This window comes from Halomonas sp. IOP_6 (genome assembly GCF_021151565.1).
Lineage (GTDB): Bacteria > Pseudomonadota > Gammaproteobacteria > Pseudomonadales > Halomonadaceae > Vreelandella > Vreelandella alkaliphila.
On the sequence record NZ_JAIRBO010000006.1, the window covers coordinates 115344 to 227263 of the forward strand.

A 111920-nucleotide genomic window follows, 5' to 3' on the forward strand; every position below is an offset into this window, starting at 1 on the left:
ATCAAGGGGGCTCTTGCGAGCCCCCTTTTCTGCGCACCAATAGCAAATGTTTGACATGGGCTTTTGGCGTGCCTATAATGCGCATCCTTTGAATGCGTGGGTAGACGGCTCGCGCCGTCGACATCCATTGGAGTTTAGGGCAAATGCAGAACCAAAAGATTCGCATTCGGTTGAAAGCGTTCGACCATCGCCTGATTGATCAGTCCACAGCGGAAATCGTTGAAACCGCTAAGCGTACTGGTGCTCAGGTTCGTGGTCCGATCCCGCTGCCGACCAACCGCGAGCGTTACACCATTCTGATTTCACCGCACGTCAACAAAGATGCGCGTGACCAGTATGAGATTCGTACGCACAAGCGTGTGCTCGATATTGTTGAGCCAACCGAGAAAACTGTTGATGCGCTGATGAAGCTCGATCTCGCCGCTGGCGTAGACGTGCAAATCAAGCTCGACTAATTACACTAGACACTTGCGGCCCAGCGCTCATTAATTTTTAGAATGAGCAGCAGCCGCCGCGCCGTGAGGCGCCACACAATGTGCTAGTGGAATGCTCTGGAAAGGGCAGCCATAGCGGGTGATAGCCCCGTACACTATAGGAGACTGAGTATGACTATCGGTTTAGTCGGTAAAAAGGCCGGGATGACCCGTGTCTTTACCGAAGATGGCGCTTCCGTGCCCGTGACCGTTATTGAAGTTGATCCTAACCGTGTAACGCGCGTTAAGACTCTTGAGTCTGACGGTTACGCAGCGGTTCAGGTCACCACAGGTTCTCGTAAAGCCAAGCACCTCACCAAGGCGCAAGCTGGTCAGTTTGCCAAGGCGGGTGTTGAGGCTGGTCGTTCACTGATGGAATTCCGTCTTGCAGAAGGCGAAGAATCTCCGGAAGTGGGTGGCGAACTCACCGTATCCCTCTTCGAAGCTGGTCAAATGATTGATGTGACCGGCACCTCTAAGGGTAAAGGCTTCCAGGGTGCTGTTAAGCGCTGGAATTTCCGTACCCAAGACAACACGCATGGTAACTCCCTGTCGCACCGCGCGCCGGGTTCTATCGGCATGTGTCAGACTCCGGGTCGCGTATTTAAAGGCAAGAAAATGGCCGGTCAAATGGGTAATGCCCGTTGCACCGTGCAGAGCCTTGAGATCGTCCGTGTCGACGCCGAGCGTAACCTGCTGCTGATCAAAGGTGCTGTTCCGGGCGCGACCGGTAGCGATGTTATCGTTCGCAGCGCCGTGAAAGCTCGCTGAAGGGGATAATTACCAATGAATCTGAATCTTGCTGCAGGCACGGGTACCGTTGAAGTAGCCGACGCCACTTTTGGCAAAGAATTCAACGAAGCGCTGGTTCACCAGGTGGTAACCGCCTATTTGGCTGGTGGCCGTCAAGGTACCCGCGCTCAAAAGAACCGTTCCGACGTACGTGGTGGTGGTAAGAAGCCGTGGCGTCAGAAGGGTACCGGTCGTGCACGTGCCGGTACTATTCGCTCTCCGCTATGGCGCAGCGGCGGTGTGACTTTCGCGGCGCGTCCTCAGGACCATAGCCAGAAAGTAAACCGCAAAATGTACCGTGCGGCGATGCGTTCCATCCTGTCTGAGCTAGTACGTCAAGAGCGTCTTGTCGCTGTTGAAGAGTTCAGCGTTGAAGCGCCGAAGACCAAGCAGGTAGCTGCCAAGCTGAAAGAGCTCAACCTTGAGAAAGTGTTGATCGTCACCGAAGAAATTGACGAGAAGCTCTATCTGGCCGCACGCAACCTTCCCCACGTTGACGTGGTGGATGTCGCTGCAGCTGATCCGGTGAGCCTAGTAGCCTTTGATAAGGTTCTGGTCACCGTCTCCGCCCTGCGTAAATTCGAGGAGAAGCTGGCATGAACCAGGAGCGCGTATTTAAGGTTCTGCTTGGACCGCACGTGACCGAAAAGGCCGCGATGGCAGCCGAGCGCAACCAGTACGTTTTCAAGGTGGCATCTGATGCTACCAAACCCGAGATCAAGAAAGCCGTTGAAGCACTATTCGGCAAGAAGGTCGGCAGCGTTCAAGTATTGAACGTGAAGGGGAAAACTAAGCGTACTGCTCACGGCGTTGGCCTGCGTAAGGGTTACCGCAAAGCGTATGTGACCCTGGCTGCGGGTGAAACGCTCGAAGACTTCTCTGGCGCCGAATAAGGGCAGGAGTACGGATAATGGCAATCGTCAAGACCAAACCCACATCCGCCGGTCGTCGCCACGTCGTTAAGATCGTTGGTGAGGAACTGTACAAAGGCCGTGCTTATGCACCGCTTTTGGAGAAACAGTCCAAGTCCGGTGGCCGTAACAACTACGGTCGCATCACCACCCGCCACGTGGGCGGTGGTCACCGTCAACACTACCGGTTGATCGACTTCAAACGCACCAAAGATGGCATTCCAGCCACCGTTGAGCGTCTTGAGCACGATCCGAACCGTAGTGCGCATATTGCACTACTGAAATATGCAGATGGTGAGCGTCGTTACATCATTGCACCGAAAGGTGTCAGCGCGGGTGACGTGCTGGAATCTGGTGTAAACGCGCCCATCAAAAAAGGCAATGCTTTGCCGCTGCGCAATATTCCGCTTGGTTCTACCGTTCACGGTATCGAACTGAAGCCGGGTAAAGGCGCGCAGATTGCTCGCAGTGCCGGTACTAGCGCTCAGCTGGTTGCTCGTGAAGGTAACTACGCCACCTTACGTCTTCGCTCTGGCGAAATGCGCAAAGTGTTGGCTGAGTGCCGCGCAACTCTGGGCGAAGTGAGCAACTCCGAGCACAGCCTGCGTCAACTTGGCAAGGCCGGTGCGAAGCGCTGGAGAGGCGTGCGTCCGACTGTTCGCGGTGTCGCGATGAACCCGGTGGATCACCCGCACGGTGGTGGTGAAGGCCGCACCAGTGGTGGTCGTCACCCGGTATCCCCATGGGGTGTGCCGACTAAGGGTCACAAGACGCGTAAGAACAAGCGCACCGACAAGCTGATTATCCGTCGTCGTAACAAGACGCGTTAATCGAAATTGCCAAGAACTTAAGAGGTAACGGCTGTGCCACGTTCACTAAAGAAAGGTCCCTTCATTGACCTTCATCTTTTGAAGAAGGTAGAGGCTGCAGTGGAGAAGAACGATCGCAAACCAATCAAGACTTGGTCGCGTCGTTCGATGATCCTGCCCAACATGGTAGGTCTGACTATTGCGGTCCATAACGGACGCCAGCATGTCCCGGTGCACGTCTCCGAGGAAATGGTGGGTCATAAACTTGGCGAATTCGCTGCTACTCGCACATATCGCGGGCATGCTGCGGACAAGAAAGCCAAACGGTAAGCCAGAGAGGATTAAGAGATGGAAGTCACAGCTAAGCTGAGTGGCGCTGCTTTATCCGCACAGAAGGCCCGTTTGGTGGCTGACCAGGTGCGCGGTAAACCGGTCGCCGAAGCTATTGACCTGCTGACCTTCTCACCGAAGAAGGCTGCCAAACTGGTCAAGAAAGTGCTTCAGTCCGCCATCGCGAATGCGGAAGAAAATAACGGCATGGACATCGACGAGCTGCGTGTCTCGACCATCTGTGTCGATGAGGGCGTGACGCTCAAGCGTATCAAGCCGCGCGCCAAAGGCCGTGCGGATCGTATCTTGAAGCGCACCTGCCACATCACCGTCAAGGTAGCCGAGAAGTAGGAGTCGACCAGATGGGTCAGAAAGTCAATCCAACAGGCATTCGACTGGGCATCGTCAAAGACCATGCTTCTGTCTGGTATGCCGAGCGCGGCGCTTATGCCGATAAGCTCAATAACGATCTCGAAGTGCGCAGCTTCCTGGATCAGCGTTTAAAGAACGCTTCCGTAAGCCGCATTCACATCGAGCGTCCGGCTAACAATGCCCGCATCACCATTCACACTGCCCGTCCGGGTATCGTGATTGGCAAAAAAGGTGAAGATGTCGACCGTTTGCGTCGCGATCTAACCGAGATGATGGGTGTTCCGGTTCATGTGAACATTGAAGAAGTTCGCAAGCCGGAGCTGGATGCCAAGCTAGTCGCTGCTAACGTAGCGGGTCAGCTTGAGCGTCGCGTAATGTTCCGTCGTGCTATGAAGCGCGCGGTACAGAACGCAATGCGTCTTGGCGCTGGCGGCATTAAGATTCAGCTGTCAGGTCGTCTGGGTGGTGCCGAAATCGCACGTACCGAATGGTACCGCGAAGGTCGCGTTCCGTTGCACACGTTGCGTGCGGATATCGACTACGCCACTTACGAAGCTCACACCACCTACGGCGTCATCGGCGTCAAAGTGTGGATCTTCAAGGGTGAAATCCTCGGTGGTATTGAGGAAGTACGTGCCAAGGCTAAGCAACAGCAGCCTGCCGGCAACGCGCCCAAGAAGAAAGGTTCCAGGTAAGGGGAGAGCGAGTCGATGTTACAGCCCAAGCGTATGAAATTCCGTAAGATGATGAAAGGCCGCAACCGTGGCCTGGCGCATCGCGGAAGCAAAATCAGCTTCGGGGAGTACGGTCTCAAAGCAACGGGTCGTGGCCGCATCACTGCGCGCCAGATCGAAGCAGGCCGTCGTGCGATCACACGTCACGTTAAACGTGGCGGTAAAATTTGGATCCGCGTCTTCCCTGATAAGCCGATCTCTAAGAAGCCGCTCGAAGTTCGTATGGGTAAAGGTAAAGGTTCCGTTGAGTACTGGGTAGCCCAGATCCAACCGGGTCGGGTCCTGTACGAAATTGAAGGTGTATCCGAAGAGCTGGCCCGTGAAGCATTTGAATTGGCCGCACAGAAGATGCCCTTGTCCACCACCTTTGCTAAACGGACGGTGATGTGATGAAAGCCCAGGAAATTCGTGAAAAGTCCGTAGGAGAGCTGCAAGAGCAACTCCTCGAGCTACTCCGCGAGCAGTTTAACCTGCGCATGCAGAAGGCCACTGGCCAACTGAGCCAGACTCATCTGCTCAAGCAGGTCCGCCGGGATATCGCCCGTGTGAAGACTATGCTCAACGAGAAGGCAGGTGAATAAGATGGCCGAAGAGAAAAAAACACGTACGCTCACCGGCAAGGTGGTGAGCGATAAGATGGATAAATCCATCGTCGTTATGATCGAGCGTCGTGAGCGTCACCCGATCTACGGAAAATACGTCAAGCGCTCCACCAAGCTGCACGCCCATGATGAGGCGAACCAGGCTAAGGCAGGCGATACGGTTTCCATTCAGGAGTGCCGTCCGCTTTCCAAGAAGAAAGCTTGGACGCTGGTCGAGGTGGTTGAGCAGGCTAAGGGTTAATACCTAAAGTCTGCCGATCAGTGCAGTCAGATTAGGTTTGGAGAAAACCGATGATTCAGACTCAGACAATGCTGGATGTCGCCGACAACAGCGGAGCGCGCCGGGTGCAATGCATCAAGGTGTTAGGCGGTTCACACCGTCGCTACGCTCGCGTTGGTGACGTCATTAAGGTAACGGTGAAGGAAGCGATTCCGCGCGGTAAGGTCAAAAAAGGCCAAGTGCTGAAAGCGGTAGTCGTTCGCACCCGTAGTGGCGTCCGTCGTAGTGACGGTTCGCTGATCCGTTTCGATGGAAATGCGGCGGTTTTGTTGAATAATACCAACGAACAGCCGATCGGCACGCGTATCTTCGGGCCGGTAACTCGTGAACTTCGTAATGAGAAGTTCATGAAGATCATTTCCCTAGCGCCTGAAGTGCTGTAAGGAGCGAGGCGGATATGCAAAAGATCAAACGTGACGATGAAGTCATCGTCATCGCCGGGAAGGATAAAGGCAAACGTGGCACTGTTAAGCGGGTACTAGAAAACCGCTTTGTGGTGTCCGGTGTGAATATGATTAAACGTCACACCAAGCCTAATCCCATGGCGGGAAATCAGGGCGGTATCGTCGAGCGTGAGGCTCCGATTCACGCGTCCAACGTAGCCATCTTCAATTCGGAGACCGGTAAGGCGGATCGCGTCGGCTTCCAAGTTAAGGAAGACGGTACCAAGGTACGTATCTACAAGTCGACGCAGACGCAGATCGACGCCTAACGCGAGTCGGGTAGCAAAATGGCGAACTTGAAAGAACGTTATCAAAACGAGGTCGTGGCTCAGCTCAAAGAGCAGTTCAGCTACGCCAACGTAATGCAGGTACCCCGGATCACGAAAGTGACTCTGAACATGGGTATCGGCGAAGCGGTCAGCGATAAAAAGTTGATCGACAATGCCATCGGCGACCTGGAGAAACTCTCCGGTCAAAAACCGTTGGTGACCAAGGCACGCAAGTCCATCGCGGGCTTCAAGGTGCGCGAAGGTTGGCCGATCGGTGTCAAAGTAACACTACGCTCAGCGCGTATGTGGGACTTCCTGGACCGTCTGGTGAACATTGCGATTCCCCGCGTGCGTGACTTCCGTGGTCTCAATCCGAAGTCTTTTGACGGTCGCGGCAATTACTCAATGGGTGTGCGTGAGCAGATCATCTTCCCGGAGATCGAGTATGATAAGATCGATCGCATCCGGGGGCTGGACGTCACTATCACTACTACCGCCAACACCGACGAGGAAGGTCGTGCGCTATTAGCGGCACTGAACTTCCCGTTTAAGAAATAAGGGTTGGATCATGGCTAAGAAAAGTATGATAGAGCGCGAGCTCAAGCGTACTCAGCTAGTCGAGAAGTATGCGGCTAAGCGCGCAGAGCTCAAGAAAATCATCTCGGACGTGAACGCTTCTGAAGAAGAACGTTTCGAGGCGACGCTGAAGCTGCAGCAACTGCCGCGCGACTCAAGCCCGGTGCGTCAGCGTAACCGCTGCCGCGTGACTGGCCGTCCGCACGGTTTTTACAACAAGTTCGGCCTTGGCCGTAACAAGCTGCGTGAAGCCGCCATGCGTGGCGACGTCCCTGGCCTGAAAAAGTCCAGCTGGTAACGTCACGTCGAATCATCAGGAGCGCACATTAAATGAGCATGCAAGACACTCTAGCGGATATGTTTACCCGTATCCGCAATGCGCAGATGGCCACCAAGGAGACGGCTACCATGCCGTCCTCCAAGCTGAAAGTGGAAGTGGCCCGCGTGTTAAAGGAAGAAGGCTACATTACCGACTTTACGGTGGCTGAAGGCGTTAAACCCGAGCTGACCGTTACTCTCAAGTATTTTGAGGGTAAGCCGGTTATTGAGCACATTCAACGGGTTTCCAAGCCGTCTCTGCGCCAGTACAAGGGCAAAGACAACCTGCCTAAGGTCGCCGATGGTCTGGGTATCGCGATTGTCACCACCTCTAATGGTGTCATGACCGATCGTGCCGCGCGCCAAGCAGGCGTCGGTGGCGAAGTCATCTGCACCGTATTCTAGGAGGCTGGAATGTCCCGCATAGCGAAATATCCGGTTAAAGTGCCTGCTGGTGTCGAGATTAAAATCGACGCTGGCCAGCTGACCGCCAAAGGCGGCCAGGGCACGCTATCTATGCCCATTCACCAGGACGTGGTGATTGGTCAAGAAGATGGCCAGCTGACCTTCGCCCCGAGTGAGTCTGCCAAGAGCTGGGCAATGGCCGGTACTACCCGCGCCTTGGTTCAGAACCTGGTAACGGGCGTATCCGAGGGTTTCACAAAAACTCTCGAAATTGTAGGCGTCGGTTATCGTGCCCAAGCTAAGGGCCAGACGCTCAATCTTTCACTGGGCTTCTCGCACCCGGTCGACTATGAACTGCCTAAGGGTGTCTCAGCGGAAACGCCGAAGAACACCGTGATCGTGCTGAAAAGCGCGGACAAGCAGATGCTCGGCCAGTGCGCCGCGGAAATCCGCGCCTTCCGTCCCCCTGAGCCGTATAAAGGCAAGGGTGTTCGGTACGCCGACGAGCAGGTGCGTCGCAAAGAAGCCAAGAAGAAGTAAGGCAGGGTTATGAACGCGAAGAAAGAATCTCGTCTCCGTCGTGCCCGCCGCGCTCGCGCAAAGATCCGCGAGCTGGGCGTGTATCGCCTGTGCGTCAACCGTACCCCGCGTCACATCTATGCGCAGATTATCTCGCCGGATGGTGGCAAAGTGCTAGCCAGTGCTTCTACGCTGGACAAAGCACTGCGCGAGGGTGCGACTGGCAACGCAGAAGCCGCCTCTAAGGTTGGCGCTCTGATTGCTGAACGCGCTAAAGAAGCAGGCATCACCCAGGTGGCCTTCGATCGTGCTGGCTTTAAGTATCACGGTCGCGTTAAGGCTCTGGCCGACGCCGCACGTGAAGGCGGCCTGGAATTCTAAAGGGTTTTACGATGGCGAAGAACGAACAGCAAAGCGGTGATCTGCAAGAGAAGTTAGTGCAGGTCAACCGCGTCGCCAAGGTGGTCAAAGGTGGTCGTATTTTCGGCTTCACCGCGCTGACCGTCGTTGGTGATGGTAAAGGTCGTGTCGGTTTTGGTCGTGGCAAGGCGCGTGAAGTGCCTGTTGCGATCCAGAAAGCGATGGATCAAGCTCGTCGCAACATGGTCAAGGTTAACCTTGCAGGCCATACGCTTCAGTACCCGATAAAAGCCCGTCACGGTGCTTCTAAGGTGTACATGCAGCCGGCTTCTGAAGGTACCGGTATCATCGCTGGCGGCGCCATGCGCTCTGTACTAGAGCTCGCTGGTGTCCATGATGTACTGGCCAAGTGCTACGGTTCCACCAACCCGGTTAACGTGGTGCGAGCGACTGTTAAAGGTCTCTCCTCCATGCAAGCACCGGAAGACATTGCCGCTAAGCGCGGTCTGTCTGTCGAAGCGATCACGGGGTAAGGCACCATGGCAGCAACGATCAAGGTTACCCAGATCCGCAGCACCATCGGCGTTTTGCCCAAGCACAAGGCTACTATGAAGGGCCTGGGTCTGCGTCGCATCGGTCATACGGTTGAGCTGGAAGACACCCCTGCCGTACGCGGCATGATCCACAAGGTTAACTACCTTGTGCGCGTTGAGGGAGAGTAATCCATGAAACTCAATACCCTGAGCCCGGCACCGGGCTCCAAACACGCTGAAAAGCGCGTTGGTCGTGGTATCGGCTCCGGTCTTGGTAAGACCGGTGGCCGTGGCCACAAAGGTCAGAAATCTCGCAGTGGCGGCAGCGTCAAGCCTGGTTTCGAAGGCGGTCAGATGCCATTGCAGCGTCGTTTGCCGAAGTTCGGCTTTACGTCTGCTAAGTCATTGGTATCTGAAGAAGTACGTCTGGCTGAACTTGCTAAGGTTGCCGGTGACGAAGTCACTATGGAAACTCTGAAGCAAGCCAACGTGCTAAAGGATGCGACGCTTCATGCGAAGATCATCCTTTCTGGCGAACTGAAAAAGGCGGTTACCGTTCGTGGTATCAAGGTCACCAAAGGTGCCCGTGAAGCGATCGAAGCCGCCGGCGGCAAGGTAGAGGACTAAATGGCCAAGTCAGGAAATATGCCGGCGATGGGCAGCGGTCTGAGTGAACTGTGGGCGCGTTTGCGCTTCGTGCTCCTCGCCATCGTGGTGTACCGTATTGGTGCCCACATTCCCGTTCCCGGTATCAATCCTGACCAGCTTGCTGCCTTGTTTAGGGAGCAACAGGGCACCATTCTAGGCATGTTTAACATGTTCTCGGGTGGCGCCCTGGAGCGCATGAGCGTCCTCGCCCTGGGCATAATGCCCTACATTTCGGCGTCGATTATCATGCAGCTCATGACTGCGGTCTCCCCTCATCTTGAACAGCTCAAGAAAGAGGGTGAGGCTGGCCGCCGCAAGATTAGCCAGTACACGCGCTACGGCACGGTGATACTGGCTTTCGTCCAGGCTACCGGTATGTCCGTCGGTCTGGCTAGCCAAGGCATCGCATACAGCGCTGACTTCAGCTTCTTTTTCACCGCCGTGATTACATTTGTATCAGGCGCGGTGTTTATGATGTGGCTAGGTGAGCAGATCACCGAGAAGGGCATCGGCAACGGTATTTCGCTGTTGATCTTCGCGGGGATCGTCGCTGGGCTGCCCAGTGCCGTTGGGCAAGCGTTCGAGCTTGCTCGTAATGAAGGTGCCTGGAATGTTCTTCCGCTGTTAGCGCTGTCAGTGCTAGGTATTGCTACCGTTGCGTTTGTGGTGTTCATTGAGCGCGGTCAACGCCGCTTGAAAGTGAACTACCCCAGGCGCCAGGTCGGCAATAAGATGTATGCAGGCCAAAGCAGCTACCTGCCTTTGAAAGTGAATATGGCTGGTGTTATTCCAGCAATCTTCGCTTCCAGTATTTTACTCTTCCCGGCCTCTATTGGTCAGTGGGTGGGTGCTGGCGAAGGAATGGAGTGGTTACAGCGTGCATCACAAGCGTTAGGCCCCGGCCAACCGCTTTACATCTTGCTTTTCGCGGCGGCAGTGGTATTCTTCTGCTTCTTTTACACAGCGCTGGTCTTCAACCCCAAGGATGTGGCTGACAATCTTAAAAAGTCAGGCGCCTTCCTGCCGGGCATTCGCCCCGGCGAGCAGACCGCTCGCTATATCGATAAAGTAATGACTCGTCTTACTTTGTTCGGTGCCTTGTATATCACTGCGGTTTCCTTGATGCCCCAGTTCTTGATCGTTGCGTGGAACGTGCCGTTTTTCTTCGGCGGAACTTCGCTTCTGATCGTGGTTGTGGTCATCATGGACTTCATGGCCCAGGTGCAGTCGCATCTCATGTCGCATCAATATGACTCGGTGATGAAGAAGTCCAACCTGAAAGGCTACGGTAGCGGCGGCATTATGCGCTGAGGCGCGCCGTTGCGATTTGGAGAGAACGATGAAAGTTCGAGCTTCCGTAAAGAAGATGTGCCGTAATTGTAAGATCATTCGACGCAATGGCGCTGTCCGCGTCATTTGTATCGAACCGCGGCACAAACAGCGCCAGGGTTAATACCTGGGTTGTTTTTAAGCGGGTGCCGGCATACCCCTTGCCATAAGGCTTATAAAGGGGTATGCTGTTGCGCCTTTTGTAGATGAACAAACGAGCAAGCCGCTCAAATTTCGGAGTAAGCTGATGGCCCGTATTGCAGGCGTCAATATCCCGGACAACAAGCATGCGGCGATCTCGCTGACCTATATCTTCGGGATTGGCCGTACCCGCGCTCAGCACGTTTGTGCTGCTGCCGGTATCGCGCCTACTACCAAGATCCAGGATCTATCTAGCGATGAGCTGGATACCCTGCGTTCTGAAGTTGGTAAGTACACCGTAGAAGGCGACCTTCGTCGTGATGTTACGCTTAACATTAAGCGTCTCATGGACTTAGGCTGCTACCGTGGTCTGCGTCATCGTCGTAGTCTTCCGCTGCGTGGTCAGCGGACTAAGACTAACGCGCGTACCCGTAAGGGCCCGCGTAAGCCGATCCGCAAATAACACGCAGGCTCTTTAATAGAGAGCTGACGTTAAGACAGGAATAGACATCAACATGGCTAACCCGCGTAGTAACCGTAAAAAGGTTAAAAAGCAGGTAGTGGACGCCGTAGCGCATATCCACGCCTCTTTTAACAACACGATCGTGACGATCACAGACCGCCAGGGCAACGCTCTTTCTTGGGCGACAGCCGGTGGTTCGGGTTTTCGTGGTTCTCGCAAGAGCACCCCGTTCGCTGCTCAAGTGGCAAGTGAGCGTGCAGCAACTGCTGCAGCCGAGTATGGTGTGAAAAACGTAGACGTGCTGGTCAAGGGCCCCGGTCCAGGCCGTGAATCCGCCGTGCGCGCTCTCAATGCCGCCGGCTTCCGCGTGCAAAGCATCACTGACGCGACGCCCATTCCTCATAATGGCTGCCGTCCGCCTAAGAAACGCCGCGTTTAAGGAGACAGATTCATGGCTCGTTATATTGGACCGAAGTGCAAACTGTCTCGTCGTGAAGGCACCGACCTCTTTTTAAAGAGCGGTGTTACTCCCTTCGAGAAAAAGTGTAAATCCGAGCAGATCCCGGGTGTACACGGCCAGCGTCGTCAGCGTCTTTCCGACTACGGCTTGCAGCTTCGTGAGAAGCAGAAAGTACGCCGTATGTATGGCGTACTCGAAAAGCAGTTCCGCAACTACTACAAAGAAGCCGCTCGCCTGAAAGGTGCGACTGGTGAAGTATTGTTGCAGTTGCTTGAATCCCGACTGGATAACGTCGTCTACCGCATGGGCTTTGGCTCGACTCGCTCTGAAGCGCGTCAGCTGGTCAGCCACAAGGCGATTTCCGTGAACGGCCGCACCGTTAACGTTGCTTCCTACCAAGTGAAGCCCGGTGACGTTGTTTCTGTTCGCGAAAAGGCGAAGAACCAAGCACGTATTCAACACTCGTTGACCATTGCGGCCAACCGTGGCGATATCGCTTGGATCGAAATCGACGCCAAGAAGATGGAAGGCACTTTCAAGGCTCTGCCTGAACGCGGTGACCTGACTGCCGACATCAACGAAAACCTGATCGTCGAGCTGTACTCCAAGTAAGCAGTTTGATTTACATTTCTGCTTCTTGAGACCTGGGCGGGGTAGCAAAGCTAACCGCCCAGATGCTCTTGAGTAGTGTGCTCTAGAGTACTCAGTATCCGTTTGGCAGCCTGAAAGGTGTTCATATGCAGCGTTCAGTGACAGAGTTTCTTCGTCCTCGTGACATCAAGGTCGAAGAAATCAGCGCACATCATGCCAAAATCGTTCTCGAACCGTTCGAGCGCGGCTTTGGTCACACCCTGGGGAATGCACTTCGTCGCATTCTGCTTTCGTCCATGCCCGGCGCTGCCGTGGTAGAGGCTGAAATTGCCGGTGTAGAGCACGAATACAGTGCGCTCGAAGGGGTGCAGGAAGATGTCATCGAAATCCTCCTGAACTTGAAAGATGTTGCGATCAAGATGCACAGCCGCGATGAGGCGGTGCTCTCGCTGAACAAGCAGGGCCCAGCTGTCGTCACCGCTGGCGACATTGCGCTTGATCATAGCGTCGAAATCGTCAACCCGGATCACGTCATTGCTCATGTCAATGAAGGTGCCGAGCTGAAAATTCAGCTTAAGGTAGCGCTGGGTCGTGGTTACGAACCGGCTGACGCTCGTGGCTCTGATGAAGAGACACGTGCAATTGGCCGCCTGCAGCTGGATGCCACCTTCAGCCCTGTTCGCCGTGTTTCCTATTCGGTTGAAGCCGCTCGTGTTGAGCAGCGCACCGACCTCGATAAGCTAATTATCGATCTGGAAACCGACGGTACACTGGATCCGGAAGAGGCTATCCGTCGCAGTGCGACCATTCTGCAAGAGCAGCTGGCCGCCTTCGTCGACCTGGAAGCTGATAAAGAGCAGGAAGTCGAAGAGGAAGAGGATCTTGTTGATCCTATCCTATTGCGCCCCGTAGACGATCTTGAGTTGACAGTTCGCAGCGCTAACTGCCTAAAAGCCGAGAATATTTACTACATTGGTGATCTTATCCAGCGCACTGAAGTTGAGCTGCTGAAGACACCGAATCTTGGTAAAAAGTCTTTGAATGAAATCAAAGATGTATTGGCAGCGCGCGGCTTGTCCCTCGGCATGCGGTTGGAAAATTGGCCACCCGCTAGCCTGAAGGACGACAAGGCCTCCGCGTGAGTGTCGACTCGAGTCCCAGTTTGGTAAGGAATTACAACCATGCGTCATCGTAAGAGTGGTCGTCATCTGAATCGTACCAGCTCGCATCGTCAGGCCATGTTCAAGAACATGTCTGTCTCGCTGGTCGAACATGAAGTCATCAAGACAACCCTGCCTAAGGCCAAGGAATTGCGTCGCGTTATCGAGCCGCTAATTACCCTAGCCAAGCAGGATAGCGTTGCAAACCGCCGTTTGGCATTTGCCCGCACGCGCTCCAAAGAAGCCGTCGGCAAACTGTTCAACGAGCTAGGTCCGCGTTATGCCGAGCGTCCGGGTGGTTACATCCGCATCCTCAAGTGCGGTTACCGCACAGGCGACAACGCGCCCATGGCGTTCGTTGAGCTGGTTGACCGTCCGGTTGTTGAAGAAGCAGCTGCAGAAGAGTAAGTCTCTGCGTTGTTGCTCAACAAAATGAAAGCCGACCCCTTAGGGTCGGTTTTTTTTTGGTCTATTCATTTCATTGCGTTTTCAACTTTTATACTGCTTTCTTAATTCACTTGAAGAGTTACCGTGCTAGTCTTAGATTTCTTAGTGTGGCAAGTAGATTAATGGTTGGTAGTGTGACATCACAGCAAAACAAGAAAGGGGCATGTATGGCAACAAGGGGAATATGCGCAACGATCGTCGTGCGTTGGTGGCTTCCGCTGTCGTTAATGGTATTGCTGCTAAGCACGATATCGAGTGCTCATGCAAATCCGCGTTATGCTGGGATTGTTGTGGATTTGGAAAACGGAGAGGTGCTGTACGCCGAGAATGCCGATGAGCGTCGCTACCCCGCATCGTTAACCAAAATGATGACGCTTTATCTTACATTTGAAGCATTGGAGAGTGGCCAGCTCAGTCTTAATCAGCCGCTTCCTGTGTCTGCTCAAGCTGCCGCCATGCCTGCTGTAAAACTGTGGCTTTCTGCAGGTAGTACCATTCCTGTTGATTCTGCTATTCGTGCGTTGGCAGTGCGCTCTGCTAATGATGTTGCCGTCGTGGTGGCTGAAGCATTAGGTGGTAGCGAGCAGCGTTTCGCTCAGCTGATGACCGCAAAAGCGCGCGAGCTAGGCATGAATGCCACCACGTTCCGTAATGCCTCGGGTCTACCTGATGATCAGCAGGTCACCACGGCACGGGATATGGTGACACTCTCTGTGCGCGTGATGCAGGACTTCCCACAGTACTACCACTACTTTGGGCTCCAGGAGTTCACCTATCGTGGTACCCGGCACACCAGCCATAACCGCTTAGTGAAAAACTACCCCGGTGCAGATGGCCTTAAAACCGGCTTCATTCGTGCATCTGGTTTCAATGTAGCGACAACGGCCGTCCACGGGGATCGCCGTATGGTGGGCGTTGTTATGGGTGGCTTTAGTGGGTCATCTCGTGATTCTCACATGGCCAACTTGTTAGACCGTAGCTTTGCTCGTGCAGCGCTGCGTGACCAGCAAACGTGGCTGGCCAATACCACTTTTTCTAGAGAGTTTATGGCTTTCTCTGGCTCTAACGCGCCTAGCCAACGCCCCATGTCGACACCGCCAGCCTCTAATCGCCCTGTCATGGCCAGTAATGTAACGATTTCGAATAATACAGCGGCTTCGAATAATTTGGCAGCGACAACCCTTTCTCCTTCACCAGCGTCTGCACCGGCTGTTGAAATTGAAGATCGTCTCGCGCGCTCAATGGAGGCACCGACAGAAGTTCCTGTCACCCGTAGACCAGACCCGGTGAACGCTTTTATTGAACGTGAGCGCGAATTGGCAGCTACGCCTCAACGGTCTGTTACTGCTGGTGATTGGGGTATCCAGGTAGGTGCTTTTAGCCAGGCAGCGCGAGCAGAGCAGTTGGCACGTCAGGCAGCGCAGCGCCTGCCTCATGAAGTGGGGGGGCGGGTTGCTATCGATACTTTAGCTGGTCAAACGCCGGTATTCCGCGCCAGGGTTGTCGCCTTGGACGAAGCACGCGCCAGACGCGCTTGTAGAACGCTCCAGGCGCAGGGGATGGAGTGCATGGTGGTCAACGCAAGTTTGTAAAGCCACGTTAGATCCGCAGCCCCGTCAGTGACACATTGGCGGGGTTTTTTATTAGTTGTTAATCCCGGCTGATAAAGTGTCCAAAGGGCAAAAGGAGAGCGTCGTGACAACGTCGTTAAAAGGTATCCTGTGCATGTGCTTAGGAGTTCTGTTCTTAGCGCTCGGTGATGCGGTATCGAAGTGGCTAGGCGAGGTCCATTCGCCGCTACAGGTTATTTTCTTTCGTACGCTCGTGTCATTACCGCTCATTGCCCTGTTGGCGCATTTTGCAGGCGGATTGCGCAAGTTGCATACCAAGCGCCCCCGTGTACACCTTCTCAGAGGATTGATTTATACCGCCACGATGGTGTGTTTTGTCTGGGGGCTAACCCTGCTGCCACTCGCAGAGGCCACGGCAATCGCTTTTGTGGCGCCCTTGTTTGTAACGCTGCTTTCAGTGCCGTTGCTTGGCGAGCGAATCGATCCACCCGTATTAATAGCGTCGTTAGTTGGCTTTGCTGGCGTGCTGATTGTGGTTCGCCCCGGCGGTGATGCGTTCCAGCTTGGCACGCTAACCCTCTTGGGAGCGGCTTTCTTTTATGCACTGATGATGATTACTGCGCGGCGCTACGGTGCTAGGGAGCACCTGTGGGCAATGGTGTTCTACATGACGTTAGTGCCCTTTATCGTCACTGCTCTGAGTTTGCCCTGGGTTTGGCAAACCCCAGAGCCCTGGCACTGGCTTGGCTTTTTGGTCTCGGGTGTTTTGGGTATTGGCGCGACCGCGTTTATTACCCTGGCATTCCGCTTTGCCCCTGCCGCGATTGCTGCTCCATTTGATTACACCGCAATGCTGTGGGCGGTGCTGCTTGGCTGGTGGTTCTGGGGAGAGCTGCCAGATCTGTGGGTATGGGTGGGCAGTGTGCTGATTATGGGCAGCGGATTAGCAATTGCTTGCCATGACCGCCGTACGACGCTGAAACCCCGCCCAACGGCGTAAAACGCGGCTGTTATTCATCGTCATATGTGTCAAAAGAGGCTTGTGGTCGTTACTTTTTGATCTGGGTCAGCAAAGTAGATAGCTGAGCAAGACAGGCTGTTTGAGCTGGTTATAATCCGGCACTTTCATCACTGCGCACGCGCGCCATCGTCCTGATAACGGTGACTGTCTATGCAAGCTCCCGAATTACTCTCGCCTGCCGGTACCTTTAAAAATATGCGTTACGCGTTTGCTTATGGGGCAGATGCCGTTTATGCAGGTCAGCCGCGCTACTCTCTCCGGGTGCGTAACAACGATTTTAAAATCGATAATTTGCATCGTGGTATTGAGTACGCACATGCGCGAGGTAAGAAATTCTATGTTGCTTCCAACATTGCTCCGCACAACAGCAAGCTGACAACGTACCTACGGGATATGGAGCCTGTCATTGAGGCCGGACCCGATGCGTTGATCATGTCAGACCCGGGCCTGATTATGATGGTTCGCGATCGTTGGCCAGATCAAGAGATCCATCTGTCGGTGCAGTCCAATGTCGTCAATTGGGCCGCCGCTCAATTCTGGCAGCGCCAAGGTATTCGCCGCATTATTTTGTCGCGGGAACTATCCCTTGAAGAGATTGGCGAAATACGCGCAGAGTGCCCAGGTTTAGAGATCGAAACATTCGTTCATGGTGCGCTATGTATTGCCTACTCAGGACGCTGTCTGCTGTCTGGCTATTTTAATCACCGCGACCCCAACCAAGGCACCTGCACGAATGCCTGTCGTTGGAAATATAACACCATAGCAGCCACTCAAGATGATACGGGTGACCTGTTGCCAGCTCAGCACGTCGCTGAAACGGCGGTGGCCGACCAGGACGAGCTCTCAGCGCTGATCGAGGATGTCACTCGCCCTGGCAAGCTGATGCCTGTGTATGAAGATGAGCATGGCACCTACATTATGAATTCCAAGGATTTGCGTGCAGTACAGCACGTGGCGCGACTGACAGAAATGGGAGTAGCATCGCTTAAGATCGAAGGGCGGACAAAGTCTCATTACTACGTCGCACGGACCGCACAGGTTTACCGCCGCGCCATCGATGACGCCGTTGCTGGCCGCCCCTTTAATATGGGATTAATGGATGAGCTGGAGAACTTAGCGAACAGAGGGTATACCGAAGGCTTCTATCGTCGCCATGTTCACGATGAATTTCAAAGTTATCAGCAGGGTAGCTCCATCGGTGTGCACCAACAGTTTGTCGGTGAAGTGCTGGGCTACGATCCTGTTCGTGGCTGGTTAGACATCGAGGTCAAAAACCGCTTTGAAGTGAGGGATAGCATGGAGCTCATGTTGCCAAGTGGCAATCACCGCTTCGTGCTTGAACACATGGAGAACGTTCGCGGCGAAGCCCAGCGCGCTGCACCTGGCTCAGGGCACCGAGTTCGCCTCCCCGTGCCAGGTGTTAGCATTAGCCCGGAACAGAGTGAATTTGCGCTTTTAATGCGCGATCTGGGGTCGCCCAGAAAAAACCAATCCGTATCATTAGGTACTGCTATTAGCTAAACGCGTAGACATCCATCGCCAGTACGCCATGTTCCACGCTGTGGTGTAACTGAGTTCCATCTCCGCCTGCCCCCATGGCCACCAGTAAGGGCTGGAAGTGTTCTGGGGTCGGGTGGTTTTCCAGCGCTTTTGGAGCACGCTCCCAGTGAAGTAATGCCTGGCGATCATTGTCTTCAATATGTTCGCTAACCCACTGGGCAAACTCATCTACCCAGGCGGGGGTGGGGCTCCCTTGGGGCAGGGTTTCATATAAGTTATGGGTCAGGCTGCCCGAGCCAATAATCAGAACCCCTTCTTTTCGCAAGGCTGATAGGCGCTCGCCGAGCGTGACTAGCGCGTCATTTTCCCAGCGCACAGGTAGCGACAGGGAAACGACCGGTACATTGGCCTCTGGAAACATCAGCGAGAGTGGTACCCAGGCGCCGTGATCAAGGCCGCGCTCTACGCGTTCGGCGCCCAATAGCACTGCAATTTGTTCAGCCAATTCAGGGTTGCCAGGGGCCGGATACTGGCACTCGAAAAGAGCTTGTGGAAACCCGCCAAAATCATGAATCGTCTCTGGTTGTGCGCTAGTACTGACCTTGAGCGTAAGACTCTCCCAGTGGGCTGATACGACGACCACCGCACGAGGGGAGAGGCGCTTCCCCAGTTCGCGTAGGAAAGCGTGGGCCGGCGTTTTATTCAGCGCCAGCATGGGGGAGCCATGAGAAATAAACAGGCTGGGTAGCATCTTAGTACCTCCGTTAGCCTATAGCGGGCCAATGATGCCCGCACAAGCCGAAGCCAATGCGGGCAGAGCGGTTAAGCGAATTTGCGGCTGACAACAGCGCTACCGCCACCTAGGCCTGCCTGTACCACCAGAGCAATCGTCCAGAAAATAGGGAATTCCCAGCCACCACCCGGGTTTGAGAACAGCCAGCCATTACCCAGGTGTACCGAGGCTGCACCTAGCAGCACGGGGACTAGAGCAAGGCTTACCCAACGAGTATAGATGCCCAGTAAAAGTGCTAGGCCACCACCTACTTCGGCAGCAATGGTTAAGTAAGCAAGAACACCCGGTAAGCCCAGGGATTCAAAATAGCTGACAGTGCCTGGCAGGGTGAAGACAAACACCTTAAGCAAGCCGTGAGCTAAGGCCATTACGCCTAAACTGATACGTAGCAAGGCGGTGGCATGGAGGGTGAGTGGTGAAGTATTAGTAGTGGTCATAGCCGTCTCTCTTAGTCGCGAGCATCACGTTGGATGCGATAGTGCCACTTTACAGATGAAAGCCACTGAGATAATCCACTGTTAATGCACTTCACTGTTGCGATAAAGGCGACAATCCGAGCTCAATTTCCCATACTGGTGGGTCACCCCACGCCGCCGCCAATAACTCAATAAAGCGCTCTACTTTGGCAGGTAAATAGCGTCGGGCTGGGTAAAGCGCATGGATGTCTAGCAAAGCCGGCGGTAAGTCCTGCAGAATCGGCACTAGGCGTCCGTTTGCAATGCTATCAGTCACTAAAAAGCTGGGCTGTTGCGCTATCCCTAAGCCTGCTTCAGCTGCATGCGTCAGCATATCGCCATTATTACTCTCTAGGGGACCAGAAATACTAAGTAGTTGATGACCAATCCGCCAATCGCCACTGTTTTGGCCGCTTCGGTAGCGAAGGCAGCGGTGAGATGCCAAGTCTTCACTATTCAGCGGCGTGCCATACTGGGCGAGGTAATCAGGTGATGCGCAAAACAGCATCCGGCACTGGGTGAGCCGTCGCGCCACTAAGCTAGAGTCGGGCAGGTTGCCAATACGAATGGCGACATCGTAGCCCTCTTCCAGCAAATCAACGCGGCGGTCGTTGAGATCCAAACGCACCTCAAGCCCAGGGTGCGTTTGCATAAACTGTGCAACCAGCGGTGAAAGATAGCGTGTGCCGAAGCTCATCGGGCCATTGATGCGCAACTGCCCGCTCACCGTACTGGTGCCACTGCCGATTTCTGCCGCTGCCTCGTCCAAAGCGATCAGAATGCTTTGCGCACGAACGAGATAGCGTTCTCCCGCTTCAGTGAGGTGCAGCCGCCGGGTGGTGCGCTGAATAAGCCGAGCGCCCAATGCCTCTTCAAGCGCCATCACTTGGCGAGATACCCGCGTGCGAGAAAGGTCTAGCGCCTCGGCCGCGCGGGTATAGCTACCCAGCTCAGCGACCTTTACAAACGCCGCGATATGGTCGAGCTGGGTCATTGCGCGTGGAATGCCTGTGCAGCCAGGCGGGGGTCTGGCTGACCACAAATAGCAGAAATAACCGCAACACCGTTTGCCCCAGCGGCTTTCACTTGAGCCATGTGTTCAGCTTTTAGTCCGCCAATCGCGACACTGGGAAGTTGGCAGGCATTGGCAAGCTGTGCCAGCCCATCAAAGCCAATTGGTTGGGCGTGGTCTTGTTTACTGTCCGTCGCAAACACGGGCCCTAAACCGACGTAATTGAGCAATTCGACAGGTGCCTCCTGAAGTTGGGCTAGGGTGTTAATCGAAAGCCCGATAATGGCGTGTTGGCCAAGAGTGGCTCGCGCTGCTTGAACAGCTGTGTCGCTTTGCCCGACATGTAAGCCATCCGCTTGGCTGGCGAACGCCACGTTCAGGCGATCATTAATGATCAGTGGAACGCCGCTACCTGCTAACATCGCTTTGAGACGTTTGGCCTGGGCGATCATATGCTCGTCACTAGCGTGTTTATCGCGTAGTTGCACCATGGTAATGCCGCCCTGCACAGCAGCTTCAACGGTTTTTTCCAGACCCATGCCAGCGCACAGACCAGCATCGGTGACTAAATAGAGTGAAAGATCAAACGGCATGCACCGCCTCCCATTGAGCAAGAGTCGAAAGGTCGTCAGGGGATAATTGATACAGCGCGTCCAATAGCGCCACCTGGAAACTGCCAGGGCCTTGAGCCTGCTCGCCTGCACGGCTTCCAGCGATGCTGAAACACGCCAAGGCGGCCAAGCTAGCCTCCAGCGGCTGCGCGCGGTTTGCGGCCACAAAGCTTGCCACCAGCGCACTCAATCCGCAGCCTAAGGTAGTCACTTTGGGCATCAGCGCGTGTCCTCCACTAAGGCGATAATGGACAGTGCCATCGGTAATGAAATCGGTCTCGCCAGTGACCGCCACTACGCAGCGATGTTGCTGGGCTAGCGCAATGGCAGCGGTGGTAGCTTCCTGAGTGCTAGTCGTCGCATCGACCCCACGCCCCTGGCTGGCTAATCCATTAAGTGCTTGAATTTCTGAGGCGTTGCCACGAATAACGCTAGGTTGGTAAGCCAGTAATGTCTCACAAAGGCGCTGGCGAAATGTGGTGGCGCCAACAGCCACAGGGTCAAGCACCCACGGAATATCGTTTTCATGAGCAGTGCGCGCGGCAATTACCATGGCGTCAGCCCAGGGAGAGGAAAGGGTGCCAATATTGATGGATAGCGCGCCAGAAATAGCCGTGAACTCAGCCACCTCTTCTTGAGCATGCAGCATGGCAGGGGAAGCACCTGTCGCCAATAGCAAATTAGCGGTGCTGTTCATCGCCACGTAGTTTGTAATGCAATGTACCAGCGGTGTGGTAGTGCGCAGATCGCTGAGATAATCGCCGAGTGGGCGTGAAGGCATAATATCCTCCCGGCTGGGAGGTGATGCAGCTGCATCACGACTCCCTACGCCGGTGTTATCCGGTTCAGGTTCAAAGGGTGCTTCTCAGCCCGTGAAGCATGGGCGCCCCTGTCGTGATGGTACTATCCTTGGCTTAGATCAATCTGTAAAGCCTGGGAAACGCTATGAGCAAATATCAACGAAACGAGATGCGTGTTCCGTAGGTGAGCATCTCATCAGGCGTTATCGCCTTACCCTCAACACCAATCATTTCATCGCCACACTGGTCGGCAAACGTAAGCACGCCATGAGTGAGGCCCAGCTGTCCAAGGGTGTCGCGAATCTCACCGGTGCCCAAAAACGTGCTGACATGCCCCTCAGCATTGGTTAAATCAGAAACACCGTTCGCGTGATGGAAGCGAACCTTATAGATACCATCCATTGATTCAACTTCCACAATCGGTGAAAAGCCATTGTGTATGGCATGGGCTAACTGCTTTAACGTTATGTGGTCACCGAGGGTCATATCAATCGCGGTCATGGAAAACTCCTGTGGGCGCCTCAAAGGTGGGGCATCGCTCATGTTGCGGGAACTGCTTTTTGTAAAGTTTATGAATAATAAGTGTAGGGGTTTTGTTTAGTATTGCCAGTGCGCTTAATGTGACGCTGCGTTAGTGAATCCTACATGCTTGTAAGGGCTGGTATTATGGCTCTAAAGCCCTCATGGTAAGCGGTAAGTGAGGCTCAATGGATTCAATGATCAGCATTAGCGACAGGAGAGCAAAATGAGTTTTCAAGGTGAACAACATTCCGGAGTCGCGCCCGTAGCGCCGCAAACCCAAGGGTTTCGCTTAAATCACACCATGCTGCGGGTGAAGGATCCCGAACGCGCGCTAGCGTTCTACTCTAAGGTTTTTGGAATGCAGGTGCTACGCCGACTGGATTTCGAAGAGATGCAGTTTTCGCTCTATTTCCTAGCCAATCTCGAAAGCAGCGATAACGTGCCAGAAGATACTCAAGCACGCACTGCCTGGACCTTCAGTCAGAAAGGCTTGCTGGAGTTGACGCATAACTGGGGCACAGAAGATCAGCAGGATTTTGCCTATCATGACGGTAACGCTGAGCCTCAAGGGTTTGGTCATATCTGCTTTAGTGTGCCTGACTTAGAAGCTGCTCAAGCATGGTTTGATGAGCATGAGGTGACGTTCATCAAGCGCGCGGACCAGGGCAAGATGAAAGACGTTATCTTTGTCAAAGATGCAGATGGCTACTGGATCGAAGTGATTCAGGCAGACCGTATGGCGGCCATGGGCGACTAATATGGCCCACTTGCTGTTTCGGCTAAGCCATGTGACCGATGAAGAGGCGTTGGAAGTACGCCAGTTGCTAGATGAGCAGGGCTTTGATGTCTATGAAACCCAGGCGGGCTTTTTTCGCCTGGGTGTCGATGCAATTTGGCTGCGTAACACTGCTCAGCGCGAGGCCGCTGAAGCGGCATTGGCGGCGTATCAGGAAAAGCGTCAAGCTAAAGCACGGCGAGAGCACGAAGAAGCGGTTGCCAGTGGCAATGCACCAACATTATGGCGGCGCTTCCTCGCCCACCCCGTGCAAGTCGTACTGGTAATCGTTGCCGTGGTGCTGATCGCCCTATTAACGCTGCTGCCGTTTATTGGCTTGGTAGGCTAGATTTGTAAACAGTTTTGTAGATTAGCTGGGTAGCTTAACAGTGGCTAAGTGCCCGCGTTTTAGATAAAGCTGCACGCCTTCATTACCCGCGCGTAACTGAGGTGCCGCACCTACTGGGTAGCGGCACCAGCTGCCGTTAGCATATTCCTGCTCATCACTGAGCAGAGAGCCTTCCAGCACAAACAGCTCTAAACCACCGGCAAGCGGTGGATAAGACACTAGTGTATCGGCTTCCCAGCGCTCTAGGCTGACCCGCTCTGGGCCATACTGTTTTGAACTATAGGTGTGCAGCATTTTGTAAGTAATACCTGGCCGTCGGTCTGGCTGCCAGGGCAGCCTATGGGCAGGCACGGCCAGTTGCAGAATATCGTTTTCATCAAACTGGTGTAGCTTCACCAGAATAAGTGCGCCCTCTTCGCCTATTTGCGGGGTATGACCAGTGCCAATCGGGTTGCGTAAGTAGCTGCCTGCCGGGTAACGGCCATGCTCATCGGCAAAGACACCTTTTAGCACTAAAATTTCTTCACCACCACCATGAGTATGGCGGTTGAACTGGCTGTTGGGCGCGTAGCGTACCAAGCTAGTGGCTCTGGCGACTTCGTCGCCAATGCGGTCTAGCATCATGCGCTCTACGCCCGCGCTGGGGGAGTCCACCCAATGGTACTGATCCGGCGTGACACTGGCAAAGTGGCTAAAATCGGCGTTCAGGCGCATGGTGTTGGCTCTTTGCAGGGGGGAATTTACAGAGATGAAAATTTACAGCAGTAGTGCAAGTCTCCCCATCCCTGGGACAAAATGCAACGCAAAAAAATACCGCCCTGCGGCGGTATTCAATAGTTAACTTTTTCGCTTAATGATCATGACCATGATGGTCGTGTTCATGAGCATGATCGTCATGACCCGGCTGAGCCAATGCTGAGTGCAGCACGTTCGCGTTATGACGCATCATGCCTAAGTAAGTGTTGGCTTCACCCTCACTCGCCAGCGCATCGGCATACAGTGTGCCAGCAATCGGCAGGCCAGTTTCTTCGGCAAGCTGGTTAATGATTGCTTGGTTGGTCATGTTCTCGTGGAACAGCGCCTGCACGTTTTCCTGTTCGATGACATCCACCAACGCGGCCATGCTGGCGCCGCTGGGGTCAGCCTCGGTAGAAAGGCCGACAGGGGAAAGAAAGTTCACCCCATAAGCGTTTGAGAAATAGCCAAACGAATCATGGCCGGTAATCACGCTGGCAGAAGCGGGAATATCGCTCAGCAAATCACGAATTTCATGATCAGCCTCGTCTATTGTCGCTAAATAGCGCTCAGCATTCGCTTGATAACTTTCAGCATTAGCACTGTCTGCTTCGATTAAGCCATCGCGAATATTGGTAACGTAGACCTTTGCCTGCTGTAGATCCTGCCATGCGTGAGGGTCGTCATCACCATGGTCATGTTCACTGTGATCGTGCTCGTCGTGCCCGTGGCCATGATCGTCGTGGCCATGGTCGTCGTGTCCATGATCGTCATGGCCGTGTTCTTCATGATCGTGTTTGGCAAAGGCGCGGGGTTGAATGCCGTTGGTTGCGGTGACCAGGGCACCCGTATAGTCGCTAGACTCAATCAAACGCTCCATCCAGCCCTCAAACAGCAGTCCGTTAAAGACCACCACATCTGCGCTGGCCAGCGCGCGGGCGTCGCCTGGGCTTGGCGAATAAACATGCGCATCGCCGTCAGGGCCGACAAGCGACGTTACGTCAACGTGCTCGCCGCCCACGTTTTCGACCATATCAGCCAAGATAGAGAAGCTGGTAACTACCTGAACACGGTCGTTAGCCATTGCTGCAGGCAATGCCAGCATGGCCGAAACACCCACCCACCAGCGCGATGAAGAGAAAAGCGACATATAACGCTCCTTCAAAAATAACAAAGAGTTATGACGACTGTTCAAGCGCCAGCGGCGTTGTCTTACGCCGCAGCTTAGCGGCTAAGCTGTGATAGCGGCCGAACAGTGCCGACAGTAGATAACCCACCCCAGCCAGCAGAATAATGCTCGGCCCTGACGGGGTATCAAGATGAAACGAAATCAATAGCCCGCCGGTACTGGCGATCATGGCCAATACCACGGCAATACCTATCAAGCCTTCCAGCCGCTTGCTCCAAAACCGCGCCGCAGTGGCAGGCAGCATCATTAAACCCACCGCCATTAACGTGCCCAAGGTTTGGAAACCCGCGGTTAAATTAAGCACCAATAGCCCTAAAAAAACGCTATGTACCCAACTGCTACGGCGGCTTTGCCCGCGTAAAAACAGCGGGTCTAAACACTCCACGACCAACGCGCGGAAAATGATCGCCAAAATAATCACAATCAGTGTGCTGATAGAGGCAATGAGCAGTAGCGCTGTGGAGTTAATCGCCAAAATTGAGCCGAACAGCACATGGGTTAAATCCACGCTGCTGCCACCCATAGAAATGAGTAATACTCCGGCTGCCAGCGAGATAATAAAAAAACTCGCCATAGCCGCATCTTCCCGCTGGCCGCCCATTTTCGACACTGCACCGGCAAGTAACGCCACCATCACGCCGAACAGAACGCCCCCGGCGCTCATTACCGGCAGAGAGAACCCTGCGAGTAAAAAGCCCAGCGCCACCCCAGGCAAAATAGCGTGCGCCATCGCATCGCCAATCAGGCTCATGCCCCGTAGCACCAAAAACACGCCCAGCGGCGGGGCAGCCAGCGAAAGTGCCAAGCCACCCACGACCGCACGTCGCATAAAGCCATAATCAAAAGGTGCAACAAACCATGCATCAAGCAGTGCCAGCATGACGACCTCCCAAAGCAAACGGCACTACCTTGGCCGATGCATGTTGGTGGCTAAGCGCACTAGGCGCGACCCAGCGACCATGGCCACCACTTAGCATCAAAACTTCATCGGCTAGGCGGCTCAGATGATCCATGTCGTGCAGCACAATAATGATGGTCACGCCTTCATCAGCCATTTGGCGCAAAATACGAATCAAGATATCCACCGTATCGCTATCTACGTTGGCAAACGGCTCATCCAGTAACAAAAGCTCCGCTTCCTGCATCAACGTACGGCCAATCAGCGCCCGCTGGCGCTGGCCACCGGAAAGCTCACCCAAAGGGCGGTGGGCCAAATGAGAAATGCCTAAGCGCGCCATGATGTCGCGACCCTTGCGATAATGCGCCGCACAGTAGCCTTTCAGCGCCCCATGGCTTGGCCAACTGCCGGTCATCACCAACTCTTCCACGCTCATCGGAAAGGTAAGGTCCAGAGCCAGTTGCTGCGGTAACCATGCGCGGCGTGCTTTATCAACGGTGCAAATCACTTTGCCGCTAATAGGCCGCAGTTCACCCATAATCGCCTGGATCAACGTGCTTTTGCCCGCCCCGTTGGCGCCGATAAGCGCCGTAATAGCACCAGGTTTTATGTCACCATCGACATGCTCAAGCACCGTGCGCCCGCCTTGGGCAAGGTGCAAATCATGCAGTTGCAGGCGTGAAAGTGAACGTTCACTCATAGCGGCCACCCACTTGCCCACAAAACTAAACCCCATAAACCCAGCAGCGGCAGTGCCACTAGACCCAACCGCTTCGCGGCAGATAATGACATCAGCGAAAAATGACAAGGACCTTCCTTGTTATGGCGATGCATATGCTCACTCATTGAGTGTCCTCGCTAACCAATAAATAAGTTATAACATAACAATTGGTAAAACCAAAAAAGAGCCCGATATTTTACGCGCTCCTGGTGTGCTGACAATCCTGTTGCACTGACAATGTTTTTAACATGACCATGGTGTGCGGCGATTACTACGCGGCTAATAGCGCCAAGCAGCGCCAATTTGCTGGGGTGAGACAAGCAGTGCGTATTCACCGTTCAACGTGACAGGCCCAACTGAGAGGCGAGCAGGTTGAAAACGGTTAATTGCGCTAGAAGCCTGGTTGGGCTGCGTCCAAATTTGTAGCTCACTTACCAACATGCCGGTGGCAAAGTTCACGGCACCATCCCGTTCACGACCATCGGCGGCAATCACGGCCCCAGCCAGGCTATTGACCACCAGTGAACTAATGCGTGCATCAAACCCACGGCGCTCACGCTCCGCCTGAGCAAGCTCTAAGCCGAGTGCCTGTACGCCGCTTAACTCACCACGTGCCTTCAAGCGCTCGTACTCAACCAGTGCCGCCTGATGCGGCTGCCGATCGATCAACATGCCCCCGAGAGCCAGCGCCGACTTCACCACCCCCACCCGCGCATCAAAACGATCATCGCGGCTACTAGCCTCGCTTGACTGGTAAGCATTCAGCGCAAAACTCGCCGCATAAATGCCCGTCCAGCCTGCCTCCCACCACGCTGCGTGGTTCGCCCCACGCTCAAACACCTCATCGTAAGCCGACCAGTCAGCAGACGTTTGGGCCTGGGTTTGCGTAGACAGCGTGAGCAGCACCAGCGCGGAAGCCGCCAACACACGAAACATCGGCATAGCGAATCACCCAAATAATAAAAAGTAACGCGAAGCGTAGCACGTTGAACCAAAGGCGCTAGCGTGGAATCGGTGTGGGCTAAGTATGACTAAGGTCAATAGCGAGGTTGGGTAAAGAATGGTTAGATGGAGTTCTTTTTCAATTAGACGGCCAAGTACACGTTAAACGTCTTCAGCATTTACCTGGAAACCGAATTAGAGTTATATCTGACAATACGCTGTATCCCAGCTACGAAATAGATAACTTCCAAATTTGCGCTCGTTTTTTAGGGCGTTGGGCATTTGGGAGGATGTAGCAAACCAACTAAAAAGGCAGGGAACATGGAGATAGCACAAAAAATCGCAACACTGGCTAGCCGTGCCAGAGAGCAGCTTGACCACATCGTCAACGAAGAAGCGACGAAAAATGCGATGGTCATGCCATTTATACAAAGCTTAGGATATGACGTTTTCAATCCAACCGAGGTACTGCCTGAATTTACGGCTGACGTTGGCTTGAAGAAAGGCGAGAAGGTCGACTACGCCATCAAAAATGATGGTGTGCTTTCAATCCTCATCGAATGTAAGCCCCGTACGACAGATCTTGCAGATGCACAATTCAGCCAGCTCTACCGCTATTTCAATTGCACGGAAGCAAAGTTTGCGATTTTAACCAATGGCATTGAGTACCGCTTTTACTCAGATCTTGATGACACAAACAAGCTAGATAACAGACCATTTTTTACCTTTCGTCTGACTGACTATAACGAAAGGGATATTGAAGAACTGAAGAAATTTGCTAAGCCTGTTTTTAACGTCGACACCATTCTTAGTACTGCAAATCGGCTGAAATACACCAATCTCGCGATGGCATCATTCAGCAAAATGCTTAAAGAACCGCCCCGCGAATTCATCAAATTCATCGCTCAAGATTTCTTTGATGGACGGATGACTCAGCAAGTTCTTGATGAATTCACACCGATCATCCGCGACGCAATGGCTCAACACATCAAAGAGCAGGTTTCTCTAAGGCTCAAACAGGCATTAGCTACGACAAGTGGCGATGAGTCAGGTGCTGTTAACTTACAGTCCATTCAGGTGGACTCCGAAGAACCTTCTCAAAATACAGATGATGAGATAGTCACGACTCAGGAGGAGATCGATGGTTACAACATGGTTCGGGCTATCGTTGCCAGCGAAGTAGCTCCTGAAAGGGTTTTCATGCGAGATGCAAAGTCGTATTGCGCCGTGCTGCTTGATGACAACAATCGTAAGCCAATCTGTCGCCTTCACTTCAATTCCAAAAGCTTAAAAAGAATTGAAATTCGTCAAGATAATGAATCAGTTAAGCACGATCTAAATGCACTGACTGATATCTTCAATCACAGAGACGCTCTGATAGCCGTTGTAAAAGGCTACGAATGATCCCTAAAGCCGGTCTTGTGCCGGCTTGTTTTCGCCCGGCAAGGTAAATAAAGCTTACAAATTGGTTCATAAGGTAAGCATATTTACCTTGTGTTTTGCGACGTCTGCAAATGTCAGCTGTAACCACCACAGCTTGGAGTCAACAAATGCAAGCCAATGCCCAACCATGCCGGGTGTACATGCATCCGACCGTTGGAAACAGCCACATCACCATCGCGGCCATGCACGCCACCACAGTCCGCATCGCCCCCGCTTGAGTGGTACAAATTCCGCACTACCTATCTGCTCACCGCCATAAATGTACACCTGCCGGGTCGCTTTCGCGGGTGCGCTAACGCTTACGCCGCGCTACTCGAAATGTGCATTACCTTCATTAATTAGTAAGTTGGATGTTGCCGTCCAGGTAATTCAGCGTTCAACCGTTGTGAATACTCTCTTAGTTTCGGCGCCATCAGCACGATGGTGCTTGAATTGTTAAATATGGTGAGGAAGAGAATGTTCCAAAATAAAACTGCTTTAAGATAATGATTGCTGTGTGTTTCGGTAACTGCCATCTAGAGGATATTACGTCGTGGAAAACTTTCTTGAGCAATTTGGGGCTTATGTTCCTTTGATCATCAATGCCGTGAAAGCATTGTTGGTGTTGATTGTGGGCTGGGTTGTCGCAGGGGTAGTCAGCAGCTTAGTGCGTAAGCGGGTGAATGCGATACCGCGTATAGACCCAACTCTGGGCAACTTCCTTGCAGCCTTGGTGAAGTGGGTCATTCTACTGGTTGTATTGATTACGGTACTCGGTCTGTTTGGTATTCAGGCTACCTCTCTGGTTGCTGTATTGGGGGCTGCCACGCTGGCTATTGGCCTGGCGTTACAGGGCACGCTCAGTGATTTAGCGGCGGGGTTTATGCTGATTATGTTTCGTCCTTACAAGCTGGGTCAGTTTGTGGATATTGGGGGCACATCCGGTACGGTTAAGGATCTCAATCTGTTCGTGACCGAGTTAGTGACGCCTGACAACGTGCAAATTATTGTGCCTAATGGACAGGCTTGGGGGGCTATTATCACTAATTTCTCTCATCACTCGACACGCCGTGTTGATCTTGAGTTCGGGATTGGTTATGACGATGATGCAGATCAGGCCATGGCGATCATCAGGGGGCTGGCCGAGGCTGACAACCGTATCCATGGTGATCCCGCGCCTTGGATAAAAGTCACTAACCTGGGGGCCAGTAGTGTGGACCTTACCGTGCGGCTTTGGGTCGATGCTGCGGACTATTGGGATGTGAAATTTGATATGACGAAAGCTGTCAAAGAAGCTTTTGATAAGCAAGGTGTTTCAATACCTTACCCGCATTCAGTAGAAATTCAGAAAGCGGGGTGAACTTTTCCGTTGATACGGTTTGGCAAGGCGCGCCCTTTAAAGGGCGCGCCTTGCTTTCGTAGTTTGTGATGGTGGTTACTATTGATCTTCCTCGTCCCAGCGTTCCATAGCGCGTTTGTCATCGGGAAGTCGGACGATATCGCCTACGTTAAGCTTGTGGTGGGATTCGTGATGCTGCCCGTGACGGTCAAGAATGGCGGCAACGCTGCCGATGCTGACGGCATCTTCTTCACGATAGGCTTCTACTTTTACCCGCACAATGCGGCCTAGATAACGGGCGGAGAGCATGGCGCCTGGGTAGGGCGGAGTGTGGTCGGGGTCATTCTTAAAAAACTCTACAACGCTTGCGCTGCCAGGTTCGTCCCATTCGATATGCTGATGCATTGTCAGTGTCCTTTTGTTGAGCGGTATCATATAGCGTGATGTTTAAGTGTAGTGTGCGTTGGCGTGATCGAGCCAATCACTGCTGAAGTATTGAGGTGCCGTGGATCCACTGCACTTACATTCGCTGGTTGAATAGCTTCCTCTTCAAAAAAACTTGTCTTCAAAAGAACTTATCTTCAAAAAAAGTGGGGGTAATACCTTTCTGTGTGCTGTTTGCACGTTGGTTAATGCATTACTTAAAAGGTCGTAAAGCGCCACGCTGGGTGCGTTATATCCATGCGTACTCGTTTGGTATTTGTTTGGCTCAATCGTGTTGAATAGTATGTTTAACACTATGACGGCGGGGGCAATGCTATTGGGTAAGCGTTTGAGCGTTTAACCAACAGGAGATCCTAGGCTATAAGAGACGTTAAGTATCCGTATGCGAGTTGGGGGGAGGTCGATAGGGTTTGTTACTCCTTGATGGCGAGTCACGGGTAAGCCCTGATGCTTCCAGGCTGAACGTTTGTAAACGGGTAGGGCATGCGTAAAGGCGCTGTAGTAAATCAGCAAGCGCTGCTTCATCTAGCTCTGGGTCTAAGCCACCTAAGCGTTCTAACCACGTGCGCCTGATTGCTATGTAGGGAGGAACAGCGACGCCTGCGCCTAAAAAGCACTGGAGTAAGCGTTCGGATAAGCGGGGTGGTTCGCTGCCAATCAAAAAAGCATCCAGCGTGTACGTGTCTAGCTGGGGATAAAGTAAACACCACAGTTTGGCTGTTAGCGGCCGTTGTTGCATTGCAATCAGTAACCAATCAGCTTGGCTGAGATATGCTGCTTGATTGATCCTTGCGCCCAGTGGCTGGGAAGGGGTAACGAGAAAGTGTGCGCGGTAGCGTTGCTCAATGTCCGGAATGCGTGGATCGGTGGTGGCGCTAGTCACGATAATGGGAAGTGTGTGGTCTGCAAAGGCTGTTTGGCGAATAGCGCGCAGGTGACGTGGTAAAAGGGCACCTGTGACTGACGCATCAACAATAAAGCAGACCGTGCCCATGTGAGTGGCTTCCTGTGTTGTGAAACCTGTTTGTTATTAAATCTATCTGTTTGTAATCAATTGTAGGTGTGAGTTTCTTTTGGTATCAAGCTAAAGTTTACAGTGATGAGGAAAATAATAGATGCTTTATATGCACCATGCTGGTGCTTGCGGGTCTCTGGTTGGTCTTTATTGGTGCGTTTTTCTGAGCTAAGTGCCTTTTTAGGGCTAAGTTCGTTCTTTCGCAGAGCATTATGCTACATGAAGAAGCACAGTGTTTTATTTTTTATCTTTTATAAAACAACTGCTTGTTGTTTTTTTATGCCATATTGGTGCAAGGTTGGCATGTTCCGTGCTTAGTATTAGGCAGCGGCTAGCGGGTCGTAGGCAGATGCCTCTCGGCGTGCTACAACGATAGCCGGTTTGTTTAATAACTCTTTTATCGGTAGCTTACTGTCAAAAGCTTAAGCCACGTTCATACCGGAGGACACTATGTCAGCCAAGACTCTCGCGCTAATCGAAGAACATGATGTTAAATGGGTAGATCTGCGTTTCACCGACACGCGCGGTAAAGAGCAGCACGTCACCGTACCGGCACGGGACGTGGACGAAGAGTTTTTCGAAAATGGTCAGATGTTCGATGGTTCCTCTATCGAGGGCTGGAAAGGCATCAACGAATCCGACATGATTCTTCGCCCTGAAGATGGTACTGGTTTCCTCGACCCCTTCACCGAAGACGCTACCCTGATCCTGCGTTGCGATATCATCGAGCCTGCCACTATGCAGGGCTATGACCGTGACCCGCGTTCTATTGCCAAGCGCGCAGAAGCTTACCTGCAGTCCACCGGTCTGGGCGACACCGCCTTCTTTGGCCCTGAGCCTGAGTTCTTCATTTTTGACGAAGTCCATTGGAAATCTGACATTCAGGGTTCCATGTACAAAATTACCTCTGATGAAGGCGCTTGGGCGACCAGTAATCAGGTAGAAGGCGGCAACTTGGGGCACCGCCCGCGCGTTAAAGGCGGCTACTTCCCGGTTCCCCCGGTTGATAGCTTCCACGACATTCGTGGTGCAATGTGTAACACCCTGGAAGCGATTGGCCAGACCGTTGAGGTTCACCACCACGAGGTTGCTAACGCGGGTCAGAACGAAATCGGCGTTAAATTCAACACGCTGGTGAAGAAAGCTGACGAAGTTCAGGAAATGAAATACGTGATCCACAACGTGGCTCACGCTTACGGCAAAACCGCTACGTTCATGCCGAAGCCGCTTGTTGGTGACAACGGGTCTGGTATGCACGTACACCAGTCGTTCTGGAAAGATGGTCAGAACCAGTTCGCGGGTGACGAGTACGCTGGGCTTTCTGAAATGGCGCTTTACTACATTGGCGGTGTGATCAAGCACGCTCGTGCTCTGAACGCCTTCACTAACGCGTCTACCAACTCATATAAGCGTTTGGTGCCAGGCTTTGAAGCGCCGGTTATGCTGGCCTACAGCGCTCGTAACCGTTCTGCCTCTATCCGTATTCCGTACACCGCTAGCCCGAAAGGCAAGCGTGTTGAAACACGTTTCCCTGACCCGACCGCTAACCCCTACCTGGCGTTCGCGGCTCTGCTGATGGCGGGTATCGACGGTATTAAGAATAAGATTCATCCTGGCGATGCCATGGATAAGAACTTGTACGACCTGCCGCCTGAAGAAGGTAAGTCAGTACCGACCGTTGCCAACAGCCTGGACCAAGCGTTGGAAGCACTCGATGCAGACCGCGCGTTCTTGACCGAAGGTGGCGTGTTTACTGATGATATGATCGATGCATACATCGACCTCAAGATGGAAGAAGTGGAGCGCATTCGCATGACCACTCACCCGATTGAGTTCGATATGTACTACAGCTGTTAAGAGCGATTGCTAAGCACAGCAGCTAGTACCACCCCCTCGGGTGTGACTGGCCTAAAACCCCGCTTCGGCGGGGTTTTTTTATACCACTGAATAGTGAAACGAAGAGGTCTGTTTGCAAGGGGAGAGCGCTGTCTGCGGCACCGCACTGATGCGGTGAGTATTTTTATTGTTGATGAGTCATGTGCACTATAATGGTGCAATAAGTGACAAACTGACTGCTAGGACTGCGCTATAACGGCTCGCTACATCCCCGCCCCCTGCTCATTAGCCGTGCAAGTGGTCAATTGGCGCGCTTTTTGCAGTTTCTCTTTCATACGCTCGATAACGCTATTTTTTACAGCGACGCTTCAGGATACGCCATGTACCAGCGCTTACTTGAACACCTCACCACCGCAGTCTTACTGCTAGACGGTGAACTCCGCGTTCGCTGGATGAATCCGGCAGCGGAAGCGTTGCTAGCGGTGAGTTTTAGCCGTGTGCAGGGCATTAGTTTAGACACGCTGTTAGGGGGCGATGAGAGTATTGATGATGTCCTCGCTAAAGCGCGGGATGCCTTTCATCCCTATACCCAACGCGAAGCACGTATTACGCCGCTGAACAGCGAGCCATTAACGGTGGACTACACCGTGACCCCGCTTTCAGCCGATGAACTATTACTCGAAGTAGAGCCCCGTGATCGGCTAATGCAGATTTCCCGGGAAGAAGCGCTGACCACCCGGCAAGAGACCATCAAAGTGTTGGCGCGGGGCTTGGCTCATGAAGTTAAAAATCCCTTAGGCGGGATTCGCGGTGCTGCCCAATTATTGGAGCGCGATCTGGACGATCCTGCACTACGTGAATTCACCCATATTATTGTGGAAGAGGTGGATCGGCTGCGAGATTTGGTCGACTCCATGTTGGGCCCCAATCGCATCGTCAAACATGAGCCGGTCAATATCCATAAGGTGTTAGAGCGGGTGCGAGCACTGCTGATTGCCGAGCATCCGCATGTGGAGATCCGTCGTGATTATGACCCGAGTTTGCCGGATCTTTCTGGCGATGAATCTCAAATGATCCAAGCGGTGTTGAATGTGGCACGTAACGCGGTACAGGCCATGAGTGATGCAGCAACGCCTTCGCCGGAGCTTATGTTGCGCACCCGCGCACGCCGCCAATTTACGCTGGGGGCTGAACGCCATCGTTTAGTCAGTGAAGTGGGGGTTATTGATAATGGCCCTGGCATACCTGAAACGTTACGTGAAACGCTTTTCTATCCCATGGTGTCTGGGCGCGCTGAAGGTAGCGGCCTAGGGCTATCAATTGCTCAATCGATTTTGCACCAACATCAAGGATTGATCGAATGCGACTCACGCCCAGGACATACCGAATTTCGTTTACTGATTCCATTGGTTGTTAATTTCACCGGAGAAGCGTCATGACTGAGGCGACACAAACCGATGTGGCACGAGTGGTTATTGTCGATGATGACCGCGCCATCCGTTGGGTATTAGAGCGGGCCTTAGCGCAGCCAGACCTGGATATAGAGTGTATTGAACGCGCCGATACCGCGCTGGAGCGACTGTTAGAAAATCCACCGGATGTCCTGGTGACTGACATTCGTATGCCCGGCATTGATGGGCTGGATTTAATGTCCCGGGTGCGTGATGCACACCCTGACCTGCCTGTGATTGTTATGACCGCGCATTCGGACCTCGACAGTGCCGTGGCGTCTTACCAAGGGGGCGCCTTTGAATACCTGCCGAAACCCTTTGATGTGGACGAAGCGCTGGCGCTGGTGCGTCGTGCGGTCGCTCATGCAAGAGAGCGTCAGCGCCCGGTCAGCGTACCGGAAGGGTTGAGTGCTGAGATTATTGGTGAAGCACCTGCTATGCAGGAAGTGTTTCGCGCCATAGGGCGGCTTTCCCACTCCCACATCACGGTGTTAATTAACGGTGAGTCTGGCACCGGTAAAGAGCGTGTTGCTCAGGCGCTCCATCAACATAGCCCACGAGCGGGCAAGCCGTTTATTGCGCTGAACATGGCAGCGATTCCCCGGGACTTGATTGAGTCTGAACTATTCGGCCATGAGAAGGGCGCGTTTACAGGGGCAGCGCAACAGCGCCAAGGTCGCTTTGAACAGGCTAACGGCGGAACGCTGTTTCTCGATGAAATTGGTGACATGCCCGCTGAAACGCAAACGCGCTTGCTACGTGTGTTAGCAGATGGTGAATTCTATCGCGTGGGCGGCCATACCCCTGTGAAAGTCGATGTACGTATTATTGCTGCTACCCATCAGAACCTGGAATCGTTAGTTGACGATGGGCGGTTCCGGGAGGACTTGTTCCACCGCTTAAACGTGATTCGCGTTCATCTGCCGCGCCTTTCCGAGCGTCGGGAGGATATTCCGCGTTTAACGCGTCATTTCTTAGCGGAAGCTGCCAAAGAGCTGACCACAGATATCAAAGTGTTAACGCCCGAAGCAGAAGCGCACCTTACTCGTTTGCCGTGGCCGGGTAATGTTCGTCAATTAGAAAATATTTGCCGTTGGCTAACGGTAATGGCTTCTGGCCGCGAAATTCTCATTGAGGACTTGCCCCCAGAGCTGCGCTCGGTCAACGCTTCCGAAGGTAGTGTTTATGGCGATTGGCGTTCCGCGTTCAGGGATTGGGCTGACCACGCCCTGGCGGAAGGCCATACCCACCTGTTGGAGGAAGCCGTGCCGGATTTTGAGCGCATTCTGATTGAAACGGCACTGAAACATACCGGTGGACGCAAAGGGGAAGCCGCCGAATTACTCGGCTGGGGGCGCAATACTCTTACCCGTAAATTGAAAACGCTGCTGCCTGCGCTGGCAGATGATGCCTAACTGACCATTCTTTTAACGAATAACCTGTTAGTGACCAATCTATTCGCGATCAATCTATTCGCAACCCATCTGTTAGCGGTTACTCCGCCGCTGGCAGTACAAAAACAGCATCTGCTAATGCAGGGTCGGGTGGCTCACAGGTTTCTGTTGACCAGGGCAGTAAGCTGAAGGTGTGATCCACCCCTAGCCCATCAAGTTGGTGGGGCACACCATCGTGATAAATCACATGGCCTAAACCCATTAAGCCAACGGCCAATTTACCCTCTACGGCGGCGTTAGCCAGCCCTTCAGCCATCGCGACGTCCCAGCTAAGTTGGGCCTGTAAAAAGCGTCTCAGCATAGCGGGGTCGTCGCCATCCATTGCATGCTGGTCAAATACGTCTTTTAAGCGCATTTCATAGCCAGCGCTTGGCGGTAGCGGTGCAGGTATATGATGCCGCTGGTCGGCAGGCACGCTGCTGAAGCCGTCACGAGCTAAGCGCTGACGCAGCTCGGGAGTAATGTTTAAGGCGATCAGAGGAATCTGTTGAACACGCGCGAAATGGAGAATGGGTAAGTAAAGGTCAGCATCAAACCCCCAGTTCTCCTCCCAGCCGGACTGCTCCAACAGCGCTTCTTCGGATAACAAGCCCGCAACCCAATCATCGAGCACGGGTTGCGCTTCCCGGGGCAGCATTTCTAACCCGATAACCATATCGTCACGCAGCGCGTAAAGCCCCGCTAGGGTGTGCAACTGCCAACGGTGGTGGTCAATGGCATCATGTTGCTCGCCCAATAGGACAACCTGATGCTGTATTGCTTGGGCTAAAACAGCGCTGTTAGCAACAGCATGTTGCGATTGCCACCACTGGCCGGGAATAGGGCAGCTAGCATGAGCCGCTAAAGGTAGCCAGCCTAGAGCCATGGCAGCGATGAAATGATGGCGCATGGGCGTTGTGTCCTAGCGTTCTTCTGCTTTAAGGCGATTGATCTCAGTCAGAATAGCTTCTGCTTCCTCCGTCAATGTCGCGTTCGCTCTCATGTCACCATTGCGTGAAGCTTCCATTGCTGCCTGTAATTTACGCTCGTAATCTTGCTGGAGCTTTTTCTTGGGATCGCGCTTAAATAGACCAAACATGAGCATTCTCCTATGGCTTGTACACTACTTGTATAGCTTTGTTTGGCGTATGTCGACTATTTGTTGTAACACTTCGTTATCAGAAGTACGTTTGCGATCCATGTTGAGCTAAATAGCGCGGCTTTAAGAGCGCTATTTTCAAAGGTATGTTTTTTTAAGGACACAGTTTTTAAGGACATAGTTTTTAAAGACATAGTTTTAAAGACATCACTATTGAAGACACAGCTCTAAAAACCGCTCGAAATCGGAAAGTATTGTATCGAGACTGTTCTGCAGGCGATGGTCATCGTCAATCATGCGTAGTGAAAGTCGCTGACAGCGGGCATGTTCAATGACTGGGCCTGGCGGTACGACATCATCTCGCCATCCATGAATGATATGCGTGTGTTGTGCTTGCAGTGTGATTGAGGTTTGCGGGTAATCTGGCAAGCCAAGAGCAGGGGCTAATAAAAAACAACCTAACACAGGTTCCTGGGCACTAACCGCTGCACTTAACCATCCGCCGAGGCTGGAGCCCGCCATAACGCAGTTAGCAAGCGTGTCGTTTCGCTCGGCAATCACGGCAAGCAAATGCTCTAAACGCTCCTGGGGCTCCTTCATACCACGGTAATCCATGACCACGGGTTCGCAGTTATCTAGCTGCTCAGCAACCCCTTTTAACGCTTGTACTTTCAAAGCGCCAGGTCCGCTTTCCAGGCCGTGTGAAAGGTATACGGTCATCATAGCCATTAACTACCTGCGGAGCGCTGAATAGCTTCGCCGCCGCGCTCAATGTCTTCGCCTGCGCCGCGGATAGTATTGCAGCCGCTTATTACCAGAAGTGTCACCATCATCAATAAACTGATCGCCATTGCACGCTTCATCGAAAGAATCCTCATCAGCTGAGCGCTTGTAGAGAGACTTTAGGTACGCTGTCATTAAAAATAATCGTTGCAGGCAGTTGGTGCCATCAATTTCCCATCGTTTGAGTGCTAGCTGGCCGTGTGATTTTGTCGCATGTGTCAGTTTTAGCCATTAAATAGCGGCGTTTGTCTCTTAGCCTGGTATTGCTTTTTGTTTTTAAGGTGTTGTTTATAGTATATTTTTGCGTTAAAAGTGGCGCTTGGCCTGTTGTCTGCAATAACCTGACTACCTACAGCAGTAATGTTGTGATTCTAATTTTTAAGTGAAGTTAATCGCCAAAAACGCTTCGCAGCAATTTTAGCCACAATGAGTAAACAAGCGTGAGCAGGCTAATAGGTAATCAGGGAAGGCATGGAGCCATATTAGCAAAAGGATGTGAAAGGACTAGCCTGCTCACCCTTATCAGTGTAAGGAAACGCTGATCATCACCGCCAGGGAGCAGCATTGATGCAAAATCACCATCTCGTGAAAGCGGGGTGGTTTTTTTGCGTCAATTAATTGTTTTTAACACTTTGATTTTTATTAATATTTATCTTTTCCAGATTTTCTGGACAGCTTTTGTATCAATGGGCGTGACATTTTGGTCTATCCTCTGGTGTAAACCAAAATTCAGCGGTTAGAAGACGTCAACGTAGCAGCCGCACACTTCCAGGGACAAGCGCTATGGCGATGGTGTTGATGTTATGCATGTTTGTGCTGTTTCTAGGGTTTTCGGGAGTCGGTCTTTATATGATGTTCAAGACATCATTTATGACCACCATAGAGGATCGTGACGATATGCCTCCCGATATGTAGATAATTAAAACTATAGAGATAGTTAATCGACAATACCAAGAGCCACCTGCGTCCACGTTGGTGGCTTTTTGCTTTTATTGATACGGCATTGAGCGGCCAACCACAAAGGGTTATCCCATCCAATAAAGACTCAGTAGCGCAAAGCCATAGCCCATGGCTGCGCCAGCAATGACATCACTGACATAGTGTAGCCCAAGCCCCACCCGTGAAACGGCAATCAGTAAACTAAGGGGAATCACAATAGGTAGCAACCAGGGGGTATGAGCGGCGACCAACACGCTAAACATCACCGCATGCATGGTGTGACCACTGGGGAAGCTGTATTTGTCTCGGGCAGGCTCACCACAATGGACGCCACCGAGGTAGGTGATGAACGGACGTTCGCGACACAGCCGCGTTTTTACCAACTTATAAATAGCGACTGCGAACAGTGCGATGGCGCTGTACTGCATGATTCGCCAAGCACCATTGGGCTGTAACCAGGGTTGTGCAGCGATTAACAATACCCAGACAGGCCAGTCTCCTAGCTTACTTGCCGTTTGCAGCGTTAGCCGCCAGGGGCGGTAAAGCGATAGGTGTGTTACCCGTTGGCAAAGCTGCCATTCAAAGACATCAAGACGATCGAATACGACAAGCGGACGCGGACGCATGGTGAGTCTCCTGGGCATTTTGTAAATAGCGTAAGAACTGCTCTGCGATTCCCGGCCAGCTTTGCTCTAGCGCGCGTAAGCGGGCGGTTCTACCTAGGCGGGCGTAGTCAGCAGGGTGCTGGCATAACGCGACGGCAGCCTGTTGAAAGGCAAGCGTATCGCCAGGGGGAACGGTGATGCCGTTGTGCCTGCTTTGAATCAGCTCAGCGCTGGCGGCGTGGTGATAAGCCACGACTGCCAGCCCGCTGGCCATGGCTTCAGTCACCACATTTCCCCATGTTTCTGACTGAGAGGGGAAAATAAACATATCGGCACTGGCATAGTGGCGTGCTAGTGCCTGTTTATTCACAAAACCGGTGAAATGAGCGTCTGGTAGCGCTTTTTGTAACTGAGCACGGCCTGGGCCATCGCCAACAATGACGTGTGCCATATCGGGGCGCACGTCACTCATGGCCTGCAGCGTTTCTTGCAGTAACGCTAGGTTTTTTTCTGGGGCTAAGCGGCCCACATACAGCGCAACAGGTTGATGTTCGCTAACCCCCCACTGTTCGCGTAGGGTGTCGTCGCGGTGTGCTGGGGAAAAAATATCGCCATCAATGCCGCGTGAGAGCACCTTTACATCGCGGATATCCTGGGCGCGTAGCGCTTCAGCCTGTTGTTGAGTGGGCACAAGGGTAAGATCGCAGCCGTTATGGAAATAGCGTAAATATCGCCGCGTGGCAGCAGCTAGCCAGGAAACTCCGTAGTCATGGCAGTAGTGATCGAAATTAGTATGCCAGCCAGCCACTAAAGGTATGTTCAGTTGGCGTGCAGCATGCCGAGCTGCCCAGCCCAGTGGGCCCTGGGTTGCCAGATAAATAGAATCGGGACGCTGCTTCTGCCAGAAACGGCGAAGTTGTGAGGGGCTGGCAAGACCAATCTGCACAGCGTTATAACCCGGTAGCGCTAACCGCCGAACCTGAAGCTCTTGGGACGGTTCTTGATACGGTTCTTGAGAAAGCCCTTGAGAACGCTCTTGAGCAACATTGGCGGCGTCGGCAGCCATGCTTGGTTTAGGGCGAATAACATCCACTGTTACCCCCAACCGAGTGAGTTCACGACATAGCCTATTTAAGGTATGCGCAACACCATTTATTTCTGGTGACCATGTTTCGCTAACGATACAGAGTCGCATGGGCGATCCATCCCTTTATCACGTTTTTACTCACTATTTCATTCACTGTTGCATTGACTATGCGCAGCGATAGTGACACTGCCAATACAGCCTGGTGAACATGGGATGACAGGCCACCATTTTTAATGGGGAAGCCCCTAGTGAATGGTGATGCTTTAGCAGATCAAGATGTCGATCAGGTTGCATTTTTATGATTATCAAAAAAAGCGCTAAAAAATAAAACTTTAAGAAGAATGACATATATCGGTTTTAAGGTAGCTGACGACGAAGTGAACATATCCTCGATTGTGCCTTCGCAATACGCAATTAAAAGCTCATTAAGCAGCTTAAATATAATTTTTTGGTTTTTATGACGACCCTTTTTTGTCGAATATTGGGTTAAAAGTAAATTGAATTAGAAGACTTCGGTGTCTGAATTATCTTGCAACTAAAAGTGCTGATAACAAGCGCTAACTACTTTAATGGGATCAATCATGTTTAAAAAGGCGACACTTGCTCTAGCTATTAGTGGTTTGTTGGGTGCCTCTGCGGCTCAGGCGGCGGTGGTGTATGACCAAGACGGCACGACGCTAGATATCTACGGCCGCATCGCTATGGGGTTTGAAGGCGGTGGTGAAAAAAATGGCGTTGATAATGGCGAGGAGTTCCGTAATTTTGGTTCTCGTTTGCGCTTTACGGCAGGTCATCAAATCAACGCTGACCTGCGCGCGTTTGCACGGGTAGAGTGGCGTTTTACTGGGGATGAGCGCAGCCGCCCGGGCTTTGACGAAGTGCGTAATAGCTACCTTGGTCTCGAAAGTAAGCAGTACGGTACGTTCATGGCGGGTAACTATAACAGTTACTACGATAACTACGTGATGACACCGTTCGATGTTTATGTAGAGCGTGGCTATGAATTTGCCGGCGGTGGTCTTCAGGCGCGTGGCGACTCACTTGGCTATAAAACGCCTGAGATCAACGGTTTTCAGGCTGTTTTCTCAGCAAAACACTTTTCTGAGCGTGGCCTCACTGAAGCGCAGCAGTCTAGCGAAGGTAGCGTTATCGCCACACAAGGTGGCGTCGTTTACGCGACTGGCCCCTTACGTTTAGCACTTGGCTATGTAGAAGATACCGTTCGTGGCGGTGGCAACGGTGAAACACGTTTTGGTACTACGGCCACGTACGACATCAATGACGCTTTCTCTGCGCGTTTAGGTTATGAAACCCGTGGTGATAACGATAAGCGGGGAGGCGGTTTTGATACGGTAGGCCTAGGTGGTAGCTTTGCCACCGGCGCTTGGACCTTCTATCTCGATTATTACAACATTGATCCCGATAATGCGGATAATGATCGTGACGCTTGGGCCGCTGCGGCGCATTACGATGTTTCTAACAATCTTGATGTGTTTGTCGAGCTAAATGATGCCAATAAAGATGCCAATGATAACTTCGAAGATGATCTGTATTATGCAATAGGCGCCCGCTATCACTTTTAAATAATAAATAGCTTCCTTAGCGCTTAAGTCACTTATTAAGATCGTTTTGCCGATGTGCTAAAAGTACATCGGCTTTTTGCATTATGCTGTCTATGATAATAGTTAAATGGTTTTAAGAAGCGTACATGACATCAGTCTTGGTAAGGCGTGGTTAGTCTAAGGGTTTCTTTGTCGCTGGCGTTTGGCGCTTTTTCTCGCGGCGACGCTGCTTGGCTAATGCGTTGCCGTTAGCCAGTTCCTCTAAGTAGGCGATTTCTTCGTCACTGAGTGGTTTGCGCGGTTGGTTTGTCATTGATGTCACCACATTGTTAGGCCTTTCTGGCACGCTAACGATGAACGATGACATCAATATGAAAGGAGCCATTAAGATGCGTTTTAGCCGCTATGGGATTGCGCTTGGAGAGGTAAACTAGCAAGTGGAAGGGCTTTCGGGCCGTTCCTACTAGCACTCTACCACTCGCAGTGCGCCGAACTCTTTGAACACTTCTGCGGCGGCGCGGGCGTGCTCAATAAATTCAGATTTATTAGCGGTCGGCACGGCAGCGATGAAGCCATCGACATAGGGTGTGGTGGTGGTATTCATGCCGCTTCTCCTGCGTTTGCTTTGGATGGGAATGATCGCGGTATAAGGTGTCGAGGCCATAACATGCTGTCTTCATAGACCAGTATTCATCACAGAGATCCATACGCTACCGGCAAAAAAATAGCGGAGCAGCGAGTTATTGTTATTAGCTCAAACGTAGCGCATGAAGTCTCAGATGACGTACTTTTCTTATGCGTATTTTTCTTAAGCAGCAGTGTTAACCATCGGTGCGCTTTCGAGTGGTGCTATTAAAAGGATGAAGAGCATCGCGGGTCACGTAGAAGCGCAATGTTTCACCTTCACGAACGGCTGGCTGGCCAGCGGTGCGAATCACCGTGGGTTGCTCGCTGTCGGCGAGATTAACGTACAGATGGCTTTCCGCGCCTGCCGCCTCAAAGAGCATGAGTGTCGCGTCGATGGCTAGATGTGGCGTATCGGGTGCGGTGAGGTGCATGTCGTCTGGGCGAATGCCGAGGGTGTCGGTGCCTTCGGGAAGGTGTTCCAGCACGCTGCTGTTTTGAGTACGCAGATACTCCAGCGGCAACATGTTCATTGCCGGGGAGCCAATAAATTCCGCAACGAACATTGTGGCCGGACGGGCGTAGATCTCCATCGGTGTGCCTACTTGCTCAATTTGCCCGGCATTTAGCACGACCAAACGGTCGCCCAGGGTCATGGCTTCCAGCTGGTCGTGGGTGACATACAGGCTGGTGGTTTTTAGGCGACGCTGTAGTTGTTTAATCTCCACCCGCATCTGTACGCGCAGCTTGGCGTCCAGGTTGGAAAGCGGTTCATCGAACAAGAAGGCTGAAGGCTCGCGCACCAGTGCTCGGCCCATTGCTACCCGCTGGCGCTGGCCGCCGGAAAGCTTGCGGGGTTTACGCTCCAGGAAGTCTTCAATCTCCAGCATCTTGGCCGCTAAGCGCACGCGTTTATCGATGTCATCTTTTTTGAAACCCCGGTTCTTTAAGCCATAAGCGAGGTTGTTGTAGACGGTCATGTGCGGATAAAGCGCGTAGTTCTGGAACACCATGGCGATATCGCGCTCAGCGGGCTCTAGCTTATTTACTACCCGGTCGCCGATTTTGAGCGTGCCTTCGGTAATGGTTTCCAGCCCAGCGACCATGCGCAGCAGGGTCGACTTACCGCAACCGGATGGCCCGACGAGCACCACAAACTCGCCATCTTCAATCTGTAAGTCGATGCCTTTGACGGCGTGAACATCGCCGCTATAGGTTTTCTTCAGCCCTTCCAAGGTAATGCTGGCCATCTTATTTCTCCGTCTCGGTCAGGCCTTTCACAAAGAGGCGTTGCATAAACAGAATCACCAGTACCGGCGGCAGGGCGGCCATTACCACGGCGGCCATAATCAAATGCCACTGGGGATTCTCTTCTGAGGTCATGCGTTGAATACCCATCACAATGGTGTAGTAGTCAGGATCGGTGGTGATTAGCAGTGGCCACAGATACTGGTTCCAGCCATAAATGAACATGATCACAAACAGCGCGGCGATGTTGGTCACTGACAGCGGCATCAAGATGTCTTTAAAAAACTTCAGTGGCCCGGCGCCGTCGACGCGGGCGGCTTCGAGCATTTCTTCGGGAATGGTCATAAAGAACTGGCGGAACAGAAACGTCGCGGTGGCCGAGGCAATCAGCGGAATCGACAGCCCGGCAAAGCTATTGAGCATGTTGAGATCTGCAACGACCTGAAACGTCGGAATAATGCGTACTTCCACCGGTAGCATCAAGGTGACGAAGATCACCCAGAAAAAGAACATCCGAAAGCGGAAACGGAAGTAGACAATTGCAAACGCCGACAGTAGTGAGATCGACAGTTTTCCTACGGTAATCGCCATGGCCATAACAAAACTGTTCCATAGCATCATGCCTGCTGGTGGGGCTCCTGCGTTGGAAACGCCGGACTGCCACATACGGGTAAAGTTTTCGATACCATGGGCGCCGGGCAGCATCGGCAGTGTACCGCGTAGCAAGTCGCCTGGCGCCTGGGTAGACGCCACGAGCGCAACGTACACGGGGAACACCACCACCGCGACGCCAATCATCAACGTCAGATGAGCAAAAAAATTCGCCCAGGGTCGGTTTTCAACCATTGAAAGTCTCCCAAACAATTAGCCAGTGGTGTTAGTAGTTCACGCGGCGCTCGATAAAGCGGAACTGCACCACCGTGAGTGCGACCACAATGGCCATTAAAATCACTGACTGAGCGGCCGAAGAGCCTAAATTCAAGCCGACGAAGCCATCGGCGTAGACCTTATAGACCAGCGTGTTGGTGGCCTGGGCGGGGCCGCCTTGGGTAGTTGCGTGAATAATGCCAAATGTATCGAACATGGCGTACACCACGTTAACCACCATCAAGAAGAAGGTCGTTGGCGTCAGCAGCGGGAAAATAATCGTCCAGAAGCGCTTAGTCGGGCCGGCGCCGTCAATGGAGGCGGCTTCAATCAGCGATTGTGGGATTGACTGTAAGCCCGCTAGGAAAAACAAGAAATTATAAGAAATTTGCTTCCAGGCGGCGGCAAAAATAACCAGCAGCATGGCGTCACTTCCCGAGTTGCGGTGGTTCCACTGATAACCCACCATTTCTAGCATATAGGGAACAATGCCGATGGAGGGGTTGAAGATAAACCACCACAAAACACCCGCAAGGGCGGGGGCTATGGCGTAGGGCCACACCAGCAGTGTGGTGTAGGTACTACGTGAGCGAATCATCCGGTTGACGGTGCTGGCCAATAATAGAGCCACCGTCATTGACAGAAGTGTGGTGCCGATGGCAAACACCGCTGTCACGGAGAGCGAGTTTAGGTAAGCGCCATCGCGAAACAGGCGAGCGAAGTTTTCCAAGCCCACAAACGTCGAGCGCAGCCCAAAGGCGTCTTCGCGCAATAGCGACTGATACAACGCTTGGCCAGCAGGCCAGATAAAGAAAATCAGCGTCACAATCACCTGGGGAGCCAGCAGCGCGTAGGGCAAAAAGCGACCAGGGTAGGTCATGCGTTTAGTTTGCATGGGCAGCTCTGCAAATGGTTAGTAAATATAAGCATCGACAAACGAAATCGCCGCCTACCCAGTGGGGTAAGCGGCGAAGTGAGTACTTATTTACTGGTTGGCAGCTTCAAAGTCACGGAGTAAATCATTGCCACGTGCCACTGCGTCGTCAGCTGCTTCCTGGCCCGATTTGCCACCGGTCATCACGGCTTCCATCTCTTCGGAGATAATGTCGCGGATCTGTACAAAGTTACCAAACCGCAGGCCTTTCGAGTTCTCGGTCGGTTCGTTTAGCGTCATCTGCTTCAGCGAAATATCGGCACCTGGGTTCTCATCGTAGTAGCCCTGCTCTTTGCTTAAGTCCCACGCCGCTTGAGTGATGGGCAGATAACCTGTTTGCTGATGCCACTCGGCTTGTACCTCAGGCTGTGAGAGGTACTCAAAGAAGGCGGCAACGGCTTCATACTCGTCATCGGTGTGGCCTTGTAGTGCCCACAGGGTGGCACCGCCAATGATGGAGTTCTGTGGCGCACCATCTACGTCGTCATAGTAGGGCTGCATACCGAAACCGACTTCAAAGTCAGAGTTAGCAGCGACATCCGCACGGGAAGCAGAAGAACCGAAGAAAATCGCACAGTCCTGGGAGTAGAACAGCGGCTCTGAGTCAGGGCCAGAACCGGGGCCGCCCCACTTAAAGACCCCCTCTTCCTGCCAGTTATGGAGGTTGTCCCAATGGCGGGCGACCAGCTCATTGTTGAAATTGAACTCTGTTTCCATGCCGCCAAAGCCGTTTTCCAGCGTACCAAGCGGCACATTATGCCAAGCGGAGAAGTTTTCCAGCATTACCCAGCTAGGCCAGGAGGTGGTAAAGCCACAGCTGGCCGCCCCAGAATCGACGATTTGGCGCGAAAAATCGGCCACTTCAGACCAGGTTTGCGGCGCCTGCTCAGGGTCTAGACCCGCTTCCTCAAACATGTCGCGGTTGTAGTACATAATCGGCGTAGAAGAGTTGAACGGGAACGACAGCATGTTGCCGTTGGTGTCGGTGTAGTAACCGACTACCGCTGGCAGGAAGGCTTCGCGATCAAACGCGCGGCCATGCTCTTCCATTAACTCGTACACGGGGTAGATGGCACCTTTGGCGTTCATCATGGTGCCAGTGCCGACTTCGAATACCTGCAGAATATGCGGCTGCTCGCCCGCACGGAACGCCGCAATGGCGCCGGTCATCGTTTCGGTATAATTGCCACGATAGCTAGGTGTGACGCGGTAATCATCCTGTGAAGCGTTAAACTCCTCCGTCATTTCTTCAAGGATTTCACCAAGCTGGCCTCCCATGGCGTGCCACCAGGTCACTTCGGTCGCAGAATGGGCAGAAAGGCTAAACGTGGCAGTAGCCACACCTAGGGCAAGCGCGTGCAATGTGAAACGAGACATAACGGCTCCTTGTGGGTCGTTCGCAGTACGTTTATTAAGTTTTTGGGTGCACTGAACAGTAGAAAGTGTAGATGACGTTTTCATGAATGCACGATGAACTCGACGTGACAGTCAACGTTTCGCTGTCCGTCGGCCTGCTTAGTAGGCAAAGGAGAGAGGCGGTGATAGGGTGATATGAGGAGCCTAACTGACGAGAGCAGTATGACTGACGCGACCACCTTACTGGCGAAGCTAGTATCGTTCGATACCACTTCCAGTGAATCTAATTTGGCCCTAATTGAATTCGTTGAGCACTATCTAGCTGATTATGGTGTGGCTTCAGAGCGGGTGATGAGCCCGTGTGGCACCAAAGCCAACCTGATTGCCCGCGTAGGCCCTGACGCCCCAGGCGGAGTGATGCTTTCTGGGCATACCGACGTAGTGCCGGTGGCCGGTCAGCCATGGTCGAGTGATCCGTTTACCCTTCGTGATGGCGGCGATGGCCGCCTGTACGGGCGTGGTACCTGTGATATGAAAGGCTTTATTGCCTGTGCGTTAGCCATGGTGCCGACCTGGATCAATGCGTCGCTGAAGCAGCCTATCTATTTCGGATTTTCTTACGACGAAGAAATTGGCTGTGTGGGCGCGCCGAGTCTTATTAAACGCTTTTACGAGCACTACTCCACCACCGCCCACGTCATTGTTGGCGAACCTACCAGCATGCAGCCTGTGGTCGCGCAAAAAGGCGCAACGAATCTGCGCACTACCGTGATTGGCCAGGAGGCCCACAGTAGCCAAGTGAATCAAGGCACCTCAGCTATCCATGTTGCGGCAAGGCTCGTCACGTTCATTGAAGACACCATGGCGGCATTGGTAGAAGAGGGCCGCGTCGATGAGGCCTTTAATGTGCCTCATACCAGCCTGCACGTTGGCAAAATAAAAGGCGGCACGGCAATCAATATTATGGCGCGGGAGTGTCAGTTTGAGTGGGAAATTCGCCATCTGCCCACGGATACCTTCGATGAAATATACGCGCGCTTTGATGCCTATTGCGCCCAGCTAAGCGCTGAGCTGCAGGCTAAAGGCAAGCACGTTGAAATCACCACCGAGCCGCTAAACGTGACAGTGCCGGGCTTGGCCGACCGCGAAAACGACCAGGTGCTTCGTTTAGCCAAAGATCATCTGCCACACGCTTGCTGTAATCATGCGGTCGCTTATGCCACCGAGGCCGGGCAGTTCCAAGGCCAGGGCTTGCAGACAATCATTCTTGGCCCTGGCAGCATCGCCCAGGCGCATCAACCCGATGAGTATATTGAGACGGCGCAGTTGCATGAGTGTACGGCGTTTATGCAGCGATTAGGGCAGGCGCTAGAAACACCTCATTTGGGATGATGGTCGTTACTTATAATGGCGGCTGCGTAAGCTAGTTGTACACGTCAATGGGCGAACATTTCCGCGATCGCCTCCACAACGACCCGGACCCGAGCCGTGCGTGCTAAATCCTGGTGCAAGACAAGCCATGCCTCATAAGGCTTGGCCCGGCGGCGCTCAGGCCATACGCGTATCAGCTTGGGGTCACGCTGGGCCAAGTAGTCCGGTAATTCTCCCAAGGCCAGGCCTGCACGTACAAAGGTTGCCAACATCAGGCTGGAGTCCAGCTCGGCGACTACACGCCCCAGTCGCCTTGATTCGCCAGCCAACGTGTCATCCTGCCGCCCGGTTACTCCTCTTTGGTAGAGCGCAATATCGTGACCTGCGAAGCCTTCACCGGGTTGTGGCTCGCCATGCTGTTCCAGATAACGCTGGGTCGCGTATAAACCGACCTCCCAGCGGCCAAGTTGTCGCACGATCAACTCGGGTTGTTCCGGGCGTAGCGTACGCACGGCGACATCGGCTTCACGCCGCGCCAAGTCGAATAATCGCGTCGTGGTGCTCAAGATCACACGCACCTCGGGATGGCTGGTACGCAGGCGTTCAATTGCTGGCACCACGAAGTCCACAGCGAGTGCGTCAGTCGTGGTCACGCGCACTTCACCAGCGACTCGTTCGTCAGCTCCCTCGCCGCGTCGCTTGAAGGAGACGGCTAGCCGCTCCATCTCCTCGGCCGTGGTTAGCACTTGTTGACCGCTATCGGTCAGTACCAACCCGCCCGTGGCACGCAGGAATAGCCGACTACTCAGTGCTCGCTCCAGGCTAGTCAAGCGCCGACCTACGGTGGTTTGGTCAATGGATAGCTGCTGCGCTGCCCCTCGTAGCGTACCTGCGCGATACACCGCTAGGAAAATTTGCACATCATCCCAGTTCATGAATTTCTCCATGCTGCAAATATGCAGCCACTCACTGCATATTCATGCATTTTCACATGCAAAGCTGCCTCGTACCATGGCGCTTATTCCTTCTGAATTTAGATTCTTCTTAACCCATATCGCGCGCAGCAGGTTGGCTACTGCTGCAGGGAGTGGCCATGCCTCGTGTATCTTTCATCCTGACCGTCGCCATGCTCAGTGCCTTTGGCCTGATTGCCTCGGACGTGTATCTACCCGCGATGCCGAGCATGACCATTGAGTTCGGCGTTGCCGACTGGCAAATGCCGCAAACGGTCTCTATTTATCTGCTGGCGCTGGCGAGTGCGCAGTTGGTCTATGGGCCACTGTCGGACCGTTATGGTCGCAAGCCGTTGCTGCTTGCTGGTATTACGCTGTACATGGCTGGTTCGCTGGGCTGTGCGGCCTCTGATAGCTATGTCGGATTTCTGGCCTGGCGCATACTCGAAGCGGTTGGTGCGGCGTCGGGCCTAGTGATCGGTCGCGCTTTGATCGCCGACACTTGTGATAAGCGCACATCGGCCAAGGTTTACGCGATGGTCTACCCGCTAGTGTCGCTATCACCAGCGTTAGCGCCAGCCATCGGTGGGCACTTGGCCGCTACCTTCGGATGGCGAGCCGACTTCCTATGCGTGGCTGCTTTCGGCGCTATGGCGCTACTGATGGTGCTAACGCTGCTGCCAGAAACGCTCCCTGTCCCAGCTCGTACTCGGACCTCGCCCTTTACCGGATTTGGCCACGTTTTGCGTGACCGGACCTTCTGCCGCTATACGCTGGTCGTCTGTGCGATCTACAGTGCCTGGTTTGTCTACCTAACCCAATCGCCCTTTCTATTCGCGCGCCAAGGGTTGAGCGAGGAGCAGAGTGGCTGGCTGTACTTGCCACTGACGGCTGGCATCATCGGTGCCAATCTACTGGCTAAACGGCTGCTCGATCGCTGGCCCTATGATCGCATCGTCACAGCAGGCATCGTGTTTTTCGTACTTGGCGGTGTGGCATTTTTGGCCGTGGGCGCGTTGCAACTACAGGGCACAGCCAGTGTGATACTCCCGATGTGTTTAGTCAGCCTTGCTAATGGTTCCTCGCTATCGCTAGCGGTATCCGGAGCGGTTGCCAGTGAACACGGGCATGTGGCGACGGCATCGGGGCTGGTGGGGTTCTGCCAGATTGGTAGTGCTGCAGTGGTAGCGATGGGGGTGAGTGCTGTGTTCGGTACGGGAGTTGGTGTGCTTGGCGATGCGGTACTAGCGCTTGGGCTACTCGCGCTATTCACATGCTTGCCATGGTCTGGGTACCGGAAGAAAGTGGTGTAATAGCAGCCAAGGGGGGAAATAAAAAACACCCGCCAATATTAAATAGGCGGGTGTTTTCTTGAGACGCTTACGGACTGGCTATTAGTGCTGATGCTGCTCTTCGTAAAGCTCTGCTTTCGCATGGCGCATCACATCTTCGCAGGCCTGTTGGCGGGCAAGTTGGGTCAGCAGCCGCTGAGTCACCTCAAACCCTTTTCCCAAACAGGTATCAACTTCGTCTCGGCTAACGTGCGGAGAGACGTTGTAGTCGATTTTTACCGTACGGCCACCGCCTTCTAGTCGATCGGCGATTTGTCTAAGCCGCCAGGCGATTCGCTCTTTCCAGGTTGCTGATTCTACCGCGCCTTCGTTTACGCTAAACGTGCACTGCCACTCGGGTTTGTAAACCTTCATAGGAGAACCTCCACTGGGTTTGGAAAGAATGCTTGGTCGTGTGTCGTACTCCGTCTGTCTGATGATGTAGCTCTGGTACTATATCTAACTCTGTGCCAATACCGAAACAAAACGTATACCAAATCTATAAACCAAAGAATACAGAGCTTTCAATATGACGCTTTCAACGCCAGTCTCAACGTCAGCCAACTGCCCGTGCGGCAGTGGTGCTGCATTTACGGCGTGTTGCCAGCCTTATCACCAAGGTGCAACGGCATCTACGCCAGAAGCGCTAATGCGCTCACGTTACACGGCATTTGCGTTGAATAGCCGTGATTACCTACTCGCCACTTGGCACGCATCAACGCGGCCAGCACAGCTAGCGCCCGACCCAGACACCCAATGGAAAGCGCTCACGATTGTGGCGGCACCGCCAGCAAACGAGAGGCAGGGCACAGTCCATTTTTTAGCCTATTTCCGTGAACAAAACCGCTGGCATGTGCTGGAAGAAAACTCACGGTTTGTGTTTGAAGACGGGCGCTGGTGGTATGTGGATGGCGTGCCGACCATTGAGCGCCTCAAACCGCGGCGAAACGAGCGCTGTCTATGTGGTAGCGGTCGAAAAATAAAGAGTTGTTGCGGTGAGTAGTATCAATACCGATACCCAATGGTTCCTCTACTTACTTGAGTGCAAACGCGGCACCTATGTGGGGATTACCAATAACCTAGCGAAACGTTACCAAGCGCACTGCGACGGCAAAGGCGCCCGCTATACCCGAGCGAATCCACCGATAGCGCTGCTCGGCGCGCAACCGTTCGCAGATCGCGCCGAAGCCAGCCGCGCTGAATATGCGCTGAAGCGCCAAACGCCAAGCCGAAAACGTCAATGGGCCACTCAGTGGCCGATTAGCGATTTTTCCGGCTCGGCGTTGGATAGGTAACTTTCGCAGATGATCGAATGGCCGGTCTACCGAACCACCGTCACGGTACACGCTGCCTGGCGTACAACATTGAGGGCGGTGGAGCCCATAAAGTGGTCGGGAAAGCCGGGGCGGTTCGAGGAAATAATGATGCAGTCGACACCGTTGCGTTTGGCAAACTTGACCACCTGATGGGCAGCATTGCCTTCCACAACATGAATCTCGTAGTGCTCGCCGCCAATTTTCTGGCGAATACCGTCCTTGATGCGCTGAGCGGTGGTTTCGCGGTAATCACTCGGCAGTGATGGTGCGATATAAGGGGGAATACGCTCCATTACCGAAATGATCTGTATGGTGCTGTCTTTGTCTGCCAGCTTACGTGCCACTTCGATTTTTTGCAGGATATTGGAGTTATTGTCTGCCGCCGTTGTGATTAGAATATTCTTATACATGAGAGATGCCCTCAGGTTGATAGGCAGTGGTGCGAGGCGACAACTCGGTCGCCTCTAGCCACGTGTTGGTCTGGTAGGTGGCGATCTACTTCGCTAGCTCGGCTTGCGGCAGACTTTCGGTGTATGGCTGATTATAGGTGTTGACGTCGTTACGCTCGCCTTCACGCCAAATGCAGATATTGAACAGGCCGTACACAATGGCAATCACGGGAGTGATAATGGCGAGGAAAGTCCAGCCCATGTAATCCCACGCGGACACGCCGAGCACGCCCATGTAGTAAGCACCGCCTAGCCCCCAAGGAACTAGCGGCGAAGTAACCGTGGCCGAGTCCTCACAGGTGCGCGAACATACCGATGGCAGAATTTTGAGTTTGCGGTAGGCGGGTACGAACATGCGCCCCGGAATAATAATGGCAATATACTGGCTGGCCGAGAACAGGTTGGTGGCTAATGATGAGACAACGTGGGTAACGATTAGCCCGCGTGAATTACTGACCAGTTTGCCCATCTTTTCCAATAACACTTCGAGCATGCGAGTCTTCTCCAGCAGGCCACCCAGGCTAAGCCCGATAAAGCCCAGCGAGATCGTCCACATCATGCCTTGCAAACCACCACGACTTAATAGGCTATCAACGGCTTCAACACCGGTTTCCGATACATAGCCGTAGTTCATGTAATTCATCATGCTGCCCAGTCCGACGCCTTGAGTGGCGACAGCAAGTCCCGCCCCCAATAGGCTGCCAATGACCATGACTGCCAGGGCGTTGATGCGCCGATAGGCCAAAACGACCACTATTAATGGGGGCAGGAAGGCGAGCAGACCCACTGAGAAATTATCGCTAATGCCCGCTAGTAGTTCAGCGGTGCGGGAAATATCAGCCCCTTCGCCGTCAAACTGCATGCCGATAAAGAAGAACAGAATAATAGTAATGATCAGTGCAGGACCGGTGGTGTAGAACATCGAGCGGATGTGGTCGAACAGGTTGGCCTCGGCAACCCCAGCAGCGAGGTTGGTGGAGTCTGATACTGGTGAAATCTTGTCACCGAAGATAGCACCGGAAATAACTGCGCCCGCGGTCATCGCCGGAGAAATATCCAGACCGCTGCCGATGCCGATAAAGGCTACGCCGAAGGTGGCGGCGGTGGTCCATGAGCTGCCGGTGACCAGTGATGCAACGGCACACACGATGACGGCCGTGACCAGGAAATAGGAGGGGTTGATCAGTTGAAGGCCATAATAGATCAGCGAGGGAATCGTGCCGGAGGCAATCCAACTGGCGACTAACACACCGACCATCATTAAGATCAGCATCGGCAGCATGGCGATTTCGCAGCCGTACAATATGCCTTTCTGCACATCCTGCCAGCTGAAGCCGGAATACAGCGCGATGATGGCGCAGACCACAATGGCAAAGATCAGCGAGATATGGGTGACCCAGTCTTCACCAAGTAAAAAGATCTGCGCAAACATCATGAAGCATAAGAAGCCGATGCCTATGATGGCGCCCCAAAACGAGGGTCGTTTGTTTTCGTCGTTCGTTGTTGTTGACGTTGTCGTCGACATTATTATTCTCCTTATAAGGAGTTAGTGTTGTTTGCCGCTTGGTTAAACGGCATCTAGTGGCTTTAGCGTTCTAAAATGATGGCGATGCCTTGCCCACCGCCGATGCAGGCCGCCGCGCAGCCGTAGCGTTGCTGGCGGGAGTGAAGAAGTCGGCTAAGCGTGCCCGCGAGACGGATGCCGGTCGCGCCTAACGGGTGCCCCAGCGCCATGGCACCCCCCCAGATATTGACGCTCTCAGGGTCAATCGAAAGCTCACCCATGGCATGCAGCGGCACCGCGGCGAAGGCTTCGTTGATTTCCCATACGCCGATATCCTGCGGTGTCAGTTGGGCCTGTTTCAGCGCGCGACGAATGGCGGCGGCGGCACCGGCGCCCATCTCCTCTGGCTTGACGCCGCAGTCGGCGATGGCCACAACGCGTGCCAAGGGGCTAATGCCGTGCTGGCGCAGGGCAGATTCCGACATCAGTAGCGTGGCGGCGGCACCAGAGGTCAGCGGCGAGCTGTTGCCTGCGGTCACTACGCCGCCTTGCATAAATACCGGGTCCAGCCCCGCCAGGCGCTCAGCGCTGGTATCCGCGCGGATGTTGCTGTCCGCGCTGACCGGTTCGCCTGCCGCGTTGTTCAGGGTCAAACGCTCAGCGTCGAAGTGACCTGCTGCGTTGGCCTTGGCGGCACGCTGGTGGGAACTGAGGGCGAGTGCGTCCATCGCCTCACGCGAAATACCGGCAGACTTGGCCAGTCGTTCGGCGGTCAGCCCCATATTGAGCACCACGTCGAGCGTCAGCCAGTCGGCTTTTTGCAGCGCTTGAGGGCTGGTCAGCACGCCTTCCTTAAACAGTGCCGGGCCCATGGGCACGCGGGTCATGTTTTCCACGCCTCCGGCCATGCCAACCTCGACAGCACCGGCCTGAATTTCCCGTGCGGTGTTGCGCAGCGCGGCAAGTCCCGAGCCGCATTGCTGATCAATTTGGCGGGTAGCACATGCCTCTCCCAGGGGGCCGAAACGCTCGGCCAGCCACAGCGGGTAACGCCCTCCAAAGCTCCACTGCTCTTTTACTGGCAGGGCGCAGCCAATGCTCAGGTCTTCCACCGCCGCGCCGTCAACGCCGCTACGTGCTAATAAGCCATCAAGCACGCTGGCTAGCAGGGCATCGCTGCGGGTATCGGCCCAGGCATCGACCTCGGGTTTGCGGGGGTGCGCGCGGCTGAAGGCGCTGCGCGCATAGTCGGCGAGATACACGTCTCTCATGAGTGGGTCTCCTGGTTGTCTGCCATGCGCGCCCAACGATGGATGAACAGGGCATAGGTGGTGAGCACGTGGCGAATCGAGTCGATGTTGACGCACTCGTCTACACCGTGAATGCGCTGAGCAATCGGGCCGTAGCAGGTGCCGTTGATCTCGCCGGAAACGTGGAAGGCCCTCAGGTCAGTGGTGCAGGTGGACAGATAGTGGGCAGGTGGTTCGCCCAATAAGGCTTCGTGGCACTCCGAGAGGAGCCGGATACCTGGGGTATCGAGATCGACCACATGCCCTTCGGAGCGAAAGCCATGGAAGCTGATCTTGGGTGGAGGTGTCGCGTCGTCAAGCTCGGCGTGGCGGGTCATCAGGGTGTCGCTGACCCGCTGCATGGCCTCCTCTGGTGACATGCCGGGCGGGAAGCCAACACGCCCTTCCAGAATGGCGTGGGCGGGTACGCTGGAGGCCCAGTTGCCCGCATCTACACGGCCAACGCTAAGGTTGAACGGATGAGGATGGTCAGCGTAAAGCGCAGGCCGGGGTAAATCATTTATTTCGGCTTCCAGCGCTTTCAGAGCAGGTAGATAGTCCTGTAGGGCTTCAATCGCATTGCGCCCGGCGCTGGGGTCGAGCACATGGGCAGGCACGCCATCCAGGCGCATTCGAAACCAAAGCACTCCCACTTGGCCAGCGTAGATCTGAGCGCCGAAAGGTTCCGGGATCAGTACGAAATCGCCGCTAAAACCTTGATGCAGGCAGGCCAGCGCGCCGTTGCCGGTGCACTCTTCTTCAATTACGGTTTGTAGGGTGAGCGGAAAGTTGATCTCTACCCCCGCCCGACGCACGGCCTCAACCGCCATCACCATGGCGGCAATCCCTGCCTTCATATCACCCGCGCCACGGCCATACAGCCAGCCATCTTTTTGCCACGGCTCCCAGGGGGGGCGGGTCCACATATCGACAGGCTCGGCAGGTACCACATCAAGATGGCCGTTGAACACTAAATGTGGTCCTGGCGCGCCAGGGTTAAGGTCTGAAATGACGTTATAGCGGCCAGTGCTGGGCCATTCGGTGGGAGCACGATGGGGGTGCTCCTCAAAGCCGGGGGCGTCCAAGGGTACACGGGTCACTGGCAGGCCCAGGCGCTCAAGGTGACGCTCCATGGTGTCCAGCGCACTCTGTTCCTGGCCGAGTACGCTATAGCCCCGCACCAAGTCACTGGTCAGTTCCAGGGTGTCGTCCATCAAGGCATTGCAGCAGGCAATGATGCGTTGTTCGGTGGCGTCGAGCATCAGAATCTCCCTAAACGTGATTCATCAATCAGCAGGGGGGCGTCGGTAGCTTCGCGCAGCGCTTCAACGCTCAGCCCTTCGGCGATTTCCACTACCTCAAGCCCTTCTGGCGTCACATCCATCACGGCTTTCTCGGTGATAATGCGGGAAATACAGCGACTGGCGGTCAGGGGAAGTTGGCAGCGGGTGAGAATCTTGGGGTTGCCGTGCTTATCGTTGTGGGAGCACAGCACCACCAGCCGGGCGACTTTCTGGGCCAGCTCCATGGCACCGCCAATGCCAGGCGAGAATTTGCCAGGGATCTTCCAGTTGGCCAGGTTGCCTTCCTGATCCACCTCGAAGGCGCCCATAAAGGTAACGTCCACGCGACTACGGCGGATCATTGCAAAGGACGTGGCGCTATCGAACACGCTAGCCCCCGCGCGGGTGGTGATATACGCGCCGCCGGAGTCAATCATGTCGATATCGAGCGCTTCGCCTTCTTGGCGGGGGCGGCAGCCCAGCACGCCGTTTTCGGAATGCACCAGGACATTCATATCATCGGGCAGGTAGTGGAACAGCCGTGTTGGCAGCCCGATCCCCAGGTTGACGATCTGGCCGTCGATGACTTCACGGGCGGCGCGGGTCAACATACGCTGCTGATCAGAAAGCATGGGGGCGAACTCCTTGCTGGCTGGACGCGCGGTCGACCTGCACCACATGACTGACAAAGGCACAAGGCGTATGAATGGTGTCGATAGGCAGGTCGCCGGGTTGCTCGATACGGTAGGTTTGAGCAATCACCCGCTCGGCAGCCATGGCCATTAAGGGGTTGAAATTGCTGGCCGTGGCGCGATAGATCAGGTTGCCGTAACGGTCGGCTCGCTCAGCGTGAATTAGAGCAACATCAGCCTGTAAGGCAGGCTCAATCGCCCAGGTGCAACCTTCCACACTGATTTCTCGACGGCCTTCGGCAATTTCCGTACCGATGCCGATATCGGTAAGAAAGCCGCCGTGGCCAACGCCTGCACAGCGGATTTTTTCAGCCAACAGCCCCTGAGGATGAAAAATGACCTCCATCTCGCCAGAATTCATGGCGTCAATGGCCGTTCGGTTGAGGCCTAAGTGAGAGGTGATCAAGCGCTTTACACGGCCTGCCTCAATTAGCTTGCCGATACCGATACCAGGTTCATTGGCATCGTTTTTAATCAGTGTCAGGTTGCGTTGACCGCTGGCGAGCAGGGCGTCGAGCAACGCAAAGGGCGTGCCCGGCGAGCCAAAGCCGCCTACCATAATGGTCGCGCCATCAGGAATCTCGGCGATGGCCGCGTCAATATCACAGGCTTTGTGGTTCAGCAGCGTCATGGTGTTAAGCGCTCCCGGGAAGGTTGTGGGGGCAAATCAGCGGCGGTAAGCGCTTGATCAAAACGCGCCATGGCACGCGCTAAGCGTTCCAGCAGAGTGTCGACTTCCTCGGGCTGAATAGTCAGCGGCGGGCAGACCAGAAAATGATCACCGGCCACGCCATCCAGAGTGCGGCGAGGGTAGATCAATAGGCCTTCCTGTTTGGCCAATGCGGTGATTTGGGCGAAGCGGTTTTGCTCGGCAGGGAAAGGTTGGCGCGATTCGCCATCAGCGACCAGTTCGACGCCCCATAACAGGCCAGCACCGCGTACATGGCCGACCCAGTCGTAGCGCTCGGCAAGCCTGCGCAGCCCTGCTTCCAGCTGCGCGCCACGCTGGCGGGTATTTTCCAGCAAATCTTCGCGCACAATGGCCTCAAGCACGGCCAGGCCAGTAGCGCAGGCCAAAGGGTTGCCAGCATAGGTGTGGCCGTGTTGGAAGCCACCGCTGGCCATGACCGTTTCGACGATAGCGCTGCGGGCGAGCATCGCGCCAATGGGGTAGTAGCCCGCGCCCAGTCCCTTTGCGGTGACCAGGATGTCCGGCACCACATCGTAGTGCTGGCAGGCAAACCAAGTGCCAGTTCGGCCCACGCCGGTGAGTACTTCATCGGCAATCAGCAAGCAGCCGAATTCATCGCATAAGGCACGAATGCCTTGCAGGTAGCGTTTGCCTAATAGCCGTGCACCGGTGCTGGCACCGCCGATTGGCTCGATGACAAAACCAATCAGTGATTCAGGACCAGCGGCTTTCATGGCAGCGCGGGTCTCTGCCAGGATGCGGTCAACGTGAGTGTCATCATCACACTCCTGATGACGATAGAAATCCGGCCCCGGCACTTTGATGGACGCATGGGTCATGCTGGTGAAGGGCGCTTCCAGCGGCTGATAGCCGGTCATGCCCAGTGCCCCCATGGTGCTGCCATGATAAGACGGGCGCAGCGATACAAAGCGCTGGCGCTGAGGCTGACCAAGGGCGAAAAAGTATTGCCTTGCCAGCTTGAGGGCCGACTCCACTGCCTCGGAACCGCTGGAAATGAAAAACACCTTGCCGAGTTCACCCTCAAATAGCTCGACTAGCCGGTGGCCAAGCGCAACGGCGGGAGCGCTTTCAAACTGAGTGCGATAGGTGAAGGCCACCTTATCCATCTGGGCGAGCATGGCGTCACGAATATCCTGTCGGCCATGACCAAGGTTGCAGGAAATAGCCCCAGAGCAGCCATCCAGATAATCCTTGCCCTGGGTATCCCAGAGCATAACGCCATCAGCGTGGCTGACTTCCGGCAGGGCAGGACCTGCCTGGTAGAACAGCGGAGAGTCGGTCATCACGTTTTCCGTTTTTTATGGTGTGGTGAAAAATCTCACTTGCAGTCTAGGTAGGCTTGTTACTATATTTCAATATATGATCGTTTTTCGAATATCAATGAGTAAAAGTCATGCCTGAGGTCACCATTAACTCGTTGAAAGCATTAGCAACTTTCAAGACGCTGTATGAAGTAGGTAGCGCTTCAGGGACGGCACGCCTGCTTGGCATGACGCAATCGGGAGTGAGCCGTTCGCTGGCGCAGCTTGAAGGGAACCTGGGGATTCAGCTCTTTCTACGTGAAAAAAACCGCTTACTAGCAACGCCTGAGGCACGCGAGCTGTACGATGAGATTCTCAGGCTGATGGGCAATATCGAAGAGCTACGCCATAGTGTGTTGGCGCTTAAGGAGTTCGGCACATCACGCTTGAGAATTGCCGCTATTCCCGGGCTATGTTTTGGCTTTGTGCCCCAGGTAGTCGCTGCGTTACTGGCTGAAAACAGCCGGATAAGTATTAGTCTGGATATGATGTCGAGCCACGATGTACAAACGGCGGTGGAATCAAGCCATGCGGATATCGGCTTTATCACATTGCCAGCGACGTCTCCTCAGCTCTTAACAGAAACACTGCTGGTGACAGAAGCCGTGGCGCTGGTGCCTGACAAGCTTGAGCTAGCCACGCATGATGTTGTTGAAGTCAGTGATTTGCGTGGTCAACATTTAGTGATCAGCAACCAGCCAAGTGTTAGCACGAATCCACTGCTGGAGCTTGTCGCCGAGCACGGTGTTAAAATTTCAGGTAAAACGGAAGCTAATATCGGCACGATTAGCGCGTTGGTAGCTAATGAAGTCGGTGTCACGGTAATGAACCCGATTACTGCGAAAGATCAGCTGTCGCGCCACGACCATGTCAAGGTGCTGCCTTTTATGCCTGCGTTGTCGTTTGGTTTTGGCATTGTTTATCGCCCTGAATGGCATGAGTCTAAAGTGTTGGCGTCGCTTAAACACAAAGCGAAAGAGACGCTAATGAATTACTAACGTTTACAAATCATTTCGTTCGATTAGCAGGTATAGTACAGACATAGGTCGTTATGTCTTGGCTTAGGCTATGTCTGGGTGTGGCCAGGAATAACCCGAAGATGACAGTTGCACCACAATCGGGCAATCTAACGCCCTTTTTCGCCAGTGCTAATGGGCGGAGCTCATTAAATTTCAATCATCATTCAGCATGGAGAGCAGTGTGGCAGTTTACGGCGGTATTCAGGCGCATGAATTGGAACGTTGGTTAAATGCATTAACCAACGCAGCCTATGATCGACGCTGCCCACTTTCCAAAGTGCACGGCGGCAACGCCCGTGCTCGCACTGCTCGCCAGGACTTGTTACATCTCGCCCAGGCTTTCCGAAGCGGCGAACGAATTCGCGATGATGTGGCCGCGGGCTTAAGCCGCTGGTGTCAGCACTACCTAACAGAAGCGGAATGGTATGTGCTGGTGGGCGGCCGCAAACCCGTTGCCCAATCAAAGGCGTCATCCTCTGCTGCTGATGACGATGCGCTGGACGTACTTTATCAGCACCGGGTGGGTTAACCTGCTTCATCAAGCACTGTTACAATGGATAGATGAACAGTGCTCCTGTCGCATCAGCGACCGCCTCCTTAGATGACCCCTTCTACTATCTGACGAACTTTCGTTACGTGTTGGCCTGGGTGGAAGCCCGCCACTACGACCTATTAAGTGCTGCTGAGCGCGACGCTATTAGTCATTTTGAGACGTTACCCCAAGCCTCCCAGGCGCTATTGGTGCGCATGGTGATGCGTAAAGGGGAATTATTTCGTCTGGATAAACTGAGCTATGCGGAAATCGGTGACGCCGAGCAGGCCTTGGCTCCGTTGGTGGTGCTTGGATGGGTAGACAATGCCCCGCAATTAAGCAGCCGCGAGCTATTTCGCCTGTTGCGACTGAGTGAACTGCGCCAGGCATTGGCAGGCGAGATCAACAATGCAGGTCTAGCCCGCAACAGCACGAAAGCTGCGCTTCAAGCAGCTTTGGAAGCATCGCTAGAAGTGTCCGCCCCCCTTCAGCAGTGGTGGCCAACGGCGACGACGCAGATTGTGCGGCTAACGGTGATGGCGCTGTGTGATCGACTTCGGCTGATGTTTTTCGGCAATCTGCGCCAGGACTGGGCAGAGTTCGTGCTAACGGAGTTGGGCCTGCAGCGCTTTGAGCAGGTACCGCTTACCGCGGAGTCGCGCGCGTTCCAAAGCCGCAATGAAGTGACTACTTACTTAACGCTTCACCGCTTGCGTGAACGCTTGGACGACGGCGAGTTGCCGCAAGCGCTTTCCATAGAGGTGCCACCAGCTTCCAGCAACCGTTGGTTAGCTTCTCGGCGGGCGCGGTTGCTGCTTGCCATTGGCCGCGAGGCCGAGCGCGGCGGCGACGCAGAGTTAGCGTTAACACTTTACGCTGACGCCAATAACAGCGATGCGCGTATTCGCAGACTGCGCGTGTTAGAGCGTTTAGGCTGTTATTCAGATGCTTATGAACTCACGATCAGCGCGCTTGGCGCGCAGCCAAATGAAGGCGAAAGCCAAGCCCTTATGCGGCTGCTGCCGCGTTTAGCACGCAAATTACCCCAACAGGTTGATCATTCTGCTTGGGCTGATCAACAAGCGGCCCAGGCGCCTACCTATGTGCTTCATTTACCTGGCCCTCAGCCAGTCGAGCGTGCCGTTGCTGACTACATGGCGACCCCTAACGCGCCGGTGTATTACGTTGAAAATAGCCTGCTGACAGGGCTATTTGGCTTACTGCTCTGGCCGGCCATTTTTAAACCGCTGCCAGGCGCGTTTTTTCACCCGTTTCACAGCGGGCCAGCGGATTTATACCGCGAGGATTTTGTCTCTCAGCGTCAAGTCGATATCACTGCCTGCCTGGCCCTGCTGGACGATGGCCGCTATCAGGACACGATACTGCGCACCTGGCACGCCAAACAGGGCATCGCCTCGCCCTTTGTTCACTGGGGAATCGTCAGTGAAGAGCTGTTAACGCTTGCGCTTAAGTGCTTGCCGCCTGCCCATTTGCGTGCCTGTTTTATGCGGCTATTAGATGACCCTAAACATAACCGTGCAGGCCTACCTGACCTGATTCAGTTGATGCCGGATGCACCGCCCGGCGAACTACGCTACAAAATGATAGAAGTGAAAGGGCCTGGGGATCGTCTACAAGATAACCAACGCCGCTGGATTAGCTTCTTTTGCCGCCACGGCATGCCTGTTGAAGTATGTCATGTGCGCTGGCAGCCAGCATCTGAAGCACAAGGGTCTCAACCAGAAAGGTTTGAACGAGAAGAGTCTGAGCGAGAAGATGCCGAATGAGCCGTTACCGGGTAGCGGTGCGCACGCTATGTGATTTCACTGCACGGGAGGGCGATCTTGACCACCGCTTTACGCCAGCACCCAGCGCTCAGGAAGGTATCGAAGGGCATGGGTTAGTGGCTAGCCGCCGGGGCGATGATTACCTAGCCGAATTGCCGCTTTCCGGTGAGTATCAGGGGCTTCGCGTGGCGGGCCGCGCTGACGGCTTTGACCCCAGCGCTAACCGTTTGGAAGAGGTCAAAACCTATCGTGGCAATCTAGATCGCATGGCGGCTAATCAGCGTGCGTTGCACTGGGCGCAGGTGAAAGTATACGGCGCGCTGCTCTGTGCCGAGCGTGGCCTTGAGCGTGTCACGCTGGTGTTAGTGTATCTAGAGATTACCAGCGGTCAGGAAACGCTGCTTATCCACGAAGCTAGCGCCACTGAGCTGCAGGCGTTTTTTACCGATCACTGCCAACGCTTTTTGGCCTGGGCAGAGCAGGAGTCTGCCCATCGCCAACGCCGCGATGAGTGGCTGGCGACGCTGACGTTTCCCTGTCCTGATTTTCGCCCTGGGCAGCGCCCGTTGGCGGAAGATGTCTATAAAGCCGCCAGCACCGGGCGCTGCCTACTGGCCCAAGCCCCTACCGGCATTGGCAAAACCCTTGGCACGCTGTTTCCAATGCTGACTGCAATGCCCCGTCAGCAGTTGGATAGGGTGGCCTTTCTGACTATGAAAACCCCGGGCCGCCGTGTGGCACTGGATGAGCTGGCACGTCTTGCTACCTCCAATTCATCACCGCCTACTGCATCTACCCCTATTTCATCTTCCCTCTCATCGCCTGCACTCTCATCGCCGCTGCGCGTGTTGGAACTGGTGGCCAGACAAAAAGCCTGCGAGTACCCAGGCACCGCCTGCCAAGGCGATGCTTGCCCGTTAGCAGCAGGTTTTTATGACCGCTTGCCTGCCGCTCGCCAAGCCGCGGTGGCACGTCGCTGGCTAGATCGTGCCGGACTGCGTGAGGTGGCGCTTGCCCACAGTGTGTGCCCGTATTATCTAGGTCAGGAGCTAGCCCGCTGGACCGACGTAGTCGTGGGCGATGTGAATCACTGGTTTGATAGCCATGCGCTGCTGCATGGTTTGGCCCAAGCCAACGACTGGCGGGTAGGCCTGCTGGTAGATGAAGCGCACAACTTAGTTGAGCGATCGCGGGGCATGTACAGTGCCGAGCTTTCCCAGCAGCGCTTGAATCGTCTGCGTCGCCGCTCACCTCCCGCGCTTGCTAAACCGCTAGCCCGTGTTGGTAGGCAGTGGCAGGCGCTAACGAAGGCAGTGACCACCGATGCAGCGGCGTCACAGCGTTACCATTTGCTTGATGCGCTGCCCAACAAACTGGTGGCCGCGATGCAAACCTTGGCTGGCGCGATCACCGATTATTTGGTTGAGCACCCCGACGCTTCAAGCATTGAGCTTCAAGAGCTGCTGTTTGACGCATTGGCTTTCTGCCGTTTGGCGGAGCGGTTTGGTGACCACTCACTTTGCGACCTTACCAGTTATGGCCGAGGCGACGCAGTGCTAGGGCTGCGTAATGTTATTCCTGCGGATTTTCTGGCGGCACGCTTCAAGGTTGCCAGCAGCGCAGTGTTGTTTTCGGCCACGCTGACCCCGTTTCATTACTACCGCGATTTACTCGGGTTACCGGAAAACAGCGTGTGGCGGGAAGTGGCCTCACCGTTTGCCGCCCGCCAGCTGGAAGTGCGTATTCGTACCGATATTTCCACTCGCTATCATCACCGTGAGGCCTCTGTGGCGCCTATTGTGGAAGTCCTGGCCGACCAGTATCAGCGTCAACCTGGCCATTATTTGGCGTTTTTTAGTAGCTTTGCTTATCTGGAGCAGGTGATGGCGCAGTTTCAGCACGAACATCCTAGCGTGCCGATGTTTGCCCAAACCCGTGGAATGCAGGAAGCCGAGCGCGACGCCTTTCTGGCGCGCTTTACCCCGTGTGGTAAGGGCATCGGCTTTGCAGTGCTAGGCGGTGCTTTCGCCGAAGGGGTCGACTTTCCTGGCGAGCGCCTAATCGGCGCGTTTATTGCCACCTTAGGCCTGCCGCCGTTTAACGACTTTAACGAAGCGCTGAAAGCGCGCATGAACACCCGTTTCGGCCAGGGCGACGACTACACCTATCGGATACCCGGTATGATCAAAGTGGTGCAAGCCGCTGGAAGAGTGATTCGCAGCCCCGAGGATGAAGGGGTTGTGATATTAATGGACGACCGTTTTGCCCAGGCCAAGGTGCGCGCATTGCTGCCACGCTGGTGGGGGCTAGGCAACCACTCATCTTCTTAGAGGCCATGCACGCGCAATGACGGATTTACTTTGGTACCAGTACCTTCTCATCGGGCTTATTTTTGCTTGGAGCGGTTTTGTTCGCACCAGCCTTGGTTTTGGTGGAGCCGTGCTGGCGCTGCCTTTTCTGCTGCTGGTGGTAAACGAGCCGCTGGTCTTCCTACCAATTGTGGCCATTCATCTACTGATTTTTTCCAGTTGGATTGCCTGGAGCGGCCATCGTCAAGTGCAGAAAGCGGGCGTGGGAGGTACGTCGCCGGAAAGTAATATCGATTGGGGCTATTTAACCAAAGCCCTGAAAATCATGATCGTGCCTAAGTTGATCGGGGTGGTGGGCTTGTTAACGCTGCCCTCTCAGATCATGACCAACATTATTTTCGGCATTGTGATCATTTATGCCATTGGCTATGTGCTGAATAAGCCGTTTAGAAGTAACAACAAATACGTCGATATCGTGCTGCTTGCTCTCGGTGGCTATGTCAGTGGCACCTCGTTGATTGGCGCGCCGCTGATTGTCGCGGTATTCGCCACTCACGTCGCTAAAGAGCAGCTGCGCGATACCATGTTTGTGCTGTGGTTTATCCTGGTGATGATCAAGATGGCGTCGTTCATAATCGCCGGCGTCGACCTCCAGCTGATTCATCAACTATGGCTACTGCCCTGCGCATTTATCGGCCATTTGCTAGGCGAAAAAGCCCACCGCTATATGCTAAAAGCAGACACTGGGCTGTTCTTCCGCGTGCTGGGAGTCGTGCTGATTTTGGTCAGCGTGGTGGGGCTGATCCACCCGCCAGGGTAGGGGGAGTTCAGGGCATACATTATGCCCCGCTGATCAATATCGCTGAGCTGTGTATGATGTGCCGCATTACTTACGAATTGCACCTACCTAGATGTGGAGATCCACCGTGAACACGGAGAGTCATTCTCAGCTTGCCGCTTTTATATGGTCGGTCGCTGATCTTTTGCGCGGTGATTTCAAGCAGTCCCAGTATGGTCGTATCATTCTGCCGTTCACGCTGCTGCGTCGCTTGGAGAGTGTTCTTGAGCCTACCAAGGCCAGGGTGCTAGAAGCTGCCGAGGATCATCAAAATAAGCCTGAAGCCGTACGTGAAAAGCTGTTGCTGCGCGCCGCCAATCAGCCGTTTTTCAACGCCTCACCGCTGAGCCTGAGTAGCCTTTCCGATACCCAAACCAGCGACGACCTGATGAGCTATGTGCAATCGTTTAGCCAGAGCGCCCGAGAGATCTTCGAGCACTTCGAGTTCGAGAGCTTTGTTCAGCAGCTCAGCGCCAATGACCTACTCTATAAAGTTGTGCGGCAATTTGCGGCGATTGACCTAAGCCCTGCACGGGTGACCAACCACGGTATGGGCGGTATCTTTGAAGAGCTTATTCGCAAGTTTGCCGAAAGCTCCAATGAAACCGCAGGGGAGCACTTCACACCCCGAGATATCGTCCATCTGACCACCTCACTGGTGTTAACCGGGCAAGAAGCCAAGCTTAGGCCCAATAGCATCGTTACCGTCTATGACCCAACCGCAGGCACCGGTGGCTTTCTTTCTGAAAGCGACGACTACATTCAGCAGGTCAGTCAGAACGTGACGGTCTCGCTGCACGGCCAGGAGCTCAATCCTGAGTCTTACGCCATCTGTAAAGGCGATATGCTGGTTAAGGGGCAGGAAGTCGAGCAAATCAAGCTGGGCAACACGCTCTCTGACGACCAACTGGCGGGCGAGCGCTTTGACTACATGCTCTCTAACCCACCGTTTGGCGTGGAATGGAAAAAGGTGCAGAAGCAAGTCACCGATGAGCACAAGCAGCGTGGCTACGATGGCCGCTTTGGCCCTGGCCTACCGCGTGTGTCGGATGGCTCGCTGCTGTTTTTGATGCACCTTGTGGCCAAGATGCGCAACCGCCAAGACGGTGGCTCGCGCATCGGCATCATCCTTAACGGCTCACCGCTGTTTACCGGCGGTGCGGGCAGTGGGGAATCCGAAATTCGCCGTTACCTGCTACAACATGACATGGTGGAAGCCATCGTTGGCCTGCCCACCGATATGTTCTATAACACCGGCATTGCCACCTATATATGGGTGCTTTCCAACAACAAGCCCGCTGAGCGCAAAGGCAAAGTACAGCTGATTAACGCCACTAGCCGGGCCAGCAAGATGCGCAAGTCGCTGGGCAGCAAGCGCCAATACATTACCGACCGCGATATTGACGATATCGTGCGGCTTTACGGTGCCTTTGAAGAGAACGACGAGAGTAAAATTTTCCCGATGGAAACCTTTGGCTATCGGCGCATCACCGTCGAGCGCCCGTTGCGTCTAAACTTTGCAGCTAGCTCCGAGCGTCTAGCCAAGCTGGACGACGAAAAAGCCATTCAGAAACTAGATGAGGGAGAACAAACTGCCCTCAAAGCTGCCTGCGAGCAATTAGGTGAGCAGCGCTACACCAATCGCAAAGCGTTTACCAAAGTGCTGAATGCGGCGCTCAAAGCTGAAGGCTTAAAAGTTGGCGCGCCAGTACAGAAGGCCATCCTCAACGCGCTTTCTGAGCGAGACCCGGACGCCGATATCTGCCTGGACAAACACGGCAACCCCGAGCCAGACACCAGTCTGCGCGATAATGAAAACGTGCCCTATAACGAATCGGTGTTTGATTACTTCGAACGTGAGGTAAAACCCCACGTACCGGATGCCTGGATCGACGACAACAAGCGTGATGAGCTGGATGGCCGCATCGGTATTATCGGTTTCGAGATTCCTTTCAACCGCCATTTCTACCAGTTCACGCCCCCGCGCCCGCTGGAAGAGATCGACGCCGACCTCAAAGCCTGCACCGATAAGATCAAGCAGATGATCGAGGGGCTGTCGGCATGAGCAAGGCACTCATTAGCAATTCTCAAATAGCCAACCAAGCAGGGTTTTTCTTGCTGGCGCCGGTCAGCGTGCCTATAATGGATACCAACAACACCCCCCAAGCCTATCCTGCAGCGCGCTGCGGTGATGCTCAAACCGGGGGGTTACTATTTTGGGGCTGTCAACATGCGCTATGACAAGCCTCCCATCCCCGTTGACCAGCAAGTTTCCCTGCTCCGCGAGCGAGGCATGCAAGTGCCTGACATGGCGCGTGCCGAGCACTACCTCTCGCATATTGGTTACTACCGCCTAAGTGCTTACTGGCTGCCCTTTGAGGAGCCTGCCGCCCATGCTGATAATGGGCGCACTCATCGTTTTGTGGCCAATGTGTCGTTTGATGATGTACTCAATCGTTATATCTTCGACCGCGAGTTACGGCTGCTTTGTCTTGAAGCGCTAGAGCGCATTGAAGTCTCCCTTCGCTCGCTATGGGTAAACGCCTTCGCGCTTCAAAAAGGCCCATATGCGTACCTGGAAGCTCAGTACTTTCACTGCCCTTACAAGCACGCCAAACAGGTTGCGAGAGCCGCGAGTGAGCTAAAAGACAACGAAGAAGCCTTTGTAAAGCACTATCGAAGTAAATATCGCGGCGCAGGATTACCCCCGATATGGATCATGGCGGAAACGCTAACGTTTGGCGCGTTATCGCAGTGGTTTGAATCCACCACTGTCACGGAGGTCAAGAAAGATGTTATTCATCAACTTGATCTGCCTACCATCGAAATTGCCCATAGCGTTTTTCATAACCTAAGCCAGCTACGCAATGTGTGTGCCCACCATGCGCGCTTATGGAACCGACGTTTCGCCAAAAAATATCCTCATATCCGCAAAATGCCGACCCTGTTGCATCCTGAAACGCCCGCTGAACAGGCGCGCCATATCTATAACCACTTTGTGATGCTGCGCCACCTGATGCTGGTGATTAACCCCGGCACCTCATGGCCGCAGCGTTTGTATAGCCTGCTCGATAAACAGCCCAACGCCACCCACGCCGCAATGCATCTTCCCGAGCTATGGCGGGACACATTGTCACCCGAAAAAGCGAAGGAAAGCCGCAAATGAGCAAGGAGCTATCAGCATGAGCTATCCCGCTTATCCTGAATACAAAGATTCCGGCGTTGAGTGGTTGGGGGAAGTGCCAGCGCATTGGGATGTATTTTCCATCAAACGCGACCTAGAGTTTCTCACAAGTGGATCCCGGGGGTGGGCATCACATTATTCAGATGATGGCGCAGCATTCATCCGTATTGGGAATTTGACCCGAAACCACATCTACCTTGATATGACTGACCTGCAGCGTGTCAATGTCCCCGACGGTTCAGAAGGCGAGCGCACCAAGGTCCAAGAGGGTGATGTGCTGTTTTCTATCACCGCTTACCTAGGCTCAGTTGCCGTCGTGCCAAGCGTGATAGAGACAGCATATGTCAGCCAACATGTAGCCCTAGCGCGACTCTTCAAGAAAAGGATTCTGCCAAGCTGGGTTGCCTATGTGACATTGTCGGATGTTGGAAAGAACTACCTATCGTCCCAAGGTTATGGTGGGACAAAAATTCAGCTTTCTCTTGAGGACGTAGCTGACCTCTTAATAACAGTGCCACCTCTTGATGAGCAAGCCAAGATATCCACCTTCCTCGGTCACGAAACCGCCCGCATCGATGCCTTGGTGGAGCAGCAGCAGCGCCTGATCAAGCTGCTCAAGGAAAAGCGTCAGGCGGTGATTTTCCATGCTGTCACTAAAGGGCTCGACCCCGATGCGCCGATGAAAGACTCCGGTGTGGAGTGGTTGGGTGAAGTGCCAGAGCATTGGGTTGTCACACGTGCCAAAATGATCTCAGATATTTTTATTCCACAACGAAATAAGCCAGAGTTAAATGACTCTGGAGATGGATGTTTTTGGGTCACCATGGAGGAGATGAAATTTGAAAAAATTACTGGAGCGCAGCGATGTGTCTCAGCTACAGAAATTACTAAGGCAGGATCGCGCGTTCTAAAGGCAGGTGCCGTTGTCGCAAGTTGTGTAGGCAATTTTGGCATAGCTTCACTATTGCTTGTTGATGCAGTGATCAACCAGCAGCTCCAAGCATATATCCCAAGAGGCATTTCAGCCGCTTACCTAAGGGACGTTATTATATGCTCAAAACCATATTTTGATTTAGTAGGTAAATCAGCAACATTGGTATACGTAAATCAGGAAGGTTTCGCAAATTTGCCTGTCCCGCTCCCGTCAAAAGATGAGCAGCGAGAGATAGAAACATATATTACAAAAAGAAAAATTAATTTTGATATCGCTATATCAAGAGCTTTTAAACTCACATCCCTGCTTCAAGAACGCCGCTCTGCCCTAATCTCCGCCGCTGTAACCGGCAAGATCGATGTGCGTGGCTGGCAGCCGCCATTGGAGTTATCGGAAAGCAGGGAGACAGCCGATGAAGTTTGAGACCTTCCAAGTTGGACGCTGGGTTCTGTAGCCATATTGTTTCAAGCTATTTGACGTTGTTCCGTTCATAAAGGCAGGCGTTCTGAGGATGTAAAGATAAGGGTGGCATCTTGATATACAGAGTGCATGTGTAAAGTTAGTGACTAAAACCTTACATATAGAATGTGTATGTAAAGTAGTCAGCCCGTATTCTTCACGGGTAAGCTCGGTTATCACCTCTGACAAGACCAGGGCTGTGCCTCCACGGTAAGCTGCTTCGGTTTTTGAGGCGTTACCTGGGCATTTTTTCTTTAGGAAGTCGCATATGGCACTCAGTGAGTTTGAAATCAAAAAAGTCGAGCGGGCTGCTTCTGCGTTTCTGACAGCTCGAAGGCCTCCCATCGAAGTTCGTTCCAAGCTGGATCTGGATGTCCGGGTTTCCGGCCAAAGCGTTCAGATTATGGAGCTTCGTCCACATTTTCGAGAGCCGTCAACCACGATGGAGTTGCCGGTGGCAAAAGCCACCTACGTCAAAAAATCTCAACGTTGGAAAATCTACTGGATGCGCAGTGATCAGAAGTGGCATTTGTACACGCCACAGCCTGAGTCAGCTTCTATTGAGGAGTTTTTTGCTATCGTGAAGGCTGACGCGAATGCCTGCTTTTTTGGTTAGCTGATAAGTAAAAAATTAGCCGAAAGATCTACATCGTTTTAAACATCATCGTATCAGGAAATTTTATGGCCGATAGCAGGGAAGCTCAGTTCCAGCAGGATATCATCGACGCCATGGCCACCGATGGTTGGAAGGTGGGCACGGCCAGCGGTTATGAACGCTCCACAGCACTTTATACCGAAGATCTGCTGGGGTATGTGCAGGAAGCTTGGCCGGAGCGTTGGGAGAAGTTCTGCAAGGCTAACCCGCAATCGTCTGAAACGGTGTTTGTACAGAAAGTGGTACGCGAGCTGGAACGAGCGGGCACGCTAGAGGTGCTGCGCCATGGTTTTAAAGTGCCGGGGGTGACGTTCGACCTGTGCAGCTTCAAGCCTGACCACGCCATGAACCCTGAAGCGCTTTCCCGCTACCGTGCCAACCGTCTGCGCGTGGTGCCGGAAGTGGCCTACTCGCCCCATGCCCGAGACAAAGCCAGTGGCGGCCAGAGCTACAACCCACGTTTAGATCTGGTGCTGTTTGTAAACGGTATTCCAACCGCCACCCTGGAGCTAAAAAGTGAGTTTAAGCAGTCGGTAGAAAACGCCAAGCGACAGTACCGCAACGATCGCCCGCTAAAAGATCCCATTACTCGCAAGCTAGAGCCGCTGCTGGCGTTTAAGCGCGGCGCGCTAGTGCATTTTGCTGTTAGCCAAGCGGAAGTGGCAATGACTACCAAGCTGGCGGGTAAAGAGACGTTCTTTCTGCCGTTTAATCTGGGCAGCGAAGGCGGCGGTGCTGGTAACCCGCCACCAACTGATGACAATAGCTACGCCACAAGCTACTTGTGGGAGCGTGTGCTATTGCCGGACGCATGGCTGAAGATTCTCGGGCGCTTTTTGCACCTGGAGCAGAAAACAACCGAAGACTTTCACGGTCGACGCAAAACGAAAGAAACGCTGATTTTCCCGCGCTACCACCAATGGGAAGTGGTTAATCAACTAATTGAGACCACCCAAGCCGATGATGGCGGCCAGCGCTATCTAGTTCAGCACAGCGCTGGTTCGGGTAAGTCTAACTCGATTGCCTGGCTCGCCCATCAGTTGGCCAACCTGTATGACGAAAGCGGCCAGCAGAAGCGCTTCAACTCAGTGATTGTGGTGACTGACCGCACCGTGCTGGATAGCCAACTGCAAAACACCATTTACCAGTTTGAACATGCCCATGGGGTGGTCTGCCCGATTACCCGCGATGTCGGCAACCAGAGCAAATCTGAACAGCTGGCTGAGGCGCTGGCGAGCAATACTCGTATTATCATCGTTACCATTCAAACGTTCCCTGCGCTGTTCGATGCGCTGGATAAGCGGCCAACACTTGCCGAAGGCCGCTATGCAGTGATTGCCGACGAAGCACACTCTTCACAGGCGGGCGATTCTGCGCGCAAGCTTAAGGCGCTATTAGCCGCCGCTGGCGAGAGCGCTGATGAAGGCGAAGAAATCAGTGCAGAAGTAATGCTGGATGCAGCCGTGTCTACTCGTCGACCTAATGAGCGCATCAGCTACTACGCCTTTACCGCCACACCCAAGGCCAAAACACTAGAACTGTTTGGCCGTGTACCAGACCCAAGCTTGCCACCAAGTGCAGACAACAAGCCCGAGCCATTTCATCTCTACTCGATGCGTCAGGCTATCGAGGAAGGCTTCATTCTGGATGTGCTGCGTAATTACGTCACCTACAGCACCGCCTGGAAACTGGCCCATTTAGAAGATGAAGAGCAGGAAGTAGACGCCAAAAAGGCCTCCCGCGCATTAGCCAAGTGGGTTCGCTTACATCCTTACAATATTGCGCAGCGCGTAGAGGTCATTGTTGAGCACTTCCGCGCTAATGTGCGCCACCTGCTGGACGGCCAAGCCAAAGCGATGGTGGTCACCGCCAGCCGCCAAGAGGCGGTGCGCTACCAGCTGGCTATGCGCCAGTATGTGGAAGCTCAAGGCTATAGCGACGTGCACCCCTTGGTGGCGTTTTCTGGCAGCGTACCGGCCGATGAGGTCATTCCTGAGGAAGTAACTGAAGCCAGCCAACTGCTGAACCCTGGCGTTCGTGGACGTGATCTGGCCAAGGCGCTGGACAGCGACGACTTCAACGTGATGATCGCCGCTAACAAGTACCAGACTGGCTTTGACCAGCCCAAGCTATGCGCCATGTACGTGGACAAGAAGCTGCAGGGTGTAGACTGCGTGCAGACGCTCTCGCGGCTCAACCGCCTGTTTCCTGGCAAACAGACGTTTATCCTCGATTTCTTTAATGAACCACAAGAAATTTTAGAAGCGTTTGCGCCGTATTATCGCAAAGCCACCTTGGCTGACGTTTCCGACCCGCAGGTGGTGTATGACCTTAAACGCACGCTGGATGCTAACGGCATTTATCACTGGCCCGAGGTGGAAGCGTTTGCTACTGCTTTCTTTGACCCTAAAGCACCCGCCTCACGATTAAGTTATCACTGCCAGCCTGCTCAAGATCGTTTCAAAAAGCGTTATGAAGTCACCGTAGAGCAGCAACAAACGTGGAAAGACGCTCGCCAGCAGGCGGAACAGCAGGGTGACGAAAAAGGGCGCATGCGTGCGGAGCAGGAGTTAGAAGACGCAGGCAAGACCCGCGATGAGCTTGATCTGTTCCGTAAAAACTTACAGAGCTTTGTACGCACCTATGAATTTCTCAGTCAGATCATCCACTTCGATGATGCTGAATTAGAACAGCTTTGTGTGTATGCCAAGCACCTGCATCCCTTGCTACGTATCGATCGGCTATTAATTGGCGACCCTATTGATGTCAGCGAACTTGAGCTGGACAGCTATCGGCTGACCAAACGTGCTGAACAGCGCCTCTCGCTTGAAGAGGAGAGCGGCGATTACGGCTTGAAACCGATTTCAGATGTTGGCTCCGGCAAACCCCATGACCCCGAAACTCAACGCCTTAATGAGATTATCGAGCGCCTGAATGACCTCTACGGCGCAGATATTAGCGATGGAGATAAGCTGCATTTTGCCAACGGCATTGCTGACCGCATTGAGCGTGATGATGAGGTGATGGCCCAGATCAACCACCATGATGAAACCCAGGTGATGCACGGGCTATTTCCCAAGCGCGTCACCGACGCTGTATTAGATGCAATGAATGATCATGAAAAACTGAGTATGCCGCTGCTGGAGAACGAGGAAACGGGGCGGCAATTTGCGTTGCTTATTTTGACGCTGTTGGCGGGAAGAGCTGGGCAAAATGTTAAGTACACTGGGCCCGAAACGTAGACGTGTTCCAGCATACTCACCAGTAGTATGTGCAGCCTTTTTGTTACGGAGAGTTTATGTTTAACCGCCAAGAGTGGGCGTCATTGCTGGGTATCTATGGGCTGGGTGCGTTCCTGTATGCGCTATTGTTAACGCCAGGATTTACGCCAACAGGGGTGACAGCAGGGTTAGGCTTTATGTTCATGGGGCTGGTGTTAGGGCTCTGTGGGGCGGTCATTGGGCGCCGCAGTGGCCGTGCCATGGTGGGTATCGTAGCGGGTTACATTCTTTTCATTGCGCTGGTAACGACAAACTACTGGCTTTCAGCATCAGGTTAGCGAGCGCTCAACGATTACCCAACAATGCCCAACAAAAAACGGCCACTTGCTGTATTAGCTAAGTGGCCGTTTTTTATGAAATTTTTGGTCGGAATAGCAGGATTCGAACCTACGACCTCTGCCTCCCGAAGGCAGCGCTCTACCAAGCTGAGCTATATTCCGAATATTGTTGCAACGATGCTATTAAAAGCGCGCTAAGCAGCGCTCGACAACGGAGCGAATCATACGCAGGCGAAGGGTTTTTTTCAAGTCCCTTTTTCGCGCTGGGTTGCTTTGTTGCGCAGACTTTATGCTTTGCGATCAACCGCTAACCGAGCGATGTTAGCCATGCTATCGCGGTAGGGGCTCGGTGGCAGGGCATCGAGTTCGGCCAGGGCTTTATCGGCCATCTCAACCGCCCGCGCGCGGGTATATTCCAGCGCGCCAGTGGCATTGATGATCTCAAGCACCTCGTCGAGCTGTTCCAGCCCGCCCTTGCGAATCACTTGGCGGATTAGCTTGGCCTGTTCCGGAGTGCCGCGCTCCATAGCATGAATCAGTGGCAGGGTAGGTTTGCCTTCTGCCAGGTCGTCGCCGACATTTTTGCCCATGGCCTCGGCGTCGCCTTGGTAATCCAGCAGGTCGTCGATGAGCTGGAAGGCGAGACCTAAATAGCGGCCGTAGTACTGCAGGGCGCGCTCTTGCTCAGGTGTGGCGTCGGCAAGCACGGCACCGCTGTGGGAAGCCGCTTCAAACAGCATCGCTGTTTTACCTTGAATGGTTTCAAAGTAATCCGCTTCAGAAATGCTGGGGTTACCGATATTGGTTAGCTGCAGTACTTCGCCTTCGGCAATCACGCAGGTCGCGCCGGATAGAATCGCCATAATGCGCATCGATCCTACGTCCACCATCATTTGAAACGAGCGCGAATAGAGGAAGTCTCCCACCAGGACTGACGGCGCGTTACCCCAGGCATCGTTGGCGGTTTTTTTGCCACGCCGCATGTGCGATTCATCGACCACATCGTCGTGCAGCAGCGTGGAGGTGTGCATAAATTCGATCAGCGTGGCCAGGGTGATGTGTTTGTCGCCCTCATAGCCCAGTGACCGGGCAGCCAGCAGCACGAGTAAAGGACGCAGACGCTTGCCGCCGCTTTCAATAATATATTGGCCGATGGTTTCTACCAGCGGCACTTTGGAATTCAATTGCGCGACAATGGTCCGGTTTACGGCGTCAAAGTCATCGGCCACCACGGCGTGCAGCGGTGAAGGCGTTGGGCTGGCAGGCGGGGTTTGAGAGACGTTGGCTGTCATGGGTTCCGTTCATCGCGGGGGTAGGATTGTTGGGGCCATGCTATGGGGCTGTCTGTGAGGCGTCAAGGTAGTGATAGACGTTCGTAGTGTGATGTGTGATTGACAATGCCCCGTAGTCTTGTGGTAAACCGCGATAGTCGCTATAATTCGCGACCCACTCATCATGCTCCCTGTCAGATGGTTGCCAAAAGGGGCGCCACTCGCAGCAGGTCGATAAGAGCGGAAGGCGATGAGCGTTGATTACGCGGGGCGTAATCGGCATTAACGACAAGTCCGGAGAGCGACATGTACGCAGTTATTAAAAGCGGTGGCAAACAGTACCGCGTTCAAGAAGGTCAAACCCTCAAGCTCGAAAAAATCGAAGTCGCTACCGGCGAAACGATTGAGTTTGATGAAGTGCTGTTGGTTGCAGACGGCGATGACGTCAACGTTGGCGCGCCTTTAGTAAGCGGTGCCAAAGTGTCCGCTGAAATCGTTTCCCACGGCCGTGGCGATAAAGTAACGATCATCAAGTTCCGTCGCCGGAAGCACAGCATGAAGCGTCAGGGCCACCGTCAGTGGTTCACTGAAGTCAAAATTACCGGAATTTCTGCGTAAGCAGTCGATTCCCTTAAGGAGGATTTTGCAATGGCACATAAAAAGGCAGCCGGCTCCACGCGTAACGGTCGCGATTCCGAGTCCAAACGCTTAGGTGTGAAACTCTTCGGTGGCCAAGCAGCCAGCGCGGGTAGCATCATCGTTCGTCAGCGTGGCACTCGTTTCCACGCAGGCACTGGCGTTGGCCTGGGCCGTGATCACACGCTGTTCGCTTTGAACGACGGCTTCGTGAAGTTCGAGACCAAAGGTCCGAACAACCGTAAATTCGTTAGCATCGTTTCTGCCTAAGCAACAGCTGTTGCGCAGAGCGAAGATGACGAAATAAAAGCCCCGCCATGGCGGGGCTTTTTTGTCTTTTCGATCCCTTTTGCCTGTTATTAATGGGCGGGATATTGCAGTTAGGGCGGCGGAAGCGGCCGGGAGAATCCAATGCAGTTCGTCGATGAAGCCTCGATTATTGTTGAGGCAGGTAAAGGCGGCAATGGCTGTCTGAGCTTTCGCCGCGAAAAATATGTGCCCAAAGGTGGCCCTGATGGTGGCGATGGTGGCCATGGTGGCAGCGTCTACCTGATTGGTGACGATTCACTGAATACCTTGATTGATTTCAAGTTTCAGCGTTTTTACAAAGCTGAAAACGGCCAGGGCGGCATGGGCCGCCAAATGAGCGGTAAAGCTGGTGAAGACCTGCATGTGAAAGTGCCGGTGGGCACCACGGTGATCGATGAGGACACCCTTGAGGTGATCGCCGATGTCACCGATATCGGTCAGGTGGTACTGGTGGCCGAAGGTGGTCGCCGTGGGTTGGGCAATATTCACTTTAAATCTTCGACCAACCGTGCGCCTCGCCGCACCACGCCGGGCACCGAAGGCGACCGCCGCAACCTGCGTCTGGAAATGAAGGTAATGGCCGACGTCGGCCTGCTGGGCATGCCGAATGCGGGCAAGTCTACGCTGATCCGTTCGGTATCCGCGGCTAAACCCAAAGTGGCGAACTATCCGTTCACTACCCTGGTGCCCAACCTGGGTGTTGTGAAGCTGGGGATGCACGAGCACTTTGTGATGGCCGATGTGCCAGGTCTGATTGAGGGTGCCTCTGATGGCGCGGGCTTGGGGCTGCGTTTCTTGAAGCACCTGACCCGTACACGTCTGCTGTTCCACGTGGTGGATGTGGCGCCGTTTGACGAGTCTGACCCCGTGGAAGCGGCGCAGGCGATTATTCATGAGCTAGGCCAGTTCTCGCCGGCGCTTTCTGAGCGGCCGCGTTGGTTAGTGCTGAATAAATTTGATCTGCTGCCGGAAGATGAGCGCGAAGCCCGCGCCGAGGCGATTATCCAAGCGCTGAACTGGGATGGCCCGGTATTCCGCATCTCGGCAATCAGCAGCGACGGCACTGACAAGCTGGTGCAGGCGGCGTATCGCTGGCTGACAGAGCAGCAGCGCCTGGAAAATGAAGATGAAGAAGCCCATGCCCGCGAGCAGGAAATGCGCCGCCGCATGGAAGAAGAATCAGTGGCCCGTACGGAAGCGCGTCTTGGCCGTCGCCGTAAGCGTGACGACGACGATGAAGATGACGACGACTTTGACGATGATGATTACGATGTCGAGGTAGAGTACGCCCCATAACCGATCCGTCGGCCGAATGGGTGGCGTCAGCAGGGTTAACGGAATCAAACGCGTGAGCGGAATGGCTTGGGAGAGTCGCGACGTGGAAAGCAATGAGCAGTTGCCCGGCCGTGAGGCGTTAAGCAGCGCCCGCCGGGTGGTGGTTAAAATTGGTAGCGCGCTGCTCACCAACGATGGCCGAGGCTTGGATGAGCCGGCCATTGGTGGCTGGGTCGACCAGATTGCCACGCTGCATCAGCAGGGCAAAGAAGTTGTGCTGGTATCCTCGGGTGCCGTAGCGGCGGGCATGGTGCGCCTGGGGTGGCAGGCTCGCCCCAGTGCCGTTCATGAGCTTCAGGCTGCTGCGGCGGTAGGCCAAAACGGTCTCACCCAGTGCTACGAGCAGCATTTTGCTCGCCACGGTATGTTAACGGCCCAGATTCTGCTCACCCACGATGACCTTTCCAACCGCAAGCGCTATCTCAACGCGTTGTCAGCGCTGCGTACCTTGGTTGAGATGCGTGTGGTGCCTGTAATCAACGAAAACGATACCGTGGTCACCGACGAGATTCGCTTTGGCGATAACGATACGCTTGGCGCGCTGGTAGCCAATCTGTTAGAAGCCGATGCACTGCTGCTGCTAACCGATCAGGAGGGGCTATTTGACGCCGACCCTCGCCACGACCCCAATGCCAAAATGATTGCTGAAGGCCGTGCCGACGACCCGCGCTTAGCCGCTGTTGCTGGCAGTGGAGGCGCCTTGGGTCGCGGCGGCATGAGCACCAAAATACGTGCTGCACAATTGGCTGCCCGTTCCGGTGCGGTCACGGTGATTGCCAGTGGCCGCCAGCCGGACGTTATTTCCCGCATCATGGCTGGCGAGGCGCTGGGCACTCTGTTGCGCCCAGCTCAAGCGCCCATCGCTGCTCGCAAGCGCTGGCTGGCAGGTCAGTTGCAGGTGCGTGGCACCTTGGTACTGGATGCCGGGGCTGTCAATGTACTGCGTGGCAAAGGCTCTAGCCTGTTGGCGGTGGGCGTACGTGAAGTGCAGGGCAGCTTTAAGCGCGGTGATATGGTGCTGTGCGTGGATGAGCAGGGCGCACGCGTGGCCAAAGGATTGGTTAACTACGGTGCGGATGAAGCCCGTCAGTTAGCGGGCCAACCGAGCCACCAGATTGAAGCAATTCTGGGTTACGTGGAGGCTCACGAGCTGATCCATCGCGATAACTTGGTGGTTGTTTAACGAGCTGGTTGTTTAATCGCGAGTACGGGGCGTTAGCGGTACTTGGCGTGGCCAGTCATCAGGCACGATGACTAGCCGCTCAAGCGGCTTTTCCCCAGTTAATGCTTTTGCCTGAGGGTCGTATAGCACTACTTGCTGCGGCCCGTAGCGATGGATGAGGGGCGTCACGTCTGCCATATGTTTCTTGGCAGAGTAGAACCTAGCCAATGGTGGCGGTGCTAGCCAGTGAGGCTTCTCTAGCCATGCCATTTTCAGTGTCTCGCTTCGCTGAGCTGAGAATTGCGGCCAATCCCTTAAATAACACCACTTACCACGTCGATGATCGACCGTTGCACCGCTGGGCGGCGGTAACGTTGCGTGCCAGGGATAAAACAGTACGCCGGGCATCGCTAGGCGCTGCGTCAGTGGATGATGGAGTGGTGGAGCGGGGCCTATATCTCTAGGCGCTAGCCAGTGGGCGATGATCGCTTGCGCGGTGGCAGTGCGCGAAATTGGCAACTGATGATGGCGCAGATGGCTACATTTCAGCGCTAGGCTATCCAGCCCGCCAGGGCCAATCCAGCGGCTTTGGCAGGTAGCATCGCCAGGCCCTTCGGGTAGGCCAAGATAGAACTTTATCGCCACTTCCAAATGGATGGGGTTGGGGTTGTCCCGTGTTCGATAGAGCATATCCAGTTCTCCCAGGGTATTGCGCCGCTGGGTAATGCGCAGGTTCTTGGCGAGCAGTCGTGTGTTAGGCGCGTTATCTAACATCAGGTGCCACAGCCGCTCATGGTAGTGCCCCATGCGTGTCGCAAGTTGGCCATCTAGCGCACTCACTAGTGACGAAAGATTCGCCAACCAGTCATCAATTGAATCTACTAGGCCAAGCTCCTGGCGTGTTGGCCTGCCTGGATAGGTAGTCGGCCCCGCCAGCTCAATCAAGTCAGGCGTGGCGAGCAACCAGGCAAGATCACGCAATACCGAATGCTCTAGGCGGTCGCTTACGCCTTCTGCGGTGGTGGGTAGCGTCAAAGGCATCTCCCAGAAGTACACAGTCAATGACTATTGATGATGCGTACCACATTACAACGCGTTGCTGGCAATGTCCCACTGGCTAATTAAAAAAGTAACTGACAGCGCTTATTTGCCGTATCAAACATTATGAGCTGCCAACAAAAGCGGGCCTAAGTGGCCCGCATAATGGTTTGCGTTAGTTAATGCTGGCTTGTGCTATCCCGTTAATCGCGGTCAATTTCGCTTACTTGAAAGGAGCCTTGGCGTAGACTGATTTCTATTTCACGGCCATTTTCATCGCGACCTTCAACATCAATCATGCCGCTTTTATCAATGTCGATATCTTCAAATTCGCTCATACCCTCTTGGCTTGCTACCTCGAGTGCTTGGCGAATATCATCTTCACTCATGCCCCAGGCACCGGTAATTAAACGCTCACGCTCTTCTTGCAGTGTTTCGCCACTATCGATGGAAAATTCAATGTCAGCGTACCATTCGTCATCAAGCCAGCCTTCAACCTCGGCACGGCCACGGCTCTTAATACTGATCTCTTCGTAATGGGTGAACCCATAGTCAGTGGCATGGGTTAGCACACTATCAATCTGATCAACCGGCAATGTATCCGCTTGCACGCTACCTGCAGCCGCAGTGAACAGCAGCGCGGAGGTCGGGATCAGCAATATTTTTTTCATAGCGTTCATATCAAATTCCTTCTTGGTTTGTTGAATGACGTCGTCTGTTGAATGAGACAGCATTCGTCATAAGGCAAAACAGTTATAACACCGCGGTTCTTTCCGTAAGCTGACAAAGCCATTCATCTAACGTTCATGTTGCTTTTGGCATTCTAGTACGATGAAAAAGATGCCCCTCACGCTCACCCTTTCACGTTATTGGCAGCGCCTGCCACGCATGCGCTTGCGCAAAGCGCTGCCTGTGAACGTCGTTGTCACGGTGTTTGCCATTGCGCTGGCCGGTAGTGCCATTGGTGATCAACACTGGGAAGCGTTGCACAGTGAAGTGCAGCGAGGCGCTGTCGTGCCCTTAGAGTCCATTCTGGACTGGCTTGAGGCTAATTATATCGGCGAGGTAATAGAAGTAGAGATCGAGCGTGAGGATGGCCATGTAGAGTATGAGATCAAACTGCTGGGCGCTCAGAATCAAGTGGTTGAGTTTGAGTTTGATGGCCATAGTGGACAGTTAATGAAAATAGAAGGTGTGCGTATTAACGAGATGCGCCGCCAATAAGGTAGCTATTCATGAAGTGTTTACTGGTAGAGGACGACCAGGCGCTCGCCCGTGAGCTTATTCAAGCGCTACGGGAGGGTGATTGGCTGGTAGAGCATGCGGAAAATGGCCAGGAAGCAGATTTTCTAGTGCGCACGGAAGCCTATGACACGGTCATCCTTGATGTGGGGCTACCCGATGGTGAAGGCACGCGCTGGCTCTCTGCGTGGCGTGAAGACGGCATTGATCTGCCAGTACTGATTTTGACGGCGCGCGAGCGCTGGGCTGATAAAGCGGCAGGTTTTACCGCAGGGGCCGATGACTATGTGACGAAACCCTTCGAACCTGCCGAGGTCATGTTTCGGCTGCGTGCCCTGGTGCGTCGTAGTCATGGCCATGCCCATCCCGTGCTAAAAGTGGGTGAGCTACGCCTGGATACCCATACCCAGCATGTCACGCTGGCGGGCAGGCCGGTTAGCATAACCGCCCAGGAAACGCGCCTACTCAGCTACTTAATGCATGCTGCCCCGCGCGTGGTTAGCCGCAGTGAGCTCTCTGAACATGTCTATGACCGTGATCATGAGCCCGACTCCAACGTGATTGATGTTCAAGTGAGCCGGTTGCGGCGTAAATTAGGCGCATGGCGGATTGCCACGCTGCGTGGTCAGGGGTATCGCTTACTCGCTGAAGAGCCTTCCGGCGCATGAAGCCAGCTATTACCCGTTGGGCTCAGCGTTGGTCGACCCGTTCGATTACGTTGCGTCTTCTACTGGCGGCACTGTTAATGGTGTTGCTAGCGTTGCCTATGGCGGGTTGGCTGCTCACTCACCATTATCGTACGTCAGCAATTCATGCCTTTGATGAACGCTTGGAGACAACGCTGAACGTGATCATTGCGGGGGTTACCTTTGACCCGATTGCCCAGCAGATAAGTTACGATCGATCACTGGGCGACCCGCGTTTTGAACAGGTTTATTCCGGCTGGTATTGGCAAATTACCGACCATGACCAGCTTTCGGCAACGTCGCGCTCGCTGTGGGATCAGCGCCTACCGGTTGTCGATAATACAAACCTATCGGCTCGCACGTGGAGCGGCCCGCGAGGCCAGCAGTTGCGAATTGTCGAGCGAGATATTTACCTTGCCCCGTTGGAAACCCCGCTGCATGTTAGCATTGCCGCCCGTGATGATGCGTTGCGAGAAGATATTCGACAATTTCAACAAGCTTTATGGCTGGGGCTGGTGGGCCTGGGGGCGCTGCTGTTAGGTGTACTAGCGCTGCAGGTACGCTGGGGGTTGGCACCACTGCGACGCATGAATGCTAATCTCCGGGACGTCGAGCAAGGGCAGGCTGAGCAGCTCGACACCCACCTGCCGGATGAGCTGGCGATGCTAGCGGAGTCAATGAATGCCGTACTTATTCGTGACCAGCGTTTGATTGAGCGAAGCCGCCATACCGCAGGTAACCTTGCCCATGCGTTAAAAACCCCGCTAAGCGTTATGCGATTGCTGGTTAAGCAATTGCCCAGTGAAAGCCGCGCTCATTGGGAGGTTGAGCTTTCGCGCATCGACAATGCGGTGCGTCACCACTTAGCGCGGGCATCGGCTGCTGGCGAGGGGGCGCGTTTCGCCCCAATTGCCGTTCAGGATACGTTGGCGGCGCTGATTACTGGGCTTACACGTCTTGCGCAGCGCCGTCATATTCGCCTGCAGCAACACATAGACAGCAGTGCGCGCGTCCATATGGATGGGCAGGATCTTCAGGAAATCGTCGGTAACCTGTTGGACAACGCACTTCGCTGGGCGGCAAGCGAGGTGAGCATTCGTTTGCAAACCGATGGCCAACGGCTGTCGCTACGAGTGAGCGATGATGGCCCTGGTATGTCCGCACAGGAGTGCCAAGCCGCTGTGCAGCGCGGCAAACGTCTCGATGAGCAACGTTCTGGTAGTGGACTTGGGCTGGCCATCGTGACGGATCTTGTCGCGCTGTATCAAGGGCAAATGCATCTGCAACGTGCCCAGGCGGGTGGATTAGAGGTGGTTGTTGAATTACCTGTGGTTGCTCGGTAGCTACTATGCATGACCTAACCAAGAGACAATGACATGACGCAAATCACCAAGACATTGCCGGACGTACTGGTGGGGCCACTGCTGCGTCGCCTTTCGCCTTCGCGGCTAGTGCTGTGGCTAGTCGCGACCCGGCCGCTAACCATGCAACTGTTGCTTTACCCTGAACAAGTGGGTGTCCAGACGCACCCATTGGATAAGTCGCATCAATGCGTGGCGATTGGCCAGCACGCCTATATTCATTTTATTGACCTGAGCTTGCCGACCGCACTGCCCACCGATGAGCGAATTGTCTACGATTTGCAGGTACAGGGTACCCAAGGCGAATGGCAACGCCTGCCGGATTGGGCGCCCTGGTTATGTCATGAGGGCGAAGCGTATCCAGGCTTTGTGCTGGCCTCTCGGCATCACCGGTTGATGCACGGTTCGTGCCGTAAACCTCATCACAACAGCGCCGATGGCTTGGTACGGGCAGATACCTGGTTAGCCGAACGCCAATCAACCCCTAAAGAGTGGCCAGCCTGGCTGCTGATGACCGGTGACCAGGTCTATGTTGATGATGTTGCTGGCCCGATGCTGCGTGCCGTACACGCACTGATTGAGCGTTTGGGATTGGTAGATGAGCAGTTGGAAGGAGCCACGGTAGATGACAGTCAAGCGCTTTACGCCGCCCCCGAAAGCTATTATCACCGTGAAGCGCTGTTGCCGGATGTGACCAGTAACGCTGCGCTGCGTGAGCGTTTCTTTGGCGGCGTTAAAAAGCCTGTGTTTACCTCCGCAAATGCGCAAAACCACTTAGTGACACTGGCAGAAATGCTCGCCATGTACTGCTTGGTATGGTCTCCAACGCCCTGGCAACTCATTGCTGTTGAACCGCCAGAGTTGGATGACAAAGAAACGGACGCCTATCAGAAAGAGCAGGTGGTGATTGACGACTTTGTTGCAGGGCTGCCTCAGTGCGCACGGCTAATGGCCCACGTTCCCAGTCTGATGATCTTTGATGATCACGATGTCACCGATGACTGGAACTTGACCGCTGACTGGGAGCGCTGTGCCTACGGCCATCCGTTTTCCAAGCGTATTATCGGCAATGCGTTAGTGGCTTATTTATTGTGTCAGGGATGGGGCAATGCACCGGATAAGCTTAATCCGCTGTTGCTTCAAGCCTCGACACTATTTGAAGAGGATAGCTCGCTTAACGCGAGCGCCCAGGATAATTTCATCGAGCGGTTACTGCGCTTTCAGGGCTGGGAGTACCAGGTGCCTGGCACGCCTGCCCTAATCGTGCTGGATACGCGCACCCGCCGTTGGCGTAGCGAGCGTAACCCTAACCGTCCTTCGGGTTTGATGGACTGGGAGGCGCTGATGGAAATGCAGCAAGCGTTACTGGGTACTAAAAGCGCCGTTATCGTTTCCCCAGCCCCGATGTTTGGGGTCAAGCTGATAGAGATCATTCAAAAGCTGTTTACCTTGGCGGGCAAGCCGTTGGTGGTGGACGCTGAAAACTGGATGGCGCATCGCGGGGCTGCCAATGTACTACTGCATATTTGGCGGCACTCAAAAACGCCGGGTAACTACGTGATTTTATCTGGCGACGTCCACTATTCATTTGCCTACGATATTGTTGTACGTCGTCAAAAGCAGGCACCGCATCTTTGGCAAATTACCTCCAGTGGGATCAAAAATACGTTTCCCCAACAGCTGTTGAACACGTTTGACCGATTGAACCGTTGGCTCTATGCGCCGTTATCGCCGCTCAACTGGTTCACCAAGCGCCGCAAGCTAAGTATTCACCCCCGCGACCCAGACCGGGCTAGCGCCGGAGAGCGGCTATGGAATGCCAGTGGGATTGGGTTGGTAAGCCTGGATGAACAGGGCCACCCAACGGATATTCGCCAGCTAGACGTCGATGGAGGTGATGTGGTGTTTCCACCGTCAGAACTCCCGCGCTCTTAGTCCGCTGCTGTTGGTCGTAGTGTCATACAAACGACATGGAAATGTCGCACGATTGCTGTCCGAATGCTTTCCTGATGGCGCTTTAAAATCAGATGGAGCTATAACAATCAAAGGAACAGGCGACGTTTGATAGGGCAGCAGGTATATGACCGCACAAGAAGCACAGTGGTTGAACCAGATTATTGCAGCAGAAGAGCTGCATGTGTTGTTTCAGCCCATTGTGAATGCCAATCAACAGGCTATTTATGGCTATGAAGCCCTTATTCGTGGCCCGAAAACATCGCCGCTACACTCGCCGTTACGCCTGTTTGAGGTGGCGACTCAGGCAGGATTGTTAGTCGAACTGGATTTACTGTGTCGACAACTAGCGATTCAGCGTTTTGCAGAACTTGAACTGCCGGGATTGCTGTTTCTGAACGTGATGCCGCTGACAATTGTTGAGCGTGACTTCCGTGAAGGCTTAACGTTGAGTTTCATTCAAGAGAGCGGCTTGCCCCCAGAGCGGGTAGTGATCGAGCTTACTGAGCATGTGCCTATTCATGATTACGAGCTGATGCGTCAAGCCGTGGCCCACTATCGCGACATGGGCTTTCAAGTGGCGCTAGATGACTTAGGGGCTGGCCATTCCAGTTTGCGCCATTGGTCTGAACTGCGCCCTGATTTCGTCAAACTAGACCGCCACTTTATTTCTGGCATTGATCAAGAGCCGGCTAAACGTGAGTTCTTACGCTCGATTCTCGATGTAGCGCGCAGCTTAGACTGCCAACTGATTGCTGAGGGAGTTGAAACTGCCGCCGAGCACCTTTGTCTGTGGGAATTAGACCGAGGGTTGGCGTTGCTTCAGGGATTTTACTTTGCACGACCCAGCCTTCATCCGCCCTTGCAGCTACATATGCTGTTGCCTGCCACGACACAGCTAAAAGGCCCGGCGGGGCGCACCGCCCACTCTATTTTACGTTCGATAAGTGCTGTGTCGCCGGCGTGCTCCGTACCAGAGCTTGCCGAACGATTTCGTGATGTTACAACCCTACGCTGTGTGGCGGTGGTAGAAGATGGCGTGCCAATAGCCGTGGTGCGTCGCAATGCGTTTTTAACGCTATTTACCAACCCCTATAGCCACGCGTTGTATGCAAAGCGTCGGGTGTTAGAGATTGCAGACCCTAAAATGCTAGTGGCCGACGCAGATTTGTCTCTTGAGGCGCTTAGCCAGCAGCTAACCGATAGCCGCGATATCGAGCAGGAAGATTTCGTTATTGTGGATAGTCGCGGTTGCTATCTGGGAATGGGGACTATTGTGGACCTATTGCGCGAAATTACCGCCATTCAGGTGCGTCAGGCCCGTCATGCCAATCCGCTTACCGGATTGCCGGGTAATATTCTGATAAACGAAACGCTGGTCACTTATCTCGATCAGCGCGAAGGGTTCGCGGCCGCCTACGTTGATTTAGATAATTTCAAAGCATTTAACGATGCTTATGGCTATGCTCGTGGCGATCACGTGATTATTTCCTTGTCACGTCTGCTTCAGGCGCAGGTAGAAAGCGCTGGCGGGTTTATCGGCCATATTGGTGGTGATGACTTTATGATGCTGCTTCCCTTAGAGCAGTGGGAGGGCGTTTGCCTGCAAATATTGCACTCTTTTGAAGTGATGGCGCCCGGGTTTTATGAAGAGGCAGACCGTCAGCAAGGGGGAATCCATATAGAAAACCGCCAGGGTTCGGTGATGTTTATTCCTTTTGTAAGTGTCTCTATTGCTGTTAAGCCGGTCACTGATACCACTAGCTGCAAGGCGCTAGACATTGCCGCGCAACTTTCCGAGTTAAAGCACCAAGCAAAAAAAATAGCGGGTAACAGTTTATTCGTAGAGCGCCGAGGATGCTGTGTGGTGCCAACGTGTAGTAGGTAGCACTGAGTTTTTACTCACTTAACTGTCACTTAGGGGTCATGACCTTGTCATTTTAATGTCCCTCCGCTGTCATGATTGGGCACCACCATAGCGGCATTGTTAAATAACCCGCTCAGGTGATGTATGCAACCTCTCTGTCTGTCTCAATCGTTTTCTCGTACGTTGATTAGCGTTGCTGTGGTTAGTGCGTTTGCGCTAGCAGCCGTTAGTGCCTCCGCTGACCTCTCTTCGCGCTATGTTGATAATGACGGTGACATGGTTGCTGACGTACCCAGCGATGAGTCTCAGTGGGTCGACCCGGATACCTTAGTCTTTGCCTACACGCCGGTCGAAGACCCAGCTGTATACGCTGATGTTTGGGCGGATTTTCTCGAACACTTAAGCGATGCCACCGGCAAGCGGGTGCAGTTCTTCCCGGTTCAGTCCAACGCGGCTCAGCAGGAAGCACTGCGCGCAGGTCGCCTGCACGTGGCTGGTTTTAATACGGGCGGTGTACCGGTTGCCGTTAACTGCGGCGGCTTCCGTCCCTTTGCCATGATGGCTGCTGAAGACGGTAGCTTTGGCTATGAGATGGAGATCATCACTTATCCCGGCAGCGGCATTGAGTCGGTTGAAGACTTGGCAGGCAGCCAACTGGCATTTACCTCTGAAACGTCTAACTCTGGCTTCCGCGCGCCTTCTGCGTTGCTGCGTTCCGAGTACGGTCTAGAGGCTGGTGAGGATTTCGAAACTGCGTTCTCCGGCTCCCATGACAACTCCATTTTAGGGGTGGTAAACAAAGACTACGAAGCTGCTGCCATTGCTAACTCTGTTGGCGCGCGGATGATCTCTCGTGGCGTTGTCAACGAAGGTGATTACGAGATTATCTACACCTCAGAAACGTTCCCCACCACCGCCTATGGGCTGGCCAATAACTTGAACCCTGAGCTGGCCGAGAAAATTCAGGATGCTTTCTTCAGCTACGACTGGAAAGGTACGGCTCTTGAGGCCGAGTTTGCCAATTCCGGTGAAGCGCAGTTTATCCCGATTACTTATCAGGAAAACTGGTCGGTCATTCGCACCATCGCCGATGCTAATGGCGTGACCTACGACTGCGATTAACATACTAGTCGTTCTGAAACCCTATCGGCCAGGAAGGCAACTTTCTGGCCGAATTGCTATGTACCTGACTAATCGTAAATGGGGCACTCTCATGTTGACTCTTACCGGCGTTGGCAAACGTTACCCCACTGGGGATCGTGCGTTAACCGATATACAACTGACGCTACCTAAGGGCCAAGTGATGGCGCTGATTGGGCCATCCGGTGCAGGGAAAAGCACGCTGATTCGTTGTGTTAACCGTTTGGTAGAGCCCACTCAAGGCAGCATTTGCTTAGATAATATTGAGCTGACCAAACTATCAGGCAACCGGCTACGCCATGCACGCCGCTCCATGGGGATGATTTTTCAGGAGTATGCACTGGTTGACCGTTTAACCGTGATGGAGAACGTGCTGTCTGGCCAGCTAGGTTATGTAGGTTTCTGGCGTAGCTTCTTACGCCGCTACCCACAGGAAGCCGTGGCCGAAGCCTTTCGCTTGCTGGAACGGGTTGGCTTACCCCACGCTATTGATAAGCGCGCCGATGCGCTTTCCGGTGGCCAGCGCCAGCGGGTCGGTATTGCCCGCGCGCTGTTACAAAGCCCAAAGCTACTATTGGTTGATGAACCTACCGCCAGTCTCGACCCGAAAACATCGCGCCAGATCATGCGCCTGATCCGTGAACTATGCGCCGAGCGAGAGTTGGCCGCGATTATCAACATTCACGACGTCGCGCTGGCTAAGCAGTTTGCTGACCGTATTGTGGGGTTGCGGGCTGGGGAAATCGTCTTTGACGGGCAGCCTAGCGAGCTTACCAGTGAGATTCTCACGACTATCTATGGTGAAGAGGATTGGGATACCACCCCAGAACACTCCGACGATGATGAAACTGAACAGAATACGAAAGAGAGCGAAGCACATCGGCTTCATACTGGTTGCGAGCTGTCCCGGTTAGAAAGACTAGCGAGTGGGGGCGCGCGATGAGCAGCACCAATTCACTGGCGCGCCAACAGGCTGCGCGTGAGGGGCACTGGCGGCGCTTACCACTGATTGATAACCCGCGTGTGCGTTGGGGGCTGGTGCTAGGCGCGATGGTTTATCTGGTACTCGCACTTGCCTCTGTGGAAGTTAACTGGGCACGTGTGGCGGAAGGGGCCGGACGCGCACTCAATTTTCTGGGTGCGTTTTTGCAGCCGGACTTCGTGAGCCGCCAGAGCGATATTATCGCTGGCCTGCTGGAAAGTCTGACCATGACGTTAACCTCTACAGTGATTGGCGTGTTATTGGCCATTCCCGTGGGGCTGGGGGCGGCGCGTAATATCTCGCCATTACCTATTTATGCCGTATGCCGCGCGATTATTGCCGTTTCGCGCACCTTTCAGGAAATTATTATCGCCATTCTGTTTGTGGTGATGTTCGGCTTCGGGCCGTTTGCGGGCATGTTGACCCTGGCGTTTGCCACGATTGGTTTTATGGCCAAGCTGCTGGCAGAGGATATTGAAGACCTCGACTGGCGGCAGGTAGAGGCCGTACGTGCCACCGGGGCGAGCTGGTGGCAAACCATGAATCATGCCATTCAACCTCAGGTGATGCCGCGCTTAATTGGTCTCTCGATGTATCGATTGGATATCAACTTCCGCGAGTCGTCAGTGATTGGCATTGTCGGCGCTGGCGGTATCGGTGCCACCCTGAATACCTCGTTGAGCCGCTACGAGTACGGCACATCTGCTGCCATCCTGCTGATTATCATCGCTATTGTACTGATGAGTGAGTATGCCTCCAGCTATGTTCGCCGCTGGACACAGTAACGGCGCGCCACTTGTCATAAGAGGAAACGATATGCCTGTTTCAACATCCCTCCAAGGGGCACCGCTTTGGCAGCGGCGCACTACCCGTGCCCAGTGGCTGCAATTCGCTGCCTGGCTTCTAGGCATCAGCCTGTTTCTACTATGTTGGAAAGTGATTTCTGATAACACCATGTGGGTGTTTGTTGAAGATGCTGGCCGCCAGGGCAGCGACTTAATCAGCCGTATGATGCCGCCGCGTTGGGAGTATGCCAATGTGCTGTGGAAGCCCATGTGGGATACCTTGAACATTGCCACGTTAGGGACGGCGCTAGGCATTGTCATGGCCTTTCCCGTGGCGTTTTTAGCGGCACGCAATACCACGCCGCACCCACTGATACGCAGCTTGGCGCTCACTATTATTGTTTCGTCGCGCTCTATCAACTCGCTGATTTGGGCCATGCTGTTGGTCACCATTCTTGGCCCTGGCGTCTTGGCGGGTATTATCGCCATTGCGCTGCGCTCCATTGGCTTTGTGGGCAAGCTGCTTTATGAAGCCATTGAAGAGATCCATCCAACCCCCGTTGAAGCGATTAGTGCCACCGGCGCCAGCCGCCTACAGGTGATGAACTACGCTGTGTTGCCTCAGGTAATGCCTGCCTTTGCAGGTATTAGCGTGTATCGCTGGGATATTAATATTCGTGAGTCTACCGTGCTGGGTTTGGTGGGGGCTGGTGGTATTGGCTTGCAGCTCAATGCCTCAATTAACAGCCTTGCCTGGAACCAAGTTAGCGTCATCTTTGTGATGATTTTTGCCACGGTGCTGGTATCCGAGTGGGTCTCCGCCCGTGTGCGCCACGCGATCATTTAGTTAGCCTGTTGAGGAACAGAAACCATGCGTTTTCCTAATGCAGACATCACCACCATCGATATTATGCGCCATGGAGAGCCAGTCGGCGGGCGCATGCTACGTGGCAGCACCGACCACCCACTGAGTGAAACGGGCTGGAAGCAAGTGAGTGATGCCGTCATGCGCCACACGGTAGAGGGCAAGCCACCTTACGATGCGATTGTCAGTTCGCCATTGCTACGTTGCCGCGAATTTGCGCTGTGGCTAGGCGAGGAGTTTGATGTGCCTGTACAAGTTGATGACGACTTGGCGGAACTTCACCTGGGACGCTGGGAAGGCAAAACGCATGCCCAGGTATTTGCCGATGAGGGCAGCGAGCCGATGAGCGCATTTTGGTTTAATCCCTGTCTATCTGCGCCCCCAGAAGGAGAAACGTTGGCAGCGCTGGATGCTCGGGTTAGTGAATCCTGGCAGCGGCTGTTGGCTAATCCGCCCGGTAAGCACGTGTTGGTGGTTGCACATCTGTTTGTCTGCAATGCGCTGCTGCGCCAAGTGCTGGGGCAGCCGCTTGGTAACGGCTTAGTGATGGACTTACCCTATGCTGCGATGAGCCGCCTGCGCCATGAGCGCCATGCGTTAGGCAAAACCACCTTTGTAGAGTGGATAGGGCGTTAGTCATAGTGCGTTAGTAATAGCCACCTACGAATCAGTAGCGGGTAAGCTGCGCATAGGCCATGATATAAGCATTGCTAACGTGCTGAGCCGGAGCGATGTATGCCATTTATCCGTCTGTCCCCACTGTTAACGCTATTCACGCTGCTGCTATTAGCAGGGTGTGCCAGCAAAGAGATAACTACCGTTCCCGCCTCAAGTGATCAAGCGGGCATTTCAATGGAACGCGCGCTGATTCTCTCTCATGCCCAGCAAGCGATTGGCACACCGTATCGCTTTGGTGGCAATACTCCGGAGGGGCTGGATTGTTCGGGGCTTGTGGAAATGACTTATCGCGCTGCGGGCATCCGCGTGCCCCGCACTGCTGATGATCAGTTCCGCGCGCTGCCTTCGGTTGATGCGCCACGCCCAGGTGATTTACTGTTTTTTGGAGATGGCGCCAAAGCCACACACGTAGGCATTTATGGTGGGAACCGGCAAATGATCCACGCACCTGGTAGCGGTCGAGCCGTGGTCAGCGTGCCACTGGATGTCGATTACTGGAATCAGCGTTTTTTAGGTGCTGCTTCACCAGCACCCTAAGCGACATTAATAGGATGAGTAATTGCAATCTAATGTGGGAAAGCCAACGGCTCAGGCTGCCTGCTCATCAGGCATTGTTGTCACTTCTTCTGTAGTAGCTTCCCCAGCGCTTCGTGCAGCATTCATTTCGCTCTGCTCGCGAGCGGCTTCCAGTTTGGCTTCCAATAAATATTGTCTTGCCTGAGCGGCCACCTGTATATCTTTAGAAGAGGGTTCTGCCGGCGCCAACGCTGCCGCGATGATCGTTTGCATCTTTTCAATAGTCGCCGTGGGGTTGCCTGGCACGGGGCCGTAATCAATCGGTACTTCACCCGCAACTGCATAGCGTTTACCGTCTGGCCCAACTTCGTACTCATAGCTGGCACCGCCGGTGTAGGGGCCGCCCACCGTCTGGTGGGCCACTTCATGCTGGCGGACTTCTCGATCAGTTTGCTTAAGCTGCTCTAAGTACTGAATCTCTTCAGGTGCTAGCGGCGTACCGTCAGGGCGCGTAGGACCGGTCGTTTCGCGACTGGCGGATGAGTCCGTCTCTTCACTTGCTTGTGCAGTCTCAGAGGCGTGAGCTTTCTGTTCCTCCGACGGCATCCGATTAGCCTGTGTACTGCTTACCTTAGGCTGCGGTAACGCATATGAAGAAACAAAGGGGGTTAGGGTAGAAAGATCCATAAGCAATTACCGAAGGATAAGCTGTTTGCGTTAGCATAGAGCATCTATGAAGGAATCGCAGCACGTAATCGTCGTGCCTAAAACGACCGCTTAGCTATTGTTTGGTTAATCATTCGCATGCCCATAATTGATGTTGTTATTCATCTGTCAAAAAGTGAGTGCCTAGCGCATTACGAAGGGCGCTACTCGAACGTGCGAACGCGCAGCGTCGATGGCCGCTGGGTCATTTTTCCTGCTGAAGCGCTGCGCCGAGTAGTTGGACAAGAGGGAGTTCATGGTGTTTATCGATTGGAATTTTCTGACCAGGGGCGTTTTATCAACATTCAACCTCTCTCAAAGAGTTGACTCGGCATATGCACCATAGCGATGCAAATCTAACGCTCCATGAGCTCATTTATGCCGTTATACCCAATCTAAATAGAGCCGAAAAATTAGTGCTCAATACGCTGGAGAGCCTAATCGAATCGGCAGAAAATCCATTGGATGTCGTTAAGCGTAACGAACAAAGACATGCTTTCTCGCTAGAAGTGCATCGTGTGCGTATCAACATAGAACACCTTTTAGAACGCTATCGTGCTGATGTAGATAGGGTTTTGCGCTCAGGAGGCGAAGTGGAAGGGCCTATCGTGGTACCAGATGCCCTAGAGGCCGATGCAATTCGCAGCGCCATTGATATTTACTTGCACGTTAGGTCTTTTCAGCGTGGCGAACGTCGTCAGCCACTACCAGGCCACTAGTTACCACCTTATCACCACTTCTTGTCACCACATGGCATCATCATTGCTTGTATAATGCGAGTGCCGCTTTTGGGGTTACCCACCTGAAGGCCAACAGCTTGCCTACCCGGCAATTCGCTGTGACTACATTAGGAGATATATCATGTCTGCCTCACCTGTTACGTTAATGGTAGCCCGTCGAGTGGCGAGCGGTCGTTATCACGATTTTAACCGTTGGTTAAACGAAGGCCGCGACTTGGCGGCTGACTTTCCTGGTTATTTGGGATCCGGTGTTTTGGCCCCCCCCAATAGCGATGACGAATATCAGATCATTTTCCGCTTTAGTAGCAGTGATACGTTAACAGCCTGGGAGCATTCGGCTTCACGGAATGCATGGCTACAGCGAGGTAAGGGGCTATATGATGCGCCTCATGAGCACCGTGCCACCGGTCTAGATGCTTGGTTTCAGTCTAGCTCGGGCACGACGCCTCCGCGCTGGAAGCAAGCCATCGCCGTATGGTTGGCTTTTTTCCCCATTTCACTGTTGTTTAACTGGGTATTTGGCAGTGCCTTGGCGGACTGGCCCATGGTGCCCCGTGTTCTGGTCAGTACGATGATGTTGACGCCTGTCATGGTGTTTTTATTTATTCCACTTTCAACGCGCCTACTTGCCCCTTGGCTGGAAGGGAAATGGTCGCCGTTAGATATATTGTCACGTTGGCGTCATGAACATAGAACGTAGTACAGAATGGATGAGAGCATGTTCATATTATTAAAAATGATTTAAAACATAGGCTTAATTTTGATCTGGTAATGCCTTAAGCCATGCTCTTGGCGTTTCTTTAATAAGATAAATAAGTGCTAAGCTTCATGGGGTTCAACGCTGCAATAGTGCTAAGCTAAATACGCTTGCAGTAAAAGGATAACTGACTTTGGTGCAATGCTAGCGTACCAAGTCGCCCCATGGAGTAGTTATGATCCGCGTTCACCATCTCGAAAAATCCCGCTCGCACCGTATTTTATGGCTTCTGGAAACACTTGGCCTTGATTATGATATTGAGGTTTATCAGCGCGATCCTAAAACTCAGCTAGCCCCGGCATCACTTAAAAAAATCCATCCGCTGGGTAAGTCGCCAGTTATTACCGACGGTGAGCTGACCGTGGCAGAATCAGGGGCAATTATTGATTATCTCGTCAACTGCTATGGTAATGCCAAAGATCAGCTCCTTGAAGAAAACCGTAATGAGTGGGTGAATTATCGCTACTGGCTCCACTATGCAGAAGGTTCGTTAATGCCGCTGTTAGTGATGGGGCTGGTCTTTAGCCAATTGCCTAAGCAGTCTCCGTGGCTGATTAAGCCGTTAGCAAAAGGAATTAGCTCAACGGTGCAGCAGCGGTTTATCCAGCCCCAACTAAAACAACATCTAACCATTATTGAATCGCACCTAGACAAACGAAGTAATTTTGCGGGTGACTGGCCGAGTGGGGCCGATATACAAATGAGTTTTCCGCTACAGGCCGTTGCCGCGACACAATCGTTGGCAACGTATCCGGCTATCGCAGCATTTGTGGCGCGTATTGAAAGTGATCCTGCCTGGCAACGGGTTGTTGAGCGCGCAGGCCCCCTTACCATGCCCGGTGCGTAGGTTTATCTATGTTCCAGACGTTGAGCTGTTTCGGACTTCGCTCATCTTCTACTCAAAAGGGGGCGTTGTGCGCTCTAGCCCACTTTATGTCGGGAACATTACTGCTAGCTGGATGTTTGGCAACAACCCCCTTATCGGCTGAGACACTGACCGTTGGTGTGTACCACAATCCGCCAAAACTCTTCGCTGACGATGAAGGTCGCCCTCGAGGCGTGCTAGGCGACCTTTTGCAGGCGATTGCCAAAGAAGAGCAGTGGCAGCTTGAAAGTCTTCAATGTGACTTTCAACACTGTCTTACCTTGTTAGAGCAAGGAGACATTGACCTATTACCTGACGTTGCCTGGAGTGTAGAGCGTGCTCAGCGTATCTCGTTTCATGAAGAGCCGGTGATGCATAGCTGGTCACAGCTTTACCAGCGTGAAGGGGCTAAGATCGGCGCTATTTTTGATCTTGAGGGGCAGCGTGTAGCCGTGGTGTCAGGGTCCGTTCAGCAAAGCTATTTGGCAGCGGTAACCGAGCGTTTTGATATCAACGTCACTTGGCTGCCCGTGAGTAGTTTCGCCAGAGGGTTTCAGGCAGTTGCGGATGGTGAGGCAGACCTTGTGGCCGCTAATCACCTATTTGGCGACTGGCGGGCTCACGATTATGGGTTGCGTGATACGCCTGTTATTTTTCAGCCAGCAAGGCTTTTTTATGCCGCCTCACCTCAACTCTCTGATGAGATACTTAATCATATCGATGATGTTTTACGTCGCTGGAAGCAGGATAATGGCTCTGTTTATTATGAAACGTTAAGTGCATGGCGAGCTAAGTCAACCCCATCACAATTAACTCCTACATGGATGTGGTGGGGGGGTGGTTTACTTATTTTACTGCTTGTTTTAGCGCTTTTAGGCAACATACTGCTTAAGCGCCGCATGAAAATTAACCGAGATCAGTTAACTACTCATGAGGCGCTATTGGCGACTATTTTAGATAGTGTAGATGCCTTTATCTATATTAAATCTCCCTCGCTAAAGTATCGTTACGTCAATCGTCGAATAAGTGAGCTTTTTAATCAGTCCACAGAAAATATTATTGGAAAGCGTGACGCTGATTTTTTTGATGCCGAAAGCGCCGAAGCAACAAGAAAAATCGATCAAAATGTTTTAGATTCAGGCAAAAAAGTAACGGTTGAAGAGCATAGTATGCTGCAGGGTGAGGAGCATGTACGTACTTTTCTTTCTATTAAGATGCCGTTAACCATGGCACCAGGTGAAGCGCCTAGCTTATGCGGTATCTCTACAGAGCTTACTGAGTATCTGGAAATGCAATCTAAAACCCATCGCCTAGCGTTTTATGATGCATTAACAGGTCTCCCCAATCGTCGGCGTCTCATGGAATTATTAGCCGATGTCACGGATCAAAATAATTGCACAATAAACTTCAGCGCAATCTTTATCGTTGATTTAGATAATTTTAGATTGGTGAATGACATTCAAGGCCACGAGAGTGGTGATCAATTACTGATTAATGTTGCCGAAAGATTGCAAATACACCTGCCTCAGGAGGCAACCGTTGCCCGCTTTAGTAGCGATGAGTTTGTCGTACTGTTAAATGCATTAGGTGAGCAACAAGGTAAAGCAACACACAAGGCTGAACGCCTTGCAAGGCAGCTCTTAGAAGCGGTTGCTAAGCTGCGTAACGACCGGGCACTGCCGATTACCGCCAGTATTGGCATTTCACTGTTTAAGTGTTCAGGGTTAAGCGTAAACAATGTTTTACAACAAGCAGATATGGCGCTACAACAAGCTAAAGCGGCTGGCGGTAACTCGTTGCGCTTTTTTAATATGGATATGCAAACTAGTGTGCTAGAGAGGGCCAAGCTTGAGGGGGATCTGCATCAAGCCTTAGAGCGCAATGAGCTGTCGCTACATTACCAAGTTCAGGTCAATCATCAAGGCGTCACTACTGGCGTTGAGGCCTTATTACGCTGGTACCACCCTCAGCGTGGCTGGGTATCACCAGCCACCTTTATCCCTCTGGCGGAAGAAAACGGGTTGATTCTGCCTATTGGGCACTGGGTATTGAAATTAGCCTGTGAACAGTTAGCAAAATGGGCGCAGCAACCTGCGTATGCAGCACTCACTATCTCCGTTAACGTGAGTTCGGTGCAGTTCCAGCAACCTGGGTTCATACGCGATGTAGAAAGCTTGTTAGCACAAACCCAGGCCCCACCAAGCCGTTTGGTGTTGGAGGTAACAGAAAGTCTGTTGATGAGTGAGCCCACGCGAGTCCGCAGCACTATGCTAAAGCTTCGTTCCCAAGGCATTCGCTTCGCGCTGGATGATTTTGGCACAGGCTATTCGTCGCTGAGCTATCTAAAGCGCTTACCGTTGGATGAGTTGAAGATTGATCAGTCGTTTATTCGTGAATTGCTAACAGACAAGACCGATGCGGCGATTGTGGATACTACTATCCTTTTAGCGGTCAGTCTTGGCTTGACTGTGGTGGCTGAAGGCGTCGAGAAAAAAGAGCAGTTTGACTGGCTCAAAGGTCATGGCTGCTACCGCTACCAGGGCTATTTATTTGGCCGCCCGACGCCAATTGAGTATTTATTTGAGACGTACTAAAAAGCCCGCGCAGCACTTGTTAGTGCTAGACGCGGGCTTGAGCTGATTACAGCTGTTCGTTAACCAAAGACGGCAAAGCTGTCGGCGTTAAGCCACAGATGTACAAGGATACTGGCGACGTAGCCGAGAAAAATAACGGGTGCCCAGCGTAGGTGGCCCATAAAGGTGTAAGCGCCACGCGCTTGGCCCATTACCGCAACCCCCGCTGCCGAACCGATTGAGAGTAAGCTTCCCCCTACACCGGCCGTCAACGTAATCAGCAGCCAATGCCCGTGGGACATTTCCGGCTCCATGGTCAGGACTGCGAACATTACCGGAATGTTATCGACTACTGCTGACACAACCCCCAAGATAATATTGGCCCAGGTGGCGTTCCAGCCGGTGTAAAGCGCTTCGGAAAGCAGCCCAAGGTAGCCCATAAAGCCAAGGCCACCTACGCACATAACAACCCCGTAGAAGAACAGTAGTGTGTCCCATTCGGCGCGGGCGACACGATTGAAAACATCAAACGGCACCACGCCACCCAACTGCTCAAGCTTTTTATTATCGCCTTGGCGGCTGTAGCGTTCACGCTTGCGTTCCAGTGAGCGAGGCAAGCTGCGACGTAGGTAATAGCCGAAAAACTGTAGGTAGCCAAGACCAGTCATCATGCCGAGTACAGGCGGCAAGTGCAGCAGCGTATGGCACAACACAGCAGTGGCGATAGTGATCAAAAACAGCGCAATAATTCGCCGTGCACCGCGTTTGAGCCAGACATCTTCATAAACGCTGCTGGGCTTCTGATCCTTAATAAATATACTCATGATGACAGCAGGGATCAGGAAGTTAACCAAGGAGGGCAGGAATAGAATGAAAAACTCCTGGAACTGAATAATACCTGCTTGCCAGACCATCAGCGTGGTGATGTCGCCAAAGGGGCTAAAGGCACCGCCGGCATTGGCGGCTACCACAACGTTGATGCAGGCGAGATTAATGAAGCGTTTATCCCCTTCAGCAACTTTGGTGATAACGGCACACATTAGCAGCGCTGTGGTTAAGTTATCGGCAATTGGCGATAGCACAAAGGCAAGGCCGCCCGTTAACCAGAACAGCTGGCGGTAGCTAAAGCCTTTGCGCAGCATCCACGAGCGCAGGGCATCAAATACACGGCGCTCCTCCATGGCGTTGATATACGTCATGGCAACCAGTAGGAACAGCATTAGCTCGGTGAACTCCAAAAGTGTCACACGAAACGCATGCTCTGACGTATCAGACATGCCGTTTTGGACGTACACCCAGCCAATGAGTCCCCAAATAATACCGGCAGCAACCAGTACCGGTTTAGACTTACGCATGTGGATTTTTTCTTCTGCCATTACTAAGGCATAGGCAAGCACGAAGATTGCTACGGCAAAAAATCCGACGGTTGAGGAGGTTAAGTCGATATCTCCAGTCACTGCAAAAGCGGAAGGACTAATGGATAATAATAAGGCTGCTAACAAAAAAGGCCAGCAACGAGAAACTCGGAGCTGGCCTGGGTCATTATGTAACGTCGGCATGGCGTGTTTATCCTTATATTGGTTAAAAGGTAGGGGGAATAAGCGGCGTTAGTTTAACAAGTTATATTGCATTGCAATACGGAATTAAACCGAATGAAAGGCTTTGATAAGCAAGTTATTACGTCTTTTTTTTGGAAATTATCCGTTTAGCTAATAGCAATATGGTCAAATAAATGTAAAGAGTTTAATCATAAGTCAGATAAACATAATAGATTTACGATATTTGTTGGTCTCCGTTGCTTTGTAGGTATATTTGCTGCTTGTGGGTCGATCTTCAGGCTGTAATAAAACTGAGCAACCTGCGCGACCATATTGATGGCTGCGTTGGTATGGTTGATCATTATGTCGCGTCTAAAGGCTTGGAATTTAGCTTTTGTCATCGCTTTTAGTCAATAAAAACGAGGCCACACAGCTGGCCGTTGGACACGTTAAGGAACTCATATGCATCATTCAATTCGCTCCCTTTATCGCACGTTAGGCATCTCGGCCGCCACGCTTGCCCTTGCCGCTACTGCAATGACAGCACAAGCAGAAACACGGGTTACCTATAAATCAGCATCGGCGGGAACCGCCTATTACCAGATGGGTGTTGAGCTCTCTGAGGCTGTGCGCCAAGGCACTGACGATGCCATTATTCTGACACTAGAAGAGAGTCAGGGCTCGGTGCAGAACGTGATGGAGGTGATGGCCCGGCAAGGTAACTATGTATTCACTACGCCGCCAGCCTTAGTTGAACAGGCTATGGCTGGGGAAGGGGCTTTTGCCGAGCGTCAGCATCCTCGTTTCCAAGAAATCCGCGGCCTATTTCCTATTCCCTCTATCACTATGCATTTTGTGATTGCAGGCGATGGCGGTGTGACCGATATGGCTGCGCTTGAAGATAAACATATCTTAATCGGCCGAGGTACTTTTGGCGCTCGGGAAGCTGCTCGGTATCTAGAGCTGTTCGGGCTGGAAGAGAAAGTGCGTATTGCTGATGCTTCTATTGGAAGTGGGCCAGATGCGTTAAAAAATGGTCAGATTGATGCCTTTGTGACGGCCAGCTCCTTCCCAACCCCGAATGTTATTGAAACGGCTGCCAGCATGCCAATCACCCTGGTTAGCTTTAGCGATGAGCAGATAGCGCAAACAGGTGCTGCTCGTCAGACGATTCCTGGTGGCACGTACCCAGGCGTGGATGAGGATGTTCAAACTACGTCGCTGCCGGTCATCGCCTATACAACTTCACAAATGGATGACGATACCGCGTATGCGCTGACAAAAACCTTCTGGGAGCGTCGCGATGCCATGGCTGAAGAAACGGCTTGGTGGAGCAGTATCTCGCCTGACATGCTGAGTAATATGACCGGTACGCTGCACCCCGGTGCACTGCGTTATTATGAAGAAGCGGGAGTCGATGTGCCTGACGCTCTTCGATAAAGGCTGCCTTAGCAGCGTTTTTTGGCACTGATAATACGCAACGGTCTGTAGGCCGTTGCGTTGTTTTATAGGGATAGGCAACTCGGCATGCATGCTCTTTTTTCGTCTCAGACGGTTGATAACGCCACACCTAATGCGGTGGCGCGCCCTGGTTGGATCGCGTTAGGTGTCATTAGCGTTGGGTTTCATTTAGGACTTATTTTTTACGGTTTAACGCCCGCCCTGGTGAGCAGGCCGTTGCATATGGCGCTACTGCTGCCTTGGGTGTTGATTTATATGGCTAAAACCCCCTTTCAGCGCATTAGTGGCTGGGGGCTGACGCTATTGGGGATAGCAGCTTGCGCCTACATCGCGCTTAACGAAGCCACGCTTGCGAATCAGTATGGCTTTATTGATACCCATCTGCAGATGGCGATTGGCCTTTTCTTAATTGTGCTGGCCCTGGAGGCCGCAAGACGTGCGATTGGTTGGCCGCTGCCGTTGGTTGCGCTAGTGGCACTGCTTTATGGGGCTTTCGGGCAGTATGTGCCGGGGGCGTTTGGTCACCCTGGTTTGCCGCTGCAAAGCATGGTGGGCTCATTGACGATTGCAGAAGGAGGGCTTTGGGGCTCGCTGACGGGAGTTAGCGTGGGTGTCGTGGCTATCTTTGTGATCTTTGGTGCGGTGCTTAATGCTGGCGAAGCTGGCCAAGGTTTCATGAATTTAGCGAGTGCCGTTGCTGGGCGCTTAACCGGTGGTGCGGCTAAAGTGTCGGTGATTTCGTCGGCGCTGATGGGTTCCATTTCAGGTTCAGCCTCAGCGAACGTTGCCTCTACTGGGGCGATTACGATTCCCTCTATGGTACGTTTGCGCTACCCGCGTTCGTTTGCGGGCGCGGTAGAAGCGGTGGCGTCTTCAGGCGGGCAAATAATGCCACCGCTGATGGGGGCGGGAGCCTTTGTCATGGTAGAGCTAACCGGCACGCCCTACACACAAATCATGGCAGCAGCAACGCTACCGGCCGTGCTCTATTTTCTGACGGTATGGATGGGAATTAATGCCTACGCAACGCGTCATGACTTGCAGCCGATTGATGCCAGCGAGCAGCCAGCCGCCAAAGAAGTGCTCATCACATCACTCTTTTTTGCGGTGCCGTTTGTACTGCTGTTAGAGCGTATTTTTAACGGCGGGTACACGCCTCAATATGCCGCTAGTATTGCGATATTTGCCGGCGTAGCGCTGCTGCTGGTCGATGTTACGCTGCGTTTCTCAATCACTGGGTTTGCAAATCGCTTAGCGGATGCGGTGGTTACCGCAGGGCGGCAAATTGCCACCATTGGCGCGATTATTTTGTGTGCCTCACTGGTGATTGGTGTGCTCTCGTTAACAGGCCTTGGCGTAAAGATCACGTCGGGTATCTTATCGCTCTCAAATGACCTTCTATGGCCTGCGCTGTTGTTGACCGCACTGGCCTGCCTGATTTTGGGCATGGAGGTGCCGACAACAGCAGCCTATGTGATTTGTGTGTCGGTGGCGGGGCCAGCGCTTATATCACTCGGATTAGAGCCGTTGTTGGCGCACCTGTTTGTGTTTTGGTACGCACTGCTTTCGACGATTACGCCGCCTGTCTGTGGAGGAGTGTTTATCGCGGCTGGAATGGTAGGTGAAAACTGGCTCAAAGTAGCGCTTAAGGCTATGGCTCTGGGGATAGGGCTGTACATCATTCCCTTGGCGATGGTCGCGAACCCTGACGTTATTCAGCTTGCTTTTAATCCAGCGGGCGCTTTGCTCGATGGTTTAAAAATAGCCGCTGGTTTAACGGCTATTTCGTTTGGTGTCATTGCCCGTAAAGCCATTTGGCTTCGTGTAATCTTAGTGGTGGCGGGCGCCGCTGTTATCTTTCTCGTTTAATGGCACATGGTTTAAAAACAACGGCGACATGGCCGGTAATTGGGTGGTGGTATACACCACCCAGGTATCTAGTGCAGGCCCCAGCGACTGCACCAGCTTAAGTTGCTCAGGCGCTTGTTTTACGACCTCTTCAGCGCAAATCCCGGCCTCAAAGGTACCCGCTAGCAAGCCTTCTGCCACGGCAACCGTCGTGGGTGCTTCGATAATATCGCCAAAGCTGCTTAAATCCGTGTAGTGGCGGGTAGCTGGCTGAATAGCTACATGACGAGGGGAGGCAATACTACGCTGGGCAACTAACGCTAAAGGCTTGCTGCCGGCAATAAAGACATCAACCGGATAGGCGCGGTGCATATAGCGGCCCACGCAATCGCTGTGGGAAAAGTGAGCGGTGCACTGGAGTAGGTGGCTTACTCGCCCCTCAACCAGCGCTTCAAACGCCTCTTCAAACTGTTCGAAAAGATGAAGATTCGTGGATGGTTTACCATGCTTCGCTAAATAGCGCAGAGCAATTAATTCATGATTGTTGCCGCTAGGGCCGAGGGTGGCAATTTGCACAGCGAGCTCCTTAGAAAATAGTTAAGTGGAACGCTAGGTAGTAGGGTAGCCACTAGCCACTCAGCAATGCATTATTAAAAACGTCATCTGACTTTCAAATATTAGTGAAGTAGCTGCGTCTGCAAGTCAATGAATCGAAGCTCTATCCACGCAAAGGAAACGTCGGGTAGGCGTTCAGTAGGGTGTCTAGTTCATTGCATACAAAGCGCGGTTCAATCCACTGTGTCAGGTGTTCGTGAACGTAGTGAAGAAAGCGCTGTGCTGACTGTGGAAGGCGCTGATCATTACGCACTATAAATTGCCAGTGACTTTCAATAGGTAACCCCTGAACGGGTAATACTACTAGGTCAGGATGCTCATTAGGCAAAACGTGTTCAGATAACACTGCAACGCCCATATTGGCTGCCACGCTTACTCGTATGGCCTCGTTACTGGCCATCTGTAATGTTTTTTGCATGGTCAGTCCGTGCTCTTGCAGCCAGCTGTCTAATAGCATGCGTGTGGCAGAGCCAGGCTCGCGTAGCAGTAAGCGCTCACTTAGTAGCTGCTCCATCGTCACGGCTTTCTGTTGAGCCAGAGAGTGGTCGGCGGCGGCAATGGCAACTAAGGGGTTGCGCATAAAGCGTGACGCGACCGCGTGAGCAAGCGCGGGCGGATGGCTAAAGACATAAAGATCGTCTTCCTGGCGCTCAAAGCGCGCCAATACCTGTCGACGATTACCGATATGAACGGTGACATCGACATCAGGGAACGCCTGACTAAAAGGCCCTAAGAGGCGTGGTAAGACGTACTGAGCAGTGTTCACGAGGGCAATGCTAAATCGCCCCTTACTGCCATACTGTAAATCACTGAGCTGGTCCGCAAAGTCGTCAAAGCGCCCCAAAACATCCCGACTTGCCTGATAAAGCGCTTGCCCTGTGGCGGTCATCGTCAGTCGCTGGGCATGCTGTTCTAACAACGGGCTGCCTACCGCTTCTCTGAGGCGTTTCAACTGCTGTGACACGGTTGGCTGGGTAAGGTGAAGCTGTCTTGCGGCTTCGCTGATGGAGCCACATCTAACGACGGTTACGTATACCTGGAGCAACCTAAAGGTCAGATGGCGAATGTTCATGGCAACCGCAACTCCTGGGGCGTCTCTGAATACCTGGCAAGCCATCATCGAAAAGCTAGACTTATCTCTTGCCGTTGACGGGTAGGTGTGGGCATGTGAGTTTAAACTACGTTTCACTAAAGTGATGCATGTTGGGCTGCTCCTCAAGATCCAGAACACTGCTTGACAGCAAAGTGTTCCTTGATAATCTCGGTGTTTGTAAGCTAATAACTATAAGGAATTCCACCTATGTTGATCCCCTTTTTAACTTCGCGTCCGCTTAAAACGCTGACGGCCAGTTTATGTATCGGCGGGTTGTTAGTCTCTCCACAGGCATTCTCTCAGCAAGCGATCTTGGAAGGTGAGCGCTTTCATCCTCAAGAGAGTAGCCATGGCATGGTCGCTACCAGCCACTTTCTTGCCTCAGAGGTTGCCCGTGATGTGCTTGCTGAAGGAGGCAACGCCGTTGATGCAGCCGTAGTAGCTGGCTTTGCGCTAGCGGTGACCCAGCCACGTTCCGGCAATATTGGTGGTGGCGGTTTTATGCTGATCTCGGATGAAACAAGCGACGAAGTCATTGCCATCGACTACCGCGAGATGGCCCCTTCGGCTGCTTTTGAAGCTATGTTCCAAGATGAAAATGGCGATGCAGTGACCGAGCGTTCCCGCTTTACTCACTTGGCCGCGGGTGTTCCTGGTACCGTTGCGGGGCTAGCTCTGGCCCTGGAAGAGTATGGCACGCTAAGTCTTGCTGAAGCGTTGGAGCCCGCCATTCGTCTTGCTGAAGATGGCTTCGCGGTGCCTCCACGCTTTGTTCAAGGGCTACAAGAGACCAGAGAACGCTTTGAGCCCTGGGATGCGAGCATGGCCAAGTTCTTCAAGGAGGACGGTAGCGCCTACGAGGTCGGCGATATTTTCAAGCAACCTGATCTAGCTGCGACACTCAGGCGCATTGCTGAACAAGGGGCTCGCGAGTTTTATGAAGGAGAAACGGCAGAGCTGATCGTTGCCGAGATGGAGCGTCACGATGGGCTGATCACCATGGAAGACATGGCTAGTTACACCCCCATCATCCGTGAGCCCAGCCATGGTACTTATCGCGGCTACGATATTTACGCCATGAGCCCTCCTTCTTCCGGTGGTGCTCATATTGTGCAAATGCTGAACATTCTCGAAGAATACCCCATCGGTGAACTCGGTTTTGGCTCTGCTGAAAGCATGCACCTAATGGCCGAAGCCATGAAACGTGCTTACGCTGACCGCTCGGAGTTCCTGGGCGATACTGACTTTGTCGATGTGCCTCTAGCCGGCATCACCTCAAAGGAGTATGCAGCCGAACTGCGTAGCCAGATTGGCGACCAAGCTACCCCTAGTGCAGACATTGCGCCTGGCAATCCGAACGACTACGAATCTAATGAAACCACTCACTTTTCCATTGTAGATGATGGTGGTCTGGCAGTTTCAAACACGTACACCATCAACTTCAGCTATGGTTCTGGAATCGTGGTGGATGGCGCGGGCTTCTTGCTCAACAACGAAATGGATGATTTCTCAGCCAAGCCCGGCGTGCCCAACGCCTATGGATTGATTGGCGGCGAAGCCAATAAAGTCGAGCCAGGCAAACGAATGCTTTCGTCTATGACGCCCACTATCGTCAAACAAGACGGCAAAAACTTTCTGGTTACTGGCAGTCCCGGCGGTTCACGTATTATCACCACAACGCTACAGGTGTTAATGAACGTTATTGATCATGATATGAATATACAATCAGCGGTTAGCGCACCGCGCATGCACCACCAGTGGGTGCCTGATGAGATTCGCGTTGAGGCAGGCTTTAGTCCAGATACGCTTAACTTGCTTGAAGAGCGTGGCCACACGGTCAGTCAGCAGTCAGCCATGGGCGCTGCTCAGTCAATCATGATCAAAGATGGGATGTTCTTTGGTGGTGCCGATCCTCGCCGATCCACCTCATCTGCTATTGGCCTTTAACGTTACGTTAGGCTCTTACCATCCCGCCCTGATTGCTCAGGGCGGGGTCTTTCCGGCATCGCGCCTAGCTACTCTTTCAAGTCCTTAGTTTAACTATCATCACTGCCTATTAACTATCACCACTGCTTATTAATGAGTCGTGATAGGGTGATGATAGCTCCATAGATAATTATCTATGACTTTCTTTCAATATATTATTAGTTATCTAGTGTCATCGCTCGCAAAATGCAGTCTCTTTTGACCCTAGGGAGCAGTGGTGATGCCAGATATTGTGGTGATGTTTTTTTTATTGGGGCTAGTCGCCGGAGCGGTGAAGTCGGATCTTCAGGTACCTAAAGCTACTTACGACACCCTAAGCCTGTTATTAATGCTCACCATTGGCTTAAAGGGAGGAATGGCACTGCATGGCAATATTCATTGGGGGTTGGTGCCAGAACTTACCGGCGTAGCGCTGCTTTCAGCGTTTATACCGCTGATGCTGATGCCAGTGTTGCGCCGCTGGGTGCGCCTTTCCGCCGCCGACAGCGCTAGCATTGCTGCTCATTATGGCTCGGTCAGTGCGGGTACGTTTGCGGTCGCTCTGGCGTATGTAGAAGCACGTCAGTTAGCGGTGGGGAGTGAAGTAACGCTCTATTTGGTCGCTATGGAGCTACCCGCGATTATGGTGGCGATTGCCCTGTTTAGACGCTATCAAGGAGCCGCTGTTAAAGAGAGCACCAGCAAGTTATGGCATGAAACTTTAACCAATCGAGGCGTTATCCTGTTAGCGGGTGGGGTCGTGATCGGCACGCTATACGGGCCATTTCAAGGAGAGGAAGTCACCGCACTGTTTACTGGAGCTTTCAAAGGCGTGCTGGCGTTGTTCCTGCTAGAAATGGGGTTAACCGCCGCGCAAACACTGCGCCCAATGCCGTGGCATCATTGGCGCTTAGTGACCTTTGCACTGGTCACACCATTGCTGCTGTCATTGCTGGGGATTCTGGTAGGTACGCTAGTTGGTTTGCCAGTGGGCTCTGTGGTGATTCTTGCCGCATTGGCTGCTAGTGCCTCCTATATAGCGGCGCCGGCTGCAATGCGCGCAGCTATCCCTCAAGCGAACATTGGGCTTGCTATGCTAGCGTCACTCGGCATTACTTTTCCTCTCAACGTGATGCTTGGGATCCCTCTTTACCATAGGCTGCTGGAGTATTTGTTTAACTAACAAATGGGTCGCGCTATCGCTTCAATTTGATTCGCCTTTTGTTGGAGTTATTTGTTGTTTGATTGAAATTTAACGCCAGCTTCTTGCTTATAAAGCTGGCGTTTTTTAGTTTGTTTTTCTGTTTTAGAAGGTTTTATAGATAAATTTGAATAGTTTCTTAACGTACTTAGTTCAGCAGTATTATTTGCTGGATCATGCGTATTTCCCCTGGAAGCAGCACGAAAAGCCGAGGAATGGACACGTTAAGTCATCGTTACCCTCGTATTCTTTTGTAACAGTGATGTGATCGCAATGTCGTTGAAGTGTTGAAAGTGCGATGACGCATTGTGATTAATTAGCTGGTATAGATGAAAAGGCAGTATACCTCTAGAAAACATGTCTATTGCTAACGCCTTAGATGATAAATCTAAAAATGATCCTGCTGAACAAAAAACATCGTTGCTGATAAACCTGTTAAAAACTCAATAATAACGAGGTCTATAAGATGGAAGATAAACCAAAAAGGGTACGTCAAAAACCCAGTCTCGGGCTTGCCCTTGTGCCCGTTGTGCTGACACTAATCGCCATCGGGGTACAAATTTTCTATTTTGGTGATTTCACACCGCATATCCCGCTGGCTATCGGCTTGGCAATAACCTCGCTAGTGGGAATCAAGCTTGGCTTCCGCTGGAAGCGGATTGAAGATGGGGCGTTTCACGTTATCAACGTGTCTTTGCCTTCGGTTTCGGTGTTGATCTTAGTGGGCATGATTATTGGCGTCTGGATTGCCAGCGGTACCGTGCCCAGTCTGATCTATTACGGCCTTCTTCTGTTGTCTCCGGCTTTCTTCCTTGCCGCGGCGATGCTGATCTGTGCGGTGGTGTCCGTTTCTTTGGGGACCTCCTGGGGAACCGTTGGTACGGTAGGTTTAGCGCTTGTTGGTATCGGCGCTGGGTTTGAAATTCCGATTTACTGGACCGCTGGTGCGGTTGTTTCCGGCGCCTTTTTTGGCGACAAAGTCTCACCGCTGTCCGACACCACCAACCTGGCGGCGGCGGTTACTGGCAACGATGTGTTCTCGCATATCAAAAACATGATGCCAACGACGATTCCGGCCATGCTGATCGCGTTAGCCATCTATCTGGTGGTGGGCTTCACCATGATTGATGATCAAGCGGCATCTTTTGAGCGCATTAATGCCATCACTGCGTCACTAGACGAGCACTTTACTATTTCTATCTGGCTGCTGTTGCCAGCGGTGCTGGTTATTGGTCTAGCCGTCAAGAAAATGCCGCCGATTCCCTCCCTGTTTGCTGGTGTAATGGCGGGTGCAGTAACTGCCATGGCGGTTCAGGGGGTAGGTCTGCACGATATCGTTACTTACGCTAACTATGGTTACTCCATTGAAACGGGCGTGGAAGCCATGGACAGCCTGTTAAACCGTGGCGGTATTCAGTCGATGATGTGGACCATCTCGTTGATACTGATTGCCCTGGCCTTTGGTGGTGCGTTGGAGAAAACGGGCTGCCTGGAGACCATCATTAAGTCCATTATGTCCAAGGTGCGCTCGTTCAAAGGCGTTCAAACCTCGGCAATTGCTACCTCCTTTGCAACTAACCTAGTGGCAGGCGATCCCTACCTATCCGTTGCGCTACCGGGGCGTATGTACGCGCCTACCTACCGTGGACTGGGTTACTCAACCCTGAACCTATCGCGTGGTGTTGAGGAAGGTGGAACATTGATGTCGCCGCTCATTCCATGGAACGCAGGTGGTGCCTTTGTCATTAGCGTATTAGGACTTGGTATTGGCGAAGGTAACGTCGAGAACCTGTTGTATATTCCGCTGGCCTTTGCCTGCTGGTTATCGCCCTTAATCGGTATTCTTTACGCGCAGATGGGATTGTTCTCGCCCAAAGCGACCGATGAAGAGCGCGCACTGTGGGACAAGCAGGGGGAAGCGATTGCCTCTACCGAAGCATTGGGAGCTGCTGCTGACGCAGCCGTTACTAGCCCGAATCCGGCTCCTAGCTCGAGTTGATCGTCACTAGTCGTTACGTGTTTTACCGATAAGACAGCACCCCGGCTTGCGAAAGGCGGGGTGTTTGTCTTTTGAGCTAGGCGTTTTTTTGCCGACAACCGAATCGCTGCGACTTGGGTTTGCTTGCAAGCACGCCCGAATAAAACCAGGAGGATAATAATGACTACAACGCATCCAACCGTGGTCATTGGTGGTGGAATCGTTGGTATTTGCTGTGCGTTATATCTGCAAAAAGAGGGGATCGACGTAACGCTCGTAGAGCCCGCTATGTCCGGCGATAGTACCGCTAAGTGGAGCTGCGGGCAGATTGCGGTTAGCGAAATTATTCCCCAGTCCAAGCCTGGTATTATCAAAAAAGTGCCTGGATGGCTGCTGGATCAAAAAGGGCCGCTGGCACTGCGGCCATCAGCATTACCAGGACTGCTGCCTTGGATGCTGCGTTTTATGACCCATGCGCGGCGTTCGCGTATCGACACTATTGCCCATGAGTTAGCGTCCTTAACGCGCTGCGCCTTTCAGGATTATGAACCCTTATTAGCGAAGTGCCGCCGTGACGATCTGATTGGCCACCACCCAACCCTTGAACTGTTTGACGATGCGGCTGGGCTGGCCCATGAGCAAACTTATGTAGAGCTACGCCGCGCGCTAGGGTTTGTTTCCGAAACGCTAAATGCCGAACAGATTGCCGCTATGGAGCCGGCGTTAGCGGGACGCTTTTCTCACGGCTTGTTGTTGTCAGATTGGCGCACGGTGTGCGATACCGAAACCTTCCTAACCGAGCTTGCTCACAGTTTTGTAGAGCAGGGCGGCAAGCTTGTGCAGGATAGTGTGTCGCGTGTTGAGACCCAGGGAGGGCGTGCCGTTGGTGTGACTCTGGCTAGCGGTGAGAGGCTGCCGGTCGAGCAGGCGGTGGTCGCTGCAGGCAACGGCAGTTCGGCGTTTTTTGAAGCGTTAGGCATTAAGGTGCCGTTGATTAAGGTCGGTGGCTATCAGGTATTGCTACCCAACCCTGGTGTCGACTTAACCCACGCCACTTTTTATGCTGATGGCGGCTTTGGCCTGATTCCTATGGAGCGAGGGCTGCAGATCGGCGGCACGATTGAGTTTGCTGGCAATCGTGCTGAACCGAACTTCAAGCGTGCGGAGATCATTCTTGAAAAAGCCAAGACGATACTGCCATCGTTGAATACAGCTGGTATGGAGTTTGGCGCTGGCTGGCGCCCTTTCTTGCCAGACACCAAGCCTGTGATTGATAAATCGCCATTGCTTGAAAACGTGGCGATGGCTTTTGGTCATGGCCAACTAGGGCTAACGCTCGGTGCCACGACGGGGCGTCTGGTAGCTGACATGCTAC

At 53.4% G+C, this 111920-nt stretch carries 123 protein-coding genes, 1 tRNA gene, 1 pseudogene and 1 riboswitch (1 of these 126 only partly in view); of the genes and pseudogenes, 82 read left to right on the forward strand and 43 right to left on the reverse strand.

Annotation, left to right across the window (positions count from 1 at the left end):
• Positions 1–143 precede the first annotated feature (143 nt).
• From rpsJ to trhP, 31 genes are all read left to right on the forward strand, one after another.
• Positions 144–455 carry a 30S ribosomal protein S10 gene (rpsJ, locus tag K7H08_RS12525; RefSeq protein WP_009098983.1) on the forward strand — a complete coding sequence of 104 codons (312 nt, stop codon included), beginning with the start codon at positions 144–146 and terminating at the stop codon, positions 453–455.
• A 150-nt stretch (positions 456–605) separates the two neighbouring features.
• Complete coding sequence (rplC, locus tag K7H08_RS12530) at positions 606–1244, forward strand: 50S ribosomal protein L3 (protein ID WP_009723904.1); 639 nt, start codon at positions 606–608, stop codon at positions 1242–1244.
• Positions 1245–1259: 15 nt separating this feature from the next.
• A complete protein-coding gene (rplD, locus tag K7H08_RS12535; protein WP_038480381.1) occupies positions 1260–1865 on the forward strand; it encodes a 50S ribosomal protein L4 in 606 nt (201 codons plus the stop codon).
• Positions 1862–2158, forward strand: coding sequence for a 50S ribosomal protein L23 (rplW, locus tag K7H08_RS12540; protein ID WP_009723902.1), 297 nt, complete (start codon positions 1862–1864; stop codon positions 2156–2158). Before rplD ends, rplW begins: the two co-directional genes overlap by 4 nt.
• A gap of 17 nt (positions 2159–2175) precedes the next feature.
• Complete coding sequence (gene rplB, locus K7H08_RS12545) at positions 2176–3006, forward strand: 50S ribosomal protein L2 (protein ID WP_009723901.1); 831 nt, start codon at positions 2176–2178, stop codon at positions 3004–3006.
• 33 nt (positions 3007–3039) lie between these two features.
• Positions 3040–3315, forward strand: coding sequence for a 30S ribosomal protein S19 (gene rpsS, locus K7H08_RS12550; RefSeq protein ID WP_009098993.1), 276 nt, complete (start codon positions 3040–3042; stop codon positions 3313–3315).
• Positions 3316–3333: 18 nt separating this feature from the next.
• Positions 3334–3666, forward strand: coding sequence for a 50S ribosomal protein L22 (gene rplV / locus K7H08_RS12555; RefSeq protein ID WP_038480386.1), 333 nt, complete (start codon positions 3334–3336; stop codon positions 3664–3666).
• 11 nt (positions 3667–3677) lie between these two features.
• Positions 3678–4382: a 30S ribosomal protein S3 gene (gene rpsC, locus K7H08_RS12560; RefSeq protein WP_038480389.1), complete on the forward strand. Its 705-nt coding sequence runs from the start codon at positions 3678–3680 to the stop codon at positions 4380–4382.
• A gap of 15 nt (positions 4383–4397) precedes the next feature.
• Positions 4398–4811: a 50S ribosomal protein L16 gene (rplP, locus tag K7H08_RS12565; protein ID WP_007112000.1), complete on the forward strand. Its 414-nt coding sequence runs from the start codon at positions 4398–4400 to the stop codon at positions 4809–4811.
• Positions 4811–5002: a 50S ribosomal protein L29 gene (rpmC, locus tag K7H08_RS12570; protein WP_009723898.1), complete on the forward strand. Its 192-nt coding sequence runs from the start codon at positions 4811–4813 to the stop codon at positions 5000–5002. The genes rplP and rpmC overlap by 1 nt, the downstream gene beginning before the upstream one ends.
• A gap of 1 nt (position 5003) precedes the next feature.
• Positions 5004–5264 carry a 30S ribosomal protein S17 gene (rpsQ, locus tag K7H08_RS12575; RefSeq protein WP_009723897.1) on the forward strand — a complete coding sequence of 87 codons (261 nt, stop codon included), beginning with the start codon at positions 5004–5006 and terminating at the stop codon, positions 5262–5264.
• Positions 5265–5314: 50 nt separating this feature from the next.
• A complete protein-coding gene (rplN, locus tag K7H08_RS12580) occupies positions 5315–5686 on the forward strand; it encodes a 50S ribosomal protein L14 (protein ID WP_009723896.1) in 372 nt (123 codons plus the stop codon).
• Between the two features lie 14 nt (positions 5687–5700).
• On the forward strand, positions 5701–6015 hold the full coding sequence (gene rplX / locus K7H08_RS12585) for a 50S ribosomal protein L24 (protein WP_009723895.1): 315 nt from the start codon (positions 5701–5703) through the stop codon (positions 6013–6015).
• Positions 6016–6033: 18 nt separating this feature from the next.
• Entirely contained in the window at positions 6034–6573 is a 540-nt protein-coding gene (rplE, locus tag K7H08_RS12590) for a 50S ribosomal protein L5 (protein ID WP_009723894.1), read from the forward strand.
• 10 nt (positions 6574–6583) lie between these two features.
• Positions 6584–6889 (forward strand): 30S ribosomal protein S14, encoded by a 306-nt coding sequence (gene rpsN / locus K7H08_RS12595; RefSeq protein WP_009723893.1) that lies wholly within the window; start codon positions 6584–6586, stop codon positions 6887–6889.
• Positions 6890–6921: 32 nt separating this feature from the next.
• Positions 6922–7314, forward strand: coding sequence for a 30S ribosomal protein S8 (gene rpsH, locus K7H08_RS12600; RefSeq protein WP_009723892.1), 393 nt, complete (start codon positions 6922–6924; stop codon positions 7312–7314).
• Between the two features lie 9 nt (positions 7315–7323).
• Positions 7324–7854 (forward strand): 50S ribosomal protein L6, encoded by a 531-nt coding sequence (rplF, locus tag K7H08_RS12605; RefSeq protein WP_038480399.1) that lies wholly within the window; start codon positions 7324–7326, stop codon positions 7852–7854.
• A 9-nt stretch (positions 7855–7863) separates the two neighbouring features.
• A complete protein-coding gene (gene rplR / locus K7H08_RS12610; protein ID WP_009723890.1) occupies positions 7864–8214 on the forward strand; it encodes a 50S ribosomal protein L18 in 351 nt (116 codons plus the stop codon).
• Positions 8215–8225: 11 nt separating this feature from the next.
• Positions 8226–8726: a 30S ribosomal protein S5 gene (rpsE, locus tag K7H08_RS12615; RefSeq protein WP_009723889.1), complete on the forward strand. Its 501-nt coding sequence runs from the start codon at positions 8226–8228 to the stop codon at positions 8724–8726.
• A gap of 6 nt (positions 8727–8732) precedes the next feature.
• Positions 8733–8915 (forward strand): 50S ribosomal protein L30, encoded by a 183-nt coding sequence (rpmD, locus tag K7H08_RS12620; protein WP_009723888.1) that lies wholly within the window; start codon positions 8733–8735, stop codon positions 8913–8915.
• A 3-nt stretch (positions 8916–8918) separates the two neighbouring features.
• Complete coding sequence (gene rplO, locus K7H08_RS12625; protein WP_038480402.1) at positions 8919–9353, forward strand: 50S ribosomal protein L15; 435 nt, start codon at positions 8919–8921, stop codon at positions 9351–9353.
• Positions 9354–10685 (forward strand): preprotein translocase subunit SecY, encoded by a 1332-nt coding sequence (gene secY, locus K7H08_RS12630; protein WP_038480406.1) that lies wholly within the window; start codon positions 9354–9356, stop codon positions 10683–10685.
• 28 nt (positions 10686–10713) lie between these two features.
• Positions 10714–10827 carry a 50S ribosomal protein L36 gene (gene rpmJ, locus K7H08_RS12635; protein WP_009099023.1) on the forward strand — a complete coding sequence of 38 codons (114 nt, stop codon included), beginning with the start codon at positions 10714–10716 and terminating at the stop codon, positions 10825–10827.
• A gap of 123 nt (positions 10828–10950) precedes the next feature.
• Entirely contained in the window at positions 10951–11307 is a 357-nt protein-coding gene (gene rpsM, locus K7H08_RS12640; protein ID WP_009723884.1) for a 30S ribosomal protein S13, read from the forward strand.
• 52 nt (positions 11308–11359) lie between these two features.
• Positions 11360–11746: a 30S ribosomal protein S11 gene (gene rpsK, locus K7H08_RS12645; RefSeq protein ID WP_009723883.1), complete on the forward strand. Its 387-nt coding sequence runs from the start codon at positions 11360–11362 to the stop codon at positions 11744–11746.
• Positions 11747–11758: 12 nt separating this feature from the next.
• Complete coding sequence (rpsD, locus tag K7H08_RS12650) at positions 11759–12379, forward strand: 30S ribosomal protein S4 (RefSeq protein WP_009723882.1); 621 nt, start codon at positions 11759–11761, stop codon at positions 12377–12379.
• 125 nt (positions 12380–12504) lie between these two features.
• Entirely contained in the window at positions 12505–13500 is a 996-nt protein-coding gene (locus tag K7H08_RS12655; protein ID WP_009723881.1) for a DNA-directed RNA polymerase subunit alpha, read from the forward strand.
• 39 nt (positions 13501–13539) lie between these two features.
• Positions 13540–13926 (forward strand): 50S ribosomal protein L17, encoded by a 387-nt coding sequence (gene rplQ, locus K7H08_RS12660; RefSeq protein WP_009723880.1) that lies wholly within the window; start codon positions 13540–13542, stop codon positions 13924–13926.
• A gap of 206 nt (positions 13927–14132) precedes the next feature.
• Complete coding sequence (locus tag K7H08_RS12665) at positions 14133–15557, forward strand: serine hydrolase (RefSeq protein ID WP_231658150.1); 1425 nt, start codon at positions 14133–14135, stop codon at positions 15555–15557.
• Positions 15558–15660: 103 nt separating this feature from the next.
• Entirely contained in the window at positions 15661–16536 is an 876-nt protein-coding gene (locus K7H08_RS12670) for a DMT family transporter (RefSeq protein WP_231658152.1), read from the forward strand.
• A 171-nt stretch (positions 16537–16707) separates the two neighbouring features.
• Complete coding sequence (trhP, locus tag K7H08_RS12675) at positions 16708–18078, forward strand: prephenate-dependent tRNA uridine(34) hydroxylase TrhP (protein ID WP_231658154.1); 1371 nt, start codon at positions 16708–16710, stop codon at positions 18076–18078.
• Here the strand turns inward: trhP and K7H08_RS12680 are convergent.
• The 6 genes from K7H08_RS12680 to K7H08_RS12705 form a co-directional block, all read right to left on the reverse strand.
• Positions 18071–18808, reverse strand: coding sequence for a DODA-type extradiol aromatic ring-opening family dioxygenase (locus K7H08_RS12680; protein ID WP_038480419.1), 738 nt, complete (start codon positions 18806–18808; stop codon positions 18071–18073). The genes trhP and K7H08_RS12680 overlap by 8 nt on opposite strands.
• Positions 18809–18879: 71 nt before the next feature.
• Positions 18880–19287, reverse strand: coding sequence for a DoxX family protein (locus K7H08_RS12685; protein ID WP_231658156.1), 408 nt, complete (start codon positions 19285–19287; stop codon positions 18880–18882).
• A gap of 91 nt (positions 19288–19378) precedes the next feature.
• The gene (locus tag K7H08_RS12690; RefSeq protein WP_231658157.1) at positions 19379–20299 is read right to left on the reverse strand and encodes a LysR family transcriptional regulator; all 921 of its coding nucleotides are present in this window, start codon (positions 20297–20299) and stop codon (positions 19379–19381) included.
• The gene (gene thiE / locus K7H08_RS12695; protein WP_231658158.1) at positions 20296–20910 is read right to left on the reverse strand and encodes a thiamine phosphate synthase; all 615 of its coding nucleotides are present in this window, start codon (positions 20908–20910) and stop codon (positions 20296–20298) included. Before thiE ends, K7H08_RS12690 begins: the two co-directional genes overlap by 4 nt.
• Complete coding sequence (gene thiM / locus K7H08_RS12700) at positions 20900–21709, reverse strand: hydroxyethylthiazole kinase (RefSeq protein WP_231658159.1); 810 nt, start codon at positions 21707–21709, stop codon at positions 20900–20902. Before thiM ends, thiE begins: the two co-directional genes overlap by 11 nt.
• Positions 21710–21733: 24 nt before the next feature.
• A riboswitch (TPP riboswitch) is annotated at positions 21734–21829 on the reverse strand.
• Positions 21830–21884: 55 nt separating this feature from the next.
• The gene (locus tag K7H08_RS12705) at positions 21885–22229 is read right to left on the reverse strand and encodes a hypothetical protein (RefSeq protein WP_120385931.1); all 345 of its coding nucleotides are present in this window, start codon (positions 22227–22229) and stop codon (positions 21885–21887) included.
• Positions 22230–22473: 244 nt separating this feature from the next.
• Between K7H08_RS12705 and gloA the strand changes: the two genes are divergently transcribed.
• Positions 22474–23007, forward strand: coding sequence for a lactoylglutathione lyase (gene gloA / locus K7H08_RS12710; protein WP_231658160.1), 534 nt, complete (start codon positions 22474–22476; stop codon positions 23005–23007).
• Between the two features lies 1 nt (position 23008).
• Positions 23009–23374 carry a DUF6164 family protein gene (locus K7H08_RS12715; RefSeq protein ID WP_231658162.1) on the forward strand — a complete coding sequence of 122 codons (366 nt, stop codon included), beginning with the start codon at positions 23009–23011 and terminating at the stop codon, positions 23372–23374.
• A gap of 21 nt (positions 23375–23395) precedes the next feature.
• Here the strand turns inward: K7H08_RS12715 and K7H08_RS12720 are convergent, their stop codons facing one another.
• The 5 genes from K7H08_RS12720 to K7H08_RS12740 form a co-directional block, all read right to left on the reverse strand.
• Positions 23396–24088: a cupin domain-containing protein gene (locus K7H08_RS12720; RefSeq protein ID WP_231658163.1), complete on the reverse strand. Its 693-nt coding sequence runs from the start codon at positions 24086–24088 to the stop codon at positions 23396–23398.
• Positions 24089–24224: 136 nt separating this feature from the next.
• On the reverse strand, positions 24225–25259 hold the full coding sequence (locus tag K7H08_RS12725; protein ID WP_231658165.1) for a metal ABC transporter solute-binding protein, Zn/Mn family: 1035 nt from the start codon (positions 25257–25259) through the stop codon (positions 24225–24227).
• A gap of 28 nt (positions 25260–25287) precedes the next feature.
• Positions 25288–26178, reverse strand: coding sequence for a metal ABC transporter permease (locus tag K7H08_RS12730; RefSeq protein WP_009723865.1), 891 nt, complete (start codon positions 26176–26178; stop codon positions 25288–25290).
• Positions 26162–26896 (reverse strand): metal ABC transporter ATP-binding protein, encoded by a 735-nt coding sequence (locus K7H08_RS12735; RefSeq protein ID WP_038486467.1) that lies wholly within the window; start codon positions 26894–26896, stop codon positions 26162–26164. The genes K7H08_RS12730 and K7H08_RS12735 overlap by 17 nt, the downstream gene beginning before the upstream one ends.
• Before the next feature lie 300 nt (positions 26897–27196).
• Positions 27197–27859 (reverse strand): hypothetical protein, encoded by a 663-nt coding sequence (locus tag K7H08_RS12740; protein WP_038480446.1) that lies wholly within the window; start codon positions 27857–27859, stop codon positions 27197–27199.
• 107 nt (positions 27860–27966) lie between these two features.
• On the opposite strand from K7H08_RS12740, the gene K7H08_RS18510 reads away from it, so the two are divergent.
• Positions 27967–28155 carry a S24 family peptidase gene (locus tag K7H08_RS18510; RefSeq protein WP_442908341.1) on the forward strand — a complete coding sequence of 63 codons (189 nt, stop codon included), beginning with the start codon at positions 27967–27969 and terminating at the stop codon, positions 28153–28155.
• 25 nt (positions 28156–28180) lie between these two features.
• Positions 28181–29263 (forward strand): type I restriction endonuclease, encoded by a 1083-nt coding sequence (locus tag K7H08_RS12745; RefSeq protein WP_231658167.1) that lies wholly within the window; start codon positions 28181–28183, stop codon positions 29261–29263.
• 113 nt (positions 29264–29376) lie between these two features.
• Here the strand turns inward: K7H08_RS12745 and K7H08_RS12750 are convergent, their stop codons facing one another.
• Positions 29377–29529, reverse strand: a complete 153-nt coding sequence (locus K7H08_RS12750; protein WP_231658168.1) for a hypothetical protein — start codon at positions 29527–29529, stop codon at positions 29377–29379.
• A 305-nt stretch (positions 29530–29834) separates the two neighbouring features.
• Here K7H08_RS12750 and K7H08_RS12755 point away from each other — a divergent pair, with 305 nt between their 5' ends.
• Positions 29835–30641: a mechanosensitive ion channel family protein gene (locus tag K7H08_RS12755; protein ID WP_198349550.1), complete on the forward strand. Its 807-nt coding sequence runs from the start codon at positions 29835–29837 to the stop codon at positions 30639–30641.
• 78 nt (positions 30642–30719) lie between these two features.
• On the opposite strand, the gene K7H08_RS12760 is transcribed toward K7H08_RS12755, so the two are convergent.
• Both K7H08_RS12760 and K7H08_RS12770 read right to left on the reverse strand, forming a co-directional pair.
• Positions 30720–31025 carry a hypothetical protein gene (locus tag K7H08_RS12760; RefSeq protein WP_095604389.1) on the reverse strand — a complete coding sequence of 102 codons (306 nt, stop codon included), beginning with the start codon at positions 31023–31025 and terminating at the stop codon, positions 30720–30722.
• A 409-nt stretch (positions 31026–31434) separates the two neighbouring features.
• On the reverse strand, positions 31435–32058 hold the full coding sequence (locus tag K7H08_RS12770) for a hypothetical protein (RefSeq protein ID WP_231658169.1): 624 nt from the start codon (positions 32056–32058) through the stop codon (positions 31435–31437).
• 471 nt (positions 32059–32529) lie between these two features.
• Between K7H08_RS12770 and glnA the strand changes: the two genes are divergently transcribed.
• From glnA to glnG, 3 genes are all read left to right on the forward strand, one after another.
• Positions 32530–33936 (forward strand): glutamate--ammonia ligase, encoded by a 1407-nt coding sequence (glnA, locus tag K7H08_RS12775; RefSeq protein WP_038480480.1) that lies wholly within the window; start codon positions 32530–32532, stop codon positions 33934–33936.
• Positions 33937–34295: 359 nt separating this feature from the next.
• Entirely contained in the window at positions 34296–35354 is a 1059-nt protein-coding gene (glnL, locus tag K7H08_RS12780) for a nitrogen regulation protein NR(II) (protein ID WP_089039987.1), read from the forward strand.
• A complete protein-coding gene (glnG, locus tag K7H08_RS12785) occupies positions 35351–36781 on the forward strand; it encodes a nitrogen regulation protein NR(I) (RefSeq protein WP_038480486.1) in 1431 nt (476 codons plus the stop codon). The genes glnL and glnG overlap by 4 nt, the downstream gene beginning before the upstream one ends.
• Positions 36782–36860: 79 nt before the next feature.
• On the opposite strand, the gene K7H08_RS12790 is transcribed toward glnG, so the two are convergent.
• The 6 genes from K7H08_RS12790 to K7H08_RS12815 all read right to left on the reverse strand — a co-directional run bounded on the left by K7H08_RS12790 (position 36861) and on the right by K7H08_RS12815 (position 41420).
• Entirely contained in the window at positions 36861–37709 is an 849-nt protein-coding gene (locus tag K7H08_RS12790) for a ChaN family lipoprotein (protein WP_231658171.1), read from the reverse strand.
• 12 nt (positions 37710–37721) lie between these two features.
• Positions 37722–37898, reverse strand: a complete 177-nt coding sequence (locus K7H08_RS12795; protein WP_120385915.1) for a DUF6435 family protein — start codon at positions 37896–37898, stop codon at positions 37722–37724.
• 210 nt (positions 37899–38108) lie between these two features.
• Positions 38109–38621: a YqiA/YcfP family alpha/beta fold hydrolase gene (locus tag K7H08_RS12800; protein WP_231658173.1), complete on the reverse strand. Its 513-nt coding sequence runs from the start codon at positions 38619–38621 to the stop codon at positions 38109–38111.
• A gap of 5 nt (positions 38622–38626) precedes the next feature.
• Complete coding sequence (locus K7H08_RS12805) at positions 38627–38761, reverse strand: entericidin A/B family lipoprotein (protein ID WP_231658174.1); 135 nt, start codon at positions 38759–38761, stop codon at positions 38627–38629.
• Positions 38762–39706: 945 nt separating this feature from the next.
• Positions 39707–40246 carry a phosphatase PAP2 family protein gene (locus K7H08_RS12810; protein WP_038480499.1) on the reverse strand — a complete coding sequence of 180 codons (540 nt, stop codon included), beginning with the start codon at positions 40244–40246 and terminating at the stop codon, positions 39707–39709.
• Positions 40209–41420, reverse strand: a complete 1212-nt coding sequence (locus K7H08_RS12815; protein WP_231658175.1) for a glycosyltransferase family 4 protein — start codon at positions 41418–41420, stop codon at positions 40209–40211. Before K7H08_RS12815 ends, K7H08_RS12810 begins: the two co-directional genes overlap by 38 nt.
• A gap of 473 nt (positions 41421–41893) precedes the next feature.
• On the opposite strand from K7H08_RS12815, the gene K7H08_RS12820 reads away from it, so the two are divergent.
• A complete protein-coding gene (locus K7H08_RS12820) occupies positions 41894–42895 on the forward strand; it encodes a porin (protein ID WP_038480504.1) in 1002 nt (333 codons plus the stop codon).
• A gap of 151 nt (positions 42896–43046) precedes the next feature.
• On the opposite strand, the gene K7H08_RS12825 is transcribed toward K7H08_RS12820, so the two are convergent.
• From K7H08_RS12825 to ugpB, 6 genes and pseudogenes are all read right to left on the reverse strand, one after another.
• A complete protein-coding gene (locus tag K7H08_RS12825; RefSeq protein WP_167457096.1) occupies positions 43047–43187 on the reverse strand; it encodes a hypothetical protein in 141 nt (46 codons plus the stop codon).
• 153 nt (positions 43188–43340) lie between these two features.
• Positions 43341–43478, reverse strand: a pseudogene (locus tag K7H08_RS12830) (DUF1428 family protein); the annotation flags it as partial.
• Between the two features lie 217 nt (positions 43479–43695).
• Positions 43696–44748 carry a sn-glycerol-3-phosphate import ATP-binding protein UgpC gene (locus K7H08_RS12835; protein ID WP_038480510.1) on the reverse strand — a complete coding sequence of 351 codons (1053 nt, stop codon included), beginning with the start codon at positions 44746–44748 and terminating at the stop codon, positions 43696–43698.
• Position 44749: 1 nt separating this feature from the next.
• Complete coding sequence (ugpE, locus tag K7H08_RS12840) at positions 44750–45592, reverse strand: sn-glycerol-3-phosphate ABC transporter permease UgpE (RefSeq protein ID WP_231658177.1); 843 nt, start codon at positions 45590–45592, stop codon at positions 44750–44752.
• Between the two features lie 31 nt (positions 45593–45623).
• Positions 45624–46508: a sn-glycerol-3-phosphate ABC transporter permease UgpA gene (ugpA, locus tag K7H08_RS12845; protein WP_038480514.1), complete on the reverse strand. Its 885-nt coding sequence runs from the start codon at positions 46506–46508 to the stop codon at positions 45624–45626.
• Between the two features lie 90 nt (positions 46509–46598).
• Entirely contained in the window at positions 46599–47924 is a 1326-nt protein-coding gene (gene ugpB / locus K7H08_RS12850) for a sn-glycerol-3-phosphate ABC transporter substrate-binding protein UgpB (protein ID WP_231658178.1), read from the reverse strand.
• A 201-nt stretch (positions 47925–48125) separates the two neighbouring features.
• Here ugpB and argE point away from each other — a divergent pair, with 201 nt between their 5' ends.
• A complete protein-coding gene (gene argE / locus K7H08_RS12855) occupies positions 48126–49295 on the forward strand; it encodes an acetylornithine deacetylase (protein ID WP_231658180.1) in 1170 nt (389 codons plus the stop codon).
• A 44-nt stretch (positions 49296–49339) separates the two neighbouring features.
• Here argE and K7H08_RS12860 read toward each other — a convergent pair whose 3' ends face one another.
• Complete coding sequence (locus K7H08_RS12860; protein WP_231658181.1) at positions 49340–50209, reverse strand: LysR family transcriptional regulator; 870 nt, start codon at positions 50207–50209, stop codon at positions 49340–49342.
• Positions 50210–50367: 158 nt separating this feature from the next.
• On the opposite strand from K7H08_RS12860, the gene K7H08_RS12865 reads away from it, so the two are divergent.
• Positions 50368–51540, forward strand: a complete 1173-nt coding sequence (locus tag K7H08_RS12865; RefSeq protein ID WP_231658183.1) for a multidrug effflux MFS transporter — start codon at positions 50368–50370, stop codon at positions 51538–51540.
• Between the two features lie 81 nt (positions 51541–51621).
• Here K7H08_RS12865 and K7H08_RS12870 read toward each other — a convergent pair whose 3' ends face one another.
• Complete coding sequence (locus K7H08_RS12870; protein ID WP_030074158.1) at positions 51622–51933, reverse strand: hypothetical protein; 312 nt, start codon at positions 51931–51933, stop codon at positions 51622–51624.
• A 154-nt stretch (positions 51934–52087) separates the two neighbouring features.
• On the opposite strand from K7H08_RS12870, the gene K7H08_RS12875 reads away from it, so the two are divergent.
• On the forward strand, positions 52088–52561 hold the full coding sequence (locus K7H08_RS12875; protein ID WP_038480525.1) for a YchJ family protein: 474 nt from the start codon (positions 52088–52090) through the stop codon (positions 52559–52561).
• Positions 52554–52853, forward strand: coding sequence for a GIY-YIG nuclease family protein (locus K7H08_RS12880; protein ID WP_038480528.1), 300 nt, complete (start codon positions 52554–52556; stop codon positions 52851–52853). Before K7H08_RS12875 ends, K7H08_RS12880 begins: the two co-directional genes overlap by 8 nt.
• Positions 52854–52879: 26 nt before the next feature.
• Here K7H08_RS12880 and K7H08_RS12885 read toward each other — a convergent pair whose 3' ends face one another.
• The 7 genes from K7H08_RS12885 to K7H08_RS12915 all read right to left on the reverse strand — a co-directional run bounded on the left by K7H08_RS12885 (position 52880) and on the right by K7H08_RS12915 (position 60086).
• Complete coding sequence (locus K7H08_RS12885) at positions 52880–53284, reverse strand: universal stress protein (RefSeq protein ID WP_038480531.1); 405 nt, start codon at positions 53282–53284, stop codon at positions 52880–52882.
• Positions 53285–53369: 85 nt separating this feature from the next.
• Complete coding sequence (gene nhaC / locus K7H08_RS12890; protein ID WP_051626408.1) at positions 53370–54848, reverse strand: Na+/H+ antiporter NhaC; 1479 nt, start codon at positions 54846–54848, stop codon at positions 53370–53372.
• 62 nt (positions 54849–54910) lie between these two features.
• A complete protein-coding gene (locus K7H08_RS12895; protein ID WP_231658186.1) occupies positions 54911–56098 on the reverse strand; it encodes an acetyl-CoA C-acyltransferase in 1188 nt (395 codons plus the stop codon).
• The gene (locus K7H08_RS12900) at positions 56095–57378 is read right to left on the reverse strand and encodes an ArgE/DapE family deacylase (protein WP_038480539.1); all 1284 of its coding nucleotides are present in this window, start codon (positions 57376–57378) and stop codon (positions 56095–56097) included. The genes K7H08_RS12895 and K7H08_RS12900 overlap by 4 nt, the downstream gene beginning before the upstream one ends.
• The gene (locus tag K7H08_RS12905; protein ID WP_231658188.1) at positions 57378–58031 is read right to left on the reverse strand and encodes a 3-oxoacid CoA-transferase subunit B; all 654 of its coding nucleotides are present in this window, start codon (positions 58029–58031) and stop codon (positions 57378–57380) included. Before K7H08_RS12905 ends, K7H08_RS12900 begins: the two co-directional genes overlap by 1 nt.
• On the reverse strand, positions 58021–58722 hold the full coding sequence (locus K7H08_RS12910; RefSeq protein WP_231658189.1) for a CoA transferase subunit A: 702 nt from the start codon (positions 58720–58722) through the stop codon (positions 58021–58023). Before K7H08_RS12910 ends, K7H08_RS12905 begins: the two co-directional genes overlap by 11 nt.
• The gene (locus K7H08_RS12915; RefSeq protein WP_231658191.1) at positions 58719–60086 is read right to left on the reverse strand and encodes an aminotransferase family protein; all 1368 of its coding nucleotides are present in this window, start codon (positions 60084–60086) and stop codon (positions 58719–58721) included. The genes K7H08_RS12910 and K7H08_RS12915 overlap by 4 nt, the downstream gene beginning before the upstream one ends.
• Positions 60087–60196: 110 nt before the next feature.
• On the opposite strand from K7H08_RS12915, the gene K7H08_RS12920 reads away from it, so the two are divergent.
• The 12 genes from K7H08_RS12920 (at position 60197) to K7H08_RS12975 (ending at position 75380) form a co-directional block, all read left to right on the forward strand.
• Positions 60197–61102, forward strand: coding sequence for a LysR family transcriptional regulator (locus tag K7H08_RS12920; protein WP_095604404.1), 906 nt, complete (start codon positions 60197–60199; stop codon positions 61100–61102).
• 202 nt (positions 61103–61304) lie between these two features.
• Complete coding sequence (locus K7H08_RS12925; RefSeq protein ID WP_038480555.1) at positions 61305–61652, forward strand: hypothetical protein; 348 nt, start codon at positions 61305–61307, stop codon at positions 61650–61652.
• Positions 61653–61684: 32 nt separating this feature from the next.
• Positions 61685–63442, forward strand: coding sequence for a VRR-NUC domain-containing protein (locus tag K7H08_RS12930; RefSeq protein ID WP_231658192.1), 1758 nt, complete (start codon positions 61685–61687; stop codon positions 63440–63442).
• Complete coding sequence (locus K7H08_RS12935; protein ID WP_231658194.1) at positions 63439–65772, forward strand: ATP-dependent DNA helicase; 2334 nt, start codon at positions 63439–63441, stop codon at positions 65770–65772. Before K7H08_RS12930 ends, K7H08_RS12935 begins: the two co-directional genes overlap by 4 nt.
• Before the next feature lie 16 nt (positions 65773–65788).
• Complete coding sequence (locus tag K7H08_RS12940) at positions 65789–66571, forward strand: TSUP family transporter (protein WP_231658195.1); 783 nt, start codon at positions 65789–65791, stop codon at positions 66569–66571.
• A gap of 106 nt (positions 66572–66677) precedes the next feature.
• On the forward strand, positions 66678–68654 hold the full coding sequence (locus tag K7H08_RS12945) for a type I restriction-modification system subunit M (protein WP_231658196.1): 1977 nt from the start codon (positions 66678–66680) through the stop codon (positions 68652–68654).
• Positions 68651–68830, forward strand: coding sequence for a hypothetical protein (locus tag K7H08_RS12950; protein ID WP_193085891.1), 180 nt, complete (start codon positions 68651–68653; stop codon positions 68828–68830). Before K7H08_RS12945 ends, K7H08_RS12950 begins: the two co-directional genes overlap by 4 nt.
• Positions 68820–69755, forward strand: a complete 936-nt coding sequence (locus K7H08_RS12955) for an Abi family protein (protein ID WP_231658198.1) — start codon at positions 68820–68822, stop codon at positions 69753–69755. The genes K7H08_RS12950 and K7H08_RS12955 overlap by 11 nt, the downstream gene beginning before the upstream one ends.
• Before the next feature lie 16 nt (positions 69756–69771).
• Complete coding sequence (locus K7H08_RS12960) at positions 69772–71130, forward strand: restriction endonuclease subunit S (RefSeq protein ID WP_231658200.1); 1359 nt, start codon at positions 69772–69774, stop codon at positions 71128–71130.
• A gap of 304 nt (positions 71131–71434) precedes the next feature.
• A complete protein-coding gene (locus K7H08_RS12965) occupies positions 71435–71782 on the forward strand; it encodes a DUF3024 domain-containing protein (RefSeq protein WP_231658201.1) in 348 nt (115 codons plus the stop codon).
• A 65-nt stretch (positions 71783–71847) separates the two neighbouring features.
• Positions 71848–75063 (forward strand): type I restriction endonuclease subunit R, encoded by a 3216-nt coding sequence (locus K7H08_RS12970; RefSeq protein ID WP_231658204.1) that lies wholly within the window; start codon positions 71848–71850, stop codon positions 75061–75063.
• A gap of 56 nt (positions 75064–75119) precedes the next feature.
• The gene (locus K7H08_RS12975) at positions 75120–75380 is read left to right on the forward strand and encodes a hypothetical protein (protein ID WP_193061141.1); all 261 of its coding nucleotides are present in this window, start codon (positions 75120–75122) and stop codon (positions 75378–75380) included.
• A gap of 85 nt (positions 75381–75465) precedes the next feature.
• On the opposite strand, the gene K7H08_RS12980 is transcribed toward K7H08_RS12975, so the two are convergent.
• Positions 75466–75542, reverse strand: a tRNA-Pro gene (locus tag K7H08_RS12980).
• A 125-nt stretch (positions 75543–75667) separates the two neighbouring features.
• Positions 75668–76672, reverse strand: a complete 1005-nt coding sequence (ispB, locus tag K7H08_RS12985) for an octaprenyl diphosphate synthase (protein WP_198349535.1) — start codon at positions 76670–76672, stop codon at positions 75668–75670.
• A 285-nt stretch (positions 76673–76957) separates the two neighbouring features.
• Here ispB and rplU point away from each other — a divergent pair, with 285 nt between their 5' ends.
• From rplU to proB, 4 genes are all read left to right on the forward strand, one after another.
• Entirely contained in the window at positions 76958–77269 is a 312-nt protein-coding gene (gene rplU, locus K7H08_RS12990) for a 50S ribosomal protein L21 (RefSeq protein ID WP_009723801.1), read from the forward strand.
• A gap of 30 nt (positions 77270–77299) precedes the next feature.
• Positions 77300–77557: a 50S ribosomal protein L27 gene (gene rpmA / locus K7H08_RS12995; RefSeq protein WP_009097313.1), complete on the forward strand. Its 258-nt coding sequence runs from the start codon at positions 77300–77302 to the stop codon at positions 77555–77557.
• A 141-nt stretch (positions 77558–77698) separates the two neighbouring features.
• Entirely contained in the window at positions 77699–78892 is a 1194-nt protein-coding gene (gene cgtA, locus K7H08_RS13000) for an Obg family GTPase CgtA (protein WP_038480572.1), read from the forward strand.
• 61 nt (positions 78893–78953) lie between these two features.
• Positions 78954–80114, forward strand: a complete 1161-nt coding sequence (proB, locus tag K7H08_RS13005) for a glutamate 5-kinase (RefSeq protein WP_231658234.1) — start codon at positions 78954–78956, stop codon at positions 80112–80114.
• A gap of 12 nt (positions 80115–80126) precedes the next feature.
• Here the strand turns inward: proB and K7H08_RS13010 are convergent, their stop codons facing one another.
• Together K7H08_RS13010 and K7H08_RS13015 are read right to left on the reverse strand one after the other, a co-directional pair.
• A complete protein-coding gene (locus tag K7H08_RS13010; protein WP_231658205.1) occupies positions 80127–81128 on the reverse strand; it encodes a DUF1853 family protein in 1002 nt (333 codons plus the stop codon).
• A gap of 206 nt (positions 81129–81334) precedes the next feature.
• Positions 81335–81811, reverse strand: coding sequence for a PepSY domain-containing protein (locus K7H08_RS13015; RefSeq protein ID WP_231658207.1), 477 nt, complete (start codon positions 81809–81811; stop codon positions 81335–81337).
• A gap of 208 nt (positions 81812–82019) precedes the next feature.
• On the opposite strand from K7H08_RS13015, the gene K7H08_RS13020 reads away from it, so the two are divergent.
• The 11 genes from K7H08_RS13020 (at position 82020) to K7H08_RS13070 (ending at position 93227) form a co-directional block, all read left to right on the forward strand.
• Entirely contained in the window at positions 82020–82355 is a 336-nt protein-coding gene (locus K7H08_RS13020) for a PepSY domain-containing protein (RefSeq protein WP_231658235.1), read from the forward strand.
• 11 nt (positions 82356–82366) lie between these two features.
• A complete protein-coding gene (locus K7H08_RS13025; RefSeq protein WP_038480583.1) occupies positions 82367–83041 on the forward strand; it encodes a winged helix-turn-helix domain-containing protein in 675 nt (224 codons plus the stop codon).
• Complete coding sequence (locus K7H08_RS13030) at positions 83038–84402, forward strand: sensor histidine kinase (RefSeq protein ID WP_231658209.1); 1365 nt, start codon at positions 83038–83040, stop codon at positions 84400–84402. Before K7H08_RS13025 ends, K7H08_RS13030 begins: the two co-directional genes overlap by 4 nt.
• A 33-nt stretch (positions 84403–84435) precedes the next feature.
• Positions 84436–86355 carry an alkaline phosphatase D family protein gene (locus K7H08_RS13035; protein WP_231658210.1) on the forward strand — a complete coding sequence of 640 codons (1920 nt, stop codon included), beginning with the start codon at positions 84436–84438 and terminating at the stop codon, positions 86353–86355.
• Between the two features lie 145 nt (positions 86356–86500).
• Positions 86501–88261, forward strand: coding sequence for a bifunctional diguanylate cyclase/phosphodiesterase (locus tag K7H08_RS13040; RefSeq protein WP_231658212.1), 1761 nt, complete (start codon positions 86501–86503; stop codon positions 88259–88261).
• 123 nt (positions 88262–88384) lie between these two features.
• Positions 88385–89362 (forward strand): phosphate/phosphite/phosphonate ABC transporter substrate-binding protein, encoded by a 978-nt coding sequence (gene phnD, locus K7H08_RS13045; RefSeq protein WP_231658213.1) that lies wholly within the window; start codon positions 88385–88387, stop codon positions 89360–89362.
• A gap of 91 nt (positions 89363–89453) precedes the next feature.
• Positions 89454–90323: a phosphonate ABC transporter ATP-binding protein gene (gene phnC, locus K7H08_RS13050; RefSeq protein ID WP_231658214.1), complete on the forward strand. Its 870-nt coding sequence runs from the start codon at positions 89454–89456 to the stop codon at positions 90321–90323.
• Positions 90320–91147 carry a phosphonate ABC transporter, permease protein PhnE gene (gene phnE, locus K7H08_RS13055; RefSeq protein ID WP_095604415.1) on the forward strand — a complete coding sequence of 276 codons (828 nt, stop codon included), beginning with the start codon at positions 90320–90322 and terminating at the stop codon, positions 91145–91147. Before phnC ends, phnE (K7H08_RS13055) begins: the two co-directional genes overlap by 4 nt.
• Positions 91148–91178: 31 nt before the next feature.
• Entirely contained in the window at positions 91179–91994 is an 816-nt protein-coding gene (phnE, locus tag K7H08_RS13060; RefSeq protein ID WP_038480604.1) for a phosphonate ABC transporter, permease protein PhnE, read from the forward strand.
• Positions 91995–92018: 24 nt separating this feature from the next.
• Positions 92019–92648, forward strand: coding sequence for a histidine phosphatase family protein (locus K7H08_RS13065; RefSeq protein ID WP_231658215.1), 630 nt, complete (start codon positions 92019–92021; stop codon positions 92646–92648).
• 99 nt (positions 92649–92747) lie between these two features.
• Positions 92748–93227 (forward strand): C40 family peptidase, encoded by a 480-nt coding sequence (locus K7H08_RS13070; RefSeq protein ID WP_198349527.1) that lies wholly within the window; start codon positions 92748–92750, stop codon positions 93225–93227.
• Positions 93228–93278: 51 nt separating this feature from the next.
• On the opposite strand, the gene K7H08_RS13075 is transcribed toward K7H08_RS13070, so the two are convergent.
• On the reverse strand, positions 93279–93812 hold the full coding sequence (locus K7H08_RS13075; RefSeq protein WP_442908342.1) for a putative metalloprotease CJM1_0395 family protein: 534 nt from the start codon (positions 93810–93812) through the stop codon (positions 93279–93281).
• A 198-nt stretch (positions 93813–94010) separates the two neighbouring features.
• Here K7H08_RS13075 and K7H08_RS13080 point away from each other — a divergent pair, with 198 nt between their 5' ends.
• From K7H08_RS13080 to K7H08_RS13100, 5 genes are all read left to right on the forward strand, one after another.
• The gene (locus K7H08_RS13080) at positions 94011–94238 is read left to right on the forward strand and encodes a DUF2835 family protein (protein WP_084183648.1); all 228 of its coding nucleotides are present in this window, start codon (positions 94011–94013) and stop codon (positions 94236–94238) included.
• 89 nt (positions 94239–94327) lie between these two features.
• The gene (locus tag K7H08_RS13085; protein WP_231658217.1) at positions 94328–94630 is read left to right on the forward strand and encodes a hypothetical protein; all 303 of its coding nucleotides are present in this window, start codon (positions 94328–94330) and stop codon (positions 94628–94630) included.
• Positions 94631–94772: 142 nt separating this feature from the next.
• Positions 94773–95351, forward strand: a complete 579-nt coding sequence (locus tag K7H08_RS13090; RefSeq protein WP_095604421.1) for an antibiotic biosynthesis monooxygenase — start codon at positions 94773–94775, stop codon at positions 95349–95351.
• 232 nt (positions 95352–95583) lie between these two features.
• Positions 95584–96255 (forward strand): glutathione S-transferase, encoded by a 672-nt coding sequence (locus K7H08_RS13095; protein ID WP_038480620.1) that lies wholly within the window; start codon positions 95584–95586, stop codon positions 96253–96255.
• Between the two features lie 86 nt (positions 96256–96341).
• Complete coding sequence (locus K7H08_RS13100) at positions 96342–98867, forward strand: EAL domain-containing protein (protein ID WP_231658236.1); 2526 nt, start codon at positions 96342–96344, stop codon at positions 98865–98867.
• 59 nt (positions 98868–98926) lie between these two features.
• On the opposite strand, the gene nhaD is transcribed toward K7H08_RS13100, so the two are convergent.
• Positions 98927–100405, reverse strand: a complete 1479-nt coding sequence (gene nhaD / locus K7H08_RS13105) for a sodium:proton antiporter NhaD (protein WP_231658218.1) — start codon at positions 100403–100405, stop codon at positions 98927–98929.
• Between the two features lie 441 nt (positions 100406–100846).
• On the opposite strand from nhaD, the gene K7H08_RS13110 reads away from it, so the two are divergent.
• Positions 100847–101824: a TAXI family TRAP transporter solute-binding subunit gene (locus K7H08_RS13110; RefSeq protein ID WP_120385888.1), complete on the forward strand. Its 978-nt coding sequence runs from the start codon at positions 100847–100849 to the stop codon at positions 101822–101824.
• A gap of 87 nt (positions 101825–101911) precedes the next feature.
• Entirely contained in the window at positions 101912–103714 is a 1803-nt protein-coding gene (locus K7H08_RS13115) for a TRAP transporter permease (protein ID WP_231658219.1), read from the forward strand.
• On the opposite strand, the gene K7H08_RS13120 is transcribed toward K7H08_RS13115, so the two are convergent.
• Entirely contained in the window at positions 103676–104269 is a 594-nt protein-coding gene (locus K7H08_RS13120; protein WP_231658220.1) for a hypothetical protein, read from the reverse strand. The two genes, K7H08_RS13115 and K7H08_RS13120, sit on opposite strands and share 39 nt — an antisense overlap.
• A 142-nt stretch (positions 104270–104411) precedes the next feature.
• Positions 104412–105380, reverse strand: coding sequence for a LysR family transcriptional regulator (locus K7H08_RS13125; protein ID WP_095604427.1), 969 nt, complete (start codon positions 105378–105380; stop codon positions 104412–104414).
• Between the two features lie 228 nt (positions 105381–105608).
• Here K7H08_RS13125 and ggt point away from each other — a divergent pair, with 228 nt between their 5' ends.
• The 4 genes from ggt to K7H08_RS13145 form a co-directional block, all read left to right on the forward strand.
• A complete protein-coding gene (ggt, locus tag K7H08_RS13130) occupies positions 105609–107348 on the forward strand; it encodes a gamma-glutamyltransferase (protein ID WP_051626409.1) in 1740 nt (579 codons plus the stop codon).
• Between the two features lie 259 nt (positions 107349–107607).
• Positions 107608–108549 (forward strand): sodium-dependent bicarbonate transport family permease, encoded by a 942-nt coding sequence (locus K7H08_RS13135; protein WP_038480643.1) that lies wholly within the window; start codon positions 107608–107610, stop codon positions 108547–108549.
• Between the two features lie 484 nt (positions 108550–109033).
• The gene (nhaC, locus tag K7H08_RS13140) at positions 109034–110566 is read left to right on the forward strand and encodes a Na+/H+ antiporter NhaC (RefSeq protein WP_038480646.1); all 1533 of its coding nucleotides are present in this window, start codon (positions 109034–109036) and stop codon (positions 110564–110566) included.
• A gap of 159 nt (positions 110567–110725) precedes the next feature.
• Positions 110726–111920, forward strand: the 5' portion of a protein-coding gene (locus K7H08_RS13145; protein ID WP_231658221.1) for an NAD(P)/FAD-dependent oxidoreductase. 68 nt of this gene lie beyond the right edge of the window; the window shows 1195 of its 1263 coding nt (coding positions 1–1195); it begins with the start codon at positions 110726–110728; its stop codon lies off the right edge, out of view.

Coding starts and splice junctions, on each gene's coding strand:
- rpsM (WP_009723884.1), top strand. CDS start 10,951: ATGGCCCGTATTGCAGGCGTCAATATCCCGGACAACAAGCATGCGGCG.
- rplN (WP_009723896.1), top strand. CDS start 5,315: ATGATTCAGACTCAGACAATGCTGGATGTCGCCGACAACAGCGGAGCG.
- K7H08_RS13125 (WP_095604427.1), bottom strand. CDS start 105,380: ATGAACATTCGCCATCTGACCTTTAGGTTGCTCCAGGTATACGTAACC.
- nhaC (WP_038480646.1), top strand. CDS start 109,034: ATGGAAGATAAACCAAAAAGGGTACGTCAAAAACCCAGTCTCGGGCTT.
- rplC (WP_009723904.1), top strand. CDS start 606: ATGACTATCGGTTTAGTCGGTAAAAAGGCCGGGATGACCCGTGTCTTT.
- K7H08_RS12790 (WP_231658171.1), bottom strand. CDS start 37,709: ATGCGCCATCATTTCATCGCTGCCATGGCTCTAGGCTGGCTACCTTTA.
- K7H08_RS13075 (WP_442908342.1), bottom strand. CDS start 93,812: ATGCCGTCGGAGGAACAGAAAGCTCACGCCTCTGAGACTGCACAAGCA.
- K7H08_RS12770 (WP_231658169.1), bottom strand. CDS start 32,058: ATGGGCACGGTCTGCTTTATTGTTGATGCGTCAGTCACAGGTGCCCTT.
- rpmD (WP_009723888.1), top strand. CDS start 8,733: ATGGCAGCAACGATCAAGGTTACCCAGATCCGCAGCACCATCGGCGTT.
- K7H08_RS12725 (WP_231658165.1), bottom strand. CDS start 25,259: ATGTCGCTTTTCTCTTCATCGCGCTGGTGGGTGGGTGTTTCGGCCATG.
- K7H08_RS12970 (WP_231658204.1), top strand. CDS start 71,848: ATGGCCGATAGCAGGGAAGCTCAGTTCCAGCAGGATATCATCGACGCC.
- rplQ (WP_009723880.1), top strand. CDS start 13,540: ATGCGTCATCGTAAGAGTGGTCGTCATCTGAATCGTACCAGCTCGCAT.
- K7H08_RS12905 (WP_231658188.1), bottom strand. CDS start 58,031: ATGCTTTCTGATCAGCAGCGTATGTTGACCCGCGCCGCCCGTGAAGTC.
- K7H08_RS13015 (WP_231658207.1), bottom strand. CDS start 81,811: ATGAACGCTATGAAAAAAATATTGCTGATCCCGACCTCCGCGCTGCTG.
- rplF (WP_038480399.1), top strand. CDS start 7,324: ATGTCCCGCATAGCGAAATATCCGGTTAAAGTGCCTGCTGGTGTCGAG.
- K7H08_RS13065 (WP_231658215.1), top strand. CDS start 92,019: ATGCGTTTTCCTAATGCAGACATCACCACCATCGATATTATGCGCCAT.
- thiE (WP_231658158.1), bottom strand. CDS start 20,910: ATGCCGTTTGATCTTTCACTCTATTTAGTCACCGATGCTGGTCTGTGC.
- phnE (WP_095604415.1), top strand. CDS start 90,320: ATGAGCAGCACCAATTCACTGGCGCGCCAACAGGCTGCGCGTGAGGGG.
- K7H08_RS12655 (WP_009723881.1), top strand. CDS start 12,505: ATGCAGCGTTCAGTGACAGAGTTTCTTCGTCCTCGTGACATCAAGGTC.
- K7H08_RS12705 (WP_120385931.1), bottom strand. CDS start 22,229: ATGACCGCGATTGATATGACCCTCGGTGACCACATAACGTTAAAGCAG.
- rplO (WP_038480402.1), top strand. CDS start 8,919: ATGAAACTCAATACCCTGAGCCCGGCACCGGGCTCCAAACACGCTGAA.
- K7H08_RS12955 (WP_231658198.1), top strand. CDS start 68,820: ATGCGCTATGACAAGCCTCCCATCCCCGTTGACCAGCAAGTTTCCCTG.
- K7H08_RS12685 (WP_231658156.1), bottom strand. CDS start 19,287: ATGACCACTACTAATACTTCACCACTCACCCTCCATGCCACCGCCTTG.
- rpsJ (WP_009098983.1), top strand. CDS start 144: ATGCAGAACCAAAAGATTCGCATTCGGTTGAAAGCGTTCGACCATCGC.
- proB (WP_231658234.1), top strand. CDS start 78,954: ATGGCTTGGGAGAGTCGCGACGTGGAAAGCAATGAGCAGTTGCCCGGC.
- K7H08_RS12795 (WP_120385915.1), bottom strand. CDS start 37,898: ATGTTTGGTCTATTTAAGCGCGATCCCAAGAAAAAGCTCCAGCAAGAT.
- K7H08_RS12680 (WP_038480419.1), bottom strand. CDS start 18,808: ATGCTACCCAGCCTGTTTATTTCTCATGGCTCCCCCATGCTGGCGCTG.
- rplV (WP_038480386.1), top strand. CDS start 3,334: ATGGAAGTCACAGCTAAGCTGAGTGGCGCTGCTTTATCCGCACAGAAG.
- K7H08_RS12895 (WP_231658186.1), bottom strand. CDS start 56,098: ATGAGAGACGTGTATCTCGCCGACTATGCGCGCAGCGCCTTCAGCCGC.
- K7H08_RS13030 (WP_231658209.1), top strand. CDS start 83,038: ATGAAGCCAGCTATTACCCGTTGGGCTCAGCGTTGGTCGACCCGTTCG.
- K7H08_RS13020 (WP_231658235.1), top strand. CDS start 82,020: ATGCGCTTGCGCAAAGCGCTGCCTGTGAACGTCGTTGTCACGGTGTTT.
- rplU (WP_009723801.1), top strand. CDS start 76,958: ATGTACGCAGTTATTAAAAGCGGTGGCAAACAGTACCGCGTTCAAGAA.
- K7H08_RS13115 (WP_231658219.1), top strand. CDS start 101,912: ATGCATGCTCTTTTTTCGTCTCAGACGGTTGATAACGCCACACCTAAT.
- nhaD (WP_231658218.1), bottom strand. CDS start 100,405: ATGCCGACGTTACATAATGACCCAGGCCAGCTCCGAGTTTCTCGTTGC.
- rplB (WP_009723901.1), top strand. CDS start 2,176: ATGGCAATCGTCAAGACCAAACCCACATCCGCCGGTCGTCGCCACGTC.
- K7H08_RS12665 (WP_231658150.1), top strand. CDS start 14,133: ATGGCAACAAGGGGAATATGCGCAACGATCGTCGTGCGTTGGTGGCTT.
- K7H08_RS12910 (WP_231658189.1), bottom strand. CDS start 58,722: ATGACGCTGCTGAACCACAAAGCCTGTGATATTGACGCGGCCATCGCC.
- ispB (WP_198349535.1), bottom strand. CDS start 76,672: ATGACAGCCAACGTCTCTCAAACCCCGCCTGCCAGCCCAACGCCTTCA.
- K7H08_RS12975 (WP_193061141.1), top strand. CDS start 75,120: ATGTTTAACCGCCAAGAGTGGGCGTCATTGCTGGGTATCTATGGGCTG.
- K7H08_RS12760 (WP_095604389.1), bottom strand. CDS start 31,025: ATGCATCAGCATATCGAATGGGACGAACCTGGCAGCGCAAGCGTTGTA.
- K7H08_RS12820 (WP_038480504.1), top strand. CDS start 41,894: ATGTTTAAAAAGGCGACACTTGCTCTAGCTATTAGTGGTTTGTTGGGT.
- K7H08_RS13035 (WP_231658210.1), top strand. CDS start 84,436: ATGACGCAAATCACCAAGACATTGCCGGACGTACTGGTGGGGCCACTG.
- K7H08_RS12800 (WP_231658173.1), bottom strand. CDS start 38,621: ATGATGACCGTATACCTTTCACACGGCCTGGAAAGCGGACCTGGCGCT.
- K7H08_RS12960 (WP_231658200.1), top strand. CDS start 69,772: ATGAGCTATCCCGCTTATCCTGAATACAAAGATTCCGGCGTTGAGTGG.
- K7H08_RS12900 (WP_038480539.1), bottom strand. CDS start 57,378: ATGCTCGACGCCACCGAACAACGCATCATTGCCTGCTGCAATGCCTTG.
- K7H08_RS12885 (WP_038480531.1), bottom strand. CDS start 53,284: ATGTATAAGAATATTCTAATCACAACGGCGGCAGACAATAACTCCAAT.
- K7H08_RS12810 (WP_038480499.1), bottom strand. CDS start 40,246: ATGCGTCCGCGTCCGCTTGTCGTATTCGATCGTCTTGATGTCTTTGAA.
- rpmA (WP_009097313.1), top strand. CDS start 77,300: ATGGCACATAAAAAGGCAGCCGGCTCCACGCGTAACGGTCGCGATTCC.
- rplD (WP_038480381.1), top strand. CDS start 1,260: ATGAATCTGAATCTTGCTGCAGGCACGGGTACCGTTGAAGTAGCCGAC.
- rpmJ (WP_009099023.1), top strand. CDS start 10,714: ATGAAAGTTCGAGCTTCCGTAAAGAAGATGTGCCGTAATTGTAAGATC.
- glnA (WP_038480480.1), top strand. CDS start 32,530: ATGTCAGCCAAGACTCTCGCGCTAATCGAAGAACATGATGTTAAATGG.
- rplE (WP_009723894.1), top strand. CDS start 6,034: ATGGCGAACTTGAAAGAACGTTATCAAAACGAGGTCGTGGCTCAGCTC.
- rpsE (WP_009723889.1), top strand. CDS start 8,226: ATGGCGAAGAACGAACAGCAAAGCGGTGATCTGCAAGAGAAGTTAGTG.
- K7H08_RS13025 (WP_038480583.1), top strand. CDS start 82,367: ATGAAGTGTTTACTGGTAGAGGACGACCAGGCGCTCGCCCGTGAGCTT.
- trhP (WP_231658154.1), top strand. CDS start 16,708: ATGCAAGCTCCCGAATTACTCTCGCCTGCCGGTACCTTTAAAAATATG.
- K7H08_RS12965 (WP_231658201.1), top strand. CDS start 71,435: ATGGCACTCAGTGAGTTTGAAATCAAAAAAGTCGAGCGGGCTGCTTCT.
- rpmC (WP_009723898.1), top strand. CDS start 4,811: ATGAAAGCCCAGGAAATTCGTGAAAAGTCCGTAGGAGAGCTGCAAGAG.
- rplP (WP_007112000.1), top strand. CDS start 4,398: ATGTTACAGCCCAAGCGTATGAAATTCCGTAAGATGATGAAAGGCCGC.
- ggt (WP_051626409.1), top strand. CDS start 105,609: ATGTTGATCCCCTTTTTAACTTCGCGTCCGCTTAAAACGCTGACGGCC.
- rplX (WP_009723895.1), top strand. CDS start 5,701: ATGCAAAAGATCAAACGTGACGATGAAGTCATCGTCATCGCCGGGAAG.
- phnC (WP_231658214.1), top strand. CDS start 89,454: ATGTTGACTCTTACCGGCGTTGGCAAACGTTACCCCACTGGGGATCGT.
- K7H08_RS12915 (WP_231658191.1), bottom strand. CDS start 60,086: ATGACCGACTCTCCGCTGTTCTACCAGGCAGGTCCTGCCCTGCCGGAA.
- cgtA (WP_038480572.1), top strand. CDS start 77,699: ATGCAGTTCGTCGATGAAGCCTCGATTATTGTTGAGGCAGGTAAAGGC.
- K7H08_RS12875 (WP_038480525.1), top strand. CDS start 52,088: ATGACGCTTTCAACGCCAGTCTCAACGTCAGCCAACTGCCCGTGCGGC.
- thiM (WP_231658159.1), bottom strand. CDS start 21,709: ATGCCTTCACGCCCACTCGGCGATTATCTCAGCGATCTGCGCACTACC.
- phnE (WP_038480604.1), top strand. CDS start 91,179: ATGCCTGTTTCAACATCCCTCCAAGGGGCACCGCTTTGGCAGCGGCGC.
- K7H08_RS12715 (WP_231658162.1), top strand. CDS start 23,009: ATGGCCCACTTGCTGTTTCGGCTAAGCCATGTGACCGATGAAGAGGCG.
- rpsH (WP_009723892.1), top strand. CDS start 6,922: ATGAGCATGCAAGACACTCTAGCGGATATGTTTACCCGTATCCGCAAT.
- ugpB (WP_231658178.1), bottom strand. CDS start 47,924: ATGTCTCGTTTCACATTGCACGCGCTTGCCCTAGGTGTGGCTACTGCC.
- K7H08_RS12950 (WP_193085891.1), top strand. CDS start 68,651: ATGAGCAAGGCACTCATTAGCAATTCTCAAATAGCCAACCAAGCAGGG.
- rplR (WP_009723890.1), top strand. CDS start 7,864: ATGAACGCGAAGAAAGAATCTCGTCTCCGTCGTGCCCGCCGCGCTCGC.
- ugpE (WP_231658177.1), bottom strand. CDS start 45,592: ATGGTTGAAAACCGACCCTGGGCGAATTTTTTTGCTCATCTGACGTTG.
- rpsD (WP_009723882.1), top strand. CDS start 11,759: ATGGCTCGTTATATTGGACCGAAGTGCAAACTGTCTCGTCGTGAAGGC.
- K7H08_RS13135 (WP_038480643.1), top strand. CDS start 107,608: ATGCCAGATATTGTGGTGATGTTTTTTTTATTGGGGCTAGTCGCCGGA.
- secY (WP_038480406.1), top strand. CDS start 9,354: ATGGCCAAGTCAGGAAATATGCCGGCGATGGGCAGCGGTCTGAGTGAA.
- glnG (WP_038480486.1), top strand. CDS start 35,351: ATGACTGAGGCGACACAAACCGATGTGGCACGAGTGGTTATTGTCGAT.
- rpsC (WP_038480389.1), top strand. CDS start 3,678: ATGGGTCAGAAAGTCAATCCAACAGGCATTCGACTGGGCATCGTCAAA.
- K7H08_RS12870 (WP_030074158.1), bottom strand. CDS start 51,933: ATGAAGGTTTACAAACCCGAGTGGCAGTGCACGTTTAGCGTAAACGAA.
- K7H08_RS12935 (WP_231658194.1), top strand. CDS start 63,439: ATGAGCCGTTACCGGGTAGCGGTGCGCACGCTATGTGATTTCACTGCA.
- K7H08_RS12815 (WP_231658175.1), bottom strand. CDS start 41,420: ATGCGACTCTGTATCGTTAGCGAAACATGGTCACCAGAAATAAATGGT.
- K7H08_RS13040 (WP_231658212.1), top strand. CDS start 86,501: ATGACCGCACAAGAAGCACAGTGGTTGAACCAGATTATTGCAGCAGAA.
- K7H08_RS12745 (WP_231658167.1), top strand. CDS start 28,181: ATGGAGATAGCACAAAAAATCGCAACACTGGCTAGCCGTGCCAGAGAG.
- K7H08_RS13080 (WP_084183648.1), top strand. CDS start 94,011: ATGCCCATAATTGATGTTGTTATTCATCTGTCAAAAAGTGAGTGCCTA.
- rpsQ (WP_009723897.1), top strand. CDS start 5,004: ATGGCCGAAGAGAAAAAAACACGTACGCTCACCGGCAAGGTGGTGAGC.
- K7H08_RS12835 (WP_038480510.1), bottom strand. CDS start 44,748: ATGGCCAGCATTACCTTGGAAGGGCTGAAGAAAACCTATAGCGGCGAT.
- argE (WP_231658180.1), top strand. CDS start 48,126: ATGACTGACGCGACCACCTTACTGGCGAAGCTAGTATCGTTCGATACC.
- K7H08_RS13095 (WP_038480620.1), top strand. CDS start 95,584: ATGATCCGCGTTCACCATCTCGAAAAATCCCGCTCGCACCGTATTTTA.
- K7H08_RS13070 (WP_198349527.1), top strand. CDS start 92,748: ATGCCATTTATCCGTCTGTCCCCACTGTTAACGCTATTCACGCTGCTG.
- K7H08_RS12920 (WP_095604404.1), top strand. CDS start 60,197: ATGCCTGAGGTCACCATTAACTCGTTGAAAGCATTAGCAACTTTCAAG.
- nhaC (WP_051626408.1), bottom strand. CDS start 54,848: ATGTCGACGACAACGTCAACAACAACGAACGACGAAAACAAACGACCC.
- K7H08_RS12730 (WP_009723865.1), bottom strand. CDS start 26,178: ATGCTGGCACTGCTTGATGCATGGTTTGTTGCACCTTTTGATTATGGC.
- rpsK (WP_009723883.1), top strand. CDS start 11,360: ATGGCTAACCCGCGTAGTAACCGTAAAAAGGTTAAAAAGCAGGTAGTG.
- K7H08_RS13110 (WP_120385888.1), top strand. CDS start 100,847: ATGCATCATTCAATTCGCTCCCTTTATCGCACGTTAGGCATCTCGGCC.
- phnD (WP_231658213.1), top strand. CDS start 88,385: ATGCAACCTCTCTGTCTGTCTCAATCGTTTTCTCGTACGTTGATTAGC.
- rplW (WP_009723902.1), top strand. CDS start 1,862: ATGAACCAGGAGCGCGTATTTAAGGTTCTGCTTGGACCGCACGTGACC.
- K7H08_RS12825 (WP_167457096.1), bottom strand. CDS start 43,187: ATGACAAACCAACCGCGCAAACCACTCAGTGACGAAGAAATCGCCTAC.
- gloA (WP_231658160.1), top strand. CDS start 22,474: ATGAGTTTTCAAGGTGAACAACATTCCGGAGTCGCGCCCGTAGCGCCG.
- K7H08_RS13100 (WP_231658236.1), top strand. CDS start 96,342: ATGTCGGGAACATTACTGCTAGCTGGATGTTTGGCAACAACCCCCTTA.
- K7H08_RS13090 (WP_095604421.1), top strand. CDS start 94,773: ATGTCTGCCTCACCTGTTACGTTAATGGTAGCCCGTCGAGTGGCGAGC.
- K7H08_RS12740 (WP_038480446.1), bottom strand. CDS start 27,859: ATGCCGATGTTTCGTGTGTTGGCGGCTTCCGCGCTGGTGCTGCTCACG.
- glnL (WP_089039987.1), top strand. CDS start 34,296: ATGTACCAGCGCTTACTTGAACACCTCACCACCGCAGTCTTACTGCTA.
- K7H08_RS12930 (WP_231658192.1), top strand. CDS start 61,685: ATGAACAGTGCTCCTGTCGCATCAGCGACCGCCTCCTTAGATGACCCC.
- K7H08_RS12940 (WP_231658195.1), top strand. CDS start 65,789: ATGACGGATTTACTTTGGTACCAGTACCTTCTCATCGGGCTTATTTTT.
- K7H08_RS12860 (WP_231658181.1), bottom strand. CDS start 50,209: ATGAACTGGGATGATGTGCAAATTTTCCTAGCGGTGTATCGCGCAGGT.
- K7H08_RS12720 (WP_231658163.1), bottom strand. CDS start 24,088: ATGCGCCTGAACGCCGATTTTAGCCACTTTGCCAGTGTCACGCCGGAT.
- K7H08_RS12690 (WP_231658157.1), bottom strand. CDS start 20,299: ATGACCCAGCTCGACCATATCGCGGCGTTTGTAAAGGTCGCTGAGCTG.
- K7H08_RS12865 (WP_231658183.1), top strand. CDS start 50,368: ATGCCTCGTGTATCTTTCATCCTGACCGTCGCCATGCTCAGTGCCTTT.
- K7H08_RS12805 (WP_231658174.1), bottom strand. CDS start 38,761: ATGAAGCGTGCAATGGCGATCAGTTTATTGATGATGGTGACACTTCTG.
- ugpA (WP_038480514.1), bottom strand. CDS start 46,508: ATGCAAACTAAACGCATGACCTACCCTGGTCGCTTTTTGCCCTACGCG.
- rpsN (WP_009723893.1), top strand. CDS start 6,584: ATGGCTAAGAAAAGTATGATAGAGCGCGAGCTCAAGCGTACTCAGCTA.
- K7H08_RS12735 (WP_038486467.1), bottom strand. CDS start 26,896: ATGAGTGAACGTTCACTTTCACGCCTGCAACTGCATGATTTGCACCTT.